This is a genomic window from Streptomyces sp. NPDC032721, assembly GCF_055579625.1.
In genome coordinates this window covers 1-111,893 of the sequence record NZ_JBVIMX010000005.1, presented here as the reverse complement: position 1 = coordinate 111,893, position 111,893 = coordinate 1, and the positions used below count along the sequence as shown (strand labels likewise).

Here is a 111,893-nt window from a genome sequence, read left to right as displayed (position 1 = left end):
GCTTCGTGCGGCTCGCCGGACACCTCGACGGCCCCCGACGCGCGCCCCGAGCGGGTCCAGCCGATGACATCCCAGCCCTGGGCGTCGAGTCGGGTCGCCATCGCGTCGCCCATGCGGCCCAGGCCGAGGACGGCGAGAGTGTGGAGGTCGATGGTGCCGAGTGCGGTGGTCACGAGTGCGGTCATGGGGAACAGGCTGGTACCTCAAGGGAGTTGCGACAAGCGCAGATTTCGCAGGGCAGCCCTGCGGAACTCGCATACCCACCGGTCATACTGGCGCCCATGGAACTGACCGTGTGGCGGACCTTCGTGACGGTGTGCCGCCTGGGCTCCCTGTCGGCGGCGGCCGTCGAGCTCAACCACACCCAGTCGGCGGTCTCCCGCCAGATCGCCGGACTGGAGCGGGAGATCGGCGTACCCCTGATGGAGCGCCACGCGCGTGGGGTGCGTCCGACTCCGGCCGGTGAGGTGTTCCGGCACCATGCCCTGGCCACGCTCAACGAGGCCGACCGCGCCGTGCGCGCCGCACGGGAGGTGCACGGCGGGGCGTACAGCCGCCCGCTGGCTGTCGGCGCCACGCCCTCGCTGGCCTCCGGCATCGTCCCCGAGGCCATCCGCCGTCTGCTGGAGCACGCCGGATCCACCCGCTGGAGCCTGACCCCCGGTCTGAGCACGGAGCTGCACCACCGGGTGAGCACGGGCGACCTCGACCTTGCCGTCGTCACCGACGCCCCGCCCGGCCTGCCCCACGACCCGAGGGTCGAGCAACGGTTCCTCGGCCTGGACGAGATGGTGGTCGTCCTGCCCGCAGGCCACCCGAGGGCTGGGGACGGCCCGGTGGACATCCGGACGCTGGCCGACGAGACCTGGGCCGAGGACAACGAAGGCTCCGCCGCCCTCCTGCGCCGGCACGCCGCCCGCGCCGGGGTCACCGCCCGCATCGACCTCGCCGCGGCCGACCTGCACGGCAAGCTGGCCCTGGTCGCCACCGGTCACGCCATCGCCCTGATCCCCGGGGTCCTGACCCGCGCGCTGCGCACCGATGTCACTACCGTGGGCCTCGTCGACCCCCCGACCCGGGGCATCCACACCCTCGCCCCACGCCGCGACCCCCACCCCAGCACGGCCCCTCTCCTCGACCGGCTCGCCGCCGTCTTCAACGAGGCCCGCCCACCCGGGAGTCCACCTCCTCCATGAAGGCGAGCATCCGCGCGTTGACGAGGTCGGGGTGGTCCAGCTGCGGCCCGTGCCCACTGGCGGCGACGATCTCGGCGCGGGCGCCGGGGATCAGCCGAGGCACCCGCTCCAGCTGCCGCTTCGGGTGTACGAGCAGGCTGCGCTTGCCCATGATCAGGTGGAACGGCGTCCGGATCGAGGCCAGTTCGTCGTCGGACAGCGGCAGCGGTGCCGGGCGGCGTATCCGGAAGGCCCTCGCGCCCGCCTGGATCCACCTGCGCAGTTCGGGCTGTGCGATGACCGGCTGCTCCAGCCAGGACGCCAGCCTCGGGCGGAGCGCCCGGGGGGCGAAGGAGGCGAAGAGGCTGACGAAGACCCAGGCGAAGAAGCGCAGCCCCACCTTCTCCAGCCCTCCCGGGTCGAGGGCGGTGACCGAGGCGATCCGGCCGGGCCGCAGGTGCGCCTGGTTGATGACGAGCCAGCCGCCGTAGGAGGAACCGACCAGGTGGACCCGGTCGAGACCGAGCGCGTCGAGGGCCTCGTCCATCCACTGCGCCGCGCGCTCGGGCTGCCACATGGGCTCCCGGTGGATGCTGCGGCCGGCGTCGCCGGGGGTGTCGAGCGCGTAGACGGGCCGTTCGGCGCTGAGTGCGGGCGTGTTCGGGTACCACATGGCGGAGCAGTAGCCCGCGCCGTGGATCAGGACGACCGGTGTGCGCGACGAGTCCGCCGGGCCGTGCCGGTAGACGTGCGTGGTGCCGAAGGAGGTCTCCACGTCCGTCTCCGAACGGATGGGGGCGCCCATGGCGTAGACGGTGTCGCACGCCTCGAAGTACCGGTCGCGCAGGGTGTCGTTGACGTAGCGGCCGACGTCACGGCGCACGCGGGTCGAGCTCTCGGGCACAGGGTTCTCGGGCACGGGGCAGCCTCCGGGAAGATCCATTCTTTGTGATACGAACGTACCATGGAGTTGATACGGGCGTACCATGAAAATGTCCGGCAACCGGAGAGCCTGATACCGGTACCCACCACTCAAGGGCGGAGCCCCGAGCACATGCCGAAGCGCGTGGACCACGAGGAACGGCGTACGCACGTCGCCGAGGCACTCGTCCGGGTGGCCGGACGGCGCGGACTGCACGCCGTCGGCATGCGGGACGTGGCAGCGGAGGCGGGAGTGTCGCTGCGCCTCGTGCAGTACTACTTCCAGACCAAGGAGAAGCTGCTCTTCTACGGACTCCAGCACCTCGCCGACCGCTTCACGGCCCGGGTGGGAGCCCGCCTGGTGGCCGCCGGCCCCGACCCCTCCCCGCGCACCACCGCCGAGGCCCTGCTGCTGGCCTCGCTGCCGACCGACGAGGAGAGCCGCACCTTCCACCTCCTCTTCAGCTCGTACGCCCTGCTCGCCGTGACCGACGAGGCGCTCGCGGCCCAGCCGTTCATCGACAATCCCGACGCCGCCGAGAACGCCCTCACCGGTCTGCTCGAACAGGCCCAGGAGGCAGGGCTGGCCGACCCCGGCGCCGACGCCCGTACGGAGGCGATCAGCCTGCTCGCCATGACGGCCACCATGGGCACCAGCATCCTGGTCGGCCAGCGCGAGCCGGAATCGGCCGTCGCGGTCCTGCGCCACCACCTGGACCGGATCTTCAACTCCGCTGCTCCTGCCGCGCGTTCCGAACCGGGCGTGTGACGCACGACGGGCGCGTCCGCCGATGAACAGCACGGACGCGCCCGCCGGACCACAAGGACCTTGTCACCTCGTGACCTCGTGGCCGGGTTACAGCTCCTTGATGCGGATGTCGCGGTACGAGACGACGTCGGTCGTCCCGTGCACCTGGAGCCCGATGTAGCCGGAGGCGAACCTGCGGCCGTCGGTGCCCGGGTCGTCACCGCGCGGCGGCTCGAAGACCTGCCCGCCGTTGTTGTCGAACTCGTTGATCAGCACGCCGTTGCGGAGGATCGAGTAGTGCTGGCCCTCCACCCGGATCTCGTAGTCGTTCCAGGTGCCCTTCGGGGTGACGCCCGCGCCGCCGAGGCCGACGCGGTCGAATCCGTAGAGCGAGCCGGTCTTGTACATGTCGCCGTCGGGACGGTCCAGGATCTGCACCTCGTGCCCGTACTTGATGGCCACCCACTCGGGCCGGGGCTCCTCCGGGTGGTCGTGGACGTTCGGGAAGCGCACGAAGACACCGGAGTTGGCGAAGTTGGTGTCCCCGGGCGCGTCGTCGCGGAACTGGAGCTTCAGCGAGAAGTTCTCGTACTTCCGGGACGGGAACCACAGCATGCCCATGCCGGGCACGGTGGTGCTGCTGGTGATCGTCCCGTCGGCGTTCAGGCCGAAGGAACCGCCGCCGACCTGCTGCCACTTCGCGAACGAGGCGGCGGTGCCGTCGAACAGCGGGCGGTAGCCCTCGGTCTGGCCCGGCTTGCCGATGCCGGAGGCCTTGGCCGCCGCGTAGATCTTCCTGTGCTCGCGCTGGTCGATCACACCGTCGGCGAGGAGCTTGTCGAGCACCTGGTCGACGTGCTTGAGGAACAGGGCGTGCGAGGTCCACTCCTTCTCGTCCTCGATCAGCTCGCCGATGGTGCAGCGGCCACGGGTGAGCCGGTTGGGCACACCCGTGTCGACCGTGCCCACGAAGACCGTCAACCGCTCGTCGAACTCGGGGCAGTTGGGGGCGGGAACGCCACCGCCGGGCGCGACGTCGAAGGAGACCCTCTTCGGCTCGGAGGTGTTGCCCGCCTTGTCGGTCGCCCGGTGCAGCAGGGTGTGGTGGCCGACGCGGTCGACGACCACGGGGGCCGTGTAGGCGAGGTAGGGGCCGCTGTCGAGCGAGTACTCGACCTTGTCGACCCCCGAACCCCCGGTGTCGGTCGCGGTGACGGTCGTCTTCGCGCTGCCGAGGTAGGCGCCGTCGGAGTTCCTGGTGCCGGACACCGTCGAAGCCGTCACCGGCGGTGTCCTGTCCTGGGCGGGCGGGACGACGACGGTGAAGTCGACGGCCTTCTCGGCGGCGACGTTGCCCGCCTTGTCGCTCGCCCGGTAGCGGACCTTGTGGACGCCTGCCTCGTGGACCATCACCGGTGCGGTGTACGGGGTCCAGGCGCCGGCCGCCCCGAGCGCGTACTCGATCCGGTTGACGCCCGAGCCGGTGTCGGACGCGGTCACGGTGACCGTCGCCATGTTGACGTACCGGCCCTGCTCGTCCTTCTCGCCGGTCACCGTCGCCGAGGTCTCCGGCGGAGTCCTGTCGTCGGTGGGCGGCGCCGCGACCTTGAAGTCGACGGCCTTCTCGGCGGCCGTGTTCCCGGCCTTGTCGGTGGCCCGGTAGCGGACCTTGTGCGTACCGACCTCGTGGATCATCACGGGGGAGGTGTACGGGGTCCAGGCGCCGCCGGCACCCAGCGCGTACTCGGTCTTCTCGACGCCCGAGCCGCCCTCGTCCGTCGCGGACACGGTCACGGTGGCGTGGCCGATGTAGTCGCCGTCCGCGTTCTGCTCCCCGTCGACCTTCGCGGAGGTCACGGGCGCGGTGGTGTCGGGACCGCCGCCCCCGTCGGTGACGGTGAGGATGCCCTGCATCGAGCCGTGACCGGGGATGGTGCAGTGGAACCGGTAGCGGCCCGGGGTGAGGGTGACCTCGGCGGTGTGCTTGCCGCCCTGGGCGTCACCGGGGTTGGCGAGGATGTTGAGCGGTACGTCGTTGTTGTACTCGGGGTCCGACACGTCGAAGGTCAGCGTGTGCGGCATGCTCGTGGTGTTGCCGGTCGCCGTGCTGTTCTCGAAGACGATCGTGGTGGGTCCCGCGACCGCCGTGGTGGGGAACGTCAGATAGCGGTCGATGGGGTCACCGGCCGTCCAGGTGAGCGTCTGCGCGGCCCGTCCGGAGGCGGGCGCGGGCTTGCCCCCGCCGTACGCGGCCGTCGACGCCAGCCCGAGAACCATCAGCACGGCGGCCAGAACCGCCTTCCACACACGGGGAGTTGCATGTCCCTGCGATCTCCTGACGGGCACTCACCTCACCTCCTTCTTGACCACGTCACCGGCGGCCGGGGTCGGCTCGCCGCCCTTGTACGTCACGCGCCACAGCGCCGACTTGTCGTCCAGGGTGAAGAAGCCCCGCCCGTAGTCCAGGACGTAGAGCGAGCCGTCGGGGGCGAACTTCCAGTCCATGAGGTTGCGGATGCCCGTGGCCCCCACCGGGATGATCTTCTTCAGGGATTCGGCGTGCGTGGGCAGCCCGCCCTTTCCGACCGTTCTCGGGTCGGTGAGCACGGCGTGCCGGGGCTGGGTGGAGTCGTAGAAGTCACCGACGAACCACTTGCCGTCCCAGTACGAGGGCCACTTGTCCTTGCTCGTGCTCGCCGCGTCGTAGCGGTAGACCGGGCCGTTCATGGTGGCCTGGCCGCCGCCCTTGAGCCAGGGCAGCAGCAGTTTCTGCTCGGAGATCTTGTAGCTGGGGACGCCGTTGGCGTCGCGGGGGTAGTCGGGCGCGCCGCCCTGGGGGGAGTACCAGATGGTGTTGGGGGTGATGGCAGGCAGGTTGACCAGGCCGTTGTTGTTCGGCGACTCGTTCTTGGGCTTGGCGCAGTCGTACCAGCCGAGCGGCTTGTCCGGGTCTGGCAGGTTGCGGTCCCGGTAGGGCTGGTTGTTGCCCATGCAGTACGGCCAGCCGTGGTTGCCCGGCTTGGTGATCGCCGCGAACGTGTCGTACTTGGCGGGGCCCCAGGTGGTGCTGGGCTCCCCGGCATCCGGACCGACCCAGCCCGCGTACAGCACATCGGTCTTGGGGTCGACGGCGATGCGAGCCGGGTTGCGCACGCCCATCACGTAGATCTCGCCCCGGGTCTTGCCGCCGCCCTCGTCGGGTTCCCGGCCGGTGAAGAGGTTCCCGGCAGGGAGGGTGTAGGTGCCGTCGTCCTCGGGGTGGATGCGCAGGATCTTGCCGTTGAGGTTGTTGGTGTTCCCGGCGGTCCTGCGGGCGTCGGCGAAGGAGACGCCCTTGAAGTTCGGCTGCGGATTGTTCCCGGAGTAACCCCCGCTGAACTGCGAGGAGTTGTTGTCACCGGTCGCGATGTACAGGTTCTGCTTGGAGTCCCAGGCCATGCCGCCGCCCGCGTGGCAGCAGCTGTGGATCTGCACCGGCCAGTCGAGCAGCACCTTCTCGCTCGCCAGGTCCAGCTTGTTGGTGGCCGGGTCGAGGGTGAAGCGGGAGACCCGGCGCTCGGCCATGTGGGTGTCGCGGTTGATCCGGGAGTGCGGGGTGTAGTGGAGGTAGACCCACCCGTTGGTGAGGAAGTCGGGGTCGAGCTCGACGCCAAGCAGCCCCTCCTCGTTCTTGATCAGTTCGTCGCCGCCGCCCTTGTTGCCGAAGACGGTGAGGGCGCCGGCGAAGGTGACCTTCCTCGTCTTCGGGTCGTAGACGTGGACCTGCCCCTGACCTTTGCCGATGTCCGGGTTGTTCCAGTCGGTGACGACGGGGGCGTTGCCCGCCGCACCGCCCCGGCCGATGTACACGACCCGGCCGTCCTTGGCGACGACCATGCCGTGCGGCTCGCCGATCTGGTCGGTCTGGCCGGGCTGGTTGGGCGAAGTGACGCGCTCGGCCGTGTAGTTGGAGTTGATCGCGGCACGGCAGTCGGCGTGCTCCAGGCGGGTGGTCCAGAGCAGGGCGCCGCGCAGGTGGTCGCGGAAGTCGGTCTCGGCGAAGGCTTCGGCAGTGCCGCCCATGCCGGTGTAGAAGGACCGGCCGCCGTCGTAGTCACGGCACCAGGAGACCGGGTGGTCGGCGCCGTTCGCGCCGGTGCCGGGCTGGTAGGTGGCCTCGCGGACCCGGGCCACGGTGTGCACGTCGCCGGACGGGTTCGTGGTCCAGTTCAGCCACTTGTCCGGCCGCTTCCACTCCAGCGGCAGCGACTTGACCGCCGGATGCTGCCGGTCGCCGACCTCGACGGTGGCCCGCTGCACGGCGGATCCGCTGCCCGTGACGGCGCGCGCGCCGACCAGGGCGCCGAACCACTCCGAGTACGGTTCCGTGCGCGCGGCGTCGTGGATGCCGAGGAAGCCGCCGCCCGCCTCCATGTACGCCTCCAGGCCCGCCTCCTGCTCCGGGTCGAGGACGTCGCCGCCGTCGGTCAGGAAGACGACCGCGTTGAACTTGCCGAGCCGGGGCTTGGTGAAGATGCCCGCGTCGTCGGTGGCCACGACGCTGAACCGCTGGGCGGCGGGCCCGGAGGCGCCGATCTTCTCCACCGCCTCGATGCCCGCGTTGACGTTGGGCGCCTCCTCGCCGGACGCGGAGGCGTGGAAGACGAGGACCTTGACGGTGGCCCCGCTGCCGGGCGGGGAGGGCAGGGACAACGTTGTCCTGACCTTGGCCTTCAGGGCCTCCCTGGCCGAGGGGGCCGGATCGTCGGGGTACGGCCGGGCGGACGCGGACGTACCGCCGAGCAGTGAGGCGGCAACTGCTCCCGCCGCGAGAACTGCCGCCCAGGCACGGCGGGTTGGTCTCGGCCGGTGATGTGGCGTGCTCTGCGGATGCTGCATAAGTACTCACCCATCCCTCTGTGGCTCAGTGGTCACAGGAACGGCGATGAAGCTAGACCCCTTTTCCCGGTTCGCCAAGAGTTATCACCGCACTGGGTGCAACTTTGTCCTGAGTGTGGATAAACCCGCGTCGCGCCGCTACCGTGACGCCGTCAATCTCCGTACCAGGATGGGGAGTTCCGCATGGACAGACGCAGCTTCAACAGACGCCTGCTGGTGGGCGGAACAGCGGTGGCCGCGACCGGCACCACCGCGCTGACATCGTTGTCCTCCGGCCCTCCCGCCCAGGCGGCCGCCGCCCCGGGCACCCCGCCGAAGACCGCCCCCGCCGGCGGCCAGGTCCGCCACCTCAAGATGTACGCGGAGAAGCTGCCCGGCGGACAGATGGGCTACGGCTTCGAGAAGGGCAAGGCATCGGTCCCCGGCCCGCTCATCGACATCAACGAGGGCGACACCCTCCACATCGAGTTCGAGAACACCATGGACGTGGCCGCCAGCCTCCATGTCCACGGCCTGGACTACGACATCGCCAGCGACGGTACGAAGATGAACCGCAGCCACGTCGAACCCGGCGGCACCCGCACCTACACCTGGCGCACCCACCTCCCCGGCAAGCGCAAGGACGGCACCTGGCGCGAGGGCAGCGCGGGCTACTGGCACTACCACGACCACGTCGTCGGTACGGAGCACGGAACGGGCGGCATCCGCAACGGCCTCTACGGCGGGGTCATCGTCCGGCGCCAGGGCGACCTGCTCCCTGACAAGACGTACACCATCGTCTTCAACGACATGACGATCAACAACAAGCCGGGCCACCAGAGCCCCAACTTCGAGGCCACGGTGGGCGATCGCATCGAGATCGTCATGATCACCCACGGCGAGTACTACCACACCTTCCACATCCACGGTCACCGCTGGGCGGACAACCGCACCGGCCTCCTGACGGGCCCGAACGACCCGAGCCGGGTCATCGACAACAAGATCACCGGCCCGGCGGACTCGTTCGGCCTCCAGATGGTGGCCGGTGAGGGGGTCGGGGCCGGTGCCTGGATGTACCACTGCCACGTACAGAGCCACTCGGACATGGGAATGGCGGGCCTGTTCCTGGTGGCCAAGCCGGACGGCACGATCCCGGGGTACGACCCCCACCACTGAGCACCGCAGGAAGGCCGCCCCGCCGGGGCGGCCTTCCGCATGTCAGGGCGAGCGGAGCGAGAACCGCCCCGAGGCCGTCAGAGGCAGCGCCCGCACAGGGCCTCGCGCCTCGGCGAGGCCAGGGCTGCGACCCCCGGCACGGGCTGCCACCGGCCGCGGTGCGCCCGGTGGGAAGGCGGGCCGTACGGCGACTGCCAGGCCGGACGACCGGACCCGCCCCCGGCCACGGCCCCGACGCCCGCGCCGACCAGGCTCCGGCGTCGTACGAACGGGACCTGCGACAGCGTCAACAGCCTCGGCTGCAACCGGCCGAGAACGTGATGGGCGTCGATACGGGGCAGACCGCTCGCCCGCAGACGCCCGGCGGGGCAGCGGCGGCAGCGGTGGAGGGCGAGGGGCAGACAGGTGGGCACAACCACCCGGATTTCGGACACAGAGATACACCGGTTCCCGTGAGAAGACCACAGCGAAATGACGCACGGCGCAAAGGCGCGGCGCGCGACGGTTCAGCGTTCGGAATGTCTCACTTGGTGTACATCGGCACATCCTTGACAGGGCGACAGCAGGTGACAACAGCGGGCGGCAGAAAGGTAACGGCACACGGGAGCACGGCTCCACTGATTTACGGGCGCCGCCGTGAGCCGTGCGCACACCGGGCACGTCGGCCCGATTGTCACGGTCCTGTCATACAGCGATCACGAAAGGAACGCCCGGGGGATCACTCCCCCTCTCCACCCGCAGAACCCCGCAAGAGGCCGGGGGACACCGAACAGCCCGACGATCCGATGTCCCCGAGTGCCGGAACGCCTGCCCGTCGAGGGCAGGAACCCGTTTGAGGAGAGAAAGATGCTCGTCCGCAAGAAGAAGATCTCGATGCTCACCCTGACCGCCGTGGCGGCCGCCCTGTCGCTCACCGCCTGCGGCAACAGCGGCACCAGCGCGCCGTCGTCCTCCGCGTCCTCCTCGTCGTCCTCCGGTACGCAGTCCTCCGCCCCGACGACCGCTCCGTCCGCACCGACGGACAACCCCTCGGCCGCCTCGGACAAGCCTTCGGCCCCGAAGGACAAGCCCTCCGGGGGCACCGCCCCGGGCGTCGCGAAGAAGCCCGGAACCAAGTGCACCGACCAGATCAACTACGCGGGCGACTCCCGCTCCAACGCCGAGATCAACTCCATCGGCGAGGACACCGGTCACTGCCCGAAGCCGGAGAAGAAGAGCGCGCCCGCCGGCACCCCGAAGAAGCCTGGAACCAAGTGCACCGACCAGATCAACTACGCCGGTGACTCCCGCTCCAACGCCGAGATCAACTCGATCGGCGAGGACACCGGTCACTGCCCGCCCGTCAAGCGCTGACGGACAGCGGACGAGGGACAGCGGACGACGGAGAACGGACGACGGAGAGCGGACGACGGACCGGCGCAGGACGGCCAGGCTCACGGCCGGCCTGCGCCGCGCCGGTCAGGCGGCGAAACGGTGGTTGCCGGTGATCGACCACACGGCGGAGATCCGCCCGTCGGTGACCGAGAACATGTCGATGCCGCTCTTGCCGACGAGGTCTCCGTCGGTGGCGTTGCCCTCGCTCCACCGGATGGCCAGCTCACCGCGCTCGGTGTCGACCAGCGGTGCGGCCTCCGCGTGGAACGTTCCCCCGGCGAGGCTGTTGACCGAGATGAACGAGGTCAGTTCGTCCTTGCCGAAGGTGTGGGCGGCGCCGTTGGTGCCGAAGTCGTCCGCGAAGTAGATCCGGAAGCCGGGGGCGAGGATCTGGTCGGCGAGGGCGACGTCTCCGTTCCAGAGCGCCGCCCACTGCTCCACCAGCCTGTTGCCGACGTCCCGGGTCAGCGGTGCGGAGTCGGTGATGGGGGTCGTCGTGACAGACATGGGTGCCTTCCGTCGTCGGTGCGTGGTCCGCCCACCCTCCGGAACAACGGCGACAACCCCCTGTCGGTGTTTGGCCCGCCGGTGGGCGGCTCAAGCGAAGCCGTAGAGCTTCTCCAGCGGGACGAGACCGAGGTCGGAGGCACCCTGGAGCTCCAGCCCCGAGAGGTCCACCGCACGCGGCTCGGCCGCCTCCTCCAGCAGCCGCGCCGCACGGATGCGGTCGAGCCGGAAGGCCCGTACGGCACGGTCCGCCCGGCACCAGCCGACGAAGTACCAGGGGTCGCCCTCCAGGAAGCCCACCGGTTCGACGGTGCGTCCGGCGGCCCCGCCCTCCTCGTCCGCGAGGCTCAGGTGCAGCAGCCGGCGGGTCGAGAGGGCCTCGCACAGGGTGTGGGGGAGTGCGTCCTGCGGTACGGGGTGCGCGGCGACCCGCACCCGGGCGGCGAGCTCGCGCGCCGCCTGCCGCTCGCGCTGCGGCATGACGGCGAACACCTTGTGCAGCGCCGAGCGGGCGTCCGCGGCGAACGGCGTCCCGGACAGCTTGTGCAGGGCGACGGCCAGCGCCGCCGCCTCGGCCGGGGTGATCGTCAGCGGCGGCAGGGTGTGCTCCTTGTCCACCACGTACCCGCCGCTGCGCCCCGGTTCGGCGTAGAGCGGCACTCCGGACTGCTGGAGGGCGCTGAGATCGCGCTCGACGGTGCGGGTGCTGACGCCGAAGCGCTCGGCGAGCCACCTGGCACTGCGCGGCCGGGGCGAGACCGCTCGCAACTCCTCCACCAGCGCGTACAGACGCTCGGTTCGGTTCACAGCCAACGACCGTAGTCGAACAGGTGGTTGAAGGAGGGCCGGTCGCGGAAGATCTGGTGGGCCGGTAGGCCGGCGCCAAGGGCACGTTCGGGGACGAGTTCAAGTACCTCTCCGTGATCCCGGGCGACCACGGCCGGAACAGCTGGGCGCACGCTTGCGTACGCGCACCGGACGGAAAGGTGCCCGTACGCACGCGGCTGAGCGGTGCCACCGCCGGGGCGCGCCGGTCAGGGTGTGCCGATCGGCGATCAGGGCGCGCAGGTCACGGCGCGTCGCGCAGGGTCTGCACCGCCTGCCGGCAGGCCGCCGCGGTCTGCGCGGTCACCTCGGAACACAGCAGGCAGTGCGCGTGGTGCCCCGCATGCTGCACGCAGGCCTGCCGACTCTGCTGGCACGCGATGATGCACGCCTCCAACTGGGCCATCAGCAGCGCCGGTTCGGGGTCGCTGCCCCGGGACAGCACCCGGCGCGTCGCCGCGGCGACGTCGGCGCAGTCCAGATCCCGGTTGATCGCCAGCTGCAGCTCGGTCGCCTCCTTCGCGTCGAGCATCGCGCTCGCACACGCGGTCGTGGCCTGCTCACACATCATCAGCGCGTCGACAGCCTGGGCGAGGGTGCTGGTGTCGAGGTGGTCGGCACGGGGAGCCAGGGATTCGAACAGCTCACGGGTCTGCATCGTCATCACCGCCAGGTAGGAGGGACCCTGGCCTTCGAAGCTAGCCCCGCCGCCACCCGCCGGGAAGTACCCCCCACAACATCCTTCACCGGGCCGAACACGACAGGCCACCCACCGGAGAAGACCGGCCATCGGACCCCCGCCGCACGGACTTTGTTCCGGCCGTTCCGGGACCTTCGGCGGCGTGTCCCGGCCTGTCGCGGCGGTGCAATGGAATCCAAGGAGTGCGCATCGCCGACAGTCCGGAGGACACCGTGGTCGAGGAGAAGCGGGGATTCTGCACCCTGTGCAAGTCACGCTGCGGAGCCGTCTTCACCGTCGAGGACGGGCGGATCACCGGAGTACGGCCCGACCAGGAACACCCCACCGGCGCCGCCCTGTGCCCCAAGGGCCGGGCCGCCGCCGAGATCGTTCACAGCAGCCGCCGCCTGACCACCCCGCTGCGCCGCACCCGGCCCAAGGACGACCCCGACCCGGGCTGGACACCGATCACCTGGGACGAGGCCCTCGACGAGATCGCCGACAGGCTCTCCCGCATCGCCGCCGAGGACGGCCCCGAAGCCGTCGCCTTCGGCGTCGCCACCCCCAGCGGCACCATGGTTTCCGACGCCACCGAGTGGATCGAGCGGTTCGTCCGCCACTTCGGCAGCCCCAACACCGTCTACAGCGCCGAGATCTGCAACTGGCACAAGGACGTCGCCCACGGCTTCACCTTCGGCGGCCCGCTGCCCCCGCCCGACTACGAGAACGCCGACCTCGTCCTGCTCTGGGGCTTCAACCCGGCCAAGACGTGGCTCGCGCAGTCCGCCGCCCTGTCGGCGGCCCAGGCCAGGGGTGCCCGCCTCGCCGTGATCGACCCCCGGCGCTCCACGAGTGCCGTACGGGCGGACCAGTGGCTGCGGGTACGGCCCGGCACCGATGCGGCGCTCGCGCTCGGCCTCGCGAACCTGCTGATCGAGGAGGGTGCGTACGACGAGGACTTCGTCCGCTCCTGGACGAACGGCCCACTCCTCGTCCGCTCCGACGACGGTTCCTTCCTCGCCGCCGCCGACCTCGCCGACACCGGAAGCGATACGGATGCGGCCGACGCGAGCGCGAGCGCCTTCGTCGTATGGGACGAGCGCACCCGCTCCACCCGCGCCCACGACACCGCCCACGCCGCCCGCACCCCCGAAACCCTCGCCCTGCGCGGCAGCCACCGCGTCCGGCTGCGCGACGGCCGGTCCGTACGGTGCACCCCGGCCTTCGAGCTGTACGCACGCTCCTGCGCCCAGTGGCCCGCCGACCGGGTCGCAGCCACCACCTGGATCCCGGAGCGGGAGATCCGCGCGCTGGCCGCCGCGATCGGCTCCGCCCGCCGCGTCGCCTACTACGGCTGGACCGGCGTCGGACAGGGCACCAACGCCGCCCAGACCGAGCGCGCACTGGCCACGCTGTACGCCCTCACCGGCTCCTTCGACACCCCCGGCGGCAACCGCCCCGTACCGCCACCGCCCTTCCGCCCCGCCGGCACCCTCGCCTGCCTCGACCCGGCACAGCGGGCCAAGGCCCTCGGCCTGGACAAGCACCCGCTCGGCCCGCCCTCGCAGGGCTACGTCAACGCGGGCGACCTGTGCCGCGCCGTCGAGGAACACCAGCCGTACCGGGTACGCGCCCTGGTCGGCTTCGGGTCCAACCTCGTCGTGGCGCAGCCCGGCTCGGACCGCATGGCCAAGGCGCTGCGCGCGCTGGACTTCCAGGTCCACCTGGACCTCTTCCACAACCCCACCAGCACCAGCGCCGACATCGTGCTCCCGGTCAACAGCGCGTACGAACACGAGGCCCTGCGCTTCGGCTTCGAGACCGGGCACCGCGCCCAGGAACACGTCCAGCTGCGCCAGGCGATCGTCGACCCGCTGCCCGGCACCCGCTCCGACACCGAGATCGTCTTCGACCTCGCACGGCGGATGGGGATGGGCGGGCTGTTCTTCGACGGCGACATCGAGGCGGCCTGGAACTGGCAGCTGGAACCCCTCGGCCTGACCACCGCCGCACTGCGCGCCGAGCCCGGCGGCATCCGGGTGCCCCGCCCGACGGCCGAGCGCCGCTACGCCGCCCCGGCCCCGGGCGGTGCGGGCCCCGACGGAGCGGTCACCGGCTTCGCCACCCCCACCCGGCGCGTCGAGCTGTACTCGCAGCGGCTCCTGGACCACGGCTACCCGGCGGTGCCCGAGCACCGCGAACCCGCCGGCACCGACGAGGCGTATCCCCTGGTCCTGACCTGCGCGAAGCACGGCTACTTCGTGCACAGCCAGCACCGGGGCGTGTCCGGGCTGCGCGGCAGGTCCACCGACCCCTGCCTGGACCTGCACCCGAGCACGGCCGCCGCCAAGGGCATCGGGGAGGGCCGATGGCTGCGGCTGTCGACCCGGCTGGGCTCGATCAGGCTGCGGGCCAGGTTCGACGACTCACTGCACCCCGGTGTCGTCGTCGGCGAGTACGGCTGGTGGCAGGACGCCCCGGACCTGGCCCTGCCGGGCGCCGACCCGCTGGCCGCGGGCGGCAGCAACTACAACCGCCTCGTGGACCACTCCGAGACCGACCCCCTGAGCGGCTCCGCCCCGTTGCGCTCGGCCGCCTGCACGATCGAGCCGGAGCCCTGCGACGGCACCTGGACGGGCACCCGCACCTTCACGGTGACGGCGACCGGCACGGACGGGACCGGTTTGGACGGGAACTGCCCGGAAGGGACCGGCGTACGCACCCTCTTCCTCGAACCCGCCGACGGCGGCCCGCTGCCCGACCACGCCCCGGGCCAGTACCTGACGATCCGGCCCGCCCCCGGCACCCCCGGCCCGGACCAGGCGCGCAGCTACTCGCTGACCTCGGCGGCGGTCGACCCGGACCGGCGTGGCTACGCGCTGGCGGTACGCCGCCAACCGGGCGGAGCCGTGTCCAGCTGGATCCACGAGGGCCTGGCCGTCGGCGACCGGCTGGAAGTCACCTCGCCCGGCGGCTCGTTCCGGATCCCGCTGCACACCGACCACCCGGTGGTGCTGCTGGCGGGCGGCATCGGCATCACCCCGTTCCTCTGCCACCTGGAAACCCTGGCGGCCGTCGGCGGGAGCGTGCCGGAGACCGTCCTCCACTACGGCGTGCGCCACGGCGGCGACCACCCCTTCCGCGACCGGCTGAGCCGCCTGGCCACCGCACTGCCGACGCTCCGGATCCACACGCACTACGCGGATCCCCGCCCCCAGGACGTACTCGGCACCGACTACGACCAGGCCGGGAACATCCGCCCCCAGGACATCGATCCCACGCTGTACGAGCGGCGGGCCCGCTTCTACCTGTGCGGCCCCGGGCCCATGCTCGACGCACTCACGACCGGCCTCGCCGCCCGGGGCGTACCGCGCTTCGAGGTCTTCACCGAACGGTTCACCGCGGAGCGGCGGACGGTGGAGATCCCGGACGACGCCCGGCACACGGTCCGGTTCGCCCGCTCCGGCCGCGAAGTGACCTGGACGAAGACGGCGGGAACGCTCCTCGAACTCGGCGAGCGGGCAGGTGTACGGATGCCCAGCGGCTGCCGGGTCGGCCAGTGCGAGAGCTGTGCCTGCCCGGTGGTCAAGGGGGAGGTCTCCCACCTCGTGGCCACCTCCGACGCCCTCCCCGAGGACACCGCCCTGACCTGTCAGTCGGTCCCCGCCACCGATCTCGTGCTGGATGCCTGAATTTCGTCGGCCGGATTTAATCCTTCGCGTGGCGCCGGGACCCCGGCCTACGGTGTGGTCCATCCCAAAGATCACTTCCAGGCACTTCCGCCTGTCGGCAGCCACTGCCGTATGTCAGGAGCACATCAATAATGAATACGTTGCACAACGAAACCCTGCGTCATCTGCACCGCGAACGCTGCGCCACTCTCACGGGCTCGACGTCCGCCCGCAGCCCGCACCACGGATGGCACGCATGGTGGAGATTGCGAGACCGACTCGGCGCGAGGTCCGCGTCATGAAGCCTTCGCGGGCCCGGGGCGCGAGCCGCCCGAGGGCCGGGGCGAACGGACGGGGCGGGTGCCGCACGGCACCCGCCCCGTTCTCGTACATCCGTGATCCGTCACATCCGTGATCCGTTATCCGCGATCCGTCCCGCCGGACGGCTCAGACGCGCACGGAGTCCCGCTCCCGCCCGTCCTCGTCCTGCCGGTCGTGCGGGTCCTGCTCCTCGCGGCCGGCGTGGGCATCGGCGTCGATGCTCGCTCCCTCGATGTCCAGGTCGGGCAGAGCGCGTTCGAGCGGCTTCGGCAGCCACCAGGCGGCGCGGCCGAGCAGGGTCATCACCGCGGGCACCAGCGTCATGCGTACGACGAAGGCGTCGATGACCACACCCACCGCCAGCGCGAACCCGATCGACTTGATGATCGGATCGTCCAGCAGCACGAACCCGCCGAACACCGCGGTCATGATGAGCGCGGCCGCGGTCACCACCCGCGCGTTGTGCCCGACGCCGCCCACCACGGCGTCCCGGGCGGGCGTGCCGTGCACGAAGTCCTCGCGCATGCGGGAGACGAGGAAGACCTCGTAGTCCATCGCCAGCCCGAAGAGGATGCCGATCAGCAGGATCGGCAGGAAGCTGACCAGCGGCCCCGGTGTATCGATCCCGAGGTACTCCGCGAGGTGGCCCTCCTGGAAGATGGCGACCGTGATGCCGAACGTCGCGCCGACGGTGAGCAGGAAGCCCAGCGCCGCCTTCAGCGGAACGAGCACCGAGCGGAACACCAGCATCAGCAGCAGTACGGAGAGACCGACCACGAGCCCGAGGTAGACCGGCATCGCGTCGGAGAGCTTCTCCGAGACGTCGATGCCGAGCGCGGTGACACCGGTCAGGGCGATGTCCGCGCCGGAGACCCGGTCGACCTTGTCGCGGATGGCGTGCACCGCGTTCTCGGTGGCCAGGTCGGTCGGACCGGCCTTCGGAATGACCGCGAGGAGAGCGGTGGTGCGCTCCTTGTTGAACTGCGGCGGGGCGACGGCGAGGACGCCTTCCGTGCTCCGGATGAGCCCGGCGGCCTGGGTGGTCGCCTCCTCCGTCTGCGTCGGGTCGTCGGAGTTGACGACGGCGAGCAGCCGTCCGTTGAAGCCGGGGCCGAACCCCTCGCTGGTCAGGTCGTACGCCTTGCGGGCCGACGAGTCCACGGCGGCGGTGCCCGCGTCGGGCAGTGCGAGCCGCATGTCCTGCACCGGCAGCGCGAGCGCGCCGAGCCCCGCGATGCCGACGACCAGCAGCGGAATGCGCAGCTTGGCCACGAGCCGGCCCCAGCGGAAGCCGAACGGCTCCGCGCCCTTGGCCGCGACGGCCGCCATCTCCCGCTCGCGTTCCTTGCCCTCCCTGCGTTCCTTGCGCTGACGGCGCGGCAGCACCCTGTCTCCCGCGAAGCCGAGCGCGGCGGGCAGCAGCGTGAGCGCGACCAGGACGGCGACCAGCACGGTGCCGGCGGCGGCCAGGCCCATGACACTCAGGAACGGAATCCCGACGACGGACAGCCCGACCAGTGCGATGACGACCGTGGCACCCGCGAAGACGACGGCGGAACCGGCCGTACCGGTCGCCCGGCCGACGGCCTCCTCGCCGTCCATGCCCTCGGCGAGGTACTGCCGGTAGCGGGAGGTGATGAAGAGGGAGTAGTCGATGCCGACGGCCAGCCCCAGCATCAGCGCGAGGACCGGGGCGGTACTGGTCAGCTCGACGGCGCTGCTGAGCGCGAAGAGGCCCGCCATGCCCGCTACGACGCCGATCAGCGCGTTCAGCAGGGTCATCCCGGCGGCCACCAGCGAGCCGAAGGTGACGACGAGGACGACCGCCGCGACCGCGACACCGATCGCCTCGGTCGAACCCACCTCGACCTTGGCCGTCATCACCTCGCCGCCGTGCTCGACGGTCAGCCCCTTCGCGGCGGCCCCCGCCTTCTCGAAGGCGGTGCGCTCGGAGTCCGAGACGTCCTCGGCACCCTTGTCGAACTGCACCTGGACCAGTGCGTACCGGAGGTCGGGAGAGACGGACTTCGCCTGGAACGGGTCGATCGCCCCCAGCACACCGGGCACCGCAGCCGCGTCGCGCACGATCGGCGCGAGCCGCTCGGGAGTCAGCTTCTCGCCCTCGGGCGCGGCCACGACGATGGTGCCCGTGGTGCCGCTGGCCTCGGGGAACTCTTCCTTGAGCGAGGTCAGGGCACGCTGCGACTCGGTGCCGGGCATGGTGAACTTGTCGGTCGTCGGCCCCTGGAAGACCAGGGCCAGCGTGCCGAGCAGGGCGATCAGGACGAGCCAGCCGGCGGCTATGCGCCCCCGGCGGCGAAAGGAGAACCGGCCTAGCCGGTAGAGCAGGGAAGCCATGCGGAGCGTGTCTCTCCTCGGTCGGTACGAATGCGGTACGAAGACGCCCGCTCGGCCGGTACGCAGTGACCGGGTCGGGTCAGGTGAAGTCCCGGACGTGGACGGCTTGTTCGGTACGCGGTACGGGGATGCGGGCGGCCCGGACAGCGGGTCGGGCCGCCCGGGCGGCTAACCTGCGCGGTGGTCGAGCGTCCGCAGAGCGCCCTCGACCAGTTCGTCGCGCAGCAGGTCCCCGGGTACGTCGATCTCACTGGCGCACGTGACGAACACCGCCCCGAGCACCATGTGCGCGGCGACGATCCGTCTCGGGTCCCCGGACCCGCCGCTCATCGCCACGACGAGACGCTCCGCCAGGACCGTGATGTCGCCCAGCGCGGGATTGCAGATCATCGTCGGGGTGTCCTCGAAGAGGATCTTCACCTCGCGCCGGTAGCGCAGCGCGAGGTCCACGTATCCCGCCACCGCCGCCTCCACCCGCTGGTCTTCGGGAAGACCTTCCAGCTGTACGTCGAGTGCGGCGAGCCCCTCGCCCGCGGGGGTGAGCAGCTCGGTGAGGATCGCCTCCTTCGTGCTGAAGTGGTAGATCAGCGACGCCTTGGAGCAGCCCGCGTCGACCGCGATGGCATGCAGGGACGTGCCGTTGAAGCCGTTCGCGGCGAAGAGCCGCAGCGCGGCTTCGAGAATCTGCCCGCGCATCGCGGACGCCTGTCGTGCCATGCCACCACGATAACTGTCCGATCGGTCAGAACTGACCGATCGGACAGTCAATCGGTGTGAGGTGCGCCATCAGGCGCCATCAGGCGTTGCTCAGGGTGCTCCCGAGGAGGGGGAGCAGCTGGTCCCAGTGGCGTTGCAGTCCGGCGGGGTGGAAGGCGTCGGTGTCGGCCATGGTGAAGCCGTGGACGGTGCCGGGATAGATCTCCGAGGTGTGGTCGGCGCCGGCGGCGTCCAGCGCCCGGTTGAGCTCGCCGAGGGCCTCGGGGGTGAGGTCGGTCTCGGCGTGCCCCAGCAGGACGCGGGCGGTGAGCGGGGAGAGCAGCCGGTGCAGTTCGTCGGGTCCTTTCGCGCCCATGGGGCTGTGGAATCCGGCGACGGCGGCCACCCGCCCGGGGTGGGCGGCGGCGGTGTGCACCGCCAGCATGCCGCCTATGCAGTAGCCGGTCACCGCGACCGGTCCGGCGCCGACCTCGGGCCGGGTGGTGAGGAACCCGAGGTACGCGTCGGCGTCGCGCAGGTACCGGTCGGCGGTGTGCTCCATGACCAAGGGCATCACCTGGGCCATGACCGACTGCCTGGCCTCTTCCCCCACGTACTCGGGAAGCTCGACCACGGGGGCGGGGCCGTGCCGGTAGAAGATGTTCGGAACGAGCACGTAGTAGCCGTGCGAGGCCAGTTCGGCGGCCATCTCCCGCAGTACGGGCCGGATGCCCAGACCGTCCGGGTACATGAGTACGCCCGGGTGCCGTTCGCCGTCGTCGGGGAAGGCGGCGAACGCGTCGGCCAGGCCGTCGGGGGTGGGGATCTGCAACGTCTTGGTGAGCATGATTTCCCTCTGTCGGTGTTGATGTGCGTCAGATCTGCGATCAACACGACAGGGGGCGGAGCCCGCGCGGAGGCATGGAAGCCGCGAACGAACAGCGGGCCCACGACGGCCCGTTCGGCGCTCAGGAGAGCACCGGGTCACCAATCCGTGCGTGGCGCGAGGCCGTCCCGGTAGTCATGGTTGTGGATCATAGTCCACCCGTGCCGACCCACGGTGAACGGCCCTACGGCGCAAGCACGTTGAGTTCCTCCAGGGCGCCGATGGTGATCTCGCGGGTCAGCTCCTCGGCCCGTACGGCATCCCGCTCCCGCACCGCTTCGGCGACCTTGACGTGCAGGGTGACCGCAGCCGGGTCCGGGTCCTCGAACATCACCTGGTGGTGGGTGCGCCCCGTGAGCACCTCGGCCACCACGTCGCCCAGACGGGCGAACATCTCGTTGCCGGACGCCCTGAGGATCGTCCGGTGGAACTCGATGTCGTGCAGGAGGTAGCCCTCAAGCTGCTGTCCGCGCGAGTTGGCGACCATGCCGATGGCGCACTCGGTGAGGGCCGCGCACTGCTCGGCGGTGGCGTAGCGGGCGGCGAGGCCGGCCGCGGTGGGTTCGACGGCGGAGCGCAGCACGGTGAGGGAGCGCAGCTGGCGGGGCCGGTCGGCGCCGGCCAGGCGCCAGCGGATGACCTGCGGGTCGTAGACGTTCCACTCCTCGGTGGGCAGTACGGTCACCCCGACCCGGCGCCGCGACTCCACCAGGTGCATGGACTCCAGCACCCGGACCGCCTCGCGCATGACGGAGCGGGACACCTCGAACTCCTGGGACAGCTCGTCCGTGCGCAGGACGCTCCCCGGCGGGTACGCGCCTCCCGTGATGGCGGGCCCGAGGGTGTCCAGTACGCGGGCGTGCAGCCCTCGGGCCTGTGCAGTCATGGGGGTAAGCCTACGAGGCGGCCCGGCTCGCAATAAGTATGACTTTTAAGTCACAGGCACTTGAATTCCTCTGACCTAATGGGTTTCAGTGGCATGGCGCACGACCGGCCGCCGTGCGAGATGTCGATGAAGACAGCGAGGCAGCAATGCACACCCCCCACGTCGTCGTAGTCATGGGCGTGGCAGGAACCGGGAAGACAACGATCGGCCCCCTGCTCGCAGCACAGCTCGGCGTTCCCTATGCCGAGGGCGACGACTTCCACCCCGAGGCGAACATTGCCAAGATGTCGGCGGGCACCCCGCTGACCGACGACGACCGATGGCCGTGGCTCGACGCCATCGGCTCCTGGGCCCACGGCAGGACCGGGCTCGGCGGCGTCGTCAGCAGCTCGGCGCTGAAGCGGAGCTACCGCGACCGGCTGCGGTCCGCCGCTCCGGGCATTGTCTTCGTCCACCTGACCGGCTCGCGCGAGCTGATCGAGGGCCGGATGTCGAAGCGCCAGGGCCACTTCATGCCGACCGCGCTGCTCGACTCGCAGTTCGCCACGCTCCAGCCGCTCGGCCCGGACGAGGCGGGCGTCGACGTCGACGTCGCGGGCAGCCCCGAGGAGATCACCGAGCGGGCCGTGGCCGCGCTGCACGCCCTGGACGAGGCGCCGAGCGGCGGCCCCGGGACGCCGCAGACGTACTGATCACGCAGTCCCCCTTGATCACGCAGCCCTCCTGATCACGCAGTCCCCGTAACTCCTGTAGTCCCCGCAGTCACCGCCACCGTGACGCCCGCGCCGCCTCGCGGACGGCGCGCCCCCGACGCGTACGACCACCCCCGTACGTACGCGCCCACCCCCGTAACCCACCTCTCCTGCAAGGGATCACACCGTGACTAGTCTCAGCGTCGAGACATTGGCAGCGGAAGCCGTGGAGCCGATCACCTCGGCCGGCCACGCCCAGCTCGGCATCGCCGTGCTCGCGGGCATCGCCGTCATCATCCTGCTCATCACGAAGTTCAAGGTGCACGCCTTCCTGGCGCTGACCATCGGGTCGCTCGCGCTCGGAGCCTTCGCGGGAGCTCCGCTCGACAAGGTCATCACCAGCTTCACCTCCGGACTCGGCTCGACGGTCGCGGGCGTCGGCGTACTGATCGCCCTCGGTGCGATCCTCGGCAAGCTCCTCGCCGACTCCGGGGGAGCGGACCAGATCGTCGACACCATCCTCGCCAGAGCGGGCGGACGGTCCATGCCCTGGGCGATGGTGCTCATCGCCAGCGTCATCGGGCTGCCGCTGTTCTTCGAGGTCGGCATCGTCCTGCTGATCCCCGTCGTGCTGATGGTCGCCAAGCGCGGCAACTACTCGCTGATGCGCATCGGCATCCCCGCCCTCGCCGGTCTCTCCGTGATGCACGGCCTGATCCCGCCGCACCCCGGCCCGCTCGTCGCCATCGACGCGGTCGGCGCCAACCTGGGCGTCACGCTCGCCCTCGGTGTGCTCGTCGCGATCCCGACCGTGATCATCGCCGGTCCGCTGTTCTCCAAGGTGGCGGCCCGCTGGGTGGACATCCCGGTGCCCGAGAAGATGATTCCGCGCCGCCCGTCCGAGGAACTGGAGAACGCCGGCGGTGAGCCCGGCAAGGCCGCGGCCAAGCTGCCCAGCTTCGGCGCGACCCTCGCCACCATGCTGCTTCCCGTCGTACTGATGCTGGCCAAGGCCCTCGTCGACATCGTCGTGGACAACCCCGAGCACACCGTGCAGCGCGTCTTCGACGTCATCGGCTCGCCGCTGATCGCCCTGCTCGCCGCCGTCATCGTCGGCATGTTCACCCTGGGCCGCGCCGCCGGATTCTCCAAGGGCAGGATCACCGCGACCGTCGAGAAGTCGCTCGCACCGATCGCGGGCATCCTCCTGATCGTCGGCGCGGGCGGCGGCTTCAAGCAGACCCTCATCGACTCCGGAGTCGGCCAGATGGTCCTCCAGATCTCCGAGGACTGGGCGATCCCCGCCCTCCTGCTCGCCTGGCTGATCGCCGTCGTCATCCGCCTCGCCACCGGCTCGGCCACCGTCGCGACGGTCTCCGCCGCAGGCCTGGTCGCGCCGCTCGCAGCCGACATGTCGACTTCGCACGCAGCCCTGCTGGTCCTCGCGATCGGCGCAGGTTCGCTCTTCTTCAGCCATGTCAACGACGCGGGCTTCTGGCTGGTCAAGGAGTACTTCGGCATGAACGTCGGCCAGACCATCAAGACCTGGTCGGTCATGGAGACCATCATCTCGGTCGTCGCAGGCGCACTCGTCCTGCTGCTGTCTTTGGTGATCTAGCCACGCATGACAGCGAGGGGGCGCGGCCGATCCGGCCGCGCCCCCCTTTTTTTCGTGCCCGCCCGTGCACGTGCCCCCGCATGCACGTGCCCCCGCCTGCACCTGTACCTGCTCCCGCCTGCACCTGCTCGCGCATCCACGGGAGCTCCCGCAGCCACGGGCGGTCAGCCGCCGGAGCCGCAGTCACCCACCGCTTGCCGGTACCGCCCCCACCAGTCCGCCGTCGACGACGAGGTCCTGACCGTTGACGTACGACGCGTCCGACGAGGCGAGGAACGCCACCGCCGCCGCCACCTCCTCCGGACGCCCGAAGCGCCCCGCGACGATCCTGTCCGTCACCGCCTTCGCCTCCGCCGCGCTCAACGCGGCGGAGGGGTACATCGGGGTGTCGATGTAGCCCGGGCTCAGGGAGTTGACGCGGATCCCGCGCGGCGCGAGCGAGGCGGCGAGCGTCCGGGCCAGGTTGTGCGCGGCGGCCTTGGTCGCCGAGTACAGGGTGAGGACGCTGTTTCCCCGGTGCAGGGTCCAGGAGGCGTTGATGACGACGGAACCACCGTCCGCCAGCAGCGGCAGCGCCCGCTGGACGGTGAAGAACACCCCCTTGAAGTTGACGTCCACGCCGTGGTCGAAGTCGTCCACGGTGATGTCCTCGAACGGCAGGAACGTGCCGGTGCCCGCGTTGGCGAAGAGGACGTCGATACGGCCGTGAAGGTCGCGGACCGTCTCCACCAGCGCGTCCACCGCGCCGAGGTCGGCGGTGTCGGCGACGACTCCCGACGCGGCCGGGCCGAGTTCCCGGACTGCGGCGTCCACCCGGGCGCGGGTGCGGCCGGTGACCACGACGTGGGCGCCCTCGGCGATGAGGCGGTGCGCGGTCGCCAGGCCCATCCCGCTGGTGCCGCCGGTGATGAGGACGGTCCTGCCGGTGAAGCGGTTCATGTCCGCATCCCTGCCTGAGCCCATGACTGTCTTCCCGTCAGGGATTGAGTGAGGTGGTCGGCGAGCCGGGGCAGCCAGTCAGGCCGCGCGTTGCCCAGCAGATGATCGCCGTGGGGGACCGGCAGATAGCTGCCCTGCGGTGCCAGCCGGGCCAGCGGCTCGGCGTTCGTCACACCGGGGATGACGTCCAGGCCACCGTCGACGACCAGCAGCGGGGCGGCGATGCGCGGCGCGAGGGCGGTGAGGTCCACCTGCCCGACGAAGTCGCGCGCCGCGTCCGCCCCGCCCGCACGCCGCGACATGATGTCCCGTACGGGCGGGGGCAGTTCCTCCCAGTCGAGGCGGAACGGGCCACTGACCGTGGCGACCGCCGCCACGCGCGGCTCCAGCGCCGCCGCCCTGGCCGCGAAGAAGCCGCCCAGACTGAGCCCGACGAGACCGATGCGCGCGACACCGAGAGCGTCGACGACACGGCCCACGACCTGCTCGTAGTCGTGCCTGAAGGTCGTCGTGGCCGCGAGCACACCCTGCCCGGGGCCGTCCATCGCGAACACCGCCAGCCCCCTGGCCAGCAGCGCGGACACCAGATCGAGGAACTCCTCCTTGGCCGAGTCCAGTCCGGGGACGACGACCACGGTGCCGGGAGCGTCGGCGGGGCCGCGCAGCCAGCCGGTGAACCCCTCGCCGCTCACCTGCCGCGCACCGGGCTCCAGCGCGGTGAGCGCCCGGCCCAGGGCGCGGTCCGCCTCGACGGCGGCACGGTGCGCCTCGAACGCGGCACGGTGCGCCCGCTCGTACGGCGCGAGCGTGGCGACGTGGAACCAGCGGGCCGCCATCAGCAGGTGCTCACCCGCCGAAACGGCGGATGCCGCTTCCTCCGCCCGCCGGAGGTAGGCGTTCCCGGTGTCCAGGAAGGCAGGCCCCCAGTCGGCGGCGGAGTCGAGAGCGCCGGTGACGCGCCGGTACTCGTGGGGGTCGAGGCCCGCACCGATGGCGCGGGTCCACTGGGCGTCGGCGAACTCGGCGATCCTCATCGGTTTCCTCCCGTCAGCAGTACGGCCTTGCCGCGGATGCGGCGCTCCCGCAGATCGACCAGCGTGTCGGCGCTCCGCGCCCAGTCCGCGGTGCGGCCGATCTCCGGATGCAGCCGCCCCTGTTCCACGAGGCGCACCAGTGCCGCGAGATCGGAGCCGTACGGGCCGCCGGCGTAGTGGAAGTGCTGGATCGTGACGCGCTCGGGCCCGCCCAGGAGCTGGAAGAAGTCGAGCGTCACCGGGGTGCGGCTCGCCTGGCCGAACCAGATGAGCGTGCCACCCGGCCGTACCTTCGAGAGGGCGAGGGGAAGCTCCGTCCCGCCCGTGGATTCCAGTACGACGTCGAACGGCCCTTGCGCCGCCGCGACCTCGTGCACCACTTGCGCACCCAGCTCGCGGAGCCGCTCGCCGCGCTCCGGAGTCGCCGTTACGGCGGTCAGCTCGGCTCCGGCTCCGACGGCCAGCTCCGTGACGTAGTGGCCGACCCCGCCCGAGGCGCCGGTCAGCAGCACCCGTCGGCCGACCAGCGAGCCGGCGGTACGCAGCAGCCGCAGGGCCGTGATCCCGGCCAGCGGAAGTGCCGCTGCGGGCACGCTGTCGATGCTGTCCGGCAGGAGCGCGAGCGAGTGCGTGGGCACGGCCGCGTACTCGGCCCAGCCGCCGCACGCCGGATGCCCGACCACACGGGTGCCCGCACCGGGGCCCGAACCGTCCGCCGCGGCCTGAACGACGAGCCCCGCGATGTCCTTGCCGGGCAGAAACCCCGGCCGGGGACTTTCGAGCAGGAACGTCTCACCGCGGTTCGGCGCGAACGCCTCGACCTTGACCAGCGCCTCATCGGGCTCCGGAACGGGCAGGGGGACCTCGGTGAAGGCGACCGGACGCGCCGCTTCCCCCGTGGGAATCAGTCTTCGCATGCCGGGAATGCAACCCGGCTGCCGCCCAGCGATCCAACAACGAACGAGCGGACTCGACAACTTTTGGTTGTCACCTATGGTGGGAGCCATGGGGACGGGCATGAACAGGGGCGTGGGTCGGGGCGCGGGCGCGGAATTGGACCTGGACATGGCACAGGTACGTGCCTTCGTACGAGCCGCCGAGGAACTGCACTTCGGGCGCGCGGCAGCCACACTCGCCCTCTCCCAGCAGGCACTGTCCAAACGCATCGCCCGCCTCGAATCCCTCCTCGGCACCGACCTGTTCCGGCGCGACGGGACCGGGGTGCGCCTCACCGACGCCGGACAGCGCTTCCTCCCACCGGCCCGGCAGGCCCTGGCCGCCGCTGCCGCCGCGGTCAAGGCTGCGGTCGGCGAGGACCGCCCGCTGCGCGTCGACGTCTGGGGCCACCTCTACGCCCCGATGCGCACCCTCGCCCAAGTCGCAGCAGAGGCAGGGAATCTGACGCTGGGTCATGGACGTGACCTGCCGTCGGTCACCACGGCTCTGCTGCACGGCGACATCGACGCGGCCTTCGGCCGGGCCCACCCCCCACTGCGCACCGGGCTCGCCCACCGTCTCGTACGCCTCGAACCGGTGGACGCCGTACTGAGCAGCGAGCATCCGCTCGCGGCCGAACCAGCGCTACGTCCCGACCAGTTGAGAGGCAGCGTGCTGTGGGCACCCGGTGCGCTGGACCGCCTCGACTTCCTCCACCAGTTCGCCGACCGGTTCGACATCCGGGACCGGACCGCGAGCGTCAACCTCGGCCTGGGCCACTTCCTCACCGAAGTGGCCCAGGACCCGAGGCGCTTCTCGCTGCTGCCCGCCGACGTGCCCCGGCCGGAGGTCCCCGGGCTGCGCTCCGTCCCACTGGTCAACCCCACACCGCTGTACGCCTGGTCGCTGCTGTGGCGCACCGGCGACGGGCACCCGGGGCTGAGCAGTCTCACCGCAGCCTGCGCCGCGCAGGCGGGGCGGAACCGCTGGCTAGAGTACGACCCGGCACGGGACTGGCTGCCCGAACCACCCGCGAACGCGCCCCGGGGGCAGGTACCTTGACCGGATTCCAGATCAGCAGCGGCCCGCACGAACGGAGTGGGAGTGAGGATCCGGCAATGAGCACCCCGGCGGAGATCAGCCGCAGAGCACGGTCAACGGTCACCGGCAGCGGCGACCGGACCCCCGCCGCACGCACGGCAGCCCATCACCTGGGCCTCCTCCGATGGGCGACGACGCTGCTGCCCCCGGCCGATGGCGCCCGCGCCGCCGTCGAGCTCGACGCCACCGGCCTCGCCGCAGCCGCCGTCCCCTTCCTCCCCGTCGTACGAGAAGACGACCACAAGGGCAGCCACTCACCACCTGGCGGGCAACTGCTCATCGCCCTGCGCGCGGCGCGCACCGTACTGGAGGGTGACGCCCTGCTCGACGCGGCCCCGGTTCCGCTGGACTGGGACGCGACGGCCGCTGCCCACGCGCGAGAGCCCTTCGGAGCAGTCGCGGCCCGCGCACTGATCGCACGCCGCGACTGCCCCGACGCACTGACCGTCGCGCTGCTCACCCCCTGGCGCCTGGAGGTCGCCGACCGCCTCGCGGCCCGCCAGAAGGCCCGCCCGGTCCCACGGGCCGAAAGGCCCCCGGCCCGCCCGTGGACGCCGCCGCCTCGGCTTCCCCGGTACGAACTGCCCGAACCGGTCCGCGCTCTCCTCATGCCGCACCTCTCTCAGCTCCGCACCCCGCTGCTGCGCCTGCTGCTGACCCCGGAAAGGGCCGGCGAGGTGGTGCGCGCGACCACCCGGCTGGACCGCCTCCTGGCAGCCGTGTCCCATGCCGACAGCAGCCACGCGGAGAAGCCGCACGCCTTCTGGGAAGCGGTCGGCGCCGAGTTGCGGACCGCCCTGGGGGAGGACGAGAAGGCATGGACCACGGCTGCGGCACGCCTCCCCCGGCACAGGGGCAGCCTGCGCCACCTCCTCGACGGGCTCGACGAACCGCTGCCCGGCTCCCGGCGGCACGCCCCCGACCTGCGTGTTCTGGCCCAGGCGCCGCCGAGGCTGCTCGCGGCCCTGATCGCCGGCCTCGACGACGAGGCCCTCGTACGGGCGGCCGACGCATGCGTAGGGCCCGCCGGAGTTCGTACGGGCCGCGAATCCCTCGCCACCGCGCTGACGAAGCTCGACGGAGCGGGCGTCCCGCCGCGTCGGCTCTTCGCCCGCTGGGCACGCGACTGCCTGTCCCCGTGGAGCCGAGAGACCGCGGGGGCCGGCTGGCTGTACGGGCTGGACGCGGAGCTCGACGCACGGCTCGTCCGGCTCACCCGCACCCACGCCGGTCTGCGCCGCCAACTCGCCGCCGCCCAGCCGCAACGCCCTCAAACCGATGACCAAAACCTGATCGCCGAACTGCGAGCGAACCCCAGCCCGATCCAGACAGAGCTCATACTCGACGGCACGGGCACCACGGTCACGCCATGGCCCCAACTCGTCGAAGCACACGCCACCGAGCCGCTACCGAACCCGGTCCTGTGGGTCCTCGCCGCCAGGCCGGGCTTCCCTGCGGCCCTGACTCCCGCGCTGTCGGCCGACCGGCTGAGCAGCGACCTGAGTGACCTGGCGCTCCAGGGCCCGGACGCCGCCCGCGTGGCCCTGGCCTGCCTGGCGGGCCCCGACCCCGTCAGCAACCACGCCTACACCAGCGCGGCAATGTCGCCCATCCACATGGTCCGCTCCGCCCGACTGCTCGACGACCGTACGGTGCTGGCAATCGCCCGCCCCGTCGGCGCGGTCCTGTCCCAAGGACGCGATCTGCCCCCGGAAGCCCCCGGCCACGACTCCTGGAAGGAACACTGCGCCGAGCTCTTCACCGCCGCCGCAAGCCGTTCAGGCCCCGGCTTCTGGCGCATCCTCGCCGGCCGACTGCCCACCTTCGAGGGCACTCTGCCCGAACTCCTCGCCCCGGCTCCGGGCGACGCGATCACCACCTGGCTGCACGAACTCGCCGAGAACGCAGCTCAGTTGACCGACGCAGGCCCCGTACACACGCTCCTCGACCGCTACGAGACCCAGGTGCGCGCCGCCGCCGCGCACCTGCACGACGAAGCAGACGCCCCGTCGCCCTCGGCGGCCCCACCGCCATCTGCAGCCCCGTCGACGCTCGGATTCCCGGACCGCGAGGCCGCGTCGCACTGGCTGGACACCGAATGGCAACCCCTGCTCGCAGTCGCCCGCGTAGCCGGCACGCTGCGCCCCGACCTCACGATCGCACTGCCACACCTGCTCAAGCCCTACCTCACCTACCGTCGCCGCACAGCCGAGTTGATCCCCCTGGCGGAACTGGCACAGCAGACAGCAGCCCGGATCGGCGACCGGCACGGTGAGGCCGCTGCCTGGTCCGCCATGGGCGCGGCCCTCACGCGACTGCGGCGACACGAGGAGGCCGCCGCCCTCAACGAACGGGCCCGTGCCCTCACGAGTGCCACCGCCTGGGAATCCCCCTGAGACCCGTGTCGTATAGGGCGGATACCCTGCGGAAATGAGCAACAAGACGTGGGATGCCCTGGCAGCGACACCCCTCCCGGAAGTGCGGCGCCGCGCGGCCGTCGTGGACGACCTCGCAGGGGTCGAACCGGTGGCACTGACCGGCGCGAGCCGCCTGGCCTGGAACGACGGAGGCGGCCAGTCCGCGGTCTGGTACTTCGCGGAGGACGGTCGCGCACTGCTGCTGACGTTCGATCACGAGTCGTCCCTGAACCTGTACGCCGAGGAGGACTACGCCCTACAGGAGTCCTTCTACAAGGGCGTGCCCGAGTCCCTCGTGTCCCTGGTCCGGGACCGCCCCGAGAACTACGAGTCGCTGAACCTCACGGACCCCGAGACGGGCCGGACGATCCACTACGCGGGCGGTGTCTTCTGGTACGACGGCACGCGCTGGCACGTGTCCGACGGCCTGGCGGAGTACTGCCGCAGCGAGGGAACGGACCTCTTCGGCGAGTCCGGCTTCAACTACTGCCTCGACGTCTACCGCTTCGGCGAGGACTTCACCCGGCACGACTAGGCGGACCCAGCCGCCACGAAGAACGGAATGGCGACGAGGAACCGCCCGGCCCCGGCACGCCGCCGAGCGCTGAAGGCAGCCCGCAACGACCCCACCTACGAGGCAGGGGGCGCCCCCTCACCCCCCTCACCCTCCTCAACGCCCATGACCAGCCCCGAACTCACGGCCTGCCGCTCATCGATCCCAAGGCGCTGGAGAAAGGCCCACCGGTCGAGGTGATCGCAGGCCCATACGGGGTCGTACGCCGCGGTAGGCAGCTGCGGTATGCGCTTGCGACCGGTCTCGTCGAGGCGGTACGGAACATCGAAGGCCGTGCCCCACCCCTCCAGATCCCCGCCGAAACGAACTTCTGCTTCCTCCGCATCACCCCCCAAGTACTGGGCGATCTCCGCCCAGGAACTACCCCTCTCGCGCTCGTAGATCACGGCCGAGGCCAGCGCGCGCTCGGCGAGCTCGACGAGCTGGAGCGCCTGGCTGACCCGCCCGCCGGGACCGGTGTCGGCGTCGTTCCCGGTGGCGACCAGGCCCTGCGCGGCCTTGGCCACGTCCACGGAGTCGTGGCAGAGGACAAGGCGCGCCAGCGCCTGACGGGTGAAGCGGGCACGGTCGGCGTCATAAGGAGTCGTATCGGTCATCCCCAGAGCCTCTCAGGACCTCGCACGTTCAGTTGTGCCGGATCAAGGTCTCCACCAGACCGGACCGTGTGTTCGGATAGTCCATCGGTACGATGCCCAGTCCTCGCCAGCCGTCCGCCTCGGAACGCTGGAGCAGGCCGTGCACCTTCGGGTTCAGCCGGTCGGAGTTCCACCGGGGCGGCAGACCGGCCGCCGTGCTCACGAAATTGATGTACTGCTTTCCGGGCTCGGCGACGGCCTGCCTGAACTGGGCTTCGATCTGCGGGTACTTGCCGAACGGCTCCGCCTGGTAGTCGTCCTGGATGTCGAACACCGACGAGTCGCCCCAGCGCACCCCACCCGGCAGCCCGCCGTTGTCCGCGATCAGGACGACCTTCCCGCGGGCCTGCCCGAGCGAGGGGAGGGCATCGGCGATCAGGAACAGCGACTTCCATCCCCTGCGGTCGAGATAGTCGGCGAACAACGCACCGAACTCGGCGTGGGAGACCTCCGAATACTCCTGCTTCACCCGCATCAGCACGGTCTCGGTGGGATACGCGGACAGGAAGTCCCGGCAGGACGTGAGGACGTCGTCGAAGTTGAGGTTCTGGTAGAACGCGGCGTGATGGATCGTGAACGACCCCTCGAAGGCCCGGCAACGTATGTCCAGGAACCGTATGCCGGAAGCCAGTTGCTGCGGAATGGTCGTGTTCTGGCACTCCACCCACAACCCCCCGAACCGGGCGCCCGAGTCATGGGTACCGGGCACGGTCAGCGTGCGCAACGGCCGCCCGGAGTCGATTCCGGCCATCCAGTCGGCCGTGCCGAGGGCTCGCGCACGAGCACGTACCCCGGCACTCGCCGACGCGGCACCCCCACCGATCAGCAGTCCGGCAGCGGACAGCGCCGCCGCCCCTCTGAGGAATCCTCGTCGCTCCATGGATAACCCGCCCCTCTGACGTAGCTCTGGTCACGGGCGCGAATCGAACCACAGAGCCACCTCCGTCCACCAGACCCAGCACACCCCCCCCGGAGCCACTGCGGCTGCCGCACAGTGATGGCCAGGCGGTCCACATGTCGGACGGTGTGACCAATATATGGACCATCTAGCGAGGGTGATCTTCGCATGGGCAAGATGCCCGCATGACTACTGCGATACGCGAGGCGTACCTACTTGCCGCTGAACAAGCCGTACGGCTCTTGGCCACCGAAGAGTTGGCGAACAGCTGGGAGAAGGAGTCCGTGCTCCCCGGGATGTCAGTAGGCGGACTGGCCGGACACCTCGCACGCAGCGTCTTGCAGGTCGAGTGGTTTCTCGACGGCCCGGTGGTCGGCGCGGACCCTGTGTCCCCGGTGAACTACTACGCCAGGCTCGAAGGCACCTCCCTCCCCGACTCCGCGCTGAACGTCGGCGTACGGGCGCGGAGCGAGGAAACGGCAGCGGCCGGCCCGGCCACCGTGGCCGAGCAGACACAGGCCGCGTGGCAACGGCTGGCCGACCGCCTGGCCAAGGAGTCGGCAGATCGACGAGTGGCCGTCCTCCACAGGCCGGGCGAGGAGATGCTGCTCGACGGCTACCTCCAGACCCGCTGCGTCGAACTGGCAGTCCACCTGGACGACTTGGCACTGAGTGTGGGCGTTCCCTGCCCCACGCCCGAAACCGCACTGGCGGTCGCGGTTGACGTGCTCGTCGCAGCTGCCCGCGAACGACACGGCGACCAGTCCGTCCTGCACGCACTGGCCAGACGCGAACGCGACAACGCCCAAGCCCTGCGCGTGCTGTAAGCGGCCACTCGGTCGTCTGTGTGTGGTGAGCTGCCTGGGGAGGCGTGAGTGACGGACTTGAGGTGAACCCCGTCGGGCCGTGGGCCCCGCTCCGCTCCGCAGGAACGCTGCTTCCAGGACATCGGCCTGTTCCAGCGCGAATCGTGACGACCTGTCAGTCGCGAGAGGTGAGCGCTATTTTCTCCAGCAGGGTGGCCAGTTCAGCCGGTTGTGACAGGAACGGCGAGTGACCGGCGATCAGCCGGTGTACGTCGTCGGACCGTTCGGCCAGCCCCCGCTGGGTTTCCGCAGGCAGCGCCCGGTCGTTCTCGCAGATGACGTACGTCGACGGGACGGCGTGCCACCCCGCCGCGGTGAGCGCGTCGCTGAAGGACCGGGCGCTCTGGGGCACCAGCTGTTTCACCGCTTCCTCGGCATCGTCCCGGGGCGCGTCTCCGTAGAACATGTCGATCGGATTGTCGGGAACCGGCTCGTAGACCTTCGGCTCTGCGGGGTCCGGACTGCCGAGGAAGCTCAGCATGCTGTCGCCGACGTCGAGTTGGAACGCCGCCAGGAACACGATCCGGGTCACGTTCCCGGCTCCGGTCACGGCCTGCGTGGCCGGTATGCCGCCGTAGGAGTGAGCCACGACGACCACCGGGCCGTCGATGGCATCGAGGGCGTCACGGACGACGCGGGCGTCCTCCTGCACACCGGCCGGCCCGCCGCTGCTCGGCAGGTCGACGGACTTGGTCGTCCAGCCCAGTTGGTGCAGCTCGGGCGTCAGCTTCTCCCAGCACCATGCTCCGTGCCATGCCCCGTGGACGAGGAGCAGCGTCGGGCGAGCGGGCGCATCTGTCACAGTCGTAGACCTTTCGTGGTGAAACCGGCGGGACGGATCTCATCCGTTGCTGCCGGCCCGGAGGGGATGGGCGGGGGCTCGACCGTCAAGCGATCTCTGCCTAGAACACCCCTGGAACGTCTGGTGTTCCGCCCCCAGTTGACCGGTCATGTCGATGAACAGGTGTCCAGCGGTGCAGCCCGTAGGTGGCGACGAGCGGCGCGGGCAGGGCCATCGGCATGATGATGAGCGCCTCAGGATGCGAAATATGCACCATTTAGATTAGATTCGGCGCGGAATTCACCGTGAGACGGTCAGGCAGGAAGGCCCCATGACCTATAGCGCCGGCACCACCCGCCCACCCGGGGACGACCGCGGCCCCGGCCCCGGCCCCGAAGTTCACTCGGACGACGGCTCCGTGCGGCCAGGCCTGTGGCGGCGCTGCCTGTGGGGTGGCCTGGCTCTGTGGGCACTCACCGCGGTGATCACCTTTGCCACCCAGAACACCAATCTGCTGCCCACCCTGATCCTGCTCGGCAGTTTCGTCGTCCCGGCCGTCTTCGCCCTATGGGCCTACGAACGCCACGGCAGGGACCTGGGCGTGGCAGTTCTGCTGCGCTGCTTCGTCGTCGGCGGCATCCTCGGCGTGCTCGGCGCCTCCGTCATGGAGACGTATCTGCTGCATCCCTCGGTGTGGATGTTCGTGGGTGTGGGCCTGATCGAGGAAGCCGTCAAACTCCTCGCCCTCCTTTACGTCGTCCGCAGATACAAGCAACTGCGCGGAGTACGCGCCGGGCTCGTGCTCGGCGCGGCCGTCGGATTCGGTTTCGCCGCCTTCGAAAGCGCCGGCTACGCCTTCAACGCCGTGCTCTCCCTGCGCGGTCTCGATCTGCGCTCCCTTCTTGAGACCGAGATCCTGCGCGGTCTGCTCGCCCCCTTCGGCCATGGGCTGTGGACCGCGATCGCGGGCGGGGTGCTGTTCCGGTACCGGGACGAGCGCGGGCGGTTCCACTTCTCCGCACCAGTCGTCGGTACCTACCTGGGCGTCTCGCTCCTGCACGCGCTGTGGGACTCGATGCACGGCATCGCCGTCTGGATCGTCGCCCACCTGGCCCCGGCCACGTCCCTCCAGAAGTCCCTCTTCGCCCAGGGAACCATCCCCGACCCCACCAGCCAGCAGAAGCACCTGTTCACCCTGTTCTCCTACGGCGGGCTCATCCTCATCTCCGCGATCGCCGTCGCCTGGCTACTGTCCCTCGCACGCGGCCGGCACCCGTCCACTGCCGACCGCACCGGCTTCCGCAGCTCCTGAACTGCCAGGTCGCCTCGATCCAGCGGTCCAGTCCCGCCGTGTCGCCCTCGGTGCACAACGGATGTCCGTAGCCCGTGCGGTAGGAGTCCGTCAGGCATTCGTGTTCCCCACTCCACCCCCGAGGGGTGCCCATGGGATCTTGGCAACGATCGCGAGGCGCCGACAGAGGAAAGCGGGCGCAGGGCAAACCACAGGTGTCGGGCACGGCCCCACCCAGTGACAGCCGCGGCCCGAAAACTCCCTGGACCGTCCGACCCGCCTTGGCCATGATCCTCACGTGAGTACCTACCTGGAGTCCGAGCGCCTGACCCTGCGCCTCTTCGCCGCCGCCGACGCGGACCTGCTGATCGAGCTGGACAGCGACCCGGCGGTGACGCGCTACCTGACCGGCGGCGTTCCGACCCCGCCGGAGGAGGTCCGCGACCTCGTCATCCCCGGCATCCTCGCCGGCTACGAGCGCTGGGATCACGACCTCGGCCTCTTCGCCGCGTACGAGAGGAACGGCGGCGCGTTCATCGGCTGGTTCTGCCTGCGCCCGCTGCGCAGTGGCCCGCGTGAGGAGGCCGAACTCGGCTACCGCCTGCGCCAGGCGGCCTGGGGCCGGGGCTACGCCACGGAGGTCTCGCAGGCGCTGCTGAAGAAGGGATTCGCCGAGCTCGGCATCCGTACGGTCTGGGCCGAGACGATGACAGTGAACCGCCCTTCGCGCAATGTCATGGAGAAGCTCGGGATGACGCTCGCGAAGAGCATCCCCACGCCGGACGACATGATGGCGGTGGAGGGTTCCGAGCACGGGGGCGTGCGGTACGAGATCACGAAGGAGCAGTGGGAGAGGCGGCGGACGCAGGCGGTGTGAGGCGCGGCGAGGGCCACTACAGCCCCCGCCCCACCGGAGGTCATCAGGGTCCGCAGACGTTCGAGCCGAGTGCTTGCGGGCGGCAGATCCGGCTCCCGGCCTGTGCCGAGTCGGGCGAGGCCACGTCCGGCTTGCCAGGACGAGGCCAGGCAAGTGGATGGGGTAGCCCGAGCGGGCAGCCGTGGGGGAGGTGTTCTGGAAGTCCCTGACGACGGTGTTCTGAGGGCAGTTGACGAAGGTGGTGTTCTCGCCCTGGAGGTAGAAGTCCTAGCCAGGGAAGCCCCTGACCAACAAGCAGCTCGTTGCCCCACTCCGGAAGATCGGGCTCCCCCCCTCGAGTCCGGTCGTTGCGCGGCCCTGCGCGACATCTGCACCACGATGCCGGCGTGCGTCCCCGACGACTCCTCGGCAGCAACCCCGCAGCAGCCCGAGGCGGCCCGCCGATCAGAGTTCGCCGAGACCAGACCCTGGCTCACTCCGGATGACCTCAGCCGGCGCTGTCTTCGACGCCCCCGTACAGGCCCCACTCATCCAGGCCGGAAAAGATCAACGCGGTGCGCCCCCGGGGAAAGGAGAGTGCCTCTGCCTCACCTGTATAGACCGCCACCAATGAGTCGGCCCCCCGCCACCAGGTGTCGGCCAGCCCCCTCACTTCGCGTACCGGCTCGAACCCGTCCAGCACGATGCCATCGACCTCGTCGCCGTCGACCTTGACGATCTGCGTCGCCCACTTGGACGCGTGGTGGGTCAGCGCGAGCGACTCGACCCAGCCTTCTACGGTGGCATGGAGAGGCACCCACTGACCTGAGTGAATGCCGAACTCACCGGACGGACCGATCGAGAACCCGTACGGGACCGCGCTCCTCTGCATCCCAGCCTCGAACCACCACCCTTGAGATTCGGAGCCTTCGGGGGAGCCCGCTCCGAGGTACCTCGGGCCGCCGTCGTACCGAGATGCGGGCGGTAGGACCAGCCCGCCCCAGCGCTCCTCATAGGCCGCCATCCGGTCGATGACCGCCGCCGGGACATCTCGCTCAAGCCACCACTGCCTGTGGTCCTCGACGTGCCTGACGTCGACTTTGACTCCGTGCCCTTGGACGAACGATCTAGCTCGTCGAGTCAGGCCGTCGGGCACATCGTTGAAGAGGTTGAGATTCACCAGAAGCACGCTACCCAGTGGCAGGGGCAGCGGGCCCCCTCGCCCCCGACCAGGAGCAGCAGAAGAACCCGAGGGCTTCGCCGTGCGGGCGGACGGTACCGAGTGCTGGAGTGCGGCCATCGGCTCGACGACGGGCAACCGTGTGGTGCGAGGCAACAAGTAGAGCCCACATGGTGCAGCTCAGTGCTGGTGTGTTGGACCGCATTGCGCGTGTGCCACACGTGTGGCGTTACCGCGGGTTATTGGGCGCTTGCGGCGGGACGGACGACGATTTCATTGACATCGACCTGCGAAGGCTGGGCGATGGCGTAGGCAATGGCCTCCGCGATGGCGGAGGCGGGCAGTGCCACGGCACGGTAGGTCTTCATGGCCTCCCGGGCGGCAGGGTCGGAGATGCTGTCGGCGAGTTCGGACTCGGTCACACCGGGGGAGACGAGGGTGACCCGGATGTTCCCGGTGGACTCCTGGCGCAGTCCCTCGGAGATCGCGCGGACGGCGAATTTGGTGGCGCAGTAGACGGCGGCGGTGGGCGAGACCTCGTAGGCGCCGACGGATGCGATGTTCACGAAGTGTCCGCCGCCTTGAGCGCGCATCGTGGGCAGGGCGGCGGCGATACCGTGCAGGACTCCCCGCACGTTCACGTCGATCATGCGGTCCCACTCCTCGGTCTTCAGCGCTTCCAGCGGCGAGAGCGGCATCAGTCCGGCGTTGTTGACCACCACGTCCACCCGGCCGTAGCGCTCGCGGGCGGCGGACACGAAGGCCCGGACATCGTCGGCATCCGTGACGTCCAGCCGCTGGAACGCCGCAATGCCGCCTGCGGTGGTGATCTCCTTGGTCAGCGCGTCGAGACGATCGGTGCGCCGCGCTCCGAGGAGCAAACGGTGGCCGTCGGTGGCAAGCCGGCGGGCCGTCGCCTCGCCGATCCCGCTGCTCGCTCCGGTGACTGCCACGACCTTGGCTGTGTCTGTCATGCCTGCTTTTCCTCTCGGTAGAGCACGAGGTGCTCGTGGTGGAGCAGGCCACCCTGTATCGACCCGTAAACGCGCTGCGTCGGCCCCGCGGGCTTCGTCGTACCGGCCCTCCGCCAGCAACTCCTGGCGGATGCGACCGTCCGCTGTCCTGCCCGACCGAGTCTGGACAGGTCCGAGACCGTCGACCAGGACGTGTGCTGCCTGGGTGGAGCACACCCAGGCAGCACACCGCCCCCGCGCCCTAGCCTTGAGGACATGACCGACAACCACCTGGGAGAGTTCCTACGCGCACGCAGGGCGGGCCTACGCCCGCAGGACGTCGGCATGGCGAGCTACGGCGTGCGCAGGGTCACCGGACTGCGCCGTGAAGAAGTCGCGGTCCTGGCCGGAGTGAACGCGGACTACTACACCCGCCTGGAACAGGGGCGCGAACGCCATCCTTCGGCCCAGGTACTCGACGCGCTCGGCCGCGCTCTGCGGCTGGACCCCGACGCCCACGCACACCTGCACCAACTGGCCGGGGCAGCGCCGAGCAACCAGTTCACCCACGCCACGGACCGCGTCAGCCCGGCCCTTCGCCAGCTGATGGACGGCTACCCTGGCGCCCCGGCGTTCGCCATCAACCGGACCTTGGACATCCTGGCGGGCAACGCCCTGGCCGAGGTCCTGCACTCACCCTTCGAACGGGCCGACAACCTGGCCCGCATGGTTTTCCTCGACCCGGCCGGACGGCAGTTCTACACCCGGTGGAACCACACAGCGCAGGCCACTGTAAGCCACCTGCGCCAGGCGGCCGGCTTCGACCCGGACCACCCACGGCTGCGGGAACTGGCCCGTACCCTCACCGAGCACAGCACGGACTTCACCCGCTTGTGGAACACCCACTCCGTACGTGGCAAGACCCAGGACGCCAAACACTTCCTCCACCCGGACGTCGGACCCCTGACGCTCACCTACCAGTCCTTCGACGTACGCGACGCTCCGGGCCAGCAACTCGTCATCTACCAGGCCGAACCCGGCAGCCCCAGCGCCCAGGCCCTCAACCTGCTCGGCTCCATCCATGCCACCTCGCATCAGGCCGCCCCGTAGCGTGAGGCGCTGACGTTCGGTGGGAGATCTGCGTAGCGGCGAGGTCAGGATCGGACCAGTTCCTCTGCCCCGGCCCGCAACAGCGCACCTCAGTGCGCGATCGAGGCTGCCGGTCCCGCCTGCGCAAGGAAACCGCGCAGGCGGTCAGCGCAATCGCCGGTGCCCTTCGGATCCTCGGCCCGCTGCGCGGAGCGGCCCAGCGCCAGGAGCAGACCACCTCAGGCACCGGCGTGGTCAGCAAGACAGTAACGGAGCGCGCCTGAGCCGGAGTTGACGGCGTGGCGGCTGCGGATCTTCCGGCCGAGCAGCCTCCAGCCCCGGGCCTCCGCACCCAACTCCGCAGGCCCTGCGCCGTCGGGCCCCCGGCCCACGGCACCGGCCGCCTCCGCCAGTACGCCAGGGCAGAACCCCGCCCGGCCGGACCGGAAGGCGCGACCCTGTCGGTGGGGTCCACCGACAGGGCGTTCAACAACCCCGCGTGCCCACCGCTCCCCGGCGACGCCCGCGGCCCGAGCCGCCTCGTGGTGGGGCAGCAGCCGGTAGCCGGGCTCGGTGCGCCCGCTGCGGCCGAAGAACTTCGCGAACGTGCGCCCCGCCTCGTCCGGCCGAGCCGACCAGGGTCGACAGGCAGTTCACCGCTCGCTGCTCCCGCCTTAGCGACGGAGCGTTGTCGTTGCAGAGCCTGACCGAGAGATCGAGGGCGACCACCGCGACGTCGGCATCCCCCGCCACGGCCGCAGCGAGCAGAGCGCGTCCGTTGACCACGTAGAGCCATTCGAAGCCTTCGTGGGCCTGCCGGGTCGGTTCGAGTGGTTCCGGCGGGTCGGCGGCAGCAGCAGTTCCAGGCTCGGCCGATTCTGGCCGCTCTCCAGCCCGGACAGAGTCCATCAGGCCATCTTGCCGAAACCGCAAGTTTTCGTGTCAGGTCGTGGGGCGCCCAGCAAGACTGAATTCGTACCGACACAAGGAGCCTTGATGAGCACCACTGATGCGGTCGAGTTCCGGAAGGGCATCCACGCGGCCCGACCGGCAGCCAGCGGCCCACAGCCGAATGCCTGCCTCACCGAGGTGGTGACGGGCCCGCCGCCCGGTGCCGCGTTGGACCTCGGATACGGCGATGGCGAGGGCGGCGACGCGCTGTGGCTCGCTCGTCTGCGATGGACGGTCGAGCGGGCCGACGCATCTGGCCGGACCACGACCGGACCGGGCGGGCGCACCGTCGAGGTCGCCGACCACGTCCTCCTCATTCGCCGTACCGCCTGAGCTGGCGGCCGACCCCCGCCACCGACAACGGAAGAGAGACCACGGTGCCCAGCACCACGCGCCGCAACCGCCGCCGCGACACTCCGCCGCCCCGGACCGGTAGCAACGAGATCGAGACCCTGCGCGGATTCCTCGACTACCTCCGGACCTCGATCGCCGCGAAGACCGACGACGCGCCCGAACCGCAGGTGCGAACAGCCGCGATGCCGTCGGGCACGAACCTGCTTGGCCTGCTCAACCACCTGACCTTCGTCGAGCGCTCGATGTTCCTCGGGGACGAAGTCACCGACTGGCAGGCGACGTTCCGAGCCGCACCGACGGACAGCGTGGCCGATGTCGTCGCCCGCTACCGAGACGCGGTCAAGCGCGCGAACGAGGTTCTTGACGGGTGCACCGATCTGGGCGCACCGGTTCCCCGGCCGCGGTCGGACCGCACCGCTCCCACCATCCGCTGGGCACTCACCCACATGATCGAGGAAACCGCCCGACACGCAGGCCACACGGACATTCTCCGCGAACTCATCGACGGCGCGACCGGCCGCTGATACCGCGTCGACCGCTTCGATCGCTTCGACCACGTCTTCCGCCCACCGGGGAAGCCACCCGCATCCACCCACAGGAGTCCTTTACCGTGCACAAATACGACGTCAGAGCGACCACCAGCGCTTCGCCGGAACTCGTCTGGAAGCTGCTGGTCGATGCCGCAAGCTGGCCGCTGTGGTCCAAGGTGGACAGTCTGGATACGACACGGTCGGTCGATCTCGACCCCGGCGGCGACGACGGCGTCGGCGCCGTCCGGGCTTTCCGGACAGGACGCACCGTGACCGGCGAGCGAATAACCGAGAAGGTCGAGCAACGCCTCTTGGCCTACGAAGACGCGTTCAACTCCTCGATGCACAACTATCACGCGCGCATCGAGCTGAAGCCGACAGCGAGCTCAGGCACGGTCATCCACTGGTACGGCGAGTACGAGACGAGCTGGCTGCTGGGCTGGGTCATGCCGCGCTACCTCCAGAAGTTCATGCAGGGCATGGCGGAAGGGCTGGCCCGCTACGCCGAAGAGTCCAAGCCGGCTCAGTGATGCCTTAACCGTGGCCGTAGTGCTTTGTACGCGCCTGCTCGACGACTCCTGTGCCTGCTGGCGAAGCGGAGACACCCCTGACCGTGTGTGAGGCGGACCTGCTGCAGCTCTGCCGACGGCCCATGAGCCAGTGGGTCTCGCCGCGACCTGCGCAGGCGCGTACGGACGCCCGGACCCGGACATGGCCCGTCGCGCGCTTCCAGCGCTGGTTCAACTGCAAGACCCGTAGCACCCCCGGCGGTCAGGTACGCGGCGTCGGAGGCCACACCGATGTGCGCCGTGGGCCGGTCCCGCTCTGCGCTGAAGAGCGGGACCGGAAGGAAGCGCGGTGCTATCCGAGGGTGGCGAGGGCCTGGTAGTACTGCCAGGCGACGCACTCGCACGAGGCGATCTGGAACTGGGGGCGGGCCTGTACGTTCCTGCGTTCGCCCAGGGGCCGGTTGCATCCGAAGCCATGCCGCCGTCGTTCTCCCAGTTGAAGCCGTAGACGTCGGGGATGCCGCGTACGGACCGGTCGCCGTTGGCGGTGGCTCAGTCCCGGAAGGCTGGTCGCCCAGCTGTACGAAGCCGCGCCGGGCGGGCCAGCTTCTGCTCGCGGTCACGTTCGTGGACACCGTGGTGCCGGCGGTCTTCTTCCACTGGCCGGGGGAGAGGTACTTGAAGATTGCGGCGCGGTCCGGGGAGATGCCATAGATGCTGCTGCCGGAGCTGATGAAGGCGGCGCCGGGTCCGCCGCCGATCTTCCGCCAGACGCTGAAGGCCGGCCCGGGGCCGTACCCGGCGGTGTTGTGGGGCAGGACGTCGCCCGTGCCCTCCTCGACGGCCAGGAGACCGGTCTCCGCTGCCGTAGATGTGGTCGACGGACCAGCCGCTGACGTTCTGCCAGCCGAGGGCGGGGGCCCACCGGTTGAGGGCCGCGCGGTCCGGGGTCAGCGCGTACAGGAAGCTTCCGAGGACGACGATCTCAGCGGTGGGGCCGCCGATCTTCTTCCACCCGCCCTCGGGGCTCCACTCGTTCACGGATCCGTCGGGGCCGGCCCCGTAGAGCCGGTTGGGGCCGACGCGAGGACAACGCGCCGGGCCCGCCCACGGACGTCGACCACGCCAGGGGCGGTCTTCGCGCTTGCGGCAGGGAAGTTCATGCTTCGATGCGCAGCCAGGTGTTGCCTGTGCGGAGCCAGAGAGAGCCGTCACGGCCCTGGCCGCAGCGCAGGACGACCCGGCCCGGCACCCGTAGCCGATGGCGGCTGGTCACCGTCCAGGTGGTGTCGTGGAACTCGGCGCGGATGAGCTCGACGGCCCGTTTGTTGTGGTCCCGGCGGGTGAAGACGGCCCGGTTGCCGCGGACGGCGAATCCGTCGGGTTGCGGGACGGGACTGGCGTGGCTGGTCACCTCGCCGGTGGCCGGAGTGATCCGCGTCAGGTACGTGCCGGACGGGCTGACGGCGCCGTACCAGACGAGCCATACGTGTTCGTTCTCGGTCGCGGCGGTGCATCCCTCCAGCGGGTGGCCGGGCAGGCGCTCGTGGGGAGCCCAGATGGCGTGACCCTGGGTGTCCCAGCCTGCGAGGCCGGCCCCGGACTCGGGGTGGCCGCCGTAGATGCCCTCGTCACCGTAGGCCGTCCAGATGCCACCGTGGACGTCGGTGACCAGGGCGGGGATGTCGTCGCCCACGCAGAATTCGGCCTCAGGGGTACCGGAGGGAGAGAACAGCACTGCATTGGGCTTCCAGAGGTCCTCAGCTTCTGCCCGGAACGTACGCCCGCTGACCAACAGGAATCTGGAATCCGGGAGCAGCGCCAAATGGCTGGGGCGAATCCGGATGTCTTGCAGCTGCAGACGCCGTTCCTCCCGTCCGGTGACGGTGACCAGCTCACCCTAGAAGGGGATCTCCGGGCTCCAGCCGACCCATCCCCTCGGGTAGCGGCGGCGATCGAGGTAGCGCCGGTGGACCAGCAGGACCGCCAGCTCCCCGGTGGGCCCGACACTCCACCACAGCGGGCGGAGCCCCCGTACAGATACAGCGGCGGGCAGCCGCCACACACAGTCGATCAAGGCATCGGAACGGGCGTCTATGGAAGGCAGATTCATAGGGAGCAGCCTCTAGGACTCCGGGAGCCGAGCTGCCCGAAGAGCGCTACCTTACCGGCCTCGGCCCAGGCCTGCCTGCGGGAGTACCGGATCATCGCCCCCAGCCTCAGCTGTGGCTGCCACCCAGTGAGCACCCTGTCGGGGACTGGACGGCCGAATTCCGACCTTGAACGGCCCGGCCACAGACCGGCACCGCTGCGAGTGGTCCCTTGTCGGGGTTGGGTATCAGCTCCGCCATGACGGCTGGTGGCAGGGAAGGGTTCCCGGCGGCGGCTTCCACTACTTGCCAGTTGTGATCGGTGAGCAGTTCGACGATGGCCTCTTGCGGTAGGGAGGGGTGCCCGGCAGCCAGAGGCCGTGCGTTCCTGTCCGTCAGGCAGGCGAGCAGCGCTGGACCGGTCGCGTTGCGGTGCCGTGCGACCTCGCGAAGTGCCTTGGAGACCGGGGGCATGCGTCGTGTCAGGTCTTCCAGCAGGGAGGGTGGGGTCTCCGGGTTGGCCGCCACCTTGGCGGCAACCCGGGCTCCGTGGAGTTCGACCATGGACCTGAGCTGAGCCTCCGAGAGGCCTGGGTGTCCGGCGATGGATTTGACCACCTTCGCGTCCGGATCGACGGCCAGTGCGTCGCGGATCCCGGTCGGCAGATCGCGCCGTTCGGCAAGGAGCATCCGTACCACCGGATTCGGCGACTTGGACAAGTCCTCGACCTCGGAGGGAGAAGCGGAGGCGATCCGCGGCAGCAGAGTCGATCCGATCTTCGTGGCGGCGGCCAGGCCGGAGAGCACGTCGAGCGGCACTCGGGGGTTGGACGCCAGTCTGCGCTGTACGTCGTGGCCGCCGTCGGCAGCCAGCACGCGCATCAGGGTGTCATCGATCGCGGGATTCTCGGCGAGGTCAGCTCGTACGCCGGGAGCAGGGTCACCGGCGAGCAGCGCCGCTGTCTCCGGCGGCAGGTCGGGGCGGACGGCGAGCCGGCAACGCAGCAGCTCCGAAGGATCGTCGGCGAACCGGAGGAGCACCTCGATGGGTGTGGCGGGGTTCCACAGTGCCTGCTCCGCCAGTTCGTGGAGCGTCGACTCGTGCGAGCCGGTGCACCTGGCACCGGACCGCAGGTCGCAATCGTGCCGCGGACAGTGCGGATCATGCGTGTAGGGCGTCTCGTTGTTGTCGCAGACCAGGCACTGTTTTGCCGGGCGCAGCCCTTCGCCGGTGAGCAGCATGATGAGGGCCTGCGCCGGGGATGCCTCATTGGAAGCCACCGCGCGGCGGACCTCGGCATGCGGGTGGCGTGCGAGTCGGGCCGCCAGGTCAGCATCCTCGGTCCACGCTGCGAGCTCCGCGACGACCTGCACGTTCGGGTCGGTGGCCAGCATCTCCCGTACATCGGCCGGAAGCCCCGGGCAGGCGGCCAGTTTCGCCCGCTTCTCGACGTCGGGGTCCTGGGCGAGGAGCCGCGCCCACTGGAGGTCACCGCGACGCTCGTCGAGCAGGGCGAGCGCGGCATGCGGCTGCGTGCGGGGGTCGACGTCGCCAGCGGTCAACCGACCCCTGTACGCAAGTCGCACAGCGCTCTCCTCGACCCGCGTGGCCAGGTCGACCGCCTGCCCACGGCTGAGGTCCGCGCGACTGGCGAGGCCGTCGGCGATGTCCGGGTCCGCGACCGCGATCAGGCGGTCGATCAGTTCGGTGGGCAGGGACTCATTGGTGGCGAGGCCGCACAGTGCATGGTTCACGGAAAGACATCCTGCCCGGACCGCAGTCGACCGGCCGCTGATTTTCACTGTCCCCCAACGGCTGGTGGTGGCCGTCCCCGGGGATGCAGTTCGGCATGTACGGGGGAGGCGTTCCCGCCCGCAAAGCCAGCAGATGACGCACCTCGGCGCTCACGGTGAACTGCCCGGCCCGCACCAGCCGCAGCCGGCCCCCTGCCTTGGCGGCGGGCCAACCACCGCCATACCGCCCGCTCCGACCTGTCCAACGCCTCTGCTGTCACTGGCACATGACCTGCCGTCAGTTCGCCGCGCGACTCAAGATCAAGTAGCCGTTGGACACCGACAGTCCTGGACGGCGCGTTCGGCTCGCCGCTGTGCGGCTCTTCTACTCGGCCGCCTGGCCGCCCTCACCCCGGCCGAGATCCGCCGCGTCCTCGCCCCGGCATCGCGCGCCGCTCTGGCCCCTCGGTCGCACACCACGGCAGCCGCCGGAACAGCCCGCCGTCCCGGCTCGCCGACCTCGCGTGGAGACGAGCGTCGGGATCGGACAACCTCCGCGCCTCTCGGGCGGCACCTCCGGCGACAGGGCTTCAGTGCGGGACCGTTGTTCCGGGCGTTCCGGGCGAGGTGCCGGCCTGTCCCGGCACTCCGGCATGCGGGGAAGTCCTCAGCCGATGGTCAGTTCCGCAAACTGGATGGTCACCTGTTCGGGACCGCCGCCGGCCGGGGTGTCGACCTTGACGACCGTGGGGTTCGTCATGGTGTACCGCTTCAATGGCGCGTTCTGGTAGTCGAGCATCGCAATGGTGACGTTCTCGGGCGCCAGGCTCCCGTTGATCATCCTGTCGAACTGCTCGGACCTGGTCTCACCACGGACGACGGTCACAGACCCCCCTTGCTGCTGACCGGGGATCTTGCGATTGACCGGCTTGCCGTCCGGCGCGATGGAGTGGGTCTCCTCCGTGTTCTGGTCAACGGTCAGCCCCCCAACCTGCTGGAGGTTTTCGGCCGTCTCGCCGTTGATCTCCAGTGCGTAGTGGTGGGCGCTGAGCGCATCTCCCGATTGAAGGCTGCCTTTCGCTTCGACCTCGGCCTTGGGGTTCGGCCGTGAACCGTCCTTCGCCGCGTTCTTCGTCCCCGGGGTTGAGGTGTCGGCACTCGACTCGCTCGACGGGGACGAACCGCTCTTCGCGGATCCGGAACTCGCCGAGCCGCCGCCGCATGCAGTCAGCACGCCCAGGGACAGTAAGGCTGCCGTGGCCGCGCTGGCTATACGCAGACGACGACGGGAGGTGGTGGAACGGTGCATCGTGGGACTCCTGAGGCTTGAGGGACTCCGTGCGGGGACGGGGACCACCCTCACACCCCGCTGCGAGGCATATGTCTGCGCGATGTCACACACCCGTCACAGCCTCCGGGAAGCGGTACGGGCCGAGGACTTGATTCCGCGGAGGCGGTCGAGAACCGCGCCACGGCTGTACTGCGAAGTCGGCCGCGACGGTACCTGCCCCCGACGACTTCTGACGCCGGGCCCGGGAGAAGCCCGGTCGGTTCGTGGACGAAGCGGAGAGCCGCGCCCGGAGGTTGCCAACGGCTCGTCCGCCGTGGTTCTGGGCTCCGGCGCCGGTACCGCCCGGGAGACGGGCGCGGTGCCCCTTCCCCGAGGGGACCTCATTGGGTCGCGCGGACTACTCGTTGACGATGCGGTAGGCGCTGCCCGATGCGCCGACGCTGCTGTAGCCGGAGCCGTCGATCACGATCGAGCCGTCGGTGCGGTTGGCGTTGTCCCACAGCTCCACCCTGCGGCGTGTCACTTCGGTCCTGGCGGAGCGGACGAGGTCGTTCCAGCTGTCGCCGAAGTACTTGCGGTCTCCGACGTTCCCGTCGAACCACCGGTCCAGGCCGGACCAGGCCGGGCCAGCCGGTGCCGGAGCAGGCGTGGAAGTTGCCGCCTGCCGCGCCGACGGCCACGGGAGAGGACAGGGTGGGGGCGGGGGCGGGGGCGACGGGCCGGGTACGGGCCGGGCGGGCTCTGCGGGGCGGCCCGCCGCCCAGGAGCCGGACGCTCGCCGCCGACGATTCGGGACCGTGGGTCTAATGTCCCGACGACGGTCCGCACCTTCGGCCAGCCATGGTGCTGGAATGCGGAGTACGAGCACGCGGGCGGGGCCGCAATCCGCAACACGTGCCGAGTGCCCGCCTGTTCCTATTCCTAAGCAAGCCCGCCGGCGAGGTCGTCCGCGCGGACGAAGCCCACTCCGTCCAGAACGGAACCATCGGCTGGCAGGCCCTCGGCCAGTAGACAACGGCAGTTGAAGCCCGGCCGGGCGGGGTCAGTCGCCGAGGAACCACAGATACAGGTGCGTCCCGCGCTCGACGACCTGGCACAACTCGCGGGCCTGAGCGACCCATTCACCCGCGCAGGCAGCGGGAAGCCGACCGAGTTCCGACTGCAGCATCGGCATCTGCCGCTGGTTGAACATCGCGTCCCCATACGGGGTCAGGGCGAAAAGCATCGGGAATTCCGAGGGGGTCAGGCCCGCGAAAGCGTTTGTCCACTTCACCCCGGTCTCGGCGCGAGCCACGACGTCACCGAGACCACCACGCACCACCAGATCAATCACCCGCCGAGCCTATCGGCGCGCGCTCCGACCAGCGAAGGAATATACGACCATGACGTTTCCCCAGGCCCCGGCCCTGCCCGAGGAGCTGGACAGGCTGATGCGCCGGATGCGCCTGCCCTATATGCGCAAAGCCGCCCCCGACGTGCTGGCCACCGCCCGCGCGCAGCGATGGGATCCCGCCGAGGTTCTGCGGCTGCTGATAGCCGAGGAGGTCACCGGCCGCGACGCCGCCACCCGGCGTCTTCGCCAGCACTCGGCGAACTTCCCGACCGGCAAGACCCTGGGTTCCTGGCGGGCCGAGGACTCCACCATCCCCGAGCCCACCCAGAACTCGCTGACCACCCTGGAATGGATCGGCCGCGCCGAGAACTTGGTGATCGCCGGTCCGAGCGGCACGGGGAAAAGTCATTTCACCGAGGGACTCGCCCAGGCCGCGATCGAGAAGGACATGCGGGTGTCCTGGTTCACCCTGGAGACGCTGAGCGCCGCGATCGGCAAGTCGAAGGTCGACGGGTCCACCGCACGGACCGTCGCCCGGATCTGCCGCGCGGACCTCATCGTCATCGACGACATCGGCCTGCTGCCCGTCGGCGAGGACGCCGCCGAGGCGTTCTACCGGATCATCGATGCCGCCTACGAGCGACGGTCCATCGCGGTGACCAGCAACATCCACCCCTCGGGCTTCGACACGATCATGCCGAAAACTCTCGCGGGCGCGAGCACCGAGCGTCTCATGCACCACGCTCACCTCGTGAGCACTTCCGGCGACTCGCACCGCCTCGCCGAGGCACTCGCCGGGAAGGGAGTGGTCCCCTTGAACTGACCCCACCCCCAGGAACACCGCTGGCCACACGCCTGGGTTTCTGATGGCCACCAGCCTGGACACCCAACGGCCATCCACCTGGGCATCTCAATGGCCGTTGACACCGTCAGGCTTCAACGCACTTCCGTAGGGCGATCAACGAGTCCGAGTGCGTGAATCAGCGCGTGTCTTGTGCAGTGAGATCGCCGACCACCCGGCGGGCAGCTCTCCCGGTCACGAGGCCGTTGCACCAGGGAAGTGCGACGCCCCCTGTTTTCCTCGTACGTGTGAATGCGTGTACAGGGTCGCTCTGGGCAGGTGTGCCCCAAGGCCGGACATGCTCGGGGGCAGATGCAAGGGGTTGGGATCATGCGGACAGTCCAGGGAACCACCACTGACGACATACACACCGAGGCGGTGCTGCCTCGGATCGAAACCCCGGCCGCGGTGCCCCCTCAGAGCGCTCGCGAGCTCACCCGCCTCTTCCTGGACCGGCTCAACGAGCTGGACGAAGGCACCCACGAGTACCAGTACGCCCGCAACACCTTGATCGAGATGAACCTCTCCCTGGTGAAGTTCGCCGCCCGCCGTTTCCGCCACCGTGGCTCCGGCGAGATGGAGGACATCATCCAGGTCGGCACGATCGGTCTGATCAAGGCGATCGACCGCTTCGACCTGTCCCGCGAGGTCGAGTTCACCTCCTTCGCGATCCCCTACATCCGGGGGGAGATCAAACGGTTCTTCCGAGACGCCACCTGGGCCGTCCATGTCCCCCGCCGCCTCCAAGAACTGCGCACCGAGCTTGCCAAGGCCAACGAACACCTGGCCACCCTCCTGGATCGCGACCCCACCGTCGCGGAGCTCGCCGAACTCCTCGACCTGACCGAGGCCGAGGTGACCGACGGCCTGGTCGCCTCCAACGGCTACACCGCCGGCTCCCTGGACCTGCCTGCCGACACCAGCACCCACAGCACCACCAAGTCAGCGGTCTCCTACGCCGACTTCATGGGCGCTCACGATCCCGGGATGGAGCTCTTCGAGAACCTGCACACCCTCGCCCCGCTCCTTGCGAAGCTGTCCGACCGCGACCGCCGCATCCTCTCGATGCGCTTCGGTCAGGAGCGCACCCAGACCGAGATCGGCGACACCCTCGGGATCTCGCAGATGCAGGTCTCCCGTCTCCTGACCCGCATCCTGGGCCAGTTGCGGGCCGGGATGCTCACCGACGCCTGATCACACGTTCCATCTTTGGGGCCCTGGAGCGATAGGTCGGCGTGAGGACGGTGTTCATCCATGTCCGAGAGACGGCTGCGCGTGCAGGGCGCGAGCAGCGAAGGATGCCAAAGCACTACCGGCAGGGGCATGCTTGCTTGACTGGGTATCCGGGACAAAGGGAAGGGACGCATGTCCGGTCGAGTTTGAGGAGACCTGGCCACGTGACGCTCTTCTGGCCGAGTACCGGGCGCGGAAGATCGATCCGCCGGGCCGGACCAGCGGCGTGAAGATCCTGGTTGCGGCCCGGGGCCGATGGAAGACGGCGTTCCGGATGCGCGTCATAGAGCGCCTGGGTGAGCCAGGCAGGGATCGGCTCCTGTTCTCTAGCGGCCGAGGACAACAAGACGGGCACCGCCCTGCTGGCCGCGCTCAAGCTCGAACCGGGTGCGGTCGGCCTGGATCCCGTACCCCTATTCGGGGAATGGGCCGCGCACCGAGACTCCGCCGTCCAGCACGATCTGCTGGCCTGTGATGTAGCGGGCCTCGTCCGAGGCCAGGTAGACGGCCGCGGCAGCCATCTCCTCCGACGTGCCGTAGCGGCCTGCCGGGATCTCTGGAACCCAGGTGTCGGAGGGGCCGCTGTTGACAGCAGTGCTGATCGCCCCGCCTGCGACGACGTTCATCCGGATGCCGTCGGCCGCGTACTCGGCGGCGACGGTCCGGGCCAGGCTGTACAGGCCGGCCTTGGCCGCGCCGTAACCGGCCTGCTTCGGAGCGGCCATGAATCCGGTGACAGAGCCGATGCTGACGATGTTCCCCCCGGTGCCCTGCTCCAGGAACAGCCGCAGCACCCGCCGGGCCGCGCGAGCCACGTAGCGCAGATTCACGTCATAGACGGTGTCCCAGTCGTCGTCGGTCATCTCATGGAGCCTGACCGCGGGTACGAAGGCGACTTGCCCGCCGACCACTGTTATCAGGGTGTCCAGTCCACCAAGTTGTTCGGCCGCGCCGACGATCACGTTTTCGAGCTGTTCGCTGGAGCGGACGTCGCCGCTCAGCGCATGAGAGACGTGCCCGGCCGCACGCAACTCGTCCGCCGCCTCGGTTGCCCGTGCAGCGTCCACATCGGCCACCGCCACCGCCGCCCCCGCGGCAGCACAGGACCGGACGATGGTTCGGCCGATCCCGGCCCCGCCACCACCGATCACCAGAATCCGCTTGCCGTCGAGCCTGCTCAATCCGGCCACGTACCCTCCACCCTTGATCAAGTTGCCCAAAGTTAGTCGCAACGAGGCGGACAAGGGAACAACAAAGAGCTGAAGGAATCGCGGAAGTGAGCCAACCTGCCCCGCCGCTCGCCACAGGCAGACCGGCTGTGGCTCCGCGCCGCAGGTGGTCACTGCCGGAGGATCGCCCCCGCGCCCGGAGGGGGCGGGCGTTGAGGGGGGGGCAGCCGACGAGCCGCAGGCCGGGGCGGGCCGTGGAGGTGGGTGCGGGTTCGCCGCAGTCGGGCTCAGGGTCGGGGTGTGGTCGGTTCCAGTGTGGGGGGCGGGGCGGGGCGGGCGGATGTCGCGGGAGTCGAAGCTTGGGGGCCAGATGAAGATGTCGGGTCCTGGGCGTGGCGGATCATGTGTCAGCGCCGATTCGAGCCAGCCCATTCCCTCTGCCCATCGTCCGACCGCGACCGCGACCGCGACCACGTCCGATCGCCGACGAGCACTTCTCGAAACCAGGCCACAGCACCCCCAACAGCCCCTGTCCCGGGCTCAAACGCAGCTACCTAGGCCTGGTTCCCGGAGGGCTCCACACCCGTCCCGAGCTGATGGAGTTCGCGGCCCGCGTCGGACGGCTCGCTCGGCGCTCTTTCCCACGCGATCACCCCTGTCCGCGAATCGCGGATGGCCGGAGCGCGCCACGGCTTGTGCCTCTTCTGTCAGTGCCCGGTGCCATAGTCCGGACATGACTAACGATCTTGAGTTGGACCGCATCGACTGGGTGTCCCTGTACGGCGGCGAGGGCGTCCCCGCCCTGCTACAGGCCATGACCTCGCCCGATCCCTCGGCCCGGGAGGAGGCGCGCACCGCGTTCTTCCACGCGGTGAGCCACCAGGGAGACCTCTACGACAGCACGACTGCCAGCCTGCCGTTCCTCTTTGCCCTGGCTGACGATCCCGCGACTCCGGACCGCGCCGAGATCGTCGCCTTCTTGCTCGCCTTCGGACGCTCAGCGGTCGAACGCGACGACGGCGGTCTCCGGTTCGGCCCGGAAGGCGAGGAGGTGACGGCGTATGCGGACTGCGCGGCGATCATGCGTGCACAGGCCGACGCGTTCGTCGCCTACGCGTCGGACCCGGACCCGGTGTTGCGGCGGGCGGCCATGGAAGGGCTGGGACTCTTCCTCGACGATCCCGAGCGGGCCATCGGCATTCTGTGCGACCGGCTGGGGGCCGCGCCGGAGTCAGCGGAGCAGTTCCTGGTCATCGAGACGATGGCCACGCTCGCCCTCCGGCTGCCCGTCGCGAAGGGGACCGTCGCGGCCCGGCTCGATGTACTGGCCGACGATCCGACGGCGGACACCGCCATCCGGCTCGGCGCGCTCGTGCAGCGCACACGGTGCGGCCCCGAGGGCATCGGCGCCGAAACCGTACCCACGGCGATCGGTCTGCTGCGCAGCCTCACCCCCGCGCCGGAGCCCGCTGCCGATCACGAGCCCGGCGTCAGCAACTGCCAGGCCCACTCCGCACCGAGCGTGCCGCATGCATCGTCCGCGAGCTGCCGCACGCTCGGCAGGAAGCTGGTGAAATGGCGTGAGCGGGGGCTCACTTCCGCTGTTCCTACCCGATCAGGTTCAGCACCTCGGCGGTGGTGCGGACGTCGCCGAAGGACCGGTAGATGGTGTGAAGGGCGGCGTTGTGGTCCAAGTCGCGGCGGGCCGCGTTCGCGTCGGCGACCATCAGCACACGAAGGCCGCTGGTGGCCGCGTCCCGGGCTGAGGACTCACAGCACACGTTGGTCAGCGTTCCGGTGATGACGACGGTGTCGATGCCGCGTTTGGTCAAGAGATCGGGAAGCGGACAGTGGCCGGGGAAGAAGGCGCTGTACGCGGACTTCTCCACCACCAGGTCCTGGTCGTGGGTGTCGAGAGCCGGCCACAGCCGTGAGCGGGGAGGACCGACACCACCAGAGGCCGCGTAGTCCGCGCAGACAGACGGCCCGTAGAACTCTCTGCTCGCCCTACCGAGTGGGGCTGCGTGCGCCGGTACCACCCAGGCGCACAGGCCGCCGCCGGCGTTCCGCAGGGCCGCCGCGAGGAGGTTGATGCGGGGCACGATGCCGCGCACATAGGCGTTGGTCTCCGCGAAGAACGGCACCACGTCGATCACGATCAGTGCGGTACGCCCCGGCTCAAGGGCCTCATACGCGTGCCTCCTGCCGCGTCTGCTCTCCTGGCGCTCGTACTCCCGGGGGTCGATCCACCAGTGATGGAGCTCGGAGTCTGCCTGCATGGCCGTAGTTCTACCCGCGGCTCGTGCTCAGCTGGACGATCCGTTCGGTGAAAGCCTGAGTGCCGGCTCGGACGTGCCCCACCGCAATGCCCTGCACCACTCCCGCTTCGATCACACCGTGGCCGAGTCCACGAGGCATGTCTGCGGTCCGCTCCACCACCTAATGGATCACAAGTCAGGTCAAGGCCGCTCTGCACCGCCTGAGGTAAGGGGTGCCGCGCTCAGGTGGCTGCGAACCCCTGTTGTCACAGGCAGCTGGCAATATCGCCGCCGTGAACATCACCCGTACCACCCCACCACGGCCGTTCGATGTGGCCGCGATCTTCCCTGAACTAGCCCCGATGGCACGCACGGCGACCCGGCTGCATCCCCGCCCCGGTTCTCCGTCACCGTACGAGAGTTCGGTCGGCGGTCCGCTGCTGTGGCCCGCCGAGCAACCATGGCTGTACTGCGACAAGTGGCACGAGGGCCCGGTCTCTCCCCTTATACCCGTGGCGCAGCTGTACGTGCGTGACGTGCCCCAGCTGAGGCCGCCCGGGCGCACCGATCTCCTTCAGGTGCTGTGGTGTCCCTCGGAGCACCCGCCGGAGTACAAGCCCTACGACCGAGCTGTTCTGGCGAACTGCCGCCGACGTCAAGCGCGTTCTCGCCTCGCCGCCCAAACCGGCAGAGGCACAGTACGGCTACACGCCAAAGCCGTGCGTGCTCGCACCGGAGCAAGTCACCGAGTACCCCAACATGCTGGAGCTGGACGAGGAGTTGAAGCAGCGGCTGAGGGACTGGGCCGCGTGGCGGGCGGCCGGCGTGGAAGTAGATGACTCCTATGAGGAACCGGAGGAGTACTACTCCGCCGAGTTGTCCGAAGCTCCCGGATGGAAGGTCGGCGGCTGGCCGCCGTGGGGCCTCACCGACCCCATTACCCGGTTCTGCATCAACTGCGGCTCCCCGATGAGCCCGTTGCTGACCATCGCCTCGGACGAATGCCGCGACTACAGAAGGGGGTGGGTCCCGAACGAGGAGCAGGGCATCGCCGTGATCGACAACGACATTGTGTCGAACCCGCCCGGTCTCCAGATCTCCGACGCGAACAATCTGCAGCTCTACTCCTGCCCGCAGTGCTACACGCATACCGACCTGATCCAATAGGCGCTGCTGGAGGCCCCCCAACGGCCGGGCGTGAGGCTCTGCCCGTAGCTCCGGCCACTTAGCTACCTGAAAGTGCAGTTAAAGGCGGCTAGGGACCGTTTGGTCGGGGGCTACCCTGCATCAGACCATCAGACCATCAGACCCATCCGGTATTTGCTCGTGCTGAGTACGGGGTCGGGGTGCTCGCTAGTGATCGCCTGCGGCTTGTCCTGGGCCTCCGACGGGCCGGGTGCCGGGTTAGACTGCTCGGCTTCATCTGGCTGGAGGTTGTCCGAATGCTTTCCGTACGGGTACTTGTCGGTACCTCGTTGGCTCTGGCGGGATTCGCCCTTACCGGTTGTTCGGCCGTTTGGAGCTGTACCGACCGGGTGGCGGAACGCGGGAAGGCCGGGACCTCAGTTCAGGTCGTGGACACGTCCGAGCAGCCGTTCGGGGTTACCGCCAAGGTCCTCGATTGGCGACTTGAGCCTCATCCCCAGACGCCCCACGAGGGGAACCAGGCGTACTTCCACTACCGTTTCGACGGCGTCACCGAGGGGCCGGGCGGGCCCGCGGTGCAGGCCTGCGCGGTCGACGAAAAGCGAGTCGCGTTGATGTGCACGACGCTTTATTCGTCCACTGCGTGGTCCAAACCGGACGGTAGCCGCACGGGTGACGGCTGGCTCACCGTCGAGCGCCCTGAGCGGGTTGCTGGAGTGCTTCTGATCCCCAACGATCAGTCCGAACAAGGCGGGCGTTCGTGTGAGCAGGACGCGAAGGACGGTGGCGGGGTTCACCCTCCGGAGTCGGCCGGGGCAGGGGACCAGCTTTAGTGCAGCGGGCTCGCCCCGCACTGGTGTCGCTCCGCCACCGCCCTGTGGCCCGGTCGAGCCTTCGAGAAATCTCATCGGGCTCTGCCGATATTTTGTGGGTCATGGTGGGGATCGTTGAGCGGTTGGTGCCGGACGAATTGTGGGAGTTGTTCCAGCGGGTGGTGCCGGAGGCGCCGTCGCGGCCGCAGGGTGAAGGGCCCGCGTCGGCACCGTGACCGGGAGGTGCTGGCCGCGATCGTGTTCGTGGCCACGTCGGGTTGTGCCTGGGAGCAGCTTCCTTCCGCGTCGTTCGGCCCGTCCAGAGCGACGGCCCACCGGCGCTTCTCCGAGTGGTCGAAGGCAAGTACGGCGCGAGGATCTACCTGATCACGGAACGGTCCGGTCTGCCCACATCCGTCGGCATGTCCGGTGCCAACCTGCTCGCCAGCCAGTCTCTGATCCCCCTCCTGAAGGGCATCCCACCGATCCGCCCGCGCCGCGGCCGACGACGCCGCAAGCCCGGCAAGTTCCACGCCGACAAGGGCTACGACTACCCCCACCTGCGACGATGGTTACGCGGACGAGGCATCACGCACCGCATCACCCGCAAGGGAGTCGAGTCCTCGCAACGACTGGGCCGCCACCGCTGGATCGTGGAACGCACCATGGCCTGGCTCGCCGGCTGCCGCCGCATCCATCGCCGCTACGAACGCAAAGCCGACCACTTCCTCGCCTTCACCGGCATTGCCTGCACCCTCATCTGCTACCTCAGACTCACCAAATGGGATGTCCTCTCGGGCGAGACTGGTGACGGCGGAGCCTTCTCTGGGGACGGCTGCACCGGCACGAGTCCCAGCGCGAAGGCAGCACGCCTGAGTCAGCACCGGTCCGCCGACGGCGGTGGCGGCTGTGATCTCCTCTGTGGGCTGGCGTTTCCCCCGCTCGAACACATTTCATTCCAGGAAAGAGGATTCCGCAATGACCAATGCGCTCACGCGTCTGCTCGAAATCATCCCAGCGTCGAGCGAACCCCGTCAGAAGGATTGGAGCATGGTCGAACGCAGGCTCGGAGTGGAACTACCCTCCGACTACAAGGAGTTCATCCAGGTATACGGAGGCAGCAACTGGGAAGACTACCTGTACGTTCTGGAGCCCGACTGTCCTAACAAGCACTACGACCTCATTGCATCGGCAGAGGATCAAGCCGAAATCCTCGAAGATCTATGGGAATTCGAGCGGAAACCGGAAGAACTGGAGATCGAGGGATCCCGAGTCATCCTCTGGGCAACCACGGACAACGGCGAATGCCTTTACTGGCTCGTTCTTCCAAGCCTTGATCCGGGCCAGTGGACTGTGATGGTGAACGAGGCGCGCGGTGAGCGATGGGAGCACTTCTCCGTCTCTTGCACACAATTCCTCGCTGCTTCCCTTGACGGAGAGCTGCAATCGAGCATCCTATCTTCCCGGTACCCTCGTGATACGCATGAATTCCGCCAGCTCGGCCCGGTGTAGTAGACCGCCAGTGAGGCTTGCCTATTGGGCCAATTGCGGAGTAACTCACTAACAATTCGCAGCGAATTCGATCCCGTCGACGACCAGGCTCGCACCGTTGATGAGGTCGGGGACGGCGGGGTGGCGGAGTTCGTCCTGGATTCGTTCGAGGTACGGGAGATTCCGCTGGGCCGCGACGGCCGCCTCTCCCACGATCTGAGGACAGCTGTGGATGTCGCCACCGGTCAATGTCCAAGCGGTACGGGGACGCCGCGGTGCTGCGCGCCCTGGCTGCAACCGGCTACGACCGCGCCCACTACCCCGAGGGGATCGGCCGTCAGCGCGGAGCGATGATCCTCAGCGGCTTCGTGCGGACGTCCTGCGCGAACTGCGGGTGCTGACACTGGTGATCCACGGCCTGGACGACACCCTGATCGACCCTAGCGGCGGCGCAGGCACCGTGGACCTGGTGCCGGGCGCCGAGCTCCTGCTGATCCCCGACATGGGCCACGACCGCCCACGCGAACTCTGGCCCTGCCTCATCGACGTGCTGACGGCCCCCACGGGAGGAGAGCGGACGGAACCCAACAGGGCCGACGACACCGGCAGTCGCGGCCGGTCGACCGCAAAGGGCGATGCCGCGTAGCCGTCCGAAGGCCGTTCGTGCCGATGGGTGCTGTTGGGCCCGAGCGCCGCACTCTGCCGGACCCCGCACCGGTGAACGCGCTCGCGGTGTGCGGCTGGTGCCGGTGCCGGATCCGTGAGGCTGATCAGAAGGGCTTCCACTGCCGTGCGCGTGGCGAAGCGGCACCTTGATCTGCCGCAAGGCGTTCGTGTGAGGGTGCGTCATGCCCGAACTCCTCACAGCCCGGCTGCGGTTGCGGCCCTGGCGAGACGACGATCTCGACCCGCTCGCCGAGATGCACGCGGACGCCGAGGTGATGCGGTACATCGGCGAAGGCTCCGTACGCACGAGGGACGAGACGGCGGCATGGCTGACCCGGATACGCGACGCCGGCTGGGCGGAACAGGGGCACGGACTGTTCGCCGTCGAACTGCGCGAGACCGGTCAGCTGACCGGATGGGTGGGCACCGCGGCTCCGCATTTCCTACCGGAAGTGCTTCCCGCCGTCGAGATCGGCTGGCGCCTCGCCCGCCCCTTCTGGGGCTGCGGCTTTGCCACGGAGGGCGCTCGCGCAGTACTGGGGCACGCCTTCGACACGGTCGGCCTGGAACGGCTCCTGAGCGTCTGCAACGTGGACAACACCGCCCCCGAAGCCGTCATGCGCAAGCTCGGCATGTACCTGGAGCGGGAGACGGTGGCGCCCTCGCACGGCGCACGTGTGCGTGTCTACGCGACGACGCGCGAGGAGCACGCGAAGGCGAGAGGCTGACAACGGAACGGAACGGGTCGGAACGCGCGAGCCGTCTCCGGACCCCGGATTGTCAGTGGTGGCCGGCCGGCGGCCCGAGGAGACAGCAGACGGCGCCGCCCTGGCCACCGAGCTGTCCCGGTGGCCCGGCGGCCGGGCCCTGTACGCCCCCCGCCCCGGCGGGCCCCGCAGGCAAGGACCCGGGGTGACCTGTCGTTTCTCGTAGGCGGGGGACACCCCCTGACGAATCCCTCCGCGCCCTGCCACGGCTGCAGATGCGGTGTGATCCAGGGGCAACCATTCTCACCGCTCGACGGTCATGTACGTGCCATCCGTGAGATCCACGAACCGGATGCGCATGCTCAGCTCCGCCTCGGGACGTTCCCGAGGCGCTGGAACATGGGGGAACGCCTTCATGCATCACCGCACCACCGTGGCAGGCCTCGCAGGGGCCCTCGCCCTGTCCGCGCTCGCGATGCCGGGGGCCGCTCAGGCGGACGAGGCCTCGGGCAATATCAAGATCATGAAGGTGGTGGTCAACGGCGGGAAGGAGATCGTTCTGGGGACCACGGGCAGCAAGGCGTTCACCATCGCGGTGACCGCCACGGACGACTCCGGCATCGAAGTGGGGAGGACCTTCCCGACCCTGTGGCACGGCCCCGTCAATCCGGTCACCGGTGACGTCCACGGTCTCGTGCTGCCGGAGAACTTCGCGGGCAAGTGCGTACGCCACAACGCCACCACGACCACATGCACGTTCACCCTGAAGATGAACCCGCGCATTCACCCCCAGGACAACACGACCGCGGGAATCTGGCACGTGCGGGCCCATGCGCAAGCCAACGACGGTGACTACGTCGGAAAGGACTCCGCGGCGAAGGCGAAGGTTCTCCGCGATGCCCGACTGACGGTCAACGCCTCACCGGAACCGGTCAGGAAGAACGGGAGCATCACCGTCACTGGCGCCCTGACGCGCGCCGACTGGACGACCTACAAGTACGGCGGCTACGCCAAGCAGCCGGTGAAGCTCCAGTTCCTGAAGAAGGGCACCAGCACGTACAAAACCCTCAAGACCGTCACCACGGACAGCCGGGGCAACCTCCGGACGACCACGAAAGCCACGGCGGACGGCTACTTCCGCTACATCTTCGCCGGTACGTCAACGAGCCCGGCGGTCGTCTCCGCCGCGGACTACGTCGTCGTTCGCTAGGACCCGACAGGTCGAACGAGTCCAGACTCCGTTCGCCCGCGTCGCCCGCGTCGAAGACCGCCACCGCTGCCGTCGGTTCCCTGGGACAGGTGTCTCCCCGCGGCCCCGCGCCGTGCCGCGTTGGCGCGAATTCTGCGCAGTACGGAGCGCCCCGCGAGCGGAGCGGGCAGGCGGCGGTGAGCATGGGGTGCGCGGCGCGGCGTGCCGCAGGGACCGCAGCACGTACCGACGAGGTGACAGGAGACCGCTGGTGAGGCTCGATCTGACAGGACGCACGGCGCTGGTGACCGGATCCACGCAGGGCATCGGCCTCGCGATCGCCACCGGCCTGGCACAGGCAGGCGCGCGAGTGGGCGTCAACGGGCGCGACGGCGTACGCGTCGAGAAGGCGATCCGGCAGATCGCCGATCGTGTGCCCGACGCGGATCTCGTGGCAGCTCCCGCCGACGTGGCGACGCCCGAAGGGGTCGAGGAGGTAGCAGGAGTACTCCCCGACCTCGACGTCCTCGTCAACAACCTCGGCATCTTCGGCGCCCGGCCCGCCCTGGAGATCACCGACGAGGAGTGGCGGCGTTACTTCGAGATCAACGTCCTGGCCGCCGTCCGTCTGACCCGGCGGTTCCTGCCGGGGATGCGCGAGCGCGGCTGGGGCCGGGTGCAGTACATCGCCAGCGACTCGGCCGTGGTGACCCCCGCCGAGATGATCCACTACGGGGTCTCCAAGACGGCGCTCCTCGCGGTCGGCCGGGGATTCGCCAAGGAGGCGGCGGGCAGCGGCGTCACGGTGAACACCGTGCTCGCAGGCCCCACCCACACCGAGGGCGTGGAGGACTTCGTGTACGAACTCGTCGACGCGGGCCTCCCCTGGGAGGAAGCGCAGCGCACGTTCATGCGCGAGCACCGGCCGCAGTCGCTCCTCCAGCGGCTCATCGAACCCAGCGAGATCGCGAACATGGTCGTCTACCTCGCCTCGCCGCTGGCATCGGCGACGACGGGCGGCGCGCTGCGGGTGGACGGTGGTTACGTGGACGCGATCCTGCCGTAGGGGACATGGGGTGCGACCGGGCCGGGATGCGCGAGCGCGTGACGGGGAGGACCGTGGAGACATGAGCCACACACCCGTTCCACCGACGGAAACCTCGCCGGCCGAGGGATCGACCGCAGAAGCGCACGAGGAGCGGCACGACGGCGGAATCTGGGAGCACCCACGATGGATGCTCGCACTCATCGTCATCGGAGCCGTCCTGGTGGCCGGCTTCTTCGTGGCACGTATCGCGGGCCTGTAGCGCGACCTGCTGCTACGCGATACATGCAGCGGGAGACGCCGGGCGGGCCGTCGCCCCGGAGCTGTTCGGCGGGCCGACGCTCGCCCGCCCGCGCCGTCGCGGACCGCGCCCGGATCGCCCGACGAGCGGCGGACCCCCGACCTCCGGCTCAGGGCCGCACCAGTGCGCCCGCAGCCCCGCACGCAGGGGCGGGCCGACGCCGCGGCCTATAGTCGATCACATGAGTCGTTGGCAGGAACTTACCGGTGGTACGTCCGGGAGCCAGTACGCCGCCCGCTTCGAGGCGCTCGTCCGCGGTGGGCAGGACGTGCACGGCGAGGCGTCGTTCTGCGCGGCCCTCGTGCCCGCAGGAGCATCGGTGCTCGACGCCGGCTGCGGCACCGGTCGAGTCATGATCCGGCTGTCGGAACTCGGCTACGACTGTGTCGGGGTCGACCTGGACGAATCGATGCTGGACGTGGCGCGGGCGCAGGCGCCTCAACTGCCGTGGTTCCGGGCAGATCTCGCCGAATTCGATCCGGAACTGTTGGGTATCGCCGCGGACTTCGACCTCGTGGTCGCCGCGGGCAACGTCCTGCCGCTGCTCACTCCAGGGACGGAGGCCACGGTGATCCATCGCTTGGCCGCGGCCCTGCGTCCCGGAGGCCTGCTGGTCGCGGGCTTCGGACTGGACGCCGCCCATTTGCCCGTGCCCCCGACCACCACCCTGCCCGAGTACGACGCCGGCTGCGCCGCGGCGGGCCTCTCACTGGTCGACCGCTTCGCCACCTGGGACGCCGCCCCGTACGACGGCGGCGGCTACGCGGTCAGCGTCCATCGCCTCGACGCCTGAACCGAGTTGACCGGACCGAGGGTCGACGCGGCGGCGCGGACCGTGCCGTCTGCCTGAGCTGTCCGGCAGCCGTCGCGCGGCCGAACTGCGAGGAAGTACGAGGAAGTTGACCGGGCGCTCCACGTCTGGACGGTCTGGACGGTTCCGGAGATGGGCAGCGCCGCAGCACTGCCCTTCCGAGCCCTGGGCGCAGGGCACCTCGGCCATCGAGATGTCGCAATGGTCAAACAGTCAGCTACAGACCTCGGCCACAACAAGCCCTCAATACAGACCGTACGCATCTACTCCCACCCCTGCTGGGCAAGCACCGACGAGTAGAGGATCAGAGGCGACGGCGCGGAGCGCCTGGCCGACGCGGGACATCACGGCGGGGTCGGGCGCGGACGTTGTCGGCGACGGCGGCACCATCCCTCGCGACCCCCACCGCCGCTGTCCAGGACGTCGACCCGCGTGTCCTTGACTTCCGCGGGGCCGCGTGCGCCTTCTTCCGGTGTGCCGAATCCTTTCGCTTACGGACGGTGAAGCCAGGCGGGGTTTTAGTCCGGTTTGGGGGCGGCAGAGTGGTGCAAGGAAGTTGTCCGACCTCACGGAGAGAAACACATTGAAGAACAACAGGAAGGCGGGCGCCGCTGTGCGCGCCGCCCTCGCCGTGTCCGCAGCCTTCGCCCTCGCTCTGCCCGTCGCAGCGCCCGCCGCGGCGGCCGCCCCCGCTGCGGACCCTCATGGGCTCTCGTGCGAGAAGGGCAAGCACAACATCGACGACTACACCGGCTGGGCGCTGTGCACCAATGTCGGGAGCGAGCCCATCACCTTCTGGGTCCACCTGATCTGTGGCTGGTCGCCCGACGCGGACGGTGAACACATCCGCCTGGAGCCGGGCGACTCCAACCAGTCGACCGCGCACTGCTCAAGCCTCGGCTCGGGGATCGGCGAGATCCAGGTCCGCTCCTCCTGACGGAAGGCGCTGCGGAAAAGGCGTACCCCCGGGCAACAGCCCGGGGGTACGCCTTTTCCGCTGTGTATTCCGGTGCCCCGGGACCGCTACCGAAGTTCTCCGGATCACGCTCCGCTGCCCCGCGCCAGCTCTTCTCCTTGCCCCGCAGGAATGTCAGGGCAGAGCGAGGTCAGTTGCGTAGTGTGCCCGAGGGGTTTCTCACCGCACGGGGTGGCCACCGGCATCGACTCCCGTCTGTCACTTAGACGTCGGCTCTACCCGCATACCGGCTCCCAGCTCTCGAGCTCTCAAGACTCGCGATGACCAGCTGGAGCCGTACCCACAGAGAACGCGGATCCAGCCTCGGCCCTCACGCAGGTGGGGCAACTCCCGCCACCCCACCCCCTCCTGAGGGCACTAGCGCGAGGACGCCCTGAGGGCCTCGCGCCCGCCCGCGGCCGTGGCGAGCACACAACGGCGGCGGCTGGAACCACACAACGGCCGCGAGAAACAAGCCACGAGCCCGGCCTCGAAGCGCCGCTACTCCTCTCATCGTGGACATTCCCCGGCTCTGTGAACAACCGTCGGCCCAACCCCCAGATCCATAGCAACCACACGTTAGGGCTTGGACGTAGAGGGCTTTCAGTTCAGGTTCTGAAGCCAATCGGGAGCAAGGGCGAGGCCCGGCGGCAGGGGGGCGGAGGAGTCGTCCGGAATCAGGCCGGACGGTACGAAGCCGCCAGAGAGCCGCGCGCCGCGGAAGTCCACGATGCCGCGGGGGAACCTCGCGTCGTGGAAGTCCACGATGCTGGAGAACGTCGCGTTGCGGAAGTCCGCGGTGCCGCCGGAGAACGTCGCACCGCAGAAGTCCACGGACCCGCCGGAGAACGTCGCGCTGCGGAAGTCCGCCGTGCCGCCGGAGAACGTCGCCCCGTAAAAGTCCACGGTGCCGTCGGAGAACATCGCACCGAGGAAGGTTACGGTGCCGCTGGAGAACATCGCGTCGCCGAAGGTTACGGTGCCGCCGGAGAACATGGCGTCGCGGAAGGTTACGGTGCCGCCGGAGAACATGGCGTCGCCGAAATCCACGGACCCGCTGGAGAACGTCGCGTTGCGGAAGGTCACGGTGCCGCCGGAGAACGTCGCACCGCAGAAGTTGAGGTTGCCGTCGATGAATACGCCTGAGAGGTCGAGGTCGCAGCCCTGCCAGGAGCGGTGGGTGTTCTGAGGGATGCGGTAGTGGTCCCCGATCAGACGCAGGATCGTGTGGCGGACTTCGCGCAGTGCCTGGTACTGGTCGTGCTTGGCCTGGTGCGCGTCGCGTTGTTCGTCGGAGGGCGCAGGGGTGTCTGGCAGGGAGGCGGGCGGGTTTCCCGGGGCGGGCGTGGAGGGCAGGCGGAGGTAGGCGCACAGGACGTCGATGCAGGTCTGGCGGAGGTCCTGGGTGGGGGCGTCGTCCGCGAGGCCGGCCAGTGCGTGGACACCGCCCAGCCGTACGGCGGGGGATCCGTCGCCGAGTTGGGAGACGGCGGTGGTGAAGCGTTCGGTGTGCAGGCGGGTGGTGTCGCGCAGCGCACCGTCCTCGTCGACCCGCTGGCGCCGGTAGGCGACGACCAGGGCGACCAGGGCGCCCGCCCCAGCCACGACTCCGAAGGCCAGCTTGACGAGGTCGAAGAGGGTCTTGGAGTCGATGACGCTCTCGGGCTTGAGCTTCTTCACCTCCAGCAGGGACCACCCGGTGTAGAAGACGAATCCTGCGATCAGGAACGCGACGACGAAGGCCAGCGCGAGGACGAGACCGACGTTCCACAAACGGAGGCCGCGCCATTTTGCCTGGCGCCGGGGCAGACGGGTCATCACAACCGACAGGACTGCCGCAGCTGCACCCCTGGTTGCATCTGTGCTGCCCGGGCCACCGGACCGGTGGCGTACGCGGCCGCGCCCGTCTGTCCCTCGCTCACGGGGAACCCCCCTTCTGGCCAACGACGTTCTCCGAGCCCGGCGGACGTTCTGGGCCGGGTGTGGTGGGTTTCGGTGCACAACACGGCGTCGGTCAGCTCGAACAGCGCATCCGCGCGTGCGGTCAGGCAGTCGTAGAAGTAGGTCCGGAACCGCGACAACACGGTCAGGAACGCCGCCAAGCCACGCTGACCCGCGCGTGCTTGCCCCTCATTCCATGCGGCCAACGGTCATCGGTGACATCTGCCGCTTCCCGACCGGCACTTCAGGCGTTCTCCCGCTCCGGCAGCCACCAGTAGTCGGACGGCAACATGCCAGCACCCTGGTTGCCGCACAGCGTCTTGTCGAAGACGCCGAATGCGTGGGTCAACCGGGCCTTCGTTCCCCTGAGTTGGGTGAGGCTGGAAGCGCACGGGTTGGCGGTGCACAAGAAGGTGATCCTCGACGCGCCGACGAGTGCCTGGAGGGCCGGTGCGAAGGCCTGAATCTGGTGAGAGCGGCCGCCGATCCCGGCACCGGCTCTCTGCTGGAGGCCCTCCTTCGGGGGAGGGGGGCACGCGCGCCCGACAGTTGATCATTGCGCTCACAGGCGCGTGCGCCCACTGACCGGACACGCTCGGACACATCCAGGGACCCCCGTTCACCAGAGGCGCCGGACGCCTCGGTTCATGCACAGATCAGAATTCGCCGGGTGCGACCGGCAGTGGCCAGGCCTTTGTTTCGGCCAGGCAGAGGCGAGTAGTGGGCAACGTGTAGACGGCATCTACCGCAGCAGTCGCTTGTGCACCAATGTGGTGTGCCTCGCCCGTGCCGGGCACACCACTTCGACGCGCCTGGGGGAATGCGGGTGGCCCGGCGGCCTGGTGGGCGCGAGCGAGAACCTGCGGTTCGGCAGGCCTTTGCTTCGGGGCTGGGCCCGCCACCTGACCATCCATCTTCGCGAAGGGACCCGACACTCACCATGGTCGTTGCTCCTTCCCGTACGGCCGCTGCGGGCACCGGATGTCTAAGCCCTGCACGGGCACGCTTCACCAAGCGCTGGACACCGCGTCTGGTCGCGTTCGGCGAGTTCATCGACGGCTACGACCTGCTCGTCATGGGCTCTGCGCTGCTCTTCCTCAAGCCGGCCTTCGATCTGTCTCCCACCGAGGTGGGCTGGCTCGGTGCCATCGCGTTCATCGGCGCTGCGGTCGGCCTCGTCGTGTTCGGGGACCTGTCAGACCGGTTCGGACGGAAGGTCATCTTCGTCATCAACCTGGTCTTCTTCGTCGTCGCCTCACTCGCTGCCGCGTTCGTGACCGAGGTCTGGCAGTTGATGCTGGCCCGGTTCTTCATCGGTGTCGCCGTCGGCATGGACATCCCGACCTCGCACGCCTTCCTCACGGAGATAGCGCCCAGAGCGAGGCGTGGCAGGGTCGCGGGATCGCTTCCCAACATGATGTGGCTGGGCGGTGCGATCACCAGTGTGCTCATCGCGCTCGCGCTGCGTGACGTGGCAGGGGAGAACACCTGGCGCTGGCTGTTCGGGCTGGCGGCCGTCCCGGCGCTCGGCGTGCTGATTGCCCGTCAGTTCCTGCCGGAGTCGCCGCGCTGGTTGCGGGCACAGGGGCGCCACGAGGAGGCCAGGAAGGTATTCACGATCCTGGGCATCGAGGAGCCAGCCGCTCCCGTCAGATCCGTCAGGTCCGTCGAATCCGTCGGGAAGAAACGCCGCGTGCGTGAACTGTTCGCCGGCCGAGCGGGGTTGCGCCTCGCGGCGGTCACCGGGTTCTTCGCGATCCAGGCCTTCGGTGGCGCGGTCGCCACCATTGCGGGCCCGCTCGTCATGGAGGCCAGTGGTATCGGAGCGCAGTACTCGCTGTGGTTCTTGCTGGCCGGGTTCGTGGCGGGCCTGGGCGCTGTGGTCGCGGGTGCCCAGCTGATCGACCGTATCGACCGCAGGGCGCTGGGCATGTGGTCCTGCCTCGGTGTCTTCGTCGCAGGACTTGGCATTGCCTTCCTCGGTCCGAAGGCTTCGGGACTTCTGCTGACCTTCTTCGTTCTCTACTCCCTGCTCACGTGGTTGGGGCCCGGCGTGCTGTCCTGGGTGTGGTCGTCCGAGGCGTTCCCGACGCATCTGCGTGGCATCGGCAGCGGTATCGCACAGGCCGTCACCCGCCTCATGATCGCGTTGAACGTGGTTCTCGCGCCGCACCTTCTGCAGCGGTTCGGGTTGCGTTCCGTCGCCATCTACGCGGCCGCCTACGTGATCGCCGCAGCCGTCGTCGCGGCCTCACCCTTTCTCGCCACCACCGGCAAGGAACTTGAGGACATCAGCATCGGCCGGGAATAGGCGAGGTGGACTGCACACGGACTGGCGTCCCGCGCCACATGTACGAGCACCGCCCACCCTCGGGTCCAGGCCGCGGCAACTTCCGGTGGCCATTCGTGTCGGCGACGGCCCCCAAGTGATCCAGAGCCGCTTTTCACGCGTCGCCGACACGGTCGGGCATTCCCAGGTACCACGGCCCGACCGGGACCGCGCACACGCGCCCGGTGCCGTCTTGCGGCCGACCGCCGCAGGGCACCGCCTCGCTCCATCCACCCCCGTACAACCAGAAGGTGACAGCTTTGACCACCGCACTCATTCTCGGCGCCGCGGGCGGGATCGGCCGGGCCGTGGTAGCCCGCCTGCTCGCCGACGGCACTACAGTCATCGCCGTTGACCAGGACCCGGCCGTGCACCGCCTCCCGGGCGTGACGATCGCGTTCGACGGTGACGCCACCGACGAAGCCCTTATCGACCGCGCCATGGACGCCGCACCAGAGCCTCCTTCGATCCTCGTGCACGCACTGCTGAGTGAACACCGCGCCCCGCTGCAGGACGTGACGCCCGGAGACTGGCACCGGGTCTTCGACGTCGGGCTCGTGTCGGCGTGGCAGGCGGCCACCGCACTCGTCCGCCGCAAGCCTGCTGGGCAGGGGGCCTCCATCGTCCTGATCGGCTCGGTTCATGCCCATGCCGCTGCTCCCGGCTTCGCCCCGTACGCCGTGGCCAAGGCCGGACTCGCGGCGCTGGCCCGCGCCGCGGCCACCGAATGGGGACACGGGGGAACGCGCACCAACGTGGTCGAACCAGGCTTCGTCGCCGTGGAGCGCAACGCCCACCGCTGGCAGGACCCCGAGGAACGGGAACGGATCCGGGCTGCCTACCCGCTGGAGCGCCTGTGCTCTCCCCAGGAGGTCGCCGAGGTGGTCGCCTTCCTTGCCGGGCCCTCGTCCTCGTACGTCAACGGAGTCTGTCTGCCCGTGGACGGCGGAGCGCTGGCAGTCCTGCCCGAAGTACATCTCCACCGCGACAGCCATGGGTAGCCGGCACCAGTCCCGCGTACCGCGTACATGACGGCTGCCAGTTCGGCACGGTCAGCACCCCCATCGCCCGCCGTTCCGCACCGCGTACGGGCTCCCACGTGACCCGCAACCTCTCAAGCCCTCCGGGCCTGCCCCAACTGCCTTGATACGAGGGCAAGTTTCCTCTCTCGCTCCTCCACCTGCGCCCGGGGCGCCCAGCCCGCACTGCCCGAACTGCCCGCACCGACTTACAGCGGCGGTGGGGCTGTTGATCTCCTACGGCAGCACACCGGGCACCTCCCCCGGTCCGGTGGCGCCGTGGTCGAGGTGGCACGGTCACCGGCCGTCACCAGTCGGGGGAGGCGGTGGCCGTGTCGGCCCCGGCCCCCTCCCGCGAGGGCGGGGCATTCCACGGCCCCGGACAACCCGGTCACTTCACTGACCCTGCGGTGGGATGGCCGCCAGGGCCGCGCGGGCGATCCGTGCGGCCTCCGCCTTGCAGGTCGACTCCGGATGCTTGTCGCCGCCCAGTTCCACCCAGAGGGTCATGTTGCCGTCACGCACGCGCAGGTCGCAGTGTTCGTCGGGGCCGTCGGGACGGACCCAGTACGCCTCGTCGCCGATGCCGAGTCCGCTGTCGCGGGTGCCGTCGGCCGCGCCCTCGGCGAACTCCTCGCGCTGCAGGACGGTCGCGTTCGCGTCGTCTCCGGTGGTGCGCCGCAGCGTCCACTTGATGTAGGCGAGCGTATAGGCGTTCTCCAGGACATAGCCGTTCCCGAGGTCCTGCGTGCCGATCCAGGTGCAGCTCGTCGAGGCCTCGCTGGTGCTGTCTCCGTACGAGTCGCGGTCCTTCTTTCGCTCCGGCAGACCGAGTTGACCGGCCGCCTCTGCGCAGGTCGGGATCTTTGCGTACTTGTCGGGTGGCCCGGGCAAACCGCCGGCGCCGCCGCCGCGAGTCGTCAGTACGTACGCGCCGACGCCGAGGCCCGCGACGGCGAGCACGCCCGCGAGCACGAGGGCCGTGATCCGCACGGTGCGTCCGCGTGGGGGCGTACCCGTGAGAGGCGGCGGTGGCCCGAAGCCGGGACCAGGAGCAGACGGAGAGACCCGGGTGGGGGAGTACGCGTCCGGGGCGGGGGTGCGGTCCGTGGTGTCGAGCAGTCGGTCGATCTCGGCCTGCTGGGTGGCGATCAGGCCGTGCACCGAGGGCGGCCAGGGCCGTTCGGCGGCTGTGATCGGGCCGAGGAGAGCTAGGAGTTGCTGCGGGGTCGGCCGGTCGGCGGGGGCCTTGGCCAGGCATGGTCCGATGAGGGCGGCAAGACCTGGCGGCAGCGTGGTCAGGTCGGGCTCGGTGTGGACGACGTTGTAGAGGGTCCCCGCCATCGAGGTGCCGGAGAACGGGCTGTCGCCGGTGGCCGCCATCGCGAGGACCGCGCCGAGCGCGAACACATCGCTCGCCGGGGTGAGTTCCTGGCCCTCCGCCTGCTCCGGCGACATGAAGGCGGGCGAGCCGACCACCCAGCCGGTATGGGTGAGGGCGGTGGCGTCCGCGCCCTCGGCGACGCGGGCGATGCCGAAGTCGATGACACGTACGCCGTCCTCGGCGAGCAGCACGTTCTCCGGCTTGAGGTCGCGGTGGACGATGCCGGTGCGGTGGATCTCGACCAGCGCGGTGGCCAGGCCCGCGGCGAGACGGCGTACCGCCTCCTCGGGCAGCACCCCGGCGCCCTCCACCGCCGCGCCCAGTGACGGGCCTGCCACGAACGCCGAGGCGAGCCAGGGCAGTCGGGCCTCGGTGTCGGCGTCCAGGACCGCTGCCGTGTAGGCGCCGGAAACCTGGCGCGATGCGGCGACCTCGCGACGGAAGCGGGCGCGGAACCCGTCGTCGGTGGCGAACCGGGCGTGCACCTGCTTGACCGCGACGAGGCGGCCGTCCGGTGCGGAGCCGAGGAGCACCCGGCCCATGCCGCCCTGTCCGAGCTCGGCGAGCAGCCGGTACGGTCCGGCCGTGGCCGGGTCGGCCGGGCCCAGTGGCTTCATCATGCCGAGCCCGCCTTGTAGGTCCCCTTCGCCACGGATACGGCCAGGGCCTCGCACTTGTCGCCGGTGGGGTAGGCGGTACCCTCCACGGCGACGAACACGTAGAAATTGACGTCCCGCGCGTAGAGCACACAGCCGCCGTCCGGTTCGCCGTGCCAGAACGCCTCCTCGCCGGTCCCGATGTCTTCGCGGTGGGTGGTGCCGGTGATGTAGAGGGCCTCGTAGTGTTTCTTCGCCCGCTCCGCGCCGGTCTTGTCCTTCGCGGTCCGGTACCGGTCCCACGTGAGGTCGATCTTGTCGCCGGAGCGGCTCTGCCAGATGCAGCGGCCCTGCTGGTAACGGGCCTTGTCGTCGTAGTCCTCCCGGTCGGAGAGCTCGGTGCCGGGGTAATTGGGCTGGAGCGCGAACCCGGTCGGCGCCTTCACCTCGCCCGCGATCTCCTTGCAGGACGGGGGAGTGCCGGTGTACTTGTCGGAGACTTGGGCGAGGGGCTTGTTGCCCGGCGTCGGGATGGCCTCCGTGCGGAACGGGTTCATCCCCGGCGGCAGGAACGTAGCGAGCAGCGCGATGGCGGTGGCCAGCGCGGCGACGGAACCGCCGGCGATCCAGGCGTGGCGCTTGCGCCGTGAGCCGGGGGCGGGTGGGGGCGCGGGCGGCGACGGATACCCCTGATGTCCGTGGTTCCCCTGATAAGCCGGATGCTGCGGAGCGGCGGGCAGGTGCGGGGCCTGGGCGGCCGCCGTCATGGTGGGGGCGTGGTGGAGGGAAGCGGGGGCATCGGCGGGCGAGGCAGCGGCGGCAGCGGCGTGCGGAGGCGCGGCACCGGTGAGCGTCGCGCTTCCGCCGGCCCCGGTGACGTACCGGTCGATCTCGGCCCGCTGGGCGAGTGCGAGTTGGTGCACCGCCTCCGGCCACGGCCGCGCCGAGGGCCGTACCGGCCCGATCATGGAGAGCAGGGCCTGCGGCGACGGACGCTGTGCCGGATCCTTGGCCAGGCATGCCTCGATCAGGGGCAGCATGGCGGGCGGCACAGCGCTCAGGTCGGGCTCGGAGTGCGCGACGTTGTAGAGGATGCCGGGCACCGAGGTGCCCGCGAACGGCGGCCTTCCGGTACAGGCCATGACCAGGGTCGATCCCAGCGAGAACACATCGGCGGCTGCGGTCAGTTGGCGCCCGTCCACCTGTTCCGGCGCCATGAACGGGGGCGATCCCACCAGGGCCCCGGTGTGCGTGAGCTTCGTCTGCCCCTCCGCCGCGCGGGCGATGCCGAAGTCGATGACGCGGACGCCGTCCTCGGCCAGCAGCACATTGGACGGCTTGAGGTCCCGGTGTACGAGACCGGCCCGGTGCACGTCGACCAGCGCCTGCGCGAGACCGGCCGCGAGCAGCCGGCTCGACTCCAACGGCAGCGCACCCACGGCGTCCAGTGCCTGGCTCAGCGAGGGCCCGGCCACGAACTGGGCGGCGAACCACGGCGTCGCCGCGTCCGGATCGGCGTCGACCACGGGCGCGGTGTACGCGCCGGACACCTGCCGGGAGGCCGTCACCTCGCGCCGGAACCGGGTCCGGAAACCGTCGTCCCCGGCCAGTTCGGCGTGCACCTGCTTGACCGCGACGAGCCGTCCGTCGGGGGCGACGCCCAGGAGTACCCGGCCCATACCGCCCTGTCCGAGCTCGGCCACCACCCGGAACGGTCCTATGTGCGCCAAGCCTGGCACTCCGGAAACCCCCATGCTGCCCCGCCCTCCCCGCCGACCGTTGAAGCGAGGCGATCATACGGGTAGTGCGGTCAGGGATGACGAGCGCGTTCTTCTTACCCGCCGTAGGCGAAGTACCCGCAGTAGAAGCGGTGGAGGACCTCGCTGACGCGAATGCGCGACTGCCTCCGGTCGCGTACGGCGGTCGAGACCGTCGACGCACAAGCCGTCCGCGCCTCCCTGCGCGGCCCGATCGGCGCCTCCACCGCCGCCGGCCGGCTCACCGCCGCACTCGGCGCCCCGCTCCCGGCCCGCCGCCCGGCAGTGACGTCCGGCCAGATCGGCGACCTCGCCCGGGCCGGCCTCCTGACCGTCCTCGGCACCGACGCCGACGCCCCGGACGTGCACCCCGGCCAGGTGGCCGCCCTCGCCCGCCGCGCCGACTTCAAAAGAGCTCCTCGACCGCCACCTCTACCTCGGACCCGAGCAGGCGGCAGTACGCCTCGGTGTACGCCGTACCGGCCTCAACGCACTGTGCAGCCTGGGCTGGCTGCGTCCGGCCCGCACCGTCACCCGCTGCTACAGCAGCGCCCGCGGCGGCCGCACCACCATCGACCTCTACGCCGCACTCGACGTCGCCCTGCTGCCGCTCGTAGGTCATGACGTCGACTGGGCTGCCCCGCCCCGGTCCCAGGCACGGAGGCGAGTCCGCGCTTCCGGGGCGCCGAGGTGGTGAGCACCAAGGACTGCCGCTGTTCCTGGGTCCATACGGAGAGTGTGGCCACAGCCATCTGACCGCTTCGCCTGGTTGCAGAACACCTTCTTCGCCGAGGTGCACCACACCTCACGGAGCGCTTCAGATCGCCGGTTCTGACGCAGCTCTTAACAGTTGGGTCCCGGTGACGCCAAGCTCACGGGGCAGGCCGAGGCCGCTCTCCCGGGGGTGGTGGCGTTCGTTGTTCGCGCGTGCCGCCCGGTCGTTCATGGCGCCGGCTAGTGAACGGATCCGTTCGCCCACGGTGCGCGGCCTTTCCGCCTCCACGTCGATGCCCGGACGCAGCTGCGGCTCTCCCTCGCCCGTGGGCAGCAGCCGGGCGGCACCATGGGTCAGCCGGGTGGTGAGCGCCGGAGCGAGGCCGTGTGCCTTGTTCGCCACCCGCGCCGCTGGGGGGAGTACGAGACGCATCTTGCGCTTCTGTCCGGCCGACACGATGCGGTGCGCGGTGCGCGTGGCGTCCATGGAGTGGAGCGGGGTGCCCGCGGCTGCGGAGAACCAGGCGAACTCCCGCGAGCGGTCCCCACCGAATACGGCGTGCTGGTGCGAGCCGGTCCGCATCAGCCCGGGGTGGATCGCGATCACCGACACGCCGTCGCGTGCCCCTTCCGCGTACAGACCTTCGGCGAGGGTGCCCACAGCCGACTTGGCGCAGGAGTGCGGCAGCAGGTGCGGTGCGGCGAGCGGCCTCGAAGCCGGCCACACCGACTGTTTCCGCCGGGGCAACCTGGATGATCCCCGCGTTGGCGATGACGAGGTCCACGCTGCCGCCGTCCGGCGGAACAGCCCTGCGACGGCCTGCCTTTCGCGTACGTCGCACACGGCGGTACGGATCGTCGCTCCGGGGCGGCGGCCCTGGAGCAGGGCCGCGGCTCGGTCGAGCTCGGCCTTGTCGCGGGCGGCGATCGTCACCGTGCAGCCGCGGCCCAGGAGATTGTCGGTGAGCAGCAGCCCCTGGCCCCGTGAGCCTCCCGTGACGACGGCGGAGAGCCGGTTCAGGGTGGAAGGCGGTGCGAGAAAGGCGGAGGAGAAGGGGAGGGCGAACGGTACGGGGGCCTCCTTGAGGTGACTGCGGGTTTCAGGAGGCCGGGTAGGGCGAGTGGCGCAGTTGCTCCGCCAGGTGGTGGGCGTTCACGGCGAGGGTGTGCGTGGTGGAGGCCACGGCTTCGGGTGTCTCGTCGAGGTCCTGGTAGTCGGTGCCCTGCTGGGCCTCGCCCACCCAGTAGGTCACCGCGCCGGGCGCGAGGGAGAAGCCGACGTCGTTGAGACCTTGGAAGAGGTCGGCGCTGACCTTGTGCGCGCCGTCCTCGTTGCCCACCACCGCCACGGCGGCGACCTTGCCGTATGTCAGCAGGCGGCCTTCGTCGTCCGTTTCGGAGAGTTCGGCGTCCAGGCGTTCCAGTACGCGCTGGCAGATGCTGGAGGGGTGGCCGAGCCAGATGGGGGTGGCGAGCAGCAGGATGTCGGCGGCCATCACCTTCTCGCGCAGGGCGGGCCAGGCGTCGCCGTCGCCCATGTCGAGCTCGACACCGGGGCGTACGTCGTGATCGGCCACGCGTACGGTCTCCACCTCGGCTCCCAGCTTCTCGAACTCCGCGCCCACCTGCTCTGCCAGGAGCTGGCTGCTGGAGGGCTTGGGGGAGGGGCTCAACGTGCAGACGAGGGACAGCACACGCATGTCGTACTCCTTCTGGCCCCTTGTCGGGACCGGTTTTCGGTATCGAGGGGCGCGGGGGTGGGCGGACGCGGGTGGTGGGCGTCAGTTGCCGGAAGCGTCTTCCTGCGCCTCCTCGTTGGGGGAGAGTGCGTCCCCTGCTTCGCCGTCGTGCTCGTCGGGCAGGTCGGTGCGACCGACGTCCCGGGTTTCGGCCTCCTCGAATTCCTTCAGAGCCTCCCCGACGGCCGTGTCCGGGCGGTCGGCTGCATGGTCGTCGTCGTGGGACTGGTGCTGAGGGCTGGTCATCCGTCATCGCTCCTTGGTGGGGTTGGCGGGGTTGGCGGGGCTGGTTCCCCCGTATGGGTAACCCTGTCTGGCTTGTCCATGCGGGGCGGCGCCGGATCGGGAATTGCTGAAGTCGACCCGGGACGCGGTGACGACGTGGAGGTAGATGAGCGGGGTCTCGTAGGAGATCGAATGCCGCGCCGTGACTACGAAGAGGGACTCCTCGTCAGGGACGATGGGCGCACGAGGTCGGCATGCGTCCCTGCGAGGGCGGTGTCCACTAGCCCGCCGCATGCTCGTAGGTATCGATCATGTCGATGACGATCACTGCGGTCTCTCCCATGTCTCCACTGTGCCCTCTGCGCGAGCTCCTCGCTGCTTCGTCCTCTTCGGCACGGGAACGACGGGCGGGCTGAGAAGTGTTCGATTCCGTGCTCACGGTTGGGCTCGGGGGAGCCGGGGGGCTCGAACGGCGCGGGCATCCGGGCATGCTTTCGGCGTCGTGTGATCGGCCCGGGTACGGGTGGGACAGCAGGGGTACGCGCCGCCTCATGGGCGCTCTTCTCGCGTTGGCCTCGGCGGCCTGGGCCTGGCGGGCGTCGCTGCGTTCGTGATTCCCACCGATGCGGTGCAGGCCACGGACCTGCTCTGGGGCGCACTGTCCGGCATCGGATCGGGTGCGGCCACTGACCGGGGTGGCTCTGTCGGTGGTGCGCGGAGTGTGATTCCTCGGCGACCGCACGGCCGTGCTCGCGGGGCTCGGTATCGGCATCACCGTCCCCGCGCTCTGGTTCGTCGCTGGGGGAGGGGCCCGGCGCGGGAACCGCATGCGGGGCGGACCGGCCTCGGCGGATGGGTTGATCGCCAGCCTCGGCGTCGCCGTCCAGTACGTAGGGCTCGCTCAGGCCGACCCGGCCAGCGGGCTGTGGCCGGTGGCCGCCGGACGGCTCGCGGCCCTCGTACCCAGCCAGCCCCACGGTCCTGGGCCTCACCCTCCTGCACGAGAAGATCACCCGTGCACAGGCAGTGGGGCTGGTGGGTTCGGCGGGGGCTGCCGTACTGCTGGCCCCGGGGTGAGCGGGAGACCCGTGCCGCGCAGCAAATTTTGCTCGTGTGCGTATGAAACCGGCCATTCGAGGAAGTCGACCACGGTGCCCGCGGACGACCCGACTGGAGGAGACCCGTTGAACCACCAGACCCCTCTCAAGACCCCCCTCAAGAACATTTTCGTGCTCGGCCTCGACGAGGCCAACCTCCCCACCCTGAGCGCGGTGCCGCACGCCGACGAGTACCGCTTCCACCCCCTGCTGACGATCGAGGAGCTCCAGTCGGGAGAGGTGTCCGTACCCGACCTGATCGACAAGGCGACACAGATCCTCGACGCCTTCGACGGCAGCATCGACGCCATCGTCGGCTACTGGGACTTCCCCGTCAGCACCCTGGTGCCGATTCTCGGTGAGCGCTACGGCACCCGCTCCACCAGCCTCGAATCCGTCGTCAAGTGCGAGCACAAGTACTGGGCCCGCCTGGAGCAGGAGAAGGTCGTCGAGGAGCATCCGAGGTTCGGGCAGGTGGACTTCTCCACCGACGATCCGACGGTTCCGGAGGGCATGAGTTTTCCGATGTGGGTCAAGCCGGCCCTCTCGTACTCCTCGGAGCTGGCCTTCGGCGTCAAGGACCAACAGGAGTTCCGCACCGCCGTCGCCGAGATACGCGAGGGGGTCTCCCGCGTCGGCCGTCCCTTCGAGTACGTACTCGACAGGCTCGATCTGCCACCGGAGATGGCCGGTGTCGGCGGCCAGGTCTGCCTCGCCGAGGAGACCCTCACCGGCGTCCAGGTCGCGGTCGAGGGGTACGTGCACAACGGGGAGGTCACCGTCTACGGCGTCCTGGACTCCATCAACTACCCCGGCTCCGCCAGCTTCCTGCGGCACCAGTACCCCTCCGCACTGCCGGATCCGGTGATCCGTCGCCTGCACGAGGTGTCGGTGAAGGTGATGCGGCAGATCGGCATGGATGCCGCCACTTTCAGCATCGAGTACTTCTACGACCCGCAGACCGAAGCGCTCAACCTGCTGGAGATCAACCCCCGGCACTCGCAGTCGCACGCCGAGCTCTTCGAGTACGTCGACGGGGTGCCCAACCACCACTGCATGCTCAGCCTCGCACTCGGCCGTGACCCCCAACTCCCCTACCGCCAGGGCCCGTACAAGGTCGCCGCGAAGTGGTACTACCGCTGGTTCGCCGACGGCACGGTCCGCCGGACGCCCCGCGCCGAGGACATCGAGCGCATCGAGCGGGAGATCCCGGGCGTACGGATCGACGTCGTCCCCGACGAGGGGCAGCGGCTCTCCGACACCGAACAACAGGACAGCTACAGCTACGAGTTGGCGCACATCTTCACCGGCGGCGACAGCGAGGAGGACATCCGCACCAAGTACGACCGCGCAGTCGCGGCCCTCGGCCTGGACTTCGCGGACACCACCCCGGGCGGCCGGGACCAGAAGAACGCCTGACCCGGCCCTGACCCAGCCCTGCCCCGACCCTGACCCGGCCCTCTACCGAGCACCTCGACCAGAGAAGGAGCTGCCTCACTCCATGCGATACGTCAGCAACCTGCCCCACACCACCAAGGAGGAGGAGCACGTCGTCGTCCCCGCCCGGGACGGCACCCGCCTCTCCGCCCGCATCTGGCGGCCCGTCTCCTCCGACGACGAGCCCGTTCCCGCGGTTCTGGAGTACATCCCCTACCGCAAGCGCGACCTGTCCGCCGTACGCGACTCCATCCACCACCCCTACCTCGCCGGACACGGCTACGCCTGCGTACGGGTCGACCTGCGCGGCACCGGCGAGTCCGAGGGCGTGCTCGCCGACGAGTACCTGGAGCAGGAACAGAGGGACGCCGAGGACGTCCTCGGCTGGCTCGCAGAACAGCCCTGGTGCGACGGGAACACCGGCATGATGGGCATCTCCTGGGGCGCCTTCGCCGCACTCCAGACCGCCGCCCGCCGCCCGCCGAGCCTCCGCGCGATCGTTCTCGCGTCGTTCACCGACGACCGGTACGCCGACGACATGCACTACATGGGCGGCGCGATGCTCTCCGACAACCTCGCCGAGGCGGGCACCATGTTCGCCTACGCCACCTGCCCGCCCGACCCGGCCCTGGTCGGGGAGCGCTGGCGCGACATGTGGCACGAGCGCATGGAGAACACCCGCCCCTGGATCCTCAACTGGCTGCACCACCAGCGGCGCGACGACTACTGGCGGCACGCCTCCGTCTGCGAGGACTACGCCGCCGTCGAGGTTCCGGTGCTCGCCTCCAGCGGCTGGGCCGACGGCTACTCCAACGCCGTCACCCGCGTCCTGGAGCACCTCGACGTCCCCCGCAAGGGCCTGGTCGGCCCGTGGTCGCACAAGTACCCGCACCTCGGCGAGCCCGGGCCCGCCATCGGCTACCTCCAGGAAGTCGTCCGCTGGTGGGACCACTGGCTCAAGGGAGCCGACAACGGCGTCATGGACGGACCCATGCTCCAGGCCTGGATGCAGGAGAGCGTCCCGCCGTCCACCTCGTACGAGGAACGCCCCGGCCGCTGGGTCGGCGAACCGTCCTGGCCCTCGCCGCACATCACCCCGGTCAGCCGCGCCCTGCTGCGCCACCGGATCGCCCCAGAGGGCGCCGCGGAGACCGCCGGGCAGCCCATGACCGTCCAATCCCCGCTGTCGGTCGGCCAGTTCGCCGGGAAGTGGGCGTCCTACAACGCCCCGCCGGACCTGCCCTACGACCAGCGCGAGGAGGACGGCGGCTCTCTCGTCTTCGACACGGAACCGCTGGCCGAGCCGGTCGAGATCCTCGGCAGCCCGACCGTCGAACTCGACCTCACCGTCAGCGAACCCGTCGCCACCGTCGCCGCCCGCATCTCCGACGTCGCCCCCGACGGCAGCGCCACCCGCGTCACGTACGGCGTCCTCAACCTCACCCACCGCGCGGGAACCGGCGAACCCGAGGCCCTGGAGCCGGGAAAGCGCTACAGGGCGACCGTCCAACTCAACGGTGTGGCCCAGGCGTTCCCGCCCGGCCACCGCATCAGGCTCTCACTGTCCACCTCGTACTGGCCGCTGGTCTGGCCGGCCCCGCGCCCGGCACTGCTGAGCGTGTACGAGGGCACCAGCACGATCACCCTGCCCGTCCGCCCCACCGCCGAGCCGGACGACCTCCCCCCACAGCCCTTCGGCGAACCCGAGGGCTGCACCCCGTTGGCCTCCACACAGGTCAGCCCACCGGAGGAGCGCTGGGAAGTCCGCCGCGACCTGATCGGGTACGGCTCCGCGCTGGAGATCGTCAAGGACCGGGGCACCGTACGCATCGACGACATCGGCCTCGACACCGGCCTGCGCGCCGAGGAACGCTACACCGCCACCGCCGACGACTTCACCTCCGTCACGGGGGAGACGGCCTGGACCATGCGCTTCACCCGCGACGACTGGGACGTGAGGGTGGAGACCAGGACCGCACTCCACTGCACGGAAAAGGATTTTCTTGTCAATGCGACCCTCGACGGCTACGAGGGAGAGAAGCGGGTCTTCTCACGCACCTGGAACGAGGCCGTGCCCCGGGACGCCCTGTAGGACTTCCGAGGCTGCCGCGCCGCGAGAAGTCGAGAACTATCGTGCGGGTAGGGCGCGGGGCCCTCGTCAGTTAGTGCATAGCGGCCCGTTCGTCATGCGGGCGGAAAGGGTGAAAACGACCTGCCCGATGACGTCCCACTTCTGTCGATAGGCGCCCTTCCGCGGCCGACTATGTGAAATCCAGGCAGCAGACGGACATTGAGCGTTTTCCAACCTCATCTTGCGGCGTGGTGAAGGACGAGGACGGCCTTTGAGGCGGCGGCCCCGGAACGGAACCCGGATGGTTCCGCCGGCTCCTTGGTACGCCTTGTCCGCCCAGCATTTGAGCCTCGTATGGGCGAGGGCTTCGACGATTCCGTGCTGCCGGGCCGCGGTCAGGTCGTGGGTCGAGCCCGGAAGGGCCGGCGAGGCTCGGAGCAGCCGTCCGAACGGATCGGTGAGGACCTGGACGTTCATGCCGTGGCGTTCGTGTTTCCCGGAGTGGTACGGGGTGTCGGCGGCGATGCGGTCGACGGGGAGCAGGGTGCCGTCGAGGGTGACGAACGCCTTCTCGCGGATCGTCGTCATCGCCTCGTCCGGGGTCGGTGCGAGGGCGGCCAGCACCCCGATGGCCTCGCGTATGCAGCGGAACACGGTGGCGATTCCGATGCCGAACCCGGCGGCGAGCTGTGCGTAGGTGGCGCCGCATCGCAGGTGGGCAAGGACGAGCAGGGCCCGGCGGCCGGTGGGAGGACGCCGCCGCGCCCCGATCTCCCGCTGCCGGGACCGGAGTTGCTCGCCCAGGTATTGCAGGGTGCGGCTGGACAGATCGATCGACGAGGACAGACAAGCACCACGAAGCTCCTGGCAGTACGGGCGATCTTGGTCGTGAACCCGTCTACCAGGAGCTTCTTCATCTTGTACAGCAGCCCAACTCGCTCACAGAGCAGTCGGCTTGGAAACAGCTCAAGAGCAGCCGTTTAATTGTCACACTCGATGGCGGGGCTTCATTGAATCAGCTGGCCCTCAGTCCGTCGCCCCACCGCACCGACGCGATGGAGAAGGGCTGTGTGCTCATCACGCGGACCTGGTATTCCCCGATCGAGTAGCCCGGTGCGGCTAGACGGGTGGTGCCCTGTTTGCCGCACCCGGCGGACTTCCACGGGCTGCGCGGTGTGGCCCTGGCTTCCACACATGCTGTCTGGTTGCTGCCAGAGGCCGCAATACTCCATTCGAAGCCGACCGTGCTGGGCCCTTGGACGGGGGGAGTGCTCCAGGGGCAGCCGCTGGCCTCGGTCCAGTGGCCCGGGGTCCCGGTGACAACCCTGGTGCACAGCGACTGTGCTTGAGCGGCCCTCGCCTTTGTGTTCGAGGTGGGTGCGACGGTAGAGGAAGTCAGTGTCTGCTCGGCGGTAGGCGCCGCCTGGGCGGGCGCGGCGGAGAGCAGACTGGCCGACACGAGCAATGGGCTGAGTATGGCTACGCTGAGCCGGGGGCTGATGAGGGTCATGGCAAAGTCCTTTCTGCGGGTTTTCTTTTCGGGAGCCGCGTGGGTGCGGTACCTCTGGTTGGCCCCGCGGCTGACGTGTGCGATCAACACGAACAGGCGGGGTGAACCGCACGCCGTGCTGTTTCATGCACCATCGTGCTGGCGTGCCAGTCGGGCGAACAGCTCACGAACCGTTCACGTGTGACCGGTCCGGCTTACGTTCCTGCCGCTTGCGGCAGAGCACCTGGTCGTGACGGTGCGGCGATTCAGGACTCACCCTGGAGGCGTGTGTTGAGCGGTCGGTCGGGTCGGTCAGCCGGTTTCGCACGGAACGCTCGTCCTGACCTGGCGTTGGAGACTGCTCAGGAGCGGATCCGCAGCTCGTGTGCCGAGGTAAGGCTGAGCCTGGGGCATTTCAAGAGCCTCAACGGCACGTACGGTCCTGACGAAGCACCGTTCTTTTCCAGCGGTCAGTTCCTCATCGGCCGCCGCTCTGTCTGACTAGTGGCTCTGTATCTGCAACACCTCTTACAGCGCCTAACAAAATGAGGCGAAGCAGCTGGCGTTCAGGAGGGAGATGGGCGTCCGACCCTGCCGGACCGCCGTATCACCCGAGCTTTGAGGCCGCTTGAGTCCGCTGCTGTTGCGCGTGCCCAGTCGCCTCAACGTCGAACTCATTAGGTACCTGTACGGATAGCAGCCGTTCGTGCAGCCGGCGAATCATGATCGGCATGGCGACCACTTTCTGGATCGTGATACTCGTCCTGGCTGTTCTTCTGGCTGCTGTCGCTGAGACTTGGCTCGGTTCGTCGGCTCTGAGCCGACAGCAGAGATCCTGGATACGCCGCGTGATCGGCGCACCTCTCACCATCGCCTTCGTGCTTGTGCTCGCCGCGTGCGGGCGTGCGACCAGCGAGAAAAACGTGCGCAAACTGGCTGGCAGCCCAGAAGCCTTGAAGGCGCGGCAGGCGGCGGAGTTAGCCAGCCGGGACATCATCGCAGCCTGGGACGCCCAGACCCCGCTCACGTTAGGGCTGGTTGTTCTGGAAGATGTATGCGTTGGCGGGAGCGCTCCGGAGTTGTTCTTTCCGACAGGCTCCGACAGGTACAAGATCAAGTGCACCATGTCCGTTGTTGCCTACTTCGGGGCAGATCCCCGCAAGATGGCCGACACCATCGACGGGGTGCTCAGCGCGGGGGACCGCACGGGGTCTCCCATCCCCTTCAACCATGAGTTCCACTACGCGCGCACAGTCGTCGACTACTACCGCGGTAAGGCAGGCGACCTGCGAGGGCCAGGGACCGGGGAACCAACAGAGTTGTTCGGTGGACCCACTCTCACCCTCAGCTGGGACCAGGTGCGTACTTCACCCACCAGGTATTTCCCCGTGCTATGAAGGACTCGACGGCCACCTACGAGGTGGTGGATGTGCTGTTCATCCGCCCCGACGTCGCCGCTGTCAAGGTGCACGCGCAGTACCTGACGTTCGATGGTCAGCCCATCGGGAACCCCGGTACGCCGCTCTATGTCATGGCGAAGGAGGACGGGCAATGGCGCCTGGTCGCCTGCCAGAACACGGAGATACTCGGCGCGTGACCTGACAAGAGCCGCGCAGGTCGGGCGAGTTGTGAAGCCAAGCCTGGGCCCGCGCGGCGTGGCCCCATCCTGCCCCGTCCGGGGTCTACCGCGCCCCATTCGGCGAATTGTTCGCCGAACTCGCCGACATGGGAGGCGGCACGTCAGCCTGGGCCCCACTCGCCCGGGGCGGTGAACACTCCAGGGCAGCTGGCGCCGAGCGCAGCCCGAAGCTGGTCTTCTGCGACCGGCTGCTGCTTACCCTGGTACACCTACCTCACCAGCTGAGGTCCTGGCCGAGCCGTTCGACGTGGACCATTCCGCCGTCGCGGCGGCCACATGGCAGGCGCGCCTGCTCAGCGGTGCCTCCCCCCGTTGTGCGGCGTCGAGTTGGGTGTCGGGGAGTCCGAGGTGTTGGGCGATGCGGGTGAGGCCGTCAGCGAGCTGGGTGCTGTCCTGCCACCGCACCCAGAACACGTTTCGGCCCGCCAGCCGGCCTGCTCCGCGGCCTCGGCGGCGAGGGTGGACTTACCGAGGCCGCCCGCCCCCGCACACCACCGCCAGTCCACCGGCTCTGTTCACCAGCCCTTCCAGCACTCCGAGTGCGTCTTCCCTGCCACGGACGGGGCCCTGCACCACTGGCGGGCGCAGCGACACCTCCACCGCGGCCGCCGGCACCCATTCCCGCCGGGCCGCCCTGACCGTCCCCGCCGAGGGTTCGCTGGCCGGTTGTAGACCCCTCGCCAGCTGCCGTACTTCTCAGGGAGGTGGATCCACTGCGATCCCGTCCGGAACTTCCAGACGATCGCGTCTATCACTTCTCCGTGGTCCCGCCACCGGCCACCCCGCCGAGGTGTCCGATCTGGGAGTAACGGCTCGATTCGCGCCCACTGCGGGTCAGTCAACGGCACACACGAACAACGACAGGCGGCTGCGGGTTGCAACGGAGCCGCTGTCAGACGGTCGGCCCAGACCGGAGCCGCCGCGCGTCCCGCACGAGCGCGTACGAAGCGCTGAGGAAGATCACAGCTCCAGCCACGAGCCAGAGGACCGACGCCCCGGAGCGGTACTCACGAACGGCAAGAGCGAGCAGCATCACGCTGGCAAGAACGCCGATAACAGAGGTCAGAATGCTGATGCGGTGAGTCACATGGACATCATCAACTACAACCTCGACCAGCGGATGAGATCCAAACGAACCGGCCTAGTCAGCCGTCGCACTTGATCAGGAAGCCTGCCGCGATAGGCGGCCTGTGGCCTCGCTCACGGACAAAACGGCTGGACAAGGGGTGCAATCGGGCGGGAGTGAGGGCAGTCGGTGGTGAGCGTCAGACAGCGGACAAGGGGTGCTTTCCGACGGTGGTTCTGGCTCGTGCGCACCTCCGCGTTGCGGGCCGGAGGCTCACCGACCGGTCCGCAGGCCGGAGAAACCGAGGACACCGTGCCCGCCGACCTCACCCCGTCACGGCTTCTCAGCCGCACGAGTCCGGCGTCGCCGAGCTCGCCGACGACGCCGGCCAGGTCCCGCCGGCCCCCTCCGAGGGCCCCTCCCTCGCCCCCTCCACGGCCTCTTCGGCCACGGGACGCGTCGGTGCAGGTCAGCCTCGGAAACCAGGGGCTTCCGACACGTTCGACCACCCTTCTGAGTCCAAGGGGACATGGAAGCCGACCCACACCAGGAAGAAGGAAGTGCTGAAGGCTCTGGGGATCTTCCAGAGGGCTACCGCCGACCACCTGTGGCAGATGCTGCGTCCCGGAGACCGGTACGACCGGTGCACGAGGGACACCCTCAACGCCCTCAAGGGCGACGGGAAAGTCCGGGTGGAGACGCGACTGGAGTCGGGACACCAGCTGTGGGTGCTCACCGAGCGAGGACACAAGGAAGCCAAGCAGTTGCTCCCGAAGAGCGTGCGGATGTCCGTGCTGCGCAAGGTCGAGTTCGACGACGGTGAGCCGGTCGGCGGAGACGGCTTCGACGAACACGCGGCCGCCGTGACGATGACCGCCTCGGTCCTCTCCGGTGCCGGCTTCGGCACCCCCTTTCGTGGCAGACCGAGATCGCCCACAAGCTCCCGTACGGGTACACCCAGTACGCCGACCTAACAATGCGCGCCCCGGCTGCCGGGGTGCCCGCGATGCTCCTGGAGGTCGACCGCGCCACCGAGCCCGTCGACGACCTTGTCGCGAAGCTGCGCCGCTACAGCGACTGGTTCGGGCTCCTGGCGCCGAAGGCCGACGTGGACAAGGAGCGGGCAGCCCGGCGGCGGGGTGCGGCGGTGCACGACTTCCGGCTCTGGTCGCGGATTTACCCGGCGACCGGTCGCGAGGGGTGCGTGCCGGTGGCGTACGTGTTCACGGGGGAAGAGCGTCGCGCAGCAGGAGAGCCGGATGCGGCGCCTGGAGCCGAGCGCCCGCCGATACTTCGCGGGCACCCGGTACCCGTGGGCTGGGTTCACGGCCGTCGACTACCACCAGGCGGTGCCGGTGGTCGTCACCGAGCTGGAGCGGATCACCGCCGACCCGGCCGGGGCAGCGGGCAGGGTGTGGCGGCGGCTCGGGCGTGAGGAGTGGCAGACGCTGAACGAGGCGCTGGACAACCCGGACGGCGAGCGGCTGTACGCGGTGGAGGTGGAGCAGTCCCGCAGGCGTCAGGCGGAACGCGAAGCCGCGGAGCGGGAGGCGAAGCGCCCGGTGTGCACGCGGTGCGGCACGAAGTTCGCCGATGAGCGCTGCCAGTCGACCCGGCAATCCTTCTGGCGCAGCGAGACGGACGGACTGTGCGGGCCGTGCGCGACTGAGCACTTCGCCCGGATCGAAGCCGAGCGTGCCGCGCAGCGGGAGGCGGAGGAAGCCGCGGCGCGGGAGGCGGCCGAAGCGGAGGCGAAGAAGAACCGCGGCCTGTTCCGCCGCCGATAAGACGCAGGCAAGCCCATGGGGGGCCCTGGGCAAGCCAACCCCGGACGGCGGCTTGCCCACCCCGGCCGGGGCGCGGTGAGGTGGGCAAGCCGGGCCGGGACATCCCGGCCGGGGACGCCAAGGAGGAACCGGTGCGCAGTTTCGAGACGGGTCAGACGGTCGTGCGACGCGATGTCCACCGCTCCGGCCGGGTGTGGAGCGAACAGGCGCTGCGGGTCCTCACCGACACCGGCGAGGCGCTGGTGGCCGCATGCGCGCCCGGAGCGCAGGCCCGCTGGCCCGCTCTGTACGCGCAGGCCCGCACCGAGGGGAACCGCTCGGTGCGTACGGAGGCGTTCGACGCGATGGCGTCCGGCCGGTGGGACCTCGAGGACGCGGTGTGGCAGGAGACCGATCTGCTGCTGTGGAAGCCGCCGGCGGCCTGGTTCAGCATCAACGCCTTCTTCGTCCCGGACGGGGAGGGGCGCCGGCTGCGGAACTGGTACGTCAACTTCGAGCGCCCCACCCGCCGCACCGAGGACGGGTTCGACACCTTCGACCTCACCGTGGACCTGCTCATCGACCCCGGCCTCACCCGGTGGCAGTGGAAGGACGAAGACGAGTACGCGCACGTGCGGCGCCTCGGCATCGTCTCCGGCACCGAGCACCAGGCCGTGGACGCCGCCCGCGACCAGGTCCTCGCGATGCTCGCCGAGCGCTCCGGGGTGTTCGCCGACGCCGAGCGGTGGGCGCTCTGGAGGTGGGAGCCTGCCTGGCCCGCACCGTGCCTTCCCAGCCCTGCGGCGGCGGCCGGGAGGGTTGCACCGGAAGGGGGCTGAACGGTTGCCTGGACGGTTGTTTTCAGCGGGGGAGCGGAGGTGTGTCCGAAGGTGTGCCCCCCGAGATCGGCAGCCGATCGTTTGCCCAGCTCAGCCCGCGTGGGCAAGCCCTCCCCGGAAAACGACACCTCTAATTCGTTAGTAATGAGAGGTCCTGGATCTCTGATGGGCCCGGGCGGTGGTGGCCAGCCCGGGTCAGGACGTGTGTGGTCCGGTCGGTGCCGTAGTGACCCCTTCGACACCTCCGACCGCCGGGCGAGAGGATGTTCGGATGGTGATGAGTGAGACAGAACTGCTGGCCCTGCTGCGCGAACTAGATGACCCCGAGCGGCTGGAGCGGCCGTTGCACTACGACCGTGCGGCTACCGGGCTCAAATTCGATGGGCTGGTGGGTCGGCTCGAAGCGGACTTCGAGGCGTCGTGCGAGTCCGAGAGGGACACGGGGGACTCCAGCGAGTACGGGCGCGTCCGCGTGCCTGCGGACGCGACGGTCTGCGGGACGCGGATCGTGGTCTGTGTGAGCAAGTTCGGCTCCCTCGCCGAGGTCTGCGCCGACAATCCGGGGGCCTTCCTCGGCACGGACGAAGCCCATGAGGAGGGGGCGCTGGACCTCGGGGACCTCGCTACCGTTGAGCGTGCGCTGGCCGATCTGGGCTACATGAGCGTCCCCGAAGAGCTGCTGGAGAGCGACTACGAGGGCCCCAGCGCGCTGGAGCACTTCGCGGCACGACCCACTTGGTGGACACGGTTCTTCGGCCTCTGGTGATCCACCTGCCCGACGGGCATCCTCCGTCGCCCCCTGTGCGCGGCGGGCCCAGGGCTGGGCCCCTGGCAAGATCCGAAAGAGCGGTTCAACACCCCACGGCTCGACGTAACTGCATGAGGTGTCTTCCTACGCGATAGCCGAAGGGAAGAAGCCATGTCCCAGACGGGGGTGGCCGGAGAGCGTACTGATCGACGCCCCCAAGAGCCCCTGGCCGTCACGGTAGTTCGCGCCGATACGCTGCCGGTCATGAGTGGCCGCCTTGATGACGAGACTGTCCGCAGCATGGTGATCCTGCGTGCCCTGGCCCTCGATGACGCCCATGCCCACGCCCTCACCCGCATCTACAGCGGGCCTCCATCCGGCGTACCACCGGCAAGCCCCTCACCCTCGACCAGGCCCACGAGAAGATCCGCGCAGCCCTCGCCCGAGCCGCCGAAACCCCGCGTACGCAGTGGAGCTGGGGCATCTTCGCTGAAGACGAAATGATCGGCTTGATCTCCCTGCGCCGACGCACCCGGACCATGGGCACCCTCAGCTACATCCTCCGGGAAGACAGCTGGGGCAACGGCTACGCCACCCACGCCGCCCGCCAAGTCGTCACCGTCGCTTTCACCACCGCCGGCCTCGACCGGCTGGAGGCCATGCACCATCCCGACAACCCTGCCTCCGGCCGCGTCCTGACCAAGGTCGGCTTCTCCCGCGTCGGAACGGCCGCTCGGGACACCGAGACCGGAAGCGTTCCCTACGAGCTGTACGCGCTGGAGGCCGACGGCATCTGAACCAGCGCAGGCGCAGGGCCCGAACGACTGCTCCCGATCGGCCGCTGACGGCCCATGAGGCCCGCCACCGCAGGTACGGTCAGCCGCACGGCACGCAAGACGGCACACACCACCGGCCCCAGGGCCGCCATGGTCGAGGGGATATCGCCCCGTCGCCAGGCGGCCTGGGATAGTCGATGCATGGACCCCATGCCCCCGGAACTGGCTGAAGAAGTGCGCCTGACAGCTGATGAGTACGACGCCGTATACGCGGCGGTCCACTCTGCGCTCGGCCCTACCCGGACGCTCAACTCGCTCTTCGAGGCGTGGGACGCGCTGGTGGTTGAGGTCGAAGAGGGCTACGAGTGGTCGGCCCCGGAGCTCTCCAACGATCTGGAGTGCCGCACCGCGCTGGCCAGGATCTGGCCTCTCTTGCCGCCACGGGTCCGCGCCATCCGACAACCTGAACTCGACGGGATCGACGAGCGCTTCCGGAGCTCCACCGTGGGTTGGCCCGGCCCGGACGACCCGGGCTTCCGCTGGTGGCTGCGGCGTGTGCCAAGGTGCATCGAAGCGGAGAGCCATGAACGCAATGCGCAAGATTGGCTGAGGGGTTGGGATGTTCTGCCGTTCCCTCGACCGGAAGCTGTAGTGGCCATCACCCCAGATGAGGATTGATCGCGGTTCTCCGAAGGCTACGGCTGGAGGAGGACGCGGGTTCTGAGGAGGCGGAATGAGGCTCGTCCGTACATTTACGGCGCCGACACGGCCCGGGAGGCACCAGGGATCATCGACGCGAAGTCGTCAGGGCCCCGCCTTGATGCCCCGAGGCTTCGAAGATCACGAATGGGTTGAGATCTCCACGGCAGGGCCCGAAAGCCCAAATCCCGTTCTCCGATGAGGGGTTCGCCATCCGGGCCGTGAACGTAAGTCGGTGCACCACCGTCTCCGGCCCCGGATCCGGCCCGGAAACCGGCCCCGGCTGTCAGCGGCGGCCTTGATGATCCCCGCATGACTGAAACGATCATCAAGGCCTACCGGTACGCCCTGACCCCCACCCCCACCCCCGCCCAGACCGAGATCCTCCACCGCTACGCCAATGCCTTAACCGCGGGGCGACGTCGTCGCCCCGACGAGCACAGCGCAGAAAAGCCCGACGTGGGCCGTGACTTCTTTGGCCTCGTGCCTGTTCATCAGCCAAGATCAAGAATCTTGCTGCCGTGGCGGCGGTCTCGCTTGTCGCGCTGGCCGGTATCGCTACGCCTGCTCAGGCCGACGAGCATGTGGGCTGCGAGCAGTCCATGAACACCAAGATTCGGTGGCAATCCGAGAACGTCAACGCCGCCTGGTACGGCGATTACAGAGGATCCTGCCAAGCGTTCGCTGATGAGGCGCTCGTCTCGCCTTAGTTGCCTTGCCGGTCGCGCTAGCCAGTTCACCCGTACTCGCCTCCACTTCAGTCAGCTTGTCCTACCGTTCTTGCACAGGGCCACGCCGGTCATTCGCTGGATCGGTGAGCCCGGGGACTCCGGGCATGGCTGTCAGCTTGGCGCCGCTTGATGGCTCAAATGACTTGGCCGCTCAGAGCCCGTGACGGTCACAACCGCTCATTGGGATACGCGATTTGGTTGCTGTGCAGGACAACGTCGGCAAGGCCGTCCGCGGGATCACAGAACGAACAGCTGGCGGCGGCGGCCATGTTCACGATCTGGGCCGCGGTCGACATCGGCAAGGAGTATCACCATCGCGTGGCACTCGACGCCCGTGGAGAACGGCGGCTCTTGCGCCGTGTCGGCCACGGCGAGCCCGTACTGCTGGAGCTCATTGGCGAGGTGCTCGCTCTCGCCGAGCCGGGCGGGGTGCGGCGGGTCGCTGAACACCTTGTGGACTGGGCGAGCGGCGAGCACCTGCCCGCGGAGTTCCACTCCGCTCTGTACGGGCGCTGGCAGTGGTACGGGCGACGTGAACCCACGTGCCTGCCCGCGCACGGCTCTGCCGTCCGCTGGAGCAGGTGGACGGCAGAGCGGGCAGGCGCGGGGCACCACCGGCTTTCTGTCGAACCGGTCTGCGACCGACCTCCGCCGACGGGTTTCCCCAAGGGCTGGGGCTGTCCGTCTGGAGAGAGCGCGGGCCGGGTGATGGAAGCGCTGGGAGTGAGGAGCAGGCCGTGCCCTTGGATGTGCGGGTCGTGGTTGCCTCCTGATGCGACATCGGCCCGCGCGGTTCGACTACGGCATGAGCGAGGACGCCACCACCGTCCGTCGGCGACGGGACCGCCTCCACCGCGAGGAGGTGCTGAACTACCGCTGCGAGGTGGCCCTTACCTCTCCGGCGCCGACCCGGTCGCAGTCACTCTGTGAGGCGTCGTGCCGTCCGGCGACACCGCGAGGATCGCTGCCCAGTTGAACCGCTCCGCGAGATCCGGCTGTGCGCCTCCCTCTCAGGCCCGCACACGGTCTGGCTGCGCTCCGTGGAGGGCATCGCCTCCTTCGAGGCATGTCTGGGCGCGCTTCCCGGATCGGAGTGGTGGGCAAGGACGGCACCATCACCTGGACTCTCAACAGTTCACCGGGCAAGAGCGTCGAGGTGTTCTCCCGCGCCACCGCAGGCACCGGAGACCGGGGTACGCACAGCGTCGCCAGCACCGTCTGCGCCTACGTGGCGGGCAGCAGTACGCCGGTCGTGTGCGCGAGCGATCTCAACGCGGTACCGGCGGGCGCCGCCGGGCCGCAGACCGCCGGGCCGGAGTACGACGGGGGTGAATCATCGCTCCCGGCAGTACTTGGAGCAGGAGCGGCGATCGGAGCCGCTGGCGGGGCGGTGTGGTTTCTGCGCCGCAGGAAGCCTGCTGGCTCTTGAGCGAGGACACTCCGCTCGGCCCAGGAGTCGCGGCACGTCAGGGACTGCCGAGACGCCGTGGTGCAGCTCAGGCGTCACCACCGAGGTAGCCCGACGTCTCGGGTGTGTGGTGCAGGTAGTAGGCCGTCCAAGCCGCCAGGTACTCCTCTCCGGAGACGCTGCCGTCACCGTCGGAGTCCATGCCGGCAGCGGTTCTCTCGGCCTCTTGCGGCGTCAGGCCTCCACTTCGCAGGAAGCTCTGCAGTTCGGCGGTGCTGATCTGCCCGTCCCGGTCCGTGTCGATGACGCCGAACTCTGCCATGATCGCGCCCGACAGGCTTTCGGTGAACGTGGAACCGCTGACCATTCCCCGATCCATCGCGGTGACGAATTCCTCTCGGGTGACCTTCCCGTCCCCGTCCGCGTCGGCCTGCCCGCGCACCGCTTCCCAAAGGTGGTGGTAAGCGGCGTGAAGATCCCGGCTCTGTGCGCTGTCGAGCGGGATGTCCGCAGCGCGCACGACGATGGAGGCCAGTGCGGCCATGTCGTCCGCGTCGATCACCCCGTTGCCGTTGGCGTCGAACAGATCGAAGGTGCGGTTGTATCGGGCGGCGGCGGACTCGTTCATACGGTCCCACTTTCCGGGGGGGCGAACTACGCTGGGCAGAGTGCACCGTACTGCCGTAAAACTGCTGGATAACTCGATAAGGCATCAAACTCGTCACATCGTGTGCTGGCCCGGCCTGCTGATGTGACGTGACAAAGCACGGAACGCCTCCCCGTGTGGTGCCTTCGTTGGTTCAGCCGTGAGGCGCCCCCTCGCGCAGATCGCCCAGTTGATTCCAACGTGGCTGGCTTCGTCCGGACACAGTCGGCAACGAAGCGCTCTGCTACAAGACGCGGCCACCGCCGGCAGGTTGGAAATACCTCACTGTTTGACCACTGCCACACCTCGATGGCCGAGGTGTGGTGAGCCCAGGGCTCGCTGCGCCACTGCTGGCGTGGTGGGGTAACAGCGGTTATGGGGCAGGCACGTCGTTCTGCCCCATCACCGCCGACGAGGAGCGGCTGAGCCGTTCCCCGAGGATCACCGGCACCATGCTCGTAGTCGCCCACTGGGCATCAGCTAACGACAGACACCATCCAGCGATCAGATGATCCGAATGAAGTGGTCTAGTGCATTAGCTCGATGTGGGGATGCTCCGGTGCGGCCGGGCAGACGTAGAGCTGTTGGTCGTAGCCGCTGCCGATCTGGACCGCCGTGGGCGTCACGGGGTCGAAGTCGGCAGGTTCGTCGTCCGGTTCCCGGTGCGCGAACCAGGGGCAGTCCTTCCCGTTCCTTTCGAATGAGGCGATGGTCAGCAAGGCGTCCATCTCGGTACCGCATTCGGGGCAAGGGCGCGGGTGCGGGTCGGTGGCATTCCAGCGGGGCCAGCCGCCGAGCTTCCAGCCGGGTGCGGCGGACAGGGCGTCGTCGTAGAACCCTTGCGGGGACGCCTCGTGGTCCGAGCCTTCCTCGGTGATCTCCCACGGGCTCCAGTTCTCGATCTGTCCCTGGAGTTCCTTGCTCAGTTCCAGGTGGTCCGGGTACTCGGTGATCTGCTCCGGGTTGAGCAGGCACGGTTTTGGCAGGTAGCCGTCGAACTGCGTCGCGGGCGGGTCGGGGGGTGTGTCGAGGATGTCGGGGACGGAGGTGGCCGATCTCCAGAAGAGCTTGGTCCTGGGCATGATCGGGTGGTCGAAGGGGCACCACAGGACCTGGAGCAGGTCCGCTCCTTCAGGCGTGGGCAGACCGGGCATGTCCCGTGCGTAGAGCTGCGCGACGGGCAGCATCGCTATCGGCCCGGGGTAGGGCGTGACGGCCGCAGGCCCCACCGGGTAGGTCTGCGGGGGGCGGATCCGGTCCAGGGTCTCCCGTTCCTGCGGCGTCAGATTCCTGCTGTGCGAGGCGGCGTGGATCCGGCGCTCCGTCCGCAAGTCGGCAGGTGCCATAGGAAGGTTGATTCCGTCGACCACGTGGGGGCCGTCGCAGTGGGGCCACGGCTCGTCCGCGGGCCACAGCAGCGGGCCGCCGATCGAACTGTCGTGGGGTGTCGGAGAACCGGGGCGCGGGTGCAGCCGCGTCGCCTTGCGTGCCAGCGGGGCCAGTTGCGGAAAGAGCGCCACCGCGTCGTACGGCCGGCGTGGACTAACTGGCGCACTGCTCGTGGCCTGGTCGGGGCAGGCCGACCAGATCTCGCGCAACAGTTCTGGATAGTGCTCGCCGTATGTGGCGATGGCGTGCCACACCGCGTCCAGTGCGGCCTTGAGCGGGGTGGGATCGGCAGCGGCGATCACGGCGGGGAGAGCGAAGTGCGGTTGCGAGATCTCCCCCGGCGCGGGAGGGGTGGGGATGGGCAGCGCGACCGAGACTGTGTACCGCCCCGTGTCCGGCGGGCAGTACGGCGGCCGCTCCGGAGGCCTGGCGGCAAGCGCGGTTCGCTGCGGTACGGGGAAGTCGGACCGCAGGGTATTGCGCAGCTGGTCCGCGTCGTCGAACGGCGGCGGAAGCGGGCGTCCCTCCGCGAGCTCGGTAAGCGCCCGGTCGACCCACAGTTTGCCGGTCAGGCCCGCTTCCTCACAGGCCAGCCGCGCAGCCAACAGGGCCACTGCACGCTGGACTTCGGGGCCTACAGCATCAAGGGTGTGTACCAGGTCGCGGTCGAAGCGCACCAGGCCGAGCACGTTGCTTCCGGCCTGAGCATGCCGCAGCGCCGCGCTCGGCAGTCGTCCGCCCCACTCCCACCTCTCATAGTGCAGCCGCAGCTCCTCGGCGGTCCATCCCCTGTTCGTGGCCGGGTTGTGCACAAGGCATCCCTTCATCGCGGACGGCCCCAGGAGGTCTTGTCGGTCGGCCGTCGCGATGCACATCATGCAGCGGGCCACTGACAACAGGGTTCGCGGCCGATCGTTCAGACCCCAGCACCGGCAGCTGGGCCCCCAGGCCCCTCATCGCAGCCGTTCTGTGCAGAGGTCCCTTCTCACGGAATGCGGATGGGCTTGTGGGCCGCCTCGGTGGCTACGGTGTCGGCTCGCGGCGCCCAGCGTGATGTGTTCGGCCCGGACCCGCTTCGTGAAGGTCAACGACGGCGCGCGGTGGCCATGTCGCGAGCCGGCAGAGACGGTACGCAGGTGACTGTTCACGGTGCGGCTGTGGTGTTCTGGATCAGGTAGTCGACGACGTCGGTGAGTCGGTCGCGGCGGCGGTGCGCGGTTCGTTGGCGGTCGGCGCCGTTTCCTTCGGCGTGCAGGCGGCGGTGGGCGGTGTGCAGGAGTCTTTCGTCGCGTGGGGTGGCGAGGGGCAGCGTGATGTTCCAGAGGCGGTCAAGCTGGACTGTGGCCGGTTCGAGCCGATGGGTGTGCAGGTTGACGGCTGCGCCGCTGAGGCCGTCGCGGGCGGCGCGCCAGTAGGCGGCCTTCAGCATCTCCTTCTGAGGGTGCGGGGCGGGCCGGGAGTCTTCTACCGCGGTCAGGGCGGTGACCGCGAGTGCTTTGACTGCCGCGACGAGCAGCACTGTGTCCATCACGCTGGGGGCTGCGTCAGCGATGCGGATTTCCAGGGTGGGCAGGTGGTGGGAGGGTCGGATATCCCAGTACACGCCGCCTCGGTCCATGAGGGTTTCGGTACTGAGGAGGTTGGCGACGAGGTCCTCGAAGTGGCTGCGGGACTCGAAGTACGGAGGCGGGCCCGCCACGGGCCAACGCGCCCACGTCATGGTGCGCCAGCTGTCGTAACCGGTGTCCTGGGCCGCCCAGAAGGGCGAGTTGGCACTCAGGGCGATCAGCGTCGGAAGCCAGGGGCGCAGGTGATTGCTCAGCCGGAGCGCCATGTCGAGGTCGGGTACGGAGATGTGGACGTGGCAGGCGCACACGGTCTGCTCGTGGTCCAGGGCGCGGAACGTGGCGGCGCTCTGGGCGTAGCGGGCTCCGTCGGTGAGCGGCGGGGGATGCTGCTGGCCCAGGACGGGGGTGCCGGTGGACGCGATGCGCAGCCCCAGCTGGGCTGCGGCGCGCGCGACGGCGTCGCGGGTGGCGTGCAGTTGGTCGGCCAGGTCGTCGAGGTGGGCGTGCGGGTCGGTCCGCACCTCGACCTGATAGCGGGTGAGCTCGGTCGTGACCCGGTCGCCGAGCTCCGCCGCGGCCAGGGCGACCACCTTGTCGCCTTGTGCGCTCAGCTCCCGGGAGACGGGGTCCACCAGCAGGAACTCCTCCTCCACTCCCACGGTGACGTCGGGCCCGCCGCGGGCAGCGGGGGGCCGTGCACGACGGTCTGCCGCAGACGGCTGTGTTCCGGGCCGTGTCCACTTCTCGCTCTTCATGGAGGCCATTGTGTTGCGTACGGTCATCGAGTTGGAGGGCGCAACGGGGGCCCACGTGCGCGAGACGACACAGGTACTCGTCATCACTGGACTCACCATTTAACGGTCGAGGCATACCGGACCGTCGCCGAAGCCGGCGCGGCCAAGGCTCTCCAGGCCCGGGCCGACCAGCACGGACCGCTGCCGAAAGACGTGGAGGAGGTTGGGGTCCGTGAGGTATCTCCCACGGCCCGGCCGGCCGCGGGCTGGAGGCGGGCGTATCGACTTTCACGAGTTCGCCACCATCGATATAGCGCTTCAGCGGGAGGGGGCTTATGAGGCATGTGGCAACGGGGGTCGCACTTGGTGCGATGCTGCTGTTGGTGACGGGCTGCTCCCCGGAGCAGGTTCCCCTTGCCGGGGTCTCTCTGGACGACAGGGGAGACCCTCAGGCACTGATGCGCCCGTGCGACCGCAAGTTGGTACGCGGTCCGGCTCTTATGGGCACGCTGGCCCGGGTGGCTGAGACGGGTGCGACCAGTCGTGGCCAGGACGGCGAGGCTGCAACGGAAAAGCCCGAGGAGCTCTGGGTCGGCTGGGAGGCCGACGGCAGCCACGAGGCCGCAGACTTCCCGCTCTTCTCGCCGCCGACGCAGTGGCGAGTCGAGCGCCGAGGTATGCAGAGCCTGCAGCCCGGATACACCTACAAACTGTTGTTCGGCGACCCTGACACCTATGCCTACGTCGGCATGGTGCGATTCGATTCCGTGCAGCTCTCGCGCCTGGAGCGGGGACAAGTCCTGACGATGAGAGGCGTCACAAGCCTGGCCGACTTCGAGCAGGCCGCCAGGGAAGCGTGCTGAAGGATCCTCTCGGCATACCCGCCACCAGGCGGGTGCCTTCGCGCGGTGACAACGAGCCTGCTTTTGTGGAGCAATAGTCAGGACTTGTGGATCAGCAGTTGCTCAGCTTCGAGTTGACCGGAGCCTGGTGAGTTCTCCGAGCGCCGAGAGTTCGTCGTCGAGGGGCTCGGCGGCGGTCGGCGAGGTGGTGAGCAGGACGATGACACCGAGGACGATCATGATGGTTCCGATCTTCCAGCCGGTTGGTGCGACCTTGCTGATGGAACTCCTACGGTCTCCCTTCCTGGGCCTGCTCGTCGCGCTTCAGTGTCCAGGGCGCGGACTCGGGCCGCTGGCCAGCAGATTCAGGGGTAGGCAGAGAGACATGAATACTTCCGTAGTCCTGGCCGCCGAGGGCGGCGCACCCTTGTTCCTTATCGTGGTCGGTTTGGTGGTCGCCCTCTTTCTCCTGGGCGCTTTCGCGTTCGGAACTCGGCGCGCGGGGCGCAAGAAGCAGCCGCAGACACCCGCTGCGGGCGGTGTGTCAGGGGCGGAGAGCGGGGGACGCCAGCGCGGTGAGACGTGGCAGACGATCGACGACGACCCCGACCAGGGGAGCCCCCACCGCTGACCACCACCCTGGCCGTGGGTCAGCCACCCCCTCACCAGCGGCTCCCGTTCAGCCCGGACCGCCAGCAACTGCTGCAGGACCCTGCTGGTCGTCCGGCGAGCTCGGGTGTTCAACAAGGGCGTCGGCTGCGGACAACGCCTGCTCGATGTCGCTGGTCGAGGTCGTGACGCACAGCGTGAAGGTGACGTCTTCCAGGTCCGGGCGGGTGACTTTGCCTCGGAGGTATCCCGACGAGCGGCGAGCGCGAGCGGTCCGTGGAGTACCGAACTCCGGCCGCCCGGTGTCCCAGGCGACCCGGGACCTCGGCGATTAGTCCGCCAGACCGAGGCCGGCCGGGGCAACCGCTCCGCTCTGCCCGGCCACCTCCGGCGCGGCCGGGTCCGTCCCAGCGGCACTGCCACCTGGTCAGCGGGCATGAGAGCGGCCATCGTGGTTAACAGATCAGCCATGAAGCGTTTCGGGGGCCGTGGGCCTCCTCGTCCTCCTCGCGGCGGCTGGCGTGGCGGCGGCCTCCGCCGGGGCGGCCTGGTGGTGGTGCGCCGCGGGGCCGTTGGCACTGGCCGCGCTGGCCGGGACGTACGACCTGGTGCAGCGGCGGCATTCGTTCCTGCGCAACTACCCGGTCATCGGGCACGCCCGCTTCCAGGAGGCGACCGTCGCGAGCGCGCTCCAGATCATGGTGGCCATGGGCGCTAGAGATCCGCGCGGCCTGGGCCCGCACCTGCTGCGGCGGCGCGCCACCGACGCGGACGACTTCCGCTCGTACGCGGAGGTGTACGAGTGGCTGACACCCGGACAGTTGGCACAGGACCCGCCGCCGGGCTGGGCCGCCGACTGGAAGGCCGCCGACCCGGACACCTTCGGCTTCTGATCTCCCTTTTTCTCACGCCCCGGCACCACAGTCCCTCTCCACCGATCGACCAATCCACCGGAAGGAACCCGACCATGGCTCGTACCGTTGGCCGTCTCTTCGCCGACACCCTGGAGGAGCTGGGCGTCCGGCACGTCTTCGGGGTCGTCGGTGACGCGCTCAACCCACTCACCGACGCCATCCGCACATCGAAGTCCGTGTCCTGGGTGGGCTGTCGGCACGAGGAGGCCGCCGCCTTCGCCGCCGGGGCCCAGTCGCAGCTCACCGACACCATCGGCGTGTGCATGGGTACGGTCGGGCCCGGCGCGGTCCATCTGCTCAACGGGCTGTACGACGCGGCCAAGAGCGGCACGCCGGTCCTCGCGATCGCCGGCCAGGTGCCGCTGGCGGAAGTCGGCACCGACTACTTCCAGGAGGTCGACAACGACCTGCTCTTCACGGACGTGGCCGTCTTCCGCGCTACCGTCACCTCCCCCGAACAACTGCCGAGCCTGCTGGAGGTTGCCGTCCGCACCGCGATCGGCCGCCGCGGGGTGGCAGTCCTGACCGTACCGGGAGACATCGGCGAGCAGGAGCTGCCCGCCGACCGCCCGCTGCGCCTGTCCCTCGTCGGCTCCGGCAACCGCCCCGACGGCCCGGCCCTGGACGAGGCGGCCCGCCTGATCGACGACAGTGGCGACGTGACCCTGCTGGTCGGCCGGGGCGCGCGCGAGTCCCGCGCGGACGTCCTCGCCCTCGCCGAACGGCTGGGCGCGCCCATGGTCCTCACCCTCAAGGCGAAGGAGGGCTTCGAGGGCGACAACCCCTACCAGGTGGACCAGACCGGACTCATCGGCAATCCGGCCGCCGCGTGGGCGATGGACCACGCGGAGACGCTGGTGCTGCTGGGCACCGACTTCCCGTACCGCGACTGGTATCCGCAGGGGAAGAAGGTCGTGCAGGTGGACCGGGTCGCGGTGCACATCGGGCGGCGGGTGCCGGTGGACGTCGGCCTCGCCGCAGACGTAGGGCCGACGGTGCGGGGGCTGCTGGAGCGGATCAGGCCGCGCAAGGACCACGGCCATCTGGAGTCCGCCCGAGGGAAGTTCCTGAAGTGGAAGCAGGGGCAGGCCAGGCTCGCCGCGCCCGGACACGACCGGGGGCTGGTGGGGAAGGTGCGCTCGGCGTTCGACAACCGGGAGCATCTGGTGCGGCCGGAGGCGCTGGCCGCCGCGATCGACGAGGTGGCGGCGGACGACGCGGTGTTCACCTCGGACACCGGCATGGCCACCGTGTGGCTGTCCCGGTTCGTCGAGATGCGGGGGTCGCGCCGGCTGCTCGGTTCCTACAACCTCGGGTCGATGGCCAACGCGATGCCGCAGGCGATCGGGGCACAGCTGCTCGACCGGGACCGCCAGGTCGTCGCCTTCTGCGGCGACGGCGGCCTCTCGATGCTCCTCGGCGACCTGATGACGATCCGTACAAAGCAACTGCCCGTCAAGCTCGTCGTCTTCGACAATCAGCGACTGGGCATGGTGAAGCTGGAGCAGGAGCAGGCGGGGCTGCCGGAGTTCGGCACGGTCCTGGACAACCCGGACTTCGCGGCGGTCGCACAGGCGCTGGGCATCACCGGTATTCGGGTCACCCGGGCGGAGGAGCTGGAGGAGTGCGTGCGGCGGACCTTCGAGGAGTCGGGGCCGGTGCTGCTGGACGTGCTCACCAACCCGGAGGAGATCGCGGTGCCGGCCAAGCCGACGGTGCAGCAGGGGTGGGGCTTCGCCATCGCCAAGGTACGGGAGAACCTGGACAGCGCGGGGTGAGTCCCGTGAACGGTGGAGAGCCGGATCGGTGCGCGGCCTCAGCTGTCCTAACTTGGGATTTAACCTCCGGTCGCAGGCTGGGTGAGTAGTTGGGATACCCGTTGAGGTGAGACGCCGAGGATGTGGGCGATGTCCCGGCCGGTCAGGTCCTGGCTCTTGAGGGCTGACGCTGTTCGCCGAAGTTCCGCTGCCGCTTGAAGTTGGGCTTTGTGAGCGTCAATGGTTGCCTGGGTCGAAGCTTTTGATGCTGGGGCGAGCCCGACATCGTGAGCGGCTGCGGAAGCCTGTCCGTCGAACAGCAGGTGACCTTCGCCCTCACCCTCGGGCCGCGCGGTTTTGAGACGAAGGAGGTACACCCGTAGGAAGGAGGTACACCCGTAGGGCGGCGGGCCCCGCGGTCGTGGGGCCCGCCTGCTTCCTCAGTGGGAAGGTGCCTGCTTGCGAGCCGATTCCGCGGCCGACCTGGCGCGCCTGCGGGCGGCGTCCGCCGACTTGCGGGCGCCGCTCACCGACCTGCGGACCCCGCGGGAGGCCCTGCGGGCCTCGCGCGCGGAACCCAGCCGGGCCAGCTCGGCGCGGCGGCCGGTGTCCCTGGCGGTGCGGCGGGCGGCGCGGCGGCCCGCCGTGGCCGACTTCTTGGCCCGCCAGGCCACCGACGGCTTGCCGTGGGTGTCGGCGGCCGTGATCAGCAGACCGCCGATCAGGGACAGGTTCTTCAGGAAGTGGGTACGCTGCTGCGCCTTCGCCTCAGGATCCTTCTCCTCCCAGAACCGGTGCCCGGCGAGCGTGGTGGGCACCAGCGTGCCGGCCAGCGCGAGTGCCGCGAACCGGGGAAGGCGTCCCGTAGCGAGCAGTGCGCCCGCGCTCAGCTGTACCGCACCGTTGATCCGCACCAGCTGCTCGGCGTCCGTCGGCAGCCCTGGTATCCGCCGCCCGAGCGGGACGGCCACGGGCTCGGCGTCCGGAGCCACTGGCTTTGGGTGTCGCAGGGTGCCGTAGCCGCCACTGATGAATGTCGAGGCCAGCAAGGGCCTTGCGATCCTCCTGATGAGTGCCATGGACTGCGGGTTCCCCTGACCTGGCCCGTTATGTCTCTGGTCCGCTGTGTCTCTGGTCCGTTATGTCAGAGGACTTGCGGTGTCTCGCGAGTTGCCGTGCCGGCCAGCCGGGTCCGGAGCGCTGCCGCAAAACTTCGCCTCGACGGCATTGCCGTACAGCGTGCCGTCCTTCAACCACTCGCCGTTGAGGTCGAAGGTCAGTGGGTGGGGCCCGTCCCGTCGGGCGCCGGCACCTCGTGAAGCAATTCCTTCAGTTGCGCGGTGGGCAGCAATGTCCCGCGCAGCAGGGTGTGTTGGAAGCGGTTGAGGTCGTCGGTGGTGGAGAGGACGTCGCCGGACGTGCTCAGCCAGGTCATGTTCTGCTCGGTCGCGTCGACGATGGGAGCCTCGGGCTCCTTCGCGTGCAGCCTGGAGTAACGACCGGGTGCGGATCCGGCAGCCGAGGGGCCGTACTGGGAAAGCGGTGCCGCGTAGTTTCAGCGGCCGGACGATGCGGCGGGTGCTCTCCTGTGCGTACGAGCGGCTGGTGGCCTTCTCGACGGCCATCCCGGCGATCACAAAGTTGGTGTTCGAGTAGTGCGGGCTAGTACGGCGTATTCAGTGGGTCGGGGCGCGGCGGGAGCTTCAGCGCGATGGCGACCAGTTCTTCGGGTGTGTGCGTGTCGTAGCGGTGCTCCGGGAAGCCGGGACCCGCGGCGTCGCGGATGAATGCGGGTCTCGGTGTGGTTCGCGATGCCGCTGGTGTGGTTGAGGAGTTGGCGCAGGGTGATGGTGGGGTCGTCGTGGCCGTCGCCCCGCACCAGGCCGGTAGGCCAGCTGTCGACCGTGTCGTCCAGGCTCAGGGCCCCTTCCGCGTCCCGTTGCAGCAGAACGGTGGCGAGGAGGGTCTTGGTGATGCTGGCGCCGCGGAAGTGATCGGCCGCCGTACGCTCGCGGCCCGTGGTGGGTCCGCCGTGGCTGTGGTGTCGTACGCCGGCTGCGCCGTGTGGGCCGTCGGGGCGAGGGTGGCTGCCCCGACGGCCGTGGTCAGCGCGAGGGAGAGTGAGGCGGCGCGTACGGCCCGCTGCTTCACGGGGTGTGTCTCTTCCGGGTCACCGAGAGGGCTGATGCTGCCCCTGTGCTACGGGTGATGCCGAAGTTCGGTGCGAGGGTTGATCGTTGCCACTGGATTCCGTGCCCAGGGGCGGCGTCCGCACCCCGTTCTGAAGGATCTCCTTGCCTACGGGCGGCGTCCGCACCACGCCACGAGGCGCTCGATCGCGGGCGCGTCCGGGGCGACCTCGACGGCCTCGGCGAACGGCGCGCCTTCGCGCGGGCGGTCCTTCAGCGCGCGGTGCATCGCCGAGTAAGCAAATTCGATCACCTCCGGGTCCCAGTCCGGCTGCTGTCCTGTCGCGGTGGCCAAGTCCCAGGTGTGCACGCTGAATTCAGAAGTCCAGACGGCGGCAGCCGCGGCGCCGGGCAGCGTGCCGAACGGCAGCTTGAGCATGGTCGTCAGAATCGCGGGGTCCGCCCACGCGGCCCCGGCCTCCTGGACGGCGTCGTCCCACGCCTGCTGCCGGTTGGCGTCCGCGACCTCGTCGGCGAGAGACGGAAGGGTGTCGACGTCTCCCCCGCGCCCGGCGAGGGCGATCCGACGCAGCACCGCGATCAGGTGTCCGGACAGCCGTCGGACGGTGAACTCGTCACAGGGGGTGGGCCCGTCGAGTTGGTCGAGGCGGATCGCCCCCATGGTGCTACCGGCCAGCAGAATGGCCTTCAGCAGGGGCTGACGGGGGTCGTCGGCCGCAGAGGGGGCGGAGGGAGCGGAGGGGGTGGCGGGGGAGGAGGCGTTGGTGGACTGCTTGAGGTTCTCGGTGTGGGTCATGAGTCCATCCTGCGAGCTAAAGTGGCCACCTTCTGGCCACTTTCCCGCAGAGGATGATCTTTATGAGAGCCGATCGCCTCGTGGCCACCCTGTTGTTCCTCCAGACCCGCACGCGGGTGACCGTGGCCGAGGTGGCCGCAGAGCTCGAAGTGTCGGAGCGGACCGCGCGCCGCGACCTGGAGGCCTTGTCGACGGCGGGCATCCCCGTCTACTCGCAGCCCGGGCGTGGCGGCGGCTGGTCGCTGGTCGGCGGCTCCCGCACCGATCTGACCGGCCTTACTTCCGAGGAGATCCGGGCGCTGTTCCTGCTCGCGGGGCCTTCGTCGACCACGCCCGAACTCCGTACGGCACTGCGCAAGCTGGTACGGGCACTGCCGGCGCCGCTGCGCTCGGGCGCTGAGGCCGCGTCGCGGGCCGGGCTGACCAACGGAACGGACTGGTCGCGCGCCGGGGTGACGGCCGCCGGGCCCCACCTCGCCGCGCTCCAGCGGGCCGTGGTGGAGGGGACCCAGGTGCTGCTCGGGTACGCGGGGCCCGGAAAGCCCGCCGGTGTGCGGACGGTGCATCCATTCGGCCTGGTGGCCAAGGCGGGGGTCGACTATCTGGTCGCCGGGACCGAGAAGGGCCTGCGGACCTTCCGGCTCAGCCGGGTCACCTCGGTCGGGGCGACCGGCGAGAGCGTCGTACGGCCGGATGGATTTGACCTCTCGACCGCCTGGCGGGCTTTCGCCGCGCGGATGGAGGACCGGCTGCACGCGGCGACCGTACGGGCCCGGGCCGAACCGGGTGCGGTGACGATCCTGGAGCGGCTGCTGGGAGGGCGGCTGCACCTCGGGCCGGTGCTGGCCGACGGCTGGCGGGAGATCCGGGTCGACGGGCCGACGGTGGAGATCGTCGCGACGCAGTTGGCGGGGCTGGGCGCGCGTATCGAGGTGCTGGAGCCGCCGGAGGCCAGAGAGCGGCTGGCCCGGCTGGCTGTGGAGCTGGCCGAGGTCTACGGGCGGCCCTGATCCGCCCTCCTCCCAGGGCTCACCTCGGCCCATTTGCCTAAGCCTGGCAGGCGAATGCGGAATGGGCTGACTGAGTGTTTGGTCCGGTGGGGTGTGTTTGGTTCCGCTGGGTCAGGTTCCGCGCCAGTTAGGGGTGGTTTCGCCGGTTAGGCGGCGGGTCATGAGGTCGATCATCGCGAGGTGGATCATGGCTTCGGAGCGGTGGGGGCGGGTTTCGTAGTCGCGGGCGAGAAGCCGGTGGTGCATGAGCCAGCCGCTGCTCCGTTCGATGGTCCAGCATTTCGGGACGACCGTGAAGCCTCTGACACCTGGTGGCCGTCGAACGGGGCGGACGTTGATGCCGAGGAGGGCCCCGTGCTCGATGACGGTGGTGCGCTAGCCGGCGTCCCCCCAGGCTTTGGTGACGTGCGGGTGGGCGGCGATGCGGGTCAGCAGCGTGACGCCGGCCGCGGTGTCGGAGACGCTGGCGGCGGTGACCAGCACGGTCAGCAGGAGGTCCAGGGTGTCGCAGCCGAGGTGGCGTTTGCGGCCGATGATGCGTTTGCCGGCGTCGGTGCCCTGGTCGGTGAGGTGCACGTGGGCGGAGGTCTTGATGGTCTGGGAGTCCAGGACGCAGGCCGATAGTGCGCCTCGGCGGCCCTCGCTGTGGTGGACGAGTGTCCGCAGCAGTCCGGTGAGCTGCTCGACCACGGCGTCCTGTTGCCAGCGGGCGAAGTAGCCGTAGACCGTCTGGTGGGGCGGGAAGTCGTGGGGCAGGTAGCGCCAGGGGATTCCGGTGCGGTCCACGTAGAGGATGGCGTTCATGATCTGGCGGGGGTCGTGCTCGGGCGGCCGGCCGATGTCCAGGGCGAACTGACGGTGCTTGGCCCGCCAGGCCGCCAGGACCGGATGGATCAGGGTCCACCGGGCGGCGGAGAGGTCGCTGGGGTAGCCGTCGTGCCGGGGCATGCTTCAGATGTACTGCGCGAGGGTCGCCCTGGCGAGCGGTCAAAGTACCCTGGATCGGGGTGTGTTGGAGCGAGACGGGAGGAGTCCGGGCGAGACATGCCTCCCCTGCCGCAGAGGGATCGGACACCGCACTCCTCGCTCCAGCACCAGGCCAGCAGAACGCAGTACCACCACAGGTTGCCGTGAAACAGGACCAAACACTCAGTCAGAGGGTGTTTAGCCCGTCTTTACCACCCTTAAAGCCGTTTCATGGCGAGTGGTTGGTGGGGTGAGAGGGGGGCAATGGTTCAGATGGGGTGGAGGCGGCGGCGAAGCTGTTGTTGCGCCCCATCTGCTCCTGCTTCATCCCAAAAGGTGCTGGTTCACGCCGAGTGCTTCAGCTCCGGTCTCGCACGCCCTGCCGTCCCGCTCACGCTTGCCGCCCCCTGGCAGTATGAGCGAACGACGGCGGTATCCCAGCGACCTCTCCAACGCCCGATGGACCGTGGTAGAACCACTGTTGACGAGCTGGTGGGACGACAAGGCCCGCCACGGGCTCAACATCGGCACCCCGCCCCAGCACGATCTGCGCGACCTGCTCGACGCGATCCTCTACGTCGCCCGCACCGGCATTCCCTGGCGCTACCTGCCGCACGAGTACCCCCCCTGGAATACCGCCTACGGCTACTTCGGCCGGTGGGAACCGACGGCATCTTCGAGCACCTCAACGCCCTGCTGCGGCGCCGGGTCCGCGAGGAGGAAGGCCGCCACGGTGAACCGACAGGCTTCGTTATCGATGCGCAGAGCGTGAAGACCTCGACCAACGTCCCCGCCCGCGAACAAGGCGCTGACGTAGGCAAACGGATCGTCGGCCGCAAGCGCAGCATCATCATCGACTCCACCGGCCTGATACTCACCGTACTCGTCACCGCCGCCAGCATCCAGGACTCCGTCGCCGGCGAACGCCTCCTCAACCGCCTCGCCGCCGACCACCCCGGCCTCCGCAAAGGCTGGGCCAACCGCGGCTACCGCGAATACCTCGTCGACCATGCCGCCCGCCTCGGCATCGACCTCGAAGTCGTCCGACGCGCCCCCGGCACCAAGGGTTTCAAGGTCCTGTCAGGCAGGTGGGTGGTCGAACGCACCCTGGCCTGGCTCATGCACCACCGCCGCCTGGCCCGCGACTACGACGCCCTCCCCGCCCGCTCCACCGCCATGATCTAAATTGCGATGATTGCCCTCATGGCCCGCCGCCTCGCCGCCGAAACCACACCAACCTGGCGAGGAGCCTGAAGCGCCATCACATGCCCACCCGGGAGCGGGCCGAAGGATGCTCGCTGGTACCGATTCTCGGTGTCGCAGTGGGAAGCGCAGGGGGATACTCGCCCTGTGGAATGGCGCGAGCAGGTACAAGCGGCAGAACAGCCCGGTGATTGGGATGCAGCTATCTCGCTGGTAAGCGCTCGTGCCGAGTGCTACTCCACCGATTTACTTGCACATGACAGTCATCTGTGGCACATGGATCTGCTCGTTCGTGCAGAGCGATTCGACCAGCTCACCGAACTCGCACTCACAGACGTCCACGCGCGTCGGCGACTCAACAGATCGCTCCACGAGCGGGGGACGGACACAGAACTGCGCCACCGTGCTGAGGCTGGCGACAGAAGCGCCTTGTATCACCTCGCGAAGTTGCTGTGCGGAAGAGACCAGCTTCAGGAAGCCCACGAAGCGGTTGAGGGTCTAGATCCTGAGAACGAGTACGCGCACCAGCTCGTGGCCGACTTCCGGACAGCCTCTGGCGGCACTCGGTAACTCGTCGGCGCGGACTGCCGTAGGTCCGCGAAACGATGCCACTTCCAGGCGAAGTATCGGTAGAAAACACCCTCTCAACGTCTTGGGCCGCGACAGCTTTACTGCCTTCGTCCCGGCTGGCGGGGCCTTGCGGCCGCTGCGCGACCCGGCCGCTGCCGGGCTTGGCGATGATGACGACGGTGCGGCGGCGTGAGCGTCCCGGTCAGCTTCCGCCGCCGTAGCCGGTCGCGGACTCTGCTTCGGCGGCTGTTGCCGGAGAGGCGGTGGCCTACTCGTGGTCTGTGCAGAGGTGGGTGGTCAGGGCCGCGCAGGCCCACTCCTCCCAGGCGTCGGGGGACCAGCCCCGGTCGCGGACGAAGATCAGGTATAGCTCCGGACTGAGCAGCCCGTACAGCAGGTCGGCGGCGCGGGCGGTATCGACATCGGGGCGGGCGTCGGGCTTGGAGGTCAGTGCCTTCGCTGCGGCGTGCTGGACGGTATAGCGCGGGTCGGGGCCGGCGGGCCACTGCGCGGCGATCTCCGGGTCCGTGGCGGCCGCAGCCGCGATCAACGGCATGATCGGGGCGACCCGGCCGAGGATGTCGCGTACACCCCGTACGTGGGCGCGCAGTTGGCCGGCCGCGGTGGGCTCGGCGCACGCGGCGCGGAACCAGTCGCGGTCCATCGTGGCGACCGGTTCGACGTCGCCCGCGATGGCCGTGTCGACTACGTCCTTGAACAGCGCGCGCTTGTTTCGGAACACGAAGTACACGGTCTGGACGGCCACACCCGCGCGATCCGCAACCTCCTGAAGGCTTGTCGCACCGTACCCCTGCGCGACGAACAGCTCCCGCGCCGCCGCAACGATCTTCTCGCGGGTACGCCGCGAGCGCTCGGCCCTCTTGTCGGGGCGCTTGATGTTCTGTCCGTCGGATCCCTTGACCGCATCCATGCCGGGAGTCTATCTCTAGAGTCAGTCACTAGAGATGAACTCTAATTTCTTGGAGGGGTAGCGATGAGTGAGAATCGGACGGCTGCGGAGCTCGAACAAGAGGGTTTTGTGCGCCGGGTGTTGGAGGACTTCTACCGGGACGGCAAGCCGCCGTGGGACAGCGGCGTCACGCCGCCCGAGCTGGTGGCCCTGACAGAGGGGCCCGGTGCGCTGATGCCGGGCCAGGTCCTCGAACTCGGCTGCGGCACCGGGACCAACGCGGTGTACCTGGCCCGGCACGGCTGGCGAGTGACGGCCGTCGACCTGGTCGACCGCGCGGTACGACAGGCTCGGGAGAAGGCCGACGCCGCAGGAGCGGACGTCACGGTGCTGTGCGGGGACGCCACCCGTCTCGACGAGGTGGGCGCGCCCGGTCCGTACGACCTGTTCTTCGACCTGAGCTGCTACTGCGGGATCCCACCGCACCGCCGCGACGCCTACGCAGCCGGCCTCACCAAGCGTGCCGCCCCCGGTGCGCGATTGCTGATGTTCGGGTATGGGCCCGGGGCGTTTGACGACTCATGGTCCGGCGTCACTGCGGACGAACTCACCGCCAGGTTCGCCGGGTGGCAGCTGGACGACGTGACGCCCGGCACGAACCCGGTCCCGACTTTCTGGTTCACGCTGCGTCGCGGCGCCGACGCTGCATGAGCTCAGTCGCGCCGGGCAGCTCCGGGCTGCGGCTGCCGCGCGCGGCCGTTCTCAAGAACGAACATCTGTGAGAGTTCTGCGAGAGCGCCGGAAGTGATCACGTTTCCCCAGGTCGCCACTCGCAGAAGTCCTCTTGAAACCCGCGCGTTGTGCGAGGCACTTCTGCCCGAAGGTCAGGTCGCGAGCGGGTAACTGTTGTCCCTTGTGGTTCCCTTCCTCCGCCTTTGGTATGACGAATACGCGATACGGGTTGCATCCGTGAGCAATCCCGCAGCGTGGCCAGCGCGTACCGGGAGCGAACGGCCGATCGGTTGCCGGTTCGGTGTGCCGGGTTATGTGGGTGCAGGGCGGGGTGCGGGCAGTGCGTGGGGGAGTGGGGGTGTGAGGTTGAGGAGGGCCCAGCGGCGGTGGCCGTCCTGGGTGTTCTCGGTGCCGCAGTCGGTGGCGCCTTGCCGGGCGAGGGCGTTGAGCAGGTTGTCGTGGTCGGGGTGTTCGGTGTGGGGGCTGCTGCTGAGGACGAGGATGAGGGCGTGGTCCTGGTGGTCGGAGAGGTGCACGCTGAGGTGGTTTCCGCCGTCGTCGACGGCTGCGGTGACCAGGAGTCTGACGGGGGGCGGTGGTGGGGTGCGTCCACGGGTGCCTCCCGCGTACCGGCATCGGGGTCTGCGGTCAGGGTGCGGCGCCCCGTGCCGTCCTTGGGCGGTATCGGACTCGGACAGCGCGTGCTGCCCGTGCCGCCGGCCGTCTGGTGCACCGGATCGAGGCGGGACGGAGCCCGGCACACCGCGGCCTTCGCTCGCGGACGCCGGAATCCGTGTTCCCCCGACAGCCAGCAGCCCGCTCTGCTGCAACCCAGCTCGTGGTACACAACAGCTGAACGGTCATTCCACCCAGCAGTACGTGCAGAGCACGGCGTTGCTCGTCGGTCAGCGCGACTCGGAGGGTGTTCGGCATGGCATCACTCCCCAGGAACGCCTGTCAGACGCAAACAACTTCACCAGCTCCGCGTGGTGCTGTGACCGGATAGGTTCGCCGGGTCTGACGGGGAGACGAGGAGCGGGACTGTGGCGGGCGTGGGGACGGGCGATGAGTGACAACTACCTGACGGTGATTCCGACCGATCCGTACTGGCAGCCCAGTAAGGATGCGGCGGACCGTGCTGCAGTTGTGTTGTCCGGGATGCTTTGTGACGACGACGCCCGACGTGGTCTGGAAGCCAAGTGGCACGACAGCGTCGAGGTGGTCCACTGCTTCGCCAACCTGGAGCAGATCTCCTGCCCGCGGTGCGGCGTGGAGCTCGCACCTGGCTGGTGGGGTGATGCCGTCTCGCAGTGCTACGCCGAGGGCTTTTCGACGCTCGTGGTGACGGTTCCCTGCTGCGACGTCGAGACGTCGCTGAACGAGCTGGTGTACGACTGGCCGATGGGGTTCGCGCGGTTCAGGATCGAGGTTTTGTATCCGAACCGGGCTTGGCTGACCGATGCGGAGTTGGCCTCTCTCGCGGGTGTGCTCGGACATTCCCTGCGACAGATTCTCATCCATATCTAGGGCTGTGACCAGGCAGGTTCGGCGGCGTGGTCAGACAAAACTGCGGTTTGAGGGGGCGCCCATCCCAGCGGATGCCCTTTTCGCTGCGTATGCGCATACGGGAGCGAGTGGTGGAAGAGGCGAGACATGGGCCTACGAGCTGTACGGCAAGTCCCACGAAGGGCGGGTGGGCGTCGTCCTGGAGGACGGAGAGACCCCTAAGCCGGTGTACTTCACCTCCATGTCCGGTGGCGACGCACGACGGGTGGGGATGGGTTTTGCCCGGATTCGGCGCCGTGCTGTGGGGGTGGGGAGTAGCGTGTTGAGCAGGGCGTGCGGCTGTCCGGTGTAATGGGCCGGTCTCGTACAGGTCGCTCCTGGCGTGTCAACGAGCCGAGGACCTCGGGGTGCCGGCGGAATGTTGCCGGTGTTGCCCACGAGTCGCGGACTCAGTCGTGCGGTGGGGGCTGAGGGTCGCGGCTTGTCCAATTACGCGAAAGGCGCGGCGGACCGGCCGGTGCGGCGGTGCAATGGTGTTATGCGCTCTCGACGGAGTCAGCAGCTTCACCGTGCGGCACAGCGAGTATCGCGGACCGGCGGAAGCCGCCGACCGGGCGCGGGCGCTCGCCCCGGCGGTGGCGCCGGGCGGCCCCAGGGGGCGGACTGGGCACGCCTGGTGGAGCTGACGGCGGTGCTGCTGGCCTCCCTCGTCGCCGTGCTCAGCGTGTGGTTCTCCCACCGGCAGGCGAACAACCAGCTGAGGATCAGCAGGGAGGAGCTGACCGCCGCTCAGGAAAGTCGCATCACCGACCGGTACACGGCAGCCGTGGGCAACCTGGGGGACGACGCGCTGGACGTCCGCTTGGGCGGCGTCTACGCCTTGCAGCGCATCATGGAGGACTCACCCCGCGACCACCCGACCATCGCCAACGTCCTCGCCACCTACATTCGTGTACATGCCGTCAAGCCGCCGAAGCTGCCGGAACCGTCGGAACCGCTGAAATCGCAGGCACCGCCGACACAGTCCCCGCGCGACGCCCTGGCCTCGCGGGTCCCGTCCGACGTCCTGGCCGCGCTCCAGGCGGTCAGCAGGCGCGATTCCGCCCGTGACCGCTCGTTCGTACCCGATCTGCGCGCCGCGTACCTGCCGGGCGCCGATCTGGGACACGACCCCGACGCGGCCGACGCGGCGGAGAGCCGGCCCGCCCAGCTGCGCCGTGCGCTTCTGCGGGCCGCGGACCTCACGAACGCGGAACTGACCTGGGCCGACCTGCGGGGCGCGAGGCTCGCGGGCGCCACGCTGAACGGCGCGGACCTGAGCCATGCGGACCTTCGCGAGGCGACACCGGCCAATGCCGACCTCATCCGCGCCGACCTGTCGCACGCCGATCTACGCAAAGCGGATCTGCGGTTCTCGGACCTGACCGGTGCGGACCTCTGGAAAACCGACCTCCGCGGCGCGGGGTTCTACCGGGCGAACCTGGCCGGACTCACCTTTGGCGAGGCCGACCTGGACGGCGCCGACCTACGGGGCGCCGATCTAACGGGAGCAGCGGTGTCGGTGAGCGAGATCCTGAAGACCCGTATCGACGCGGCGACGAAACTTCCGCCGCGGATCGCCGCCGACCCCGACGTCCGCGCGCGGATCGCCCGGGAGGAGGACGACGCGGCCTGACGGGTGTTCGCCCATGCCCGCACGGCGGGCGCACCCGGGCTGCGCGGATCAGCCCTGCGCGGGCGAGGGCGGCGAAGAAGGCGGGCTGTTCGTGGTTGGCGGGAGAGATCAGCGGCAGTTGGACCCATTGGGGTCAACGGGGTCATTCCTCGGTCTGGGGTGCGGTGCTGTGGCGGGCGGCGAGGAGTTCGTCCAGGAGCGCGAGGACTTCGCCGCGGGCGGCGGCAGGGGTGCCTGCGGCGGGCAGCCCGCGGTCCACGGGGTCGAGAATCCGGCGCAGTGCCGTAATACGGGTGGCGAGGGCGGGTCCGTCGAGCTTGCGGTGCCAGGACATCAGCCGCTCGGCGGGTGCGGTGCGGGCGAGGCGTTCCCACTCGTCGTTGAGGCAGGCCAGGGACCACACGGCGGCGCGCAGTCGTGCCTCGTTGGCCCGGCAGCAGGCGTCACAGGCAAGGTAGCGGGCCCGTGCGGCTCGCTGGCGCGCGGGGCGTACCCGGAAGCTGGCGCGACGGCATACGCCGACTTCGCCGCCCTCCAGCAGCGCAATCACAGCCCCAAGTAGTCACTCAACTGCTGGACGGCTTCCCGAGTACTGGGCAGTTCGCCGCGTTTCCTGGCAGAGGCCTACGGCATCGCCGACGCGGACGGCCGGGCGGTCGCCGAGGAAGACCTGGAACCGGTCATGGCCGCCCTGCGCACGACGGCTGATGAACGGGTGGCCACCGACGAGGTCACCCAGTGGCCTGCGGACACGGCGGGGGAGCGGCCAGCGGGCATGGAGGAACACCCCTTCTTCGGAGCGGCTGCACCAGTGGCCGCGCCAGTGGCCAGCCCGGCGACGGCCACAGTGGCCACACCGGTGGACAACACGGCGGTGACCACTGGCCAGCAGACACCCGTACAGGAAGCGTTCGCGCCGTTCGTTCCGGCCCAGAGCACTCCAGGCGCCGCTGAGCAGACCAGTGTGCTGGCGGGTGGCCACGCGGCGGTGGCCGACACCGGTGAGGCGGCGGCCCGGCTTCCCGAGCATCAGGACGTCGAAGAGCCGGTGCCCACGTCGAAGGACGCGCAGGTGCGCCTGGTCGCCCAATGGCTGGACGAGGCAGAAGCGTCCGGTACGGAACTCAAGGGAACCGATATTGCCGAGCGCCTGTCGCTGACCCCGCGCACCGCGCGGCGGCGCCTCGGTGGGGCACAGGAGTGCCGGGCGCAGCAGCAGCGCAGCACGGGCCGCGGCCACCTGCGGCCGATGGCCGATCAGCCCTGTATGAGTGGAGAGAGTAAAGCCCATTCCTGATCAGTGAGTTCATGTCTGCGCACCCGGCCATGATCCGCGAACGAGCAATCGTTGATCGCGGAGGCTCAGGACCCGCACAATTGCGGCATGACCGAGACTGTCGAGGCGGCCTGGCTCAAGATTCTGACCACCATCGGCGAACCTTCCCGGCCGGAGGGATCACCGCTACTGGAACCCTTTACCGAGCTGGCGAGGGTGGCGCACGCCGAGCCTTTGCTTCGTCAGCTCTACCCCTGGACCGGTATGTGGGAGTTGCACTTCAGCAGGTGCACAGAGTTCCGCCCCACCTGGGACATCCCTTACATCGGAACCCTGAGGGACGGCCGCTATTACGTCGAAGGACCGAGCCGGAGCAGCCCACGGATCGCCGAGACAGACAGCGCAGAGGCCGCAGTAGCAATGGTCGTCGATCGCCTGCCGCCGCACTGCGGCCCGGCCTTCATCGGCAACGCTGAGGAACTGGCCGCCTACGAGAAGGCTCAAGACAGCAAGTAGGCCCGGAGCCGCATGCGACTTTGAAGACGGGCCCTAAAAGTTGTTGCACAAGGGTGGGTGCGGGCAGGGAGTTGGGCGGTTCTGACGTGCCGTTTCATCCGGTGAGGGCGAGGTTGTGCAGGGTGGCGACGGCCTGGACGGCGTGGTGGAGGCCGGGGCCTTTCTGCCGGCAGTCGCGGAGGATCTTCCAGTTCTTCATCCGCGCGAAGGTGTGCTCGACCCGGGCCCGCACCTTGCGGTGTGCGGCGTTGTCCTCCTCCTGCCCCCGCAGCAGCGGGCGCTTGGCCCGTTTGCGGTG

Annotated in this window: 105 protein-coding genes and 10 pseudogenes (1 of these 115 running past the window's edge); 56 read left to right on the top strand and 59 right to left on the bottom strand. The window is 69.4% G+C overall.

Going from position 1 to position 111,893, the window contains the following annotated elements:
* On the bottom strand, positions 1-185 hold the beginning of the coding sequence (locus tag ACZ5PB_RS12935) for a nuclear transport factor 2 family protein (protein ID WP_468690475.1). Its footprint begins 1,003 nt before the window's first position; the window shows 185 of its 1,188 coding nt (coding positions 1-185); the start codon lies at positions 183-185; the stop codon falls past the left edge of the window.
* 96 nt (positions 186-281) lie between these two features.
* On the opposite strand from ACZ5PB_RS12935, the gene ACZ5PB_RS12930 reads away from it, so the two are divergent.
* Positions 282-1,196, top strand: coding sequence for a LysR family transcriptional regulator (locus ACZ5PB_RS12930; protein ID WP_468690473.1), 915 nt, complete (start codon positions 282-284; stop codon positions 1,194-1,196).
* Here ACZ5PB_RS12930 and ACZ5PB_RS12925 read toward each other — a convergent pair.
* Positions 1,156-2,079 (bottom strand): alpha/beta fold hydrolase, encoded by a 924-nt coding sequence (locus ACZ5PB_RS12925; RefSeq protein ID WP_468690872.1) that lies wholly within the window; start codon positions 2,077-2,079, stop codon positions 1,156-1,158. The genes ACZ5PB_RS12930 and ACZ5PB_RS12925 overlap by 41 nt on opposite strands.
* Positions 2,080-2,229: 150 nt before the next feature.
* Here ACZ5PB_RS12925 and ACZ5PB_RS12920 point away from each other — a divergent pair, with 150 nt between their 5' ends.
* Positions 2,230-2,865: a TetR/AcrR family transcriptional regulator gene (locus ACZ5PB_RS12920; protein WP_468690471.1), complete on the top strand. Its 636-nt coding sequence runs from the start codon at positions 2,230-2,232 to the stop codon at positions 2,863-2,865.
* Between the two features lie 87 nt (positions 2,866-2,952).
* Here the strand turns inward: ACZ5PB_RS12920 and ACZ5PB_RS12915 are convergent, their stop codons facing one another.
* A complete protein-coding gene (locus ACZ5PB_RS12915) occupies positions 2,953-5,121 on the bottom strand; it encodes an OmpL47-type beta-barrel domain-containing protein (RefSeq protein ID WP_468690870.1) in 2,169 nt (722 codons plus the stop codon).
* A gap of 69 nt (positions 5,122-5,190) precedes the next feature.
* Entirely contained in the window at positions 5,191-7,722 is a 2,532-nt protein-coding gene (locus tag ACZ5PB_RS12910; RefSeq protein ID WP_468690469.1) for a ThuA domain-containing protein, read from the bottom strand.
* Positions 7,723-7,905: 183 nt separating this feature from the next.
* Here ACZ5PB_RS12910 and ACZ5PB_RS12905 point away from each other — a divergent pair, with 183 nt between their 5' ends.
* Entirely contained in the window at positions 7,906-8,877 is a 972-nt protein-coding gene (locus ACZ5PB_RS12905; protein ID WP_468690467.1) for a multicopper oxidase domain-containing protein, read from the top strand.
* A gap of 77 nt (positions 8,878-8,954) precedes the next feature.
* Here the strand turns inward: ACZ5PB_RS12905 and ACZ5PB_RS12900 are convergent, their stop codons facing one another.
* Positions 8,955-9,296 carry a hypothetical protein gene (locus tag ACZ5PB_RS12900; RefSeq protein WP_468690465.1) on the bottom strand — a complete coding sequence of 114 codons (342 nt, stop codon included), beginning with the start codon at positions 9,294-9,296 and terminating at the stop codon, positions 8,955-8,957.
* A 427-nt stretch (positions 9,297-9,723) separates the two neighbouring features.
* Between ACZ5PB_RS12900 and ACZ5PB_RS12895 the strand changes: the two genes are divergently transcribed.
* Complete coding sequence (locus tag ACZ5PB_RS12895) at positions 9,724-10,230, top strand: hypothetical protein (RefSeq protein ID WP_468690463.1); 507 nt, start codon at positions 9,724-9,726, stop codon at positions 10,228-10,230.
* Positions 10,231-10,335: 105 nt separating this feature from the next.
* Here ACZ5PB_RS12895 and ACZ5PB_RS12890 read toward each other — a convergent pair whose 3' ends face one another.
* From ACZ5PB_RS12890 to ACZ5PB_RS12880, 3 genes are all read right to left on the bottom strand, one after another.
* The gene (locus ACZ5PB_RS12890; protein ID WP_468690461.1) at positions 10,336-10,758 is read right to left on the bottom strand and encodes a hypothetical protein; all 423 of its coding nucleotides are present in this window, start codon (positions 10,756-10,758) and stop codon (positions 10,336-10,338) included.
* Positions 10,759-10,848: 90 nt separating this feature from the next.
* Positions 10,849-11,565, bottom strand: coding sequence for a helix-turn-helix transcriptional regulator (locus ACZ5PB_RS12885; RefSeq protein ID WP_468690460.1), 717 nt, complete (start codon positions 11,563-11,565; stop codon positions 10,849-10,851).
* A gap of 262 nt (positions 11,566-11,827) precedes the next feature.
* A complete protein-coding gene (locus tag ACZ5PB_RS12880) occupies positions 11,828-12,247 on the bottom strand; it encodes a four-helix bundle copper-binding protein (protein WP_468690458.1) in 420 nt (139 codons plus the stop codon).
* A gap of 218 nt (positions 12,248-12,465) precedes the next feature.
* On the opposite strand from ACZ5PB_RS12880, the gene ACZ5PB_RS12875 reads away from it, so the two are divergent.
* Positions 12,466-15,954: a molybdopterin-dependent oxidoreductase gene (locus ACZ5PB_RS12875; RefSeq protein ID WP_468690457.1), complete on the top strand. Its 3,489-nt coding sequence runs from the start codon at positions 12,466-12,468 to the stop codon at positions 15,952-15,954.
* Positions 15,955-16,380: 426 nt separating this feature from the next.
* On the opposite strand, the gene ACZ5PB_RS12870 is transcribed toward ACZ5PB_RS12875, so the two are convergent.
* From ACZ5PB_RS12870 to ACZ5PB_RS12855, 4 genes are all read right to left on the bottom strand, one after another.
* Entirely contained in the window at positions 16,381-18,612 is a 2,232-nt protein-coding gene (locus ACZ5PB_RS12870; protein ID WP_468690454.1) for an MMPL family transporter, read from the bottom strand.
* A gap of 168 nt (positions 18,613-18,780) precedes the next feature.
* Positions 18,781-19,329 (bottom strand): TetR/AcrR family transcriptional regulator, encoded by a 549-nt coding sequence (locus ACZ5PB_RS12865; RefSeq protein WP_468690452.1) that lies wholly within the window; start codon positions 19,327-19,329, stop codon positions 18,781-18,783.
* 79 nt (positions 19,330-19,408) lie between these two features.
* On the bottom strand, positions 19,409-20,155 hold the full coding sequence (locus ACZ5PB_RS12860; protein WP_468690451.1) for a dienelactone hydrolase family protein: 747 nt from the start codon (positions 20,153-20,155) through the stop codon (positions 19,409-19,411).
* Positions 20,156-20,378: 223 nt separating this feature from the next.
* A complete protein-coding gene (locus tag ACZ5PB_RS12855) occupies positions 20,379-21,080 on the bottom strand; it encodes a FadR/GntR family transcriptional regulator (protein WP_468690448.1) in 702 nt (233 codons plus the stop codon).
* Between the two features lie 146 nt (positions 21,081-21,226).
* On the opposite strand from ACZ5PB_RS12855, the gene ACZ5PB_RS12850 reads away from it, so the two are divergent.
* Both ACZ5PB_RS12850 and ACZ5PB_RS12845 read left to right on the top strand, forming a co-directional pair.
* The gene (locus tag ACZ5PB_RS12850) at positions 21,227-21,772 is read left to right on the top strand and encodes a gluconokinase (RefSeq protein ID WP_468690445.1); all 546 of its coding nucleotides are present in this window, start codon (positions 21,227-21,229) and stop codon (positions 21,770-21,772) included.
* A gap of 187 nt (positions 21,773-21,959) precedes the next feature.
* Positions 21,960-23,390 (top strand): GntT/GntP/DsdX family permease, encoded by a 1,431-nt coding sequence (locus tag ACZ5PB_RS12845; protein ID WP_468690443.1) that lies wholly within the window; start codon positions 21,960-21,962, stop codon positions 23,388-23,390.
* Positions 23,391-23,573: 183 nt separating this feature from the next.
* Here ACZ5PB_RS12845 and ACZ5PB_RS12840 read toward each other — a convergent pair whose 3' ends face one another.
* The 3 genes from ACZ5PB_RS12840 to ACZ5PB_RS12830 are packed head-to-tail and all read right to left on the bottom strand — an operon-like array spanning position 23,574 to position 26,280.
* Positions 23,574-24,329 (bottom strand): SDR family NAD(P)-dependent oxidoreductase, encoded by a 756-nt coding sequence (locus tag ACZ5PB_RS12840; RefSeq protein ID WP_468690441.1) that lies wholly within the window; start codon positions 24,327-24,329, stop codon positions 23,574-23,576.
* Entirely contained in the window at positions 24,326-25,363 is a 1,038-nt protein-coding gene (locus tag ACZ5PB_RS12835) for an alpha/beta hydrolase family protein (RefSeq protein WP_468690440.1), read from the bottom strand. Before ACZ5PB_RS12835 ends, ACZ5PB_RS12840 begins: the two co-directional genes overlap by 4 nt.
* Positions 25,360-26,280 carry a zinc-binding dehydrogenase gene (locus tag ACZ5PB_RS12830; RefSeq protein WP_468690437.1) on the bottom strand — a complete coding sequence of 307 codons (921 nt, stop codon included), beginning with the start codon at positions 26,278-26,280 and terminating at the stop codon, positions 25,360-25,362. Before ACZ5PB_RS12830 ends, ACZ5PB_RS12835 begins: the two co-directional genes overlap by 4 nt.
* A gap of 136 nt (positions 26,281-26,416) precedes the next feature.
* Here ACZ5PB_RS12830 and ACZ5PB_RS12825 point away from each other — a divergent pair, with 136 nt between their 5' ends.
* From ACZ5PB_RS12825 to ACZ5PB_RS12815, 3 genes are read left to right on the top strand one after another with little or no spacing between them, the layout of a single operon-like run.
* Complete coding sequence (locus ACZ5PB_RS12825; RefSeq protein ID WP_468690868.1) at positions 26,417-27,361, top strand: LysR family transcriptional regulator; 945 nt, start codon at positions 26,417-26,419, stop codon at positions 27,359-27,361.
* Between the two features lie 56 nt (positions 27,362-27,417).
* On the top strand, positions 27,418-29,796 hold the full coding sequence (locus ACZ5PB_RS12820; protein WP_468690435.1) for a hypothetical protein: 2,379 nt from the start codon (positions 27,418-27,420) through the stop codon (positions 29,794-29,796).
* 34 nt (positions 29,797-29,830) lie between these two features.
* Positions 29,831-30,352 carry a hypothetical protein gene (locus ACZ5PB_RS12815; RefSeq protein WP_468690433.1) on the top strand — a complete coding sequence of 174 codons (522 nt, stop codon included), beginning with the start codon at positions 29,831-29,833 and terminating at the stop codon, positions 30,350-30,352.
* A 95-nt stretch (positions 30,353-30,447) separates the two neighbouring features.
* Here ACZ5PB_RS12815 and ACZ5PB_RS12810 read toward each other — a convergent pair whose 3' ends face one another.
* Positions 30,448-30,987, bottom strand: coding sequence for a hypothetical protein (locus tag ACZ5PB_RS12810; RefSeq protein ID WP_468690431.1), 540 nt, complete (start codon positions 30,985-30,987; stop codon positions 30,448-30,450).
* Positions 30,988-31,015: 28 nt separating this feature from the next.
* Positions 31,016-31,906, bottom strand: coding sequence for a phosphatidylinositol-specific phospholipase C (locus tag ACZ5PB_RS12805; protein ID WP_468690430.1), 891 nt, complete (start codon positions 31,904-31,906; stop codon positions 31,016-31,018).
* Between the two features lie 203 nt (positions 31,907-32,109).
* On the opposite strand from ACZ5PB_RS12805, the gene ACZ5PB_RS12800 reads away from it, so the two are divergent.
* Positions 32,110-32,751, top strand: coding sequence for a maleylpyruvate isomerase N-terminal domain-containing protein (locus ACZ5PB_RS12800; RefSeq protein ID WP_468690429.1), 642 nt, complete (start codon positions 32,110-32,112; stop codon positions 32,749-32,751).
* A gap of 154 nt (positions 32,752-32,905) precedes the next feature.
* Here the strand turns inward: ACZ5PB_RS12800 and ACZ5PB_RS12795 are convergent, their stop codons facing one another.
* Positions 32,906-33,592, bottom strand: coding sequence for an alpha/beta hydrolase (locus ACZ5PB_RS12795; RefSeq protein ID WP_468690427.1), 687 nt, complete (start codon positions 33,590-33,592; stop codon positions 32,906-32,908).
* Positions 33,593-33,902: 310 nt separating this feature from the next.
* Between ACZ5PB_RS12795 and ACZ5PB_RS12790 the strand changes: the two genes are divergently transcribed.
* Together ACZ5PB_RS12790 and ACZ5PB_RS12785 are read left to right on the top strand one after the other, a co-directional pair.
* The gene (locus ACZ5PB_RS12790; RefSeq protein WP_468690425.1) at positions 33,903-34,883 is read left to right on the top strand and encodes a PrsW family intramembrane metalloprotease; all 981 of its coding nucleotides are present in this window, start codon (positions 33,903-33,905) and stop codon (positions 34,881-34,883) included.
* 277 nt (positions 34,884-35,160) lie between these two features.
* The gene (locus tag ACZ5PB_RS12785) at positions 35,161-35,739 is read left to right on the top strand and encodes a GNAT family N-acetyltransferase (protein WP_468690423.1); all 579 of its coding nucleotides are present in this window, start codon (positions 35,161-35,163) and stop codon (positions 35,737-35,739) included.
* Between the two features lie 487 nt (positions 35,740-36,226).
* Here ACZ5PB_RS12785 and ACZ5PB_RS12780 read toward each other — a convergent pair whose 3' ends face one another.
* The 3 genes and pseudogenes from ACZ5PB_RS12780 to ACZ5PB_RS12770 all read right to left on the bottom strand — a co-directional run.
* Positions 36,227-36,898, bottom strand: a complete 672-nt coding sequence (locus ACZ5PB_RS12780) for a hypothetical protein (protein ID WP_468690421.1) — start codon at positions 36,896-36,898, stop codon at positions 36,227-36,229.
* Positions 36,899-37,137: 239 nt separating this feature from the next.
* Entirely contained in the window at positions 37,138-37,872 is a 735-nt protein-coding gene (locus ACZ5PB_RS12775) for an SDR family oxidoreductase (RefSeq protein WP_468690866.1), read from the bottom strand.
* A 111-nt stretch (positions 37,873-37,983) separates the two neighbouring features.
* A pseudogene (locus ACZ5PB_RS12770) lies at positions 37,984-38,088 on the bottom strand (hypothetical protein); the annotation flags it as partial.
* Between the two features lie 39 nt (positions 38,089-38,127).
* Here ACZ5PB_RS12770 and ACZ5PB_RS12765 point away from each other — a divergent pair.
* The 4 genes from ACZ5PB_RS12765 (at position 38,128) to ACZ5PB_RS12750 (ending at position 41,305) form a co-directional block, all read left to right on the top strand.
* Positions 38,128-38,961 (top strand): helix-turn-helix transcriptional regulator, encoded by an 834-nt coding sequence (locus ACZ5PB_RS12765; protein WP_468690419.1) that lies wholly within the window; start codon positions 38,128-38,130, stop codon positions 38,959-38,961.
* 975 nt (positions 38,962-39,936) lie between these two features.
* Positions 39,937-40,224: a hypothetical protein gene (locus ACZ5PB_RS12760; protein WP_468690418.1), complete on the top strand. Its 288-nt coding sequence runs from the start codon at positions 39,937-39,939 to the stop codon at positions 40,222-40,224.
* 44 nt (positions 40,225-40,268) lie between these two features.
* On the top strand, positions 40,269-40,769 hold the full coding sequence (locus tag ACZ5PB_RS12755; protein WP_468690416.1) for a DinB family protein: 501 nt from the start codon (positions 40,269-40,271) through the stop codon (positions 40,767-40,769).
* Positions 40,770-40,855: 86 nt separating this feature from the next.
* Positions 40,856-41,305 (top strand): SRPBCC family protein, encoded by a 450-nt coding sequence (locus ACZ5PB_RS12750; protein ID WP_468690415.1) that lies wholly within the window; start codon positions 40,856-40,858, stop codon positions 41,303-41,305.
* 1,138 nt (positions 41,306-42,443) lie between these two features.
* On the opposite strand, the gene ACZ5PB_RS12745 is transcribed toward ACZ5PB_RS12750, so the two are convergent.
* The 6 genes from ACZ5PB_RS12745 to ACZ5PB_RS12720 all read right to left on the bottom strand — a co-directional run bounded on the left by ACZ5PB_RS12745 (position 42,444) and on the right by ACZ5PB_RS12720 (position 47,732).
* Positions 42,444-42,980 carry a hypothetical protein gene (locus tag ACZ5PB_RS12745; protein ID WP_468690413.1) on the bottom strand — a complete coding sequence of 179 codons (537 nt, stop codon included), beginning with the start codon at positions 42,978-42,980 and terminating at the stop codon, positions 42,444-42,446.
* 204 nt (positions 42,981-43,184) lie between these two features.
* Positions 43,185-43,397, bottom strand: coding sequence for a hypothetical protein (locus tag ACZ5PB_RS12740; protein ID WP_468690410.1), 213 nt, complete (start codon positions 43,395-43,397; stop codon positions 43,185-43,187).
* 106 nt (positions 43,398-43,503) lie between these two features.
* Positions 43,504-45,129: a hypothetical protein gene (locus ACZ5PB_RS12735; protein ID WP_468690409.1), complete on the bottom strand. Its 1,626-nt coding sequence runs from the start codon at positions 45,127-45,129 to the stop codon at positions 43,504-43,506.
* Positions 45,130-45,775: 646 nt separating this feature from the next.
* On the bottom strand, positions 45,776-46,417 hold the full coding sequence (locus ACZ5PB_RS12730; RefSeq protein ID WP_468690407.1) for a phage tail protein: 642 nt from the start codon (positions 46,415-46,417) through the stop codon (positions 45,776-45,778).
* A gap of 379 nt (positions 46,418-46,796) precedes the next feature.
* Positions 46,797-46,922, bottom strand: a complete 126-nt coding sequence (locus ACZ5PB_RS12725) for a hypothetical protein (protein ID WP_468690403.1) — start codon at positions 46,920-46,922, stop codon at positions 46,797-46,799.
* 519 nt (positions 46,923-47,441) lie between these two features.
* Positions 47,442-47,732 carry a hypothetical protein gene (locus tag ACZ5PB_RS12720; protein ID WP_468690401.1) on the bottom strand — a complete coding sequence of 97 codons (291 nt, stop codon included), beginning with the start codon at positions 47,730-47,732 and terminating at the stop codon, positions 47,442-47,444.
* A gap of 49 nt (positions 47,733-47,781) precedes the next feature.
* On the opposite strand from ACZ5PB_RS12720, the gene istB reads away from it, so the two are divergent.
* Positions 47,782-48,555, top strand: a complete 774-nt coding sequence (istB, locus tag ACZ5PB_RS12715) for an IS21-like element helper ATPase IstB (protein ID WP_468690398.1) — start codon at positions 47,782-47,784, stop codon at positions 48,553-48,555.
* 348 nt (positions 48,556-48,903) lie between these two features.
* Complete coding sequence (locus ACZ5PB_RS12710) at positions 48,904-49,767, top strand: SigB/SigF/SigG family RNA polymerase sigma factor (protein ID WP_468690396.1); 864 nt, start codon at positions 48,904-48,906, stop codon at positions 49,765-49,767.
* Between the two features lie 452 nt (positions 49,768-50,219).
* Here ACZ5PB_RS12710 and ACZ5PB_RS12705 read toward each other — a convergent pair whose 3' ends face one another.
* The 3 genes from ACZ5PB_RS12705 to ACZ5PB_RS12695 all read right to left on the bottom strand — a co-directional run bounded on the left by ACZ5PB_RS12705 (position 50,220) and on the right by ACZ5PB_RS12695 (position 53,254).
* On the bottom strand, positions 50,220-50,996 hold the full coding sequence (locus ACZ5PB_RS12705) for an SDR family NAD(P)-dependent oxidoreductase (RefSeq protein ID WP_468690395.1): 777 nt from the start codon (positions 50,994-50,996) through the stop codon (positions 50,220-50,222).
* Between the two features lie 1,210 nt (positions 50,997-52,206).
* Positions 52,207-52,455, bottom strand: coding sequence for a hypothetical protein (locus ACZ5PB_RS12700; RefSeq protein WP_468690393.1), 249 nt, complete (start codon positions 52,453-52,455; stop codon positions 52,207-52,209).
* Between the two features lie 127 nt (positions 52,456-52,582).
* Positions 52,583-53,254 carry an isochorismatase family protein gene (locus ACZ5PB_RS12695; protein ID WP_468690392.1) on the bottom strand — a complete coding sequence of 224 codons (672 nt, stop codon included), beginning with the start codon at positions 53,252-53,254 and terminating at the stop codon, positions 52,583-52,585.
* A 738-nt stretch (positions 53,255-53,992) separates the two neighbouring features.
* Between ACZ5PB_RS12695 and ACZ5PB_RS12690 the strand changes: the two genes are divergently transcribed.
* The 4 genes and pseudogenes from ACZ5PB_RS12690 (at position 53,993) to ACZ5PB_RS12675 (ending at position 56,703) form a co-directional block, all read left to right on the top strand.
* Positions 53,993-54,400, top strand: a complete 408-nt coding sequence (locus tag ACZ5PB_RS12690; RefSeq protein ID WP_468690390.1) for a hypothetical protein — start codon at positions 53,993-53,995, stop codon at positions 54,398-54,400.
* A 407-nt stretch (positions 54,401-54,807) separates the two neighbouring features.
* A complete protein-coding gene (locus ACZ5PB_RS12685) occupies positions 54,808-55,212 on the top strand; it encodes a hypothetical protein (protein ID WP_468690389.1) in 405 nt (134 codons plus the stop codon).
* Positions 55,213-55,313: 101 nt separating this feature from the next.
* Positions 55,314-55,973: pseudogene (locus ACZ5PB_RS12680) on the top strand (IS5 family transposase); the annotation flags it as partial.
* Positions 55,974-56,169: 196 nt separating this feature from the next.
* Complete coding sequence (locus ACZ5PB_RS12675) at positions 56,170-56,703, top strand: SMI1/KNR4 family protein (RefSeq protein WP_468690387.1); 534 nt, start codon at positions 56,170-56,172, stop codon at positions 56,701-56,703.
* 48 nt (positions 56,704-56,751) lie between these two features.
* On the opposite strand, the gene ACZ5PB_RS12670 is transcribed toward ACZ5PB_RS12675, so the two are convergent.
* Positions 56,752-56,931, bottom strand: a complete 180-nt coding sequence (locus ACZ5PB_RS12670) for a hypothetical protein (RefSeq protein ID WP_468690386.1) — start codon at positions 56,929-56,931, stop codon at positions 56,752-56,754.
* Positions 56,932-56,933: 2 nt separating this feature from the next.
* On the opposite strand from ACZ5PB_RS12670, the pseudogene ACZ5PB_RS12665 reads away from it, so the two are divergent.
* The 7 genes and pseudogenes from ACZ5PB_RS12665 to ACZ5PB_RS12635 all read left to right on the top strand — a co-directional run.
* Positions 56,934-57,250 (top strand): annotated as a pseudogene (locus ACZ5PB_RS12665) (alpha/beta fold hydrolase); the annotation flags it as partial.
* A gap of 280 nt (positions 57,251-57,530) precedes the next feature.
* Entirely contained in the window at positions 57,531-58,076 is a 546-nt protein-coding gene (locus ACZ5PB_RS12660) for a GNAT family N-acetyltransferase (RefSeq protein ID WP_468690385.1), read from the top strand.
* A 394-nt stretch (positions 58,077-58,470) separates the two neighbouring features.
* Positions 58,471-59,265, top strand: coding sequence for a calcium-binding protein (locus tag ACZ5PB_RS12655; protein ID WP_468690383.1), 795 nt, complete (start codon positions 58,471-58,473; stop codon positions 59,263-59,265).
* A 250-nt stretch (positions 59,266-59,515) separates the two neighbouring features.
* Positions 59,516-60,310, top strand: a complete 795-nt coding sequence (locus tag ACZ5PB_RS12650; protein ID WP_468690380.1) for an SDR family NAD(P)-dependent oxidoreductase — start codon at positions 59,516-59,518, stop codon at positions 60,308-60,310.
* Positions 60,311-60,371: 61 nt separating this feature from the next.
* Positions 60,372-60,551 (top strand): DUF6480 family protein, encoded by a 180-nt coding sequence (locus ACZ5PB_RS12645; RefSeq protein WP_468690379.1) that lies wholly within the window; start codon positions 60,372-60,374, stop codon positions 60,549-60,551.
* 220 nt (positions 60,552-60,771) lie between these two features.
* Positions 60,772-61,383 carry a class I SAM-dependent methyltransferase gene (locus tag ACZ5PB_RS12640; RefSeq protein ID WP_468690375.1) on the top strand — a complete coding sequence of 204 codons (612 nt, stop codon included), beginning with the start codon at positions 60,772-60,774 and terminating at the stop codon, positions 61,381-61,383.
* A gap of 601 nt (positions 61,384-61,984) precedes the next feature.
* Positions 61,985-62,338, top strand: a complete 354-nt coding sequence (locus tag ACZ5PB_RS12635) for a hypothetical protein (RefSeq protein ID WP_468690373.1) — start codon at positions 61,985-61,987, stop codon at positions 62,336-62,338.
* Between the two features lie 621 nt (positions 62,339-62,959).
* Here ACZ5PB_RS12635 and ACZ5PB_RS12630 read toward each other — a convergent pair.
* A complete protein-coding gene (locus ACZ5PB_RS12630) occupies positions 62,960-64,174 on the bottom strand; it encodes a pentapeptide repeat-containing protein (protein ID WP_468690371.1) in 1,215 nt (404 codons plus the stop codon).
* A gap of 943 nt (positions 64,175-65,117) precedes the next feature.
* On the opposite strand from ACZ5PB_RS12630, the gene ACZ5PB_RS12625 reads away from it, so the two are divergent.
* Positions 65,118-66,608, top strand: coding sequence for an MFS transporter (locus ACZ5PB_RS12625; RefSeq protein ID WP_468690370.1), 1,491 nt, complete (start codon positions 65,118-65,120; stop codon positions 66,606-66,608).
* Between the two features lie 278 nt (positions 66,609-66,886).
* The gene (locus ACZ5PB_RS12620; protein WP_468690369.1) at positions 66,887-67,627 is read left to right on the top strand and encodes an SDR family NAD(P)-dependent oxidoreductase; all 741 of its coding nucleotides are present in this window, start codon (positions 66,887-66,889) and stop codon (positions 67,625-67,627) included.
* Between the two features lie 414 nt (positions 67,628-68,041).
* Here the strand turns inward: ACZ5PB_RS12620 and ACZ5PB_RS12615 are convergent, their stop codons facing one another.
* The 9 genes and pseudogenes from ACZ5PB_RS12615 to ACZ5PB_RS12575 form a co-directional block, all read right to left on the bottom strand.
* Positions 68,042-69,649 carry a serine/threonine-protein kinase gene (locus tag ACZ5PB_RS12615; protein ID WP_468690367.1) on the bottom strand — a complete coding sequence of 536 codons (1,608 nt, stop codon included), beginning with the start codon at positions 69,647-69,649 and terminating at the stop codon, positions 68,042-68,044.
* The gene (locus ACZ5PB_RS12610) at positions 69,646-71,355 is read right to left on the bottom strand and encodes a serine/threonine-protein kinase (RefSeq protein WP_468690366.1); all 1,710 of its coding nucleotides are present in this window, start codon (positions 71,353-71,355) and stop codon (positions 69,646-69,648) included. The genes ACZ5PB_RS12615 and ACZ5PB_RS12610 overlap by 4 nt, the downstream gene beginning before the upstream one ends.
* A 104-nt stretch (positions 71,356-71,459) precedes the next feature.
* Complete coding sequence (locus ACZ5PB_RS12605) at positions 71,460-71,627, bottom strand: hypothetical protein (protein WP_468690365.1); 168 nt, start codon at positions 71,625-71,627, stop codon at positions 71,460-71,462.
* A gap of 161 nt (positions 71,628-71,788) precedes the next feature.
* Positions 71,789-72,004 (bottom strand): hypothetical protein, encoded by a 216-nt coding sequence (locus ACZ5PB_RS12600; protein WP_468690362.1) that lies wholly within the window; start codon positions 72,002-72,004, stop codon positions 71,789-71,791.
* Between the two features lie 195 nt (positions 72,005-72,199).
* Complete coding sequence (locus tag ACZ5PB_RS12595) at positions 72,200-72,823, bottom strand: SDR family oxidoreductase (protein ID WP_468690360.1); 624 nt, start codon at positions 72,821-72,823, stop codon at positions 72,200-72,202.
* Between the two features lie 66 nt (positions 72,824-72,889).
* A pseudogene (locus ACZ5PB_RS12590) lies at positions 72,890-73,117 on the bottom strand (SDR family NAD(P)-dependent oxidoreductase); the annotation flags it as partial.
* Positions 73,118-73,196: 79 nt separating this feature from the next.
* Positions 73,197-73,796: a flavodoxin family protein gene (locus ACZ5PB_RS12585; protein WP_468690358.1), complete on the bottom strand. Its 600-nt coding sequence runs from the start codon at positions 73,794-73,796 to the stop codon at positions 73,197-73,199.
* Positions 73,797-73,877: 81 nt separating this feature from the next.
* Entirely contained in the window at positions 73,878-74,081 is a 204-nt protein-coding gene (locus ACZ5PB_RS12580) for a hypothetical protein (protein WP_468690356.1), read from the bottom strand.
* Between the two features lie 138 nt (positions 74,082-74,219).
* Positions 74,220-74,350 (bottom strand): annotated as a pseudogene (locus ACZ5PB_RS12575) (cysteine hydrolase); the annotation flags it as partial.
* Positions 74,351-75,244: 894 nt separating this feature from the next.
* On the opposite strand from ACZ5PB_RS12575, the gene ACZ5PB_RS12570 reads away from it, so the two are divergent.
* Both ACZ5PB_RS12570 and ACZ5PB_RS12565 read left to right on the top strand, forming a co-directional pair.
* Positions 75,245-76,576 (top strand): ATP-grasp domain-containing protein, encoded by a 1,332-nt coding sequence (locus ACZ5PB_RS12570; protein ID WP_468690354.1) that lies wholly within the window; start codon positions 75,245-75,247, stop codon positions 76,574-76,576.
* 82 nt (positions 76,577-76,658) lie between these two features.
* The gene (locus tag ACZ5PB_RS12565; RefSeq protein ID WP_468690351.1) at positions 76,659-78,686 is read left to right on the top strand and encodes a CocE/NonD family hydrolase; all 2,028 of its coding nucleotides are present in this window, start codon (positions 76,659-76,661) and stop codon (positions 78,684-78,686) included.
* Positions 78,687-78,752: 66 nt separating this feature from the next.
* Here the strand turns inward: ACZ5PB_RS12565 and ACZ5PB_RS12560 are convergent, their stop codons facing one another.
* Entirely contained in the window at positions 78,753-79,511 is a 759-nt protein-coding gene (locus ACZ5PB_RS12560; RefSeq protein ID WP_468690865.1) for a transposase family protein, read from the bottom strand.
* 1,374 nt (positions 79,512-80,885) lie between these two features.
* On the opposite strand from ACZ5PB_RS12560, the gene ACZ5PB_RS12555 reads away from it, so the two are divergent.
* Together ACZ5PB_RS12555 and ACZ5PB_RS12550 are read left to right on the top strand one after the other, a co-directional pair.
* Positions 80,886-81,551 carry a hypothetical protein gene (locus tag ACZ5PB_RS12555; protein WP_468690348.1) on the top strand — a complete coding sequence of 222 codons (666 nt, stop codon included), beginning with the start codon at positions 80,886-80,888 and terminating at the stop codon, positions 81,549-81,551.
* A complete protein-coding gene (locus tag ACZ5PB_RS12550; RefSeq protein WP_468690347.1) occupies positions 81,548-81,751 on the top strand; it encodes an SgcJ/EcaC family oxidoreductase in 204 nt (67 codons plus the stop codon). Before ACZ5PB_RS12555 ends, ACZ5PB_RS12550 begins: the two co-directional genes overlap by 4 nt.
* A gap of 557 nt (positions 81,752-82,308) precedes the next feature.
* On the opposite strand, the gene ACZ5PB_RS12545 is transcribed toward ACZ5PB_RS12550, so the two are convergent.
* Positions 82,309-82,641 (bottom strand): transposase, encoded by a 333-nt coding sequence (locus ACZ5PB_RS12545; RefSeq protein WP_468690344.1) that lies wholly within the window; start codon positions 82,639-82,641, stop codon positions 82,309-82,311.
* A gap of 778 nt (positions 82,642-83,419) precedes the next feature.
* Here ACZ5PB_RS12545 and ACZ5PB_RS12540 point away from each other — a divergent pair.
* From ACZ5PB_RS12540 to ACZ5PB_RS12525, 4 genes are all read left to right on the top strand, one after another.
* Positions 83,420-83,833: a hypothetical protein gene (locus ACZ5PB_RS12540; RefSeq protein ID WP_468690342.1), complete on the top strand. Its 414-nt coding sequence runs from the start codon at positions 83,420-83,422 to the stop codon at positions 83,831-83,833.
* Positions 83,834-84,118: 285 nt separating this feature from the next.
* The gene (locus ACZ5PB_RS12535) at positions 84,119-84,646 is read left to right on the top strand and encodes a hypothetical protein (RefSeq protein WP_468690339.1); all 528 of its coding nucleotides are present in this window, start codon (positions 84,119-84,121) and stop codon (positions 84,644-84,646) included.
* 80 nt (positions 84,647-84,726) lie between these two features.
* Positions 84,727-85,464 (top strand): ribonuclease FAU-1 family protein, encoded by a 738-nt coding sequence (locus ACZ5PB_RS12530; RefSeq protein ID WP_468690338.1) that lies wholly within the window; start codon positions 84,727-84,729, stop codon positions 85,462-85,464.
* Between the two features lie 277 nt (positions 85,465-85,741).
* Positions 85,742-86,230 (top strand): hypothetical protein, encoded by a 489-nt coding sequence (locus tag ACZ5PB_RS12525; RefSeq protein WP_468690337.1) that lies wholly within the window; start codon positions 85,742-85,744, stop codon positions 86,228-86,230.
* Positions 86,231-86,356: 126 nt separating this feature from the next.
* On the opposite strand, the gene ACZ5PB_RS12520 is transcribed toward ACZ5PB_RS12525, so the two are convergent.
* A complete protein-coding gene (locus ACZ5PB_RS12520) occupies positions 86,357-86,551 on the bottom strand; it encodes a hypothetical protein (protein WP_468690335.1) in 195 nt (64 codons plus the stop codon).
* 35 nt (positions 86,552-86,586) lie between these two features.
* Between ACZ5PB_RS12520 and ACZ5PB_RS12515 the strand changes: the two genes are divergently transcribed.
* From ACZ5PB_RS12515 to ACZ5PB_RS12505, 3 genes are all read left to right on the top strand, one after another.
* Positions 86,587-87,009: a GNAT family N-acetyltransferase gene (locus tag ACZ5PB_RS12515; protein WP_468690864.1), complete on the top strand. Its 423-nt coding sequence runs from the start codon at positions 86,587-86,589 to the stop codon at positions 87,007-87,009.
* 180 nt (positions 87,010-87,189) lie between these two features.
* A complete protein-coding gene (locus tag ACZ5PB_RS12510; RefSeq protein ID WP_468690333.1) occupies positions 87,190-87,666 on the top strand; it encodes a hypothetical protein in 477 nt (158 codons plus the stop codon).
* A 333-nt stretch (positions 87,667-87,999) separates the two neighbouring features.
* Complete coding sequence (locus ACZ5PB_RS12505; RefSeq protein ID WP_468690331.1) at positions 88,000-88,293, top strand: hypothetical protein; 294 nt, start codon at positions 88,000-88,002, stop codon at positions 88,291-88,293.
* Positions 88,294-88,655: 362 nt separating this feature from the next.
* Here ACZ5PB_RS12505 and ACZ5PB_RS12500 read toward each other — a convergent pair whose 3' ends face one another.
* Positions 88,656-88,868, bottom strand: a complete 213-nt coding sequence (locus ACZ5PB_RS12500; protein ID WP_468690329.1) for a hypothetical protein — start codon at positions 88,866-88,868, stop codon at positions 88,656-88,658.
* A gap of 616 nt (positions 88,869-89,484) precedes the next feature.
* Between ACZ5PB_RS12500 and ACZ5PB_RS12495 the strand changes: the two genes are divergently transcribed.
* Entirely contained in the window at positions 89,485-89,847 is a 363-nt protein-coding gene (locus tag ACZ5PB_RS12495; RefSeq protein ID WP_468690328.1) for a hypothetical protein, read from the top strand.
* 67 nt (positions 89,848-89,914) lie between these two features.
* On the opposite strand, the gene ACZ5PB_RS12490 is transcribed toward ACZ5PB_RS12495, so the two are convergent.
* The 3 genes from ACZ5PB_RS12490 to ACZ5PB_RS12480 form a co-directional block, all read right to left on the bottom strand.
* Positions 89,915-90,454: an EF-hand domain-containing protein gene (locus ACZ5PB_RS12490; RefSeq protein ID WP_468690325.1), complete on the bottom strand. Its 540-nt coding sequence runs from the start codon at positions 90,452-90,454 to the stop codon at positions 89,915-89,917.
* A 545-nt stretch (positions 90,455-90,999) separates the two neighbouring features.
* A complete protein-coding gene (locus tag ACZ5PB_RS12485) occupies positions 91,000-92,673 on the bottom strand; it encodes a hypothetical protein (RefSeq protein ID WP_468690323.1) in 1,674 nt (557 codons plus the stop codon).
* A 332-nt stretch (positions 92,674-93,005) separates the two neighbouring features.
* A complete protein-coding gene (locus ACZ5PB_RS12480) occupies positions 93,006-94,184 on the bottom strand; it encodes a carboxylate-amine ligase (RefSeq protein ID WP_468690321.1) in 1,179 nt (392 codons plus the stop codon).
* Positions 94,185-94,534: 350 nt separating this feature from the next.
* On the opposite strand from ACZ5PB_RS12480, the gene ACZ5PB_RS12475 reads away from it, so the two are divergent.
* Entirely contained in the window at positions 94,535-95,026 is a 492-nt protein-coding gene (locus ACZ5PB_RS12475; protein WP_468690320.1) for a hypothetical protein, read from the top strand.
* A gap of 364 nt (positions 95,027-95,390) precedes the next feature.
* Positions 95,391-95,636 carry a DUF6479 family protein gene (locus tag ACZ5PB_RS12470; protein WP_468690318.1) on the top strand — a complete coding sequence of 82 codons (246 nt, stop codon included), beginning with the start codon at positions 95,391-95,393 and terminating at the stop codon, positions 95,634-95,636.
* 48 nt (positions 95,637-95,684) lie between these two features.
* On the opposite strand, the pseudogene ACZ5PB_RS12465 reads toward ACZ5PB_RS12470, so the two are convergent.
* A pseudogene (locus ACZ5PB_RS12465) lies at positions 95,685-95,840 on the bottom strand (DUF5133 domain-containing protein); the annotation flags it as partial.
* Between the two features lie 433 nt (positions 95,841-96,273).
* Between ACZ5PB_RS12465 and ACZ5PB_RS12460 the strand changes: the two are divergent.
* Together ACZ5PB_RS12460 and ACZ5PB_RS12455 are read left to right on the top strand one after the other, a co-directional pair.
* Positions 96,274-96,507 (top strand): annotated as a pseudogene (locus ACZ5PB_RS12460) (FMN-binding glutamate synthase family protein); the annotation flags it as partial.
* 74 nt (positions 96,508-96,581) lie between these two features.
* Complete coding sequence (locus tag ACZ5PB_RS12455) at positions 96,582-98,306, top strand: thiamine pyrophosphate-dependent enzyme (protein WP_468690317.1); 1,725 nt, start codon at positions 96,582-96,584, stop codon at positions 98,304-98,306.
* 419 nt (positions 98,307-98,725) lie between these two features.
* On the opposite strand, the gene ACZ5PB_RS12450 is transcribed toward ACZ5PB_RS12455, so the two are convergent.
* From ACZ5PB_RS12450 to ACZ5PB_RS12430, 5 genes and pseudogenes are all read right to left on the bottom strand, one after another.
* Complete coding sequence (locus ACZ5PB_RS12450; protein WP_468690315.1) at positions 98,726-99,364, bottom strand: DoxX family protein; 639 nt, start codon at positions 99,362-99,364, stop codon at positions 98,726-98,728.
* A gap of 197 nt (positions 99,365-99,561) precedes the next feature.
* Positions 99,562-99,720 (bottom strand): hypothetical protein, encoded by a 159-nt coding sequence (locus tag ACZ5PB_RS12445; protein ID WP_468690914.1) that lies wholly within the window; start codon positions 99,718-99,720, stop codon positions 99,562-99,564.
* A 91-nt stretch (positions 99,721-99,811) separates the two neighbouring features.
* Positions 99,812-99,910 (bottom strand): annotated as a pseudogene (locus ACZ5PB_RS12440) (hypothetical protein); the annotation flags it as partial.
* A gap of 8 nt (positions 99,911-99,918) precedes the next feature.
* Positions 99,919-100,260 (bottom strand): serine hydrolase, encoded by a 342-nt coding sequence (locus tag ACZ5PB_RS12435; RefSeq protein WP_468690863.1) that lies wholly within the window; start codon positions 100,258-100,260, stop codon positions 99,919-99,921.
* Positions 100,261-100,583: 323 nt separating this feature from the next.
* Positions 100,584-101,231 (bottom strand): TIGR03086 family metal-binding protein, encoded by a 648-nt coding sequence (locus tag ACZ5PB_RS12430; RefSeq protein WP_468690314.1) that lies wholly within the window; start codon positions 101,229-101,231, stop codon positions 100,584-100,586.
* A gap of 62 nt (positions 101,232-101,293) precedes the next feature.
* Here ACZ5PB_RS12430 and ACZ5PB_RS12425 point away from each other — a divergent pair, with 62 nt between their 5' ends.
* Complete coding sequence (locus ACZ5PB_RS12425) at positions 101,294-102,241, top strand: helix-turn-helix transcriptional regulator (protein WP_468690311.1); 948 nt, start codon at positions 101,294-101,296, stop codon at positions 102,239-102,241.
* A gap of 111 nt (positions 102,242-102,352) precedes the next feature.
* Here ACZ5PB_RS12425 and ACZ5PB_RS12420 read toward each other — a convergent pair.
* Positions 102,353-103,189: pseudogene (locus tag ACZ5PB_RS12420) on the bottom strand (IS5 family transposase).
* A 433-nt stretch (positions 103,190-103,622) separates the two neighbouring features.
* Between ACZ5PB_RS12420 and ACZ5PB_RS12415 the strand changes: the two are divergent.
* Together ACZ5PB_RS12415 and ACZ5PB_RS12410 are read left to right on the top strand one after the other, a co-directional pair.
* Positions 103,623-104,461, top strand: a pseudogene (locus tag ACZ5PB_RS12415) (IS5 family transposase).
* A 225-nt stretch (positions 104,462-104,686) separates the two neighbouring features.
* Complete coding sequence (locus ACZ5PB_RS12410; protein ID WP_468690308.1) at positions 104,687-104,980, top strand: hypothetical protein; 294 nt, start codon at positions 104,687-104,689, stop codon at positions 104,978-104,980.
* Positions 104,981-105,248: 268 nt separating this feature from the next.
* Here ACZ5PB_RS12410 and ACZ5PB_RS12405 read toward each other — a convergent pair whose 3' ends face one another.
* A complete protein-coding gene (locus ACZ5PB_RS12405; RefSeq protein WP_468690307.1) occupies positions 105,249-105,911 on the bottom strand; it encodes a TetR/AcrR family transcriptional regulator in 663 nt (220 codons plus the stop codon).
* A 63-nt stretch (positions 105,912-105,974) separates the two neighbouring features.
* Here ACZ5PB_RS12405 and ACZ5PB_RS12400 point away from each other — a divergent pair, with 63 nt between their 5' ends.
* On the top strand, positions 105,975-106,601 hold the full coding sequence (locus ACZ5PB_RS12400) for a class I SAM-dependent methyltransferase (RefSeq protein WP_468690305.1): 627 nt from the start codon (positions 105,975-105,977) through the stop codon (positions 106,599-106,601).
* A 332-nt stretch (positions 106,602-106,933) separates the two neighbouring features.
* On the opposite strand, the gene ACZ5PB_RS12395 is transcribed toward ACZ5PB_RS12400, so the two are convergent.
* Positions 106,934-107,158, bottom strand: a complete 225-nt coding sequence (locus tag ACZ5PB_RS12395; RefSeq protein WP_468690303.1) for a hypothetical protein — start codon at positions 107,156-107,158, stop codon at positions 106,934-106,936.
* A 529-nt stretch (positions 107,159-107,687) separates the two neighbouring features.
* Here ACZ5PB_RS12395 and ACZ5PB_RS12390 point away from each other — a divergent pair.
* Both ACZ5PB_RS12390 and ACZ5PB_RS12385 read left to right on the top strand, forming a co-directional pair.
* Complete coding sequence (locus tag ACZ5PB_RS12390; protein ID WP_468690302.1) at positions 107,688-108,149, top strand: hypothetical protein; 462 nt, start codon at positions 107,688-107,690, stop codon at positions 108,147-108,149.
* Positions 108,150-108,804: 655 nt separating this feature from the next.
* Positions 108,805-109,803 carry a pentapeptide repeat-containing protein gene (locus tag ACZ5PB_RS12385; protein ID WP_468690301.1) on the top strand — a complete coding sequence of 333 codons (999 nt, stop codon included), beginning with the start codon at positions 108,805-108,807 and terminating at the stop codon, positions 109,801-109,803.
* 142 nt (positions 109,804-109,945) lie between these two features.
* Here ACZ5PB_RS12385 and ACZ5PB_RS12380 read toward each other — a convergent pair whose 3' ends face one another.
* Positions 109,946-110,353, bottom strand: coding sequence for a hypothetical protein (locus ACZ5PB_RS12380; RefSeq protein WP_468690300.1), 408 nt, complete (start codon positions 110,351-110,353; stop codon positions 109,946-109,948).
* A 132-nt stretch (positions 110,354-110,485) separates the two neighbouring features.
* On the opposite strand from ACZ5PB_RS12380, the gene ACZ5PB_RS12375 reads away from it, so the two are divergent.
* On the top strand, positions 110,486-111,100 hold the full coding sequence (locus tag ACZ5PB_RS12375) for a hypothetical protein (RefSeq protein ID WP_468690299.1): 615 nt from the start codon (positions 110,486-110,488) through the stop codon (positions 111,098-111,100).
* An 87-nt stretch (positions 111,101-111,187) separates the two neighbouring features.
* Entirely contained in the window at positions 111,188-111,595 is a 408-nt protein-coding gene (locus tag ACZ5PB_RS12370; RefSeq protein ID WP_468690297.1) for a DUF6193 family natural product biosynthesis protein, read from the top strand.
* Between the two features lie 94 nt (positions 111,596-111,689).
* Here the strand turns inward: ACZ5PB_RS12370 and ACZ5PB_RS12365 are convergent.
* On the bottom strand, positions 111,690-111,893 hold a 204-nt coding region (locus tag ACZ5PB_RS12365), incomplete at its 5' end, for a transposase family protein (RefSeq protein ID WP_468690296.1).

What these genes read in the sequence shown, in the direction of transcription:
- ACZ5PB_RS12930 (WP_468690473.1), top strand. Translation starts at nt 282, where the DNA reads ATGGAACTGACCGTGTGGCGGACCTTCGTGACGGTGTGCCGCCTGGGC.
- ACZ5PB_RS12920 (WP_468690471.1), top strand. Translation starts at nt 2,230, where the DNA reads ATGCCGAAGCGCGTGGACCACGAGGAACGGCGTACGCACGTCGCCGAG.
- ACZ5PB_RS12915 (WP_468690870.1), bottom strand. Translation starts at nt 5,121, where the DNA reads ATGGTTCTCGGGCTGGCGTCGACGGCCGCGTACGGCGGGGGCAAGCCC.
- ACZ5PB_RS12910 (WP_468690469.1), bottom strand. Translation starts at nt 7,722, where the DNA reads ATGCAGCATCCGCAGAGCACGCCACATCACCGGCCGAGACCAACCCGC.
- ACZ5PB_RS12905 (WP_468690467.1), top strand. Translation starts at nt 7,906, where the DNA reads ATGGACAGACGCAGCTTCAACAGACGCCTGCTGGTGGGCGGAACAGCG.
- ACZ5PB_RS12895 (WP_468690463.1), top strand. Translation starts at nt 9,724, where the DNA reads ATGCTCGTCCGCAAGAAGAAGATCTCGATGCTCACCCTGACCGCCGTG.
- ACZ5PB_RS12890 (WP_468690461.1), bottom strand. Translation starts at nt 10,758, where the DNA reads ATGTCTGTCACGACGACCCCCATCACCGACTCCGCACCGCTGACCCGG.
- ACZ5PB_RS12880 (WP_468690458.1), bottom strand. Translation starts at nt 12,247, where the DNA reads ATGACGATGCAGACCCGTGAGCTGTTCGAATCCCTGGCTCCCCGTGCC.
- ACZ5PB_RS12870 (WP_468690454.1), bottom strand. Translation starts at nt 18,612, where the DNA reads ATGGCTTCCCTGCTCTACCGGCTAGGCCGGTTCTCCTTTCGCCGCCGG.
- ACZ5PB_RS12865 (WP_468690452.1), bottom strand. Translation starts at nt 19,329, where the DNA reads ATGGCACGACAGGCGTCCGCGATGCGCGGGCAGATTCTCGAAGCCGCG.
- ACZ5PB_RS12860 (WP_468690451.1), bottom strand. Translation starts at nt 20,155, where the DNA reads ATGCTCACCAAGACGTTGCAGATCCCCACCCCCGACGGCCTGGCCGAC.
- ACZ5PB_RS12855 (WP_468690448.1), bottom strand. Translation starts at nt 21,080, where the DNA reads ATGACTGCACAGGCCCGAGGGCTGCACGCCCGCGTACTGGACACCCTC.
- ACZ5PB_RS12850 (WP_468690445.1), top strand. Translation starts at nt 21,227, where the DNA reads ATGCACACCCCCCACGTCGTCGTAGTCATGGGCGTGGCAGGAACCGGG.
- ACZ5PB_RS12840 (WP_468690441.1), bottom strand. Translation starts at nt 24,329, where the DNA reads ATGAACCGCTTCACCGGCAGGACCGTCCTCATCACCGGCGGCACCAGC.
- ACZ5PB_RS12835 (WP_468690440.1), bottom strand. Translation starts at nt 25,363, where the DNA reads ATGAGGATCGCCGAGTTCGCCGACGCCCAGTGGACCCGCGCCATCGGT.
- ACZ5PB_RS12830 (WP_468690437.1), bottom strand. Translation starts at nt 26,280, where the DNA reads ATGCGAAGACTGATTCCCACGGGGGAAGCGGCGCGTCCGGTCGCCTTC.
- ACZ5PB_RS12820 (WP_468690435.1), top strand. Translation starts at nt 27,418, where the DNA reads ATGAGCACCCCGGCGGAGATCAGCCGCAGAGCACGGTCAACGGTCACC.
- ACZ5PB_RS12815 (WP_468690433.1), top strand. Translation starts at nt 29,831, where the DNA reads ATGAGCAACAAGACGTGGGATGCCCTGGCAGCGACACCCCTCCCGGAA.
- ACZ5PB_RS12810 (WP_468690431.1), bottom strand. Translation starts at nt 30,987, where the DNA reads ATGACCGATACGACTCCTTATGACGCCGACCGTGCCCGCTTCACCCGT.
- ACZ5PB_RS12805 (WP_468690430.1), bottom strand. Translation starts at nt 31,906, where the DNA reads ATGGAGCGACGAGGATTCCTCAGAGGGGCGGCGGCGCTGTCCGCTGCC.
- ACZ5PB_RS12800 (WP_468690429.1), top strand. Translation starts at nt 32,110, where the DNA reads ATGACTACTGCGATACGCGAGGCGTACCTACTTGCCGCTGAACAAGCC.
- ACZ5PB_RS12790 (WP_468690425.1), top strand. Translation starts at nt 33,903, where the DNA reads ATGACCTATAGCGCCGGCACCACCCGCCCACCCGGGGACGACCGCGGC.
- ACZ5PB_RS12775 (WP_468690866.1), bottom strand. Translation starts at nt 37,872, where the DNA reads ATGACAGACACAGCCAAGGTCGTGGCAGTCACCGGAGCGAGCAGCGGG.
- ACZ5PB_RS12765 (WP_468690419.1), top strand. Translation starts at nt 38,128, where the DNA reads ATGACCGACAACCACCTGGGAGAGTTCCTACGCGCACGCAGGGCGGGC.
- ACZ5PB_RS12760 (WP_468690418.1), top strand. Translation starts at nt 39,937, where the DNA reads ATGAGCACCACTGATGCGGTCGAGTTCCGGAAGGGCATCCACGCGGCC.
- ACZ5PB_RS12740 (WP_468690410.1), bottom strand. Translation starts at nt 43,397, where the DNA reads ATGAATCTGCCTTCCATAGACGCCCGTTCCGATGCCTTGATCGACTGT.
- ACZ5PB_RS12730 (WP_468690407.1), bottom strand. Translation starts at nt 46,417, where the DNA reads ATGCACCGTTCCACCACCTCCCGTCGTCGTCTGCGTATAGCCAGCGCG.
- istB (WP_468690398.1), top strand. Translation starts at nt 47,782, where the DNA reads ATGACGTTTCCCCAGGCCCCGGCCCTGCCCGAGGAGCTGGACAGGCTG.
- ACZ5PB_RS12710 (WP_468690396.1), top strand. Translation starts at nt 48,904, where the DNA reads ATGCGGACAGTCCAGGGAACCACCACTGACGACATACACACCGAGGCG.
- ACZ5PB_RS12695 (WP_468690392.1), bottom strand. Translation starts at nt 53,254, where the DNA reads ATGCAGGCAGACTCCGAGCTCCATCACTGGTGGATCGACCCCCGGGAG.
- ACZ5PB_RS12690 (WP_468690390.1), top strand. Translation starts at nt 53,993, where the DNA reads ATGCTGGAGCTGGACGAGGAGTTGAAGCAGCGGCTGAGGGACTGGGCC.
- ACZ5PB_RS12675 (WP_468690387.1), top strand. Translation starts at nt 56,170, where the DNA reads ATGACCAATGCGCTCACGCGTCTGCTCGAAATCATCCCAGCGTCGAGC.
- ACZ5PB_RS12660 (WP_468690385.1), top strand. Translation starts at nt 57,531, where the DNA reads ATGCCCGAACTCCTCACAGCCCGGCTGCGGTTGCGGCCCTGGCGAGAC.
- ACZ5PB_RS12655 (WP_468690383.1), top strand. Translation starts at nt 58,471, where the DNA reads ATGCATCACCGCACCACCGTGGCAGGCCTCGCAGGGGCCCTCGCCCTG.
- ACZ5PB_RS12645 (WP_468690379.1), top strand. Translation starts at nt 60,372, where the DNA reads ATGAGCCACACACCCGTTCCACCGACGGAAACCTCGCCGGCCGAGGGA.
- ACZ5PB_RS12640 (WP_468690375.1), top strand. Translation starts at nt 60,772, where the DNA reads ATGAGTCGTTGGCAGGAACTTACCGGTGGTACGTCCGGGAGCCAGTAC.
- ACZ5PB_RS12630 (WP_468690371.1), bottom strand. Translation starts at nt 64,174, where the DNA reads ATGACCCGTCTGCCCCGGCGCCAGGCAAAATGGCGCGGCCTCCGTTTG.
- ACZ5PB_RS12625 (WP_468690370.1), top strand. Translation starts at nt 65,118, where the DNA reads ATGCGGGTGGCCCGGCGGCCTGGTGGGCGCGAGCGAGAACCTGCGGTT.
- ACZ5PB_RS12615 (WP_468690367.1), bottom strand. Translation starts at nt 69,649, where the DNA reads ATGATGAAGCCACTGGGCCCGGCCGACCCGGCCACGGCCGGACCGTAC.
- ACZ5PB_RS12600 (WP_468690362.1), bottom strand. Translation starts at nt 72,004, where the DNA reads ATGACCTACGAGCGGCAGCAGGGCGACGTCGAGTGCGGCGTAGAGGTC.
- ACZ5PB_RS12585 (WP_468690358.1), bottom strand. Translation starts at nt 73,796, where the DNA reads ATGCGTGTGCTGTCCCTCGTCTGCACGTTGAGCCCCTCCCCCAAGCCC.
- ACZ5PB_RS12580 (WP_468690356.1), bottom strand. Translation starts at nt 74,081, where the DNA reads ATGACCAGCCCTCAGCACCAGTCCCACGACGACGACCATGCAGCCGAC.
- ACZ5PB_RS12565 (WP_468690351.1), top strand. Translation starts at nt 76,659, where the DNA reads ATGCGATACGTCAGCAACCTGCCCCACACCACCAAGGAGGAGGAGCAC.
- ACZ5PB_RS12555 (WP_468690348.1), top strand. Translation starts at nt 80,886, where the DNA reads ATGGCGACCACTTTCTGGATCGTGATACTCGTCCTGGCTGTTCTTCTG.
- ACZ5PB_RS12550 (WP_468690347.1), top strand. Translation starts at nt 81,548, where the DNA reads ATGAAGGACTCGACGGCCACCTACGAGGTGGTGGATGTGCTGTTCATC.
- ACZ5PB_RS12535 (WP_468690339.1), top strand. Translation starts at nt 84,119, where the DNA reads ATGCGGCGCCTGGAGCCGAGCGCCCGCCGATACTTCGCGGGCACCCGG.
- ACZ5PB_RS12525 (WP_468690337.1), top strand. Translation starts at nt 85,742, where the DNA reads ATGAGTGAGACAGAACTGCTGGCCCTGCTGCGCGAACTAGATGACCCC.
- ACZ5PB_RS12520 (WP_468690335.1), bottom strand. Translation starts at nt 86,551, where the DNA reads ATGGGCGTCATCGAGGGCCAGGGCACGCAGGATCACCATGCTGCGGAC.
- ACZ5PB_RS12510 (WP_468690333.1), top strand. Translation starts at nt 87,190, where the DNA reads ATGGACCCCATGCCCCCGGAACTGGCTGAAGAAGTGCGCCTGACAGCT.
- ACZ5PB_RS12505 (WP_468690331.1), top strand. Translation starts at nt 88,000, where the DNA reads ATGACTGAAACGATCATCAAGGCCTACCGGTACGCCCTGACCCCCACC.
- ACZ5PB_RS12495 (WP_468690328.1), top strand. Translation starts at nt 89,485, where the DNA reads ATGTCTGGGCGCGCTTCCCGGATCGGAGTGGTGGGCAAGGACGGCACC.
- ACZ5PB_RS12490 (WP_468690325.1), bottom strand. Translation starts at nt 90,454, where the DNA reads ATGAACGAGTCCGCCGCCGCCCGATACAACCGCACCTTCGATCTGTTC.
- ACZ5PB_RS12480 (WP_468690321.1), bottom strand. Translation starts at nt 94,184, where the DNA reads ATGAAGAGCGAGAAGTGGACACGGCCCGGAACACAGCCGTCTGCGGCA.
- ACZ5PB_RS12475 (WP_468690320.1), top strand. Translation starts at nt 94,535, where the DNA reads ATGCTGCTGTTGGTGACGGGCTGCTCCCCGGAGCAGGTTCCCCTTGCC.
- ACZ5PB_RS12470 (WP_468690318.1), top strand. Translation starts at nt 95,391, where the DNA reads ATGAATACTTCCGTAGTCCTGGCCGCCGAGGGCGGCGCACCCTTGTTC.
- ACZ5PB_RS12455 (WP_468690317.1), top strand. Translation starts at nt 96,582, where the DNA reads ATGGCTCGTACCGTTGGCCGTCTCTTCGCCGACACCCTGGAGGAGCTG.
- ACZ5PB_RS12450 (WP_468690315.1), bottom strand. Translation starts at nt 99,364, where the DNA reads ATGGCACTCATCAGGAGGATCGCAAGGCCCTTGCTGGCCTCGACATTC.
- ACZ5PB_RS12445 (WP_468690914.1), bottom strand. Translation starts at nt 99,720, where the DNA reads ATGACCTGGCTGAGCACGTCCGGCGACGTCCTCTCCACCACCGACGAC.
- ACZ5PB_RS12430 (WP_468690314.1), bottom strand. Translation starts at nt 101,231, where the DNA reads ATGACCCACACCGAGAACCTCAAGCAGTCCACCAACGCCTCCTCCCCC.
- ACZ5PB_RS12425 (WP_468690311.1), top strand. Translation starts at nt 101,294, where the DNA reads ATGAGAGCCGATCGCCTCGTGGCCACCCTGTTGTTCCTCCAGACCCGC.
- ACZ5PB_RS12410 (WP_468690308.1), top strand. Translation starts at nt 104,687, where the DNA reads ATGGATCTGCTCGTTCGTGCAGAGCGATTCGACCAGCTCACCGAACTC.
- ACZ5PB_RS12405 (WP_468690307.1), bottom strand. Translation starts at nt 105,911, where the DNA reads ATGGATGCGGTCAAGGGATCCGACGGACAGAACATCAAGCGCCCCGAC.
- ACZ5PB_RS12400 (WP_468690305.1), top strand. Translation starts at nt 105,975, where the DNA reads ATGAGTGAGAATCGGACGGCTGCGGAGCTCGAACAAGAGGGTTTTGTG.
- ACZ5PB_RS12390 (WP_468690302.1), top strand. Translation starts at nt 107,688, where the DNA reads ATGAGTGACAACTACCTGACGGTGATTCCGACCGATCCGTACTGGCAG.
- ACZ5PB_RS12375 (WP_468690299.1), top strand. Translation starts at nt 110,486, where the DNA reads ATGGCCGCCCTGCGCACGACGGCTGATGAACGGGTGGCCACCGACGAG.
- ACZ5PB_RS12370 (WP_468690297.1), top strand. Translation starts at nt 111,188, where the DNA reads ATGACCGAGACTGTCGAGGCGGCCTGGCTCAAGATTCTGACCACCATC.